General features: G+C 34.9%; 120 protein-coding genes and 4 pseudogenes (1 of these 124 running past the window's edge). 55 read left to right on the top strand and 69 right to left on the bottom strand.

Features of this window, described 5'->3' with window-relative positions; translation table 11 throughout:
* The 4 genes from MKY06_RS28670 to MKY06_RS28655 form a co-directional block, all read right to left on the bottom strand.
* Nucleotides 1-511, bottom strand: partial view of a MarC family protein gene (locus MKY06_RS28670; protein WP_035439610.1) — the 5' portion only. Its footprint begins 128 nt before the window's first position; the window shows 511 of its 639 coding nt (coding positions 1-511); it begins with the start codon at nucleotides 509-511; the stop codon falls past the left edge of the window.
* Nucleotides 512-670: 159 nt separating this feature from the next.
* On the bottom strand, nucleotides 671-1651 hold the full coding sequence (locus MKY06_RS28665; RefSeq protein ID WP_098278660.1) for an NADPH:quinone reductase: 981 nt from the start codon (nucleotides 1649-1651) through the stop codon (nucleotides 671-673).
* A gap of 270 nt (nucleotides 1652-1921) precedes the next feature.
* On the bottom strand, nucleotides 1922-2959 hold the full coding sequence (locus tag MKY06_RS28660; RefSeq protein WP_340962104.1) for a hypothetical protein: 1038 nt from the start codon (nucleotides 2957-2959) through the stop codon (nucleotides 1922-1924).
* An 87-nt stretch (nucleotides 2960-3046) separates the two neighbouring features.
* On the bottom strand, nucleotides 3047-3439 hold the full coding sequence (locus tag MKY06_RS28655) for a hypothetical protein (RefSeq protein ID WP_029325410.1): 393 nt from the start codon (nucleotides 3437-3439) through the stop codon (nucleotides 3047-3049).
* Between the two features lie 446 nt (nucleotides 3440-3885).
* Here MKY06_RS28655 and MKY06_RS28650 point away from each other — a divergent pair.
* The 3 genes and pseudogenes from MKY06_RS28650 to MKY06_RS28640 all read left to right on the top strand — a co-directional run bounded on the left by MKY06_RS28650 (nucleotide 3886) and on the right by MKY06_RS28640 (nucleotide 6240).
* Nucleotides 3886-4991: pseudogene (locus tag MKY06_RS28650) on the top strand (Y-family DNA polymerase).
* Between the two features lie 188 nt (nucleotides 4992-5179).
* A complete protein-coding gene (locus MKY06_RS28645) occupies nucleotides 5180-5659 on the top strand; it encodes an SRPBCC family protein (RefSeq protein ID WP_098279024.1) in 480 nt (159 codons plus the stop codon).
* Between the two features lie 263 nt (nucleotides 5660-5922).
* Nucleotides 5923-6240: a YolD-like family protein gene (locus tag MKY06_RS28640; RefSeq protein WP_098287666.1), complete on the top strand. Its 318-nt coding sequence runs from the start codon at nucleotides 5923-5925 to the stop codon at nucleotides 6238-6240.
* Between the two features lie 147 nt (nucleotides 6241-6387).
* Here MKY06_RS28640 and MKY06_RS28635 read toward each other — a convergent pair whose 3' ends face one another.
* The 3 genes from MKY06_RS28635 to MKY06_RS28625 form a co-directional block, all read right to left on the bottom strand.
* Nucleotides 6388-6828: a DMT family transporter gene (locus tag MKY06_RS28635; RefSeq protein ID WP_098287667.1), complete on the bottom strand. Its 441-nt coding sequence runs from the start codon at nucleotides 6826-6828 to the stop codon at nucleotides 6388-6390.
* A 619-nt stretch (nucleotides 6829-7447) separates the two neighbouring features.
* Complete coding sequence (locus tag MKY06_RS28630) at nucleotides 7448-8848, bottom strand: MFS transporter (RefSeq protein WP_225519283.1); 1401 nt, start codon at nucleotides 8846-8848, stop codon at nucleotides 7448-7450.
* A gap of 120 nt (nucleotides 8849-8968) precedes the next feature.
* Nucleotides 8969-9541, bottom strand: a complete 573-nt coding sequence (locus MKY06_RS28625; RefSeq protein ID WP_055991996.1) for a cysteine hydrolase family protein — start codon at nucleotides 9539-9541, stop codon at nucleotides 8969-8971.
* Nucleotides 9542-9658: 117 nt separating this feature from the next.
* On the opposite strand from MKY06_RS28625, the gene MKY06_RS28620 reads away from it, so the two are divergent.
* The gene (locus MKY06_RS28620) at nucleotides 9659-10270 is read left to right on the top strand and encodes a TetR/AcrR family transcriptional regulator (protein ID WP_055991999.1); all 612 of its coding nucleotides are present in this window, start codon (nucleotides 9659-9661) and stop codon (nucleotides 10268-10270) included.
* Nucleotides 10271-10779: 509 nt separating this feature from the next.
* Here the strand turns inward: MKY06_RS28620 and MKY06_RS28615 are convergent.
* The 3 genes from MKY06_RS28615 to ltrA all read right to left on the bottom strand — a co-directional run bounded on the left by MKY06_RS28615 (nucleotide 10780) and on the right by ltrA (nucleotide 15340).
* Nucleotides 10780-11343 (bottom strand): methyltransferase family protein, encoded by a 564-nt coding sequence (locus tag MKY06_RS28615; RefSeq protein ID WP_053488372.1) that lies wholly within the window; start codon nucleotides 11341-11343, stop codon nucleotides 10780-10782.
* A gap of 104 nt (nucleotides 11344-11447) precedes the next feature.
* Nucleotides 11448-13064: an FAD-dependent oxidoreductase gene (locus tag MKY06_RS28610; RefSeq protein ID WP_053488373.1), complete on the bottom strand. Its 1617-nt coding sequence runs from the start codon at nucleotides 13062-13064 to the stop codon at nucleotides 11448-11450.
* A gap of 626 nt (nucleotides 13065-13690) precedes the next feature.
* A complete protein-coding gene (gene ltrA / locus MKY06_RS28605; protein WP_340961989.1) occupies nucleotides 13691-15340 on the bottom strand; it encodes a group II intron reverse transcriptase/maturase in 1650 nt (549 codons plus the stop codon).
* Between the two features lie 857 nt (nucleotides 15341-16197).
* Between ltrA and MKY06_RS28600 the strand changes: the two genes are divergently transcribed.
* Nucleotides 16198-16725, top strand: a complete 528-nt coding sequence (locus MKY06_RS28600; protein WP_029324541.1) for an NAD(P)H-dependent oxidoreductase — start codon at nucleotides 16198-16200, stop codon at nucleotides 16723-16725.
* A 72-nt stretch (nucleotides 16726-16797) separates the two neighbouring features.
* On the opposite strand, the gene MKY06_RS28595 is transcribed toward MKY06_RS28600, so the two are convergent.
* The 3 genes from MKY06_RS28595 to MKY06_RS28585 all read right to left on the bottom strand — a co-directional run bounded on the left by MKY06_RS28595 (nucleotide 16798) and on the right by MKY06_RS28585 (nucleotide 19340).
* Nucleotides 16798-17157, bottom strand: coding sequence for a winged helix-turn-helix transcriptional regulator (locus MKY06_RS28595; RefSeq protein ID WP_053488375.1), 360 nt, complete (start codon nucleotides 17155-17157; stop codon nucleotides 16798-16800).
* Between the two features lie 642 nt (nucleotides 17158-17799).
* Complete coding sequence (locus MKY06_RS28590) at nucleotides 17800-18360, bottom strand: cysteine dioxygenase (RefSeq protein ID WP_029325650.1); 561 nt, start codon at nucleotides 18358-18360, stop codon at nucleotides 17800-17802.
* Nucleotides 18361-18410: 50 nt separating this feature from the next.
* Complete coding sequence (locus tag MKY06_RS28585; RefSeq protein WP_029325651.1) at nucleotides 18411-19340, bottom strand: DMT family transporter; 930 nt, start codon at nucleotides 19338-19340, stop codon at nucleotides 18411-18413.
* Between the two features lie 389 nt (nucleotides 19341-19729).
* Here MKY06_RS28585 and MKY06_RS28580 point away from each other — a divergent pair, with 389 nt between their 5' ends.
* Nucleotides 19730-20245: a DinB family protein gene (locus MKY06_RS28580; RefSeq protein WP_098277827.1), complete on the top strand. Its 516-nt coding sequence runs from the start codon at nucleotides 19730-19732 to the stop codon at nucleotides 20243-20245.
* Nucleotides 20246-20585: 340 nt separating this feature from the next.
* Here MKY06_RS28580 and MKY06_RS28575 read toward each other — a convergent pair whose 3' ends face one another.
* The 10 genes and pseudogenes from MKY06_RS28575 to MKY06_RS28530 form a co-directional block, all read right to left on the bottom strand.
* Nucleotides 20586-21251, bottom strand: a complete 666-nt coding sequence (locus MKY06_RS28575) for a restriction endonuclease (RefSeq protein WP_098287625.1) — start codon at nucleotides 21249-21251, stop codon at nucleotides 20586-20588.
* A pseudogene (locus MKY06_RS28570) lies at nucleotides 21244-22196 on the bottom strand (toprim domain-containing protein). Before MKY06_RS28570 ends, MKY06_RS28575 begins: the two are co-directional and overlap by 8 nt.
* Before the next feature lie 175 nt (nucleotides 22197-22371).
* Entirely contained in the window at nucleotides 22372-22881 is a 510-nt protein-coding gene (locus tag MKY06_RS28565; RefSeq protein ID WP_098277829.1) for a hypothetical protein, read from the bottom strand.
* A 15-nt stretch (nucleotides 22882-22896) separates the two neighbouring features.
* Complete coding sequence (locus MKY06_RS28560; RefSeq protein WP_156322660.1) at nucleotides 22897-23067, bottom strand: hypothetical protein; 171 nt, start codon at nucleotides 23065-23067, stop codon at nucleotides 22897-22899.
* Between the two features lie 235 nt (nucleotides 23068-23302).
* A complete protein-coding gene (locus MKY06_RS28555; RefSeq protein WP_170960157.1) occupies nucleotides 23303-23464 on the bottom strand; it encodes a hypothetical protein in 162 nt (53 codons plus the stop codon).
* Entirely contained in the window at nucleotides 23465-23830 is a 366-nt protein-coding gene (locus MKY06_RS28550) for a hypothetical protein (RefSeq protein ID WP_098277831.1), read from the bottom strand.
* Complete coding sequence (locus tag MKY06_RS28545) at nucleotides 23824-24189, bottom strand: hypothetical protein (RefSeq protein ID WP_098277832.1); 366 nt, start codon at nucleotides 24187-24189, stop codon at nucleotides 23824-23826. The genes MKY06_RS28550 and MKY06_RS28545 overlap by 7 nt, the downstream gene beginning before the upstream one ends.
* Before the next feature lie 10 nt (nucleotides 24190-24199).
* Nucleotides 24200-24478 (bottom strand): hypothetical protein, encoded by a 279-nt coding sequence (locus tag MKY06_RS28540; RefSeq protein ID WP_098277833.1) that lies wholly within the window; start codon nucleotides 24476-24478, stop codon nucleotides 24200-24202.
* Entirely contained in the window at nucleotides 24471-24614 is a 144-nt protein-coding gene (locus tag MKY06_RS28535; protein WP_170960158.1) for a hypothetical protein, read from the bottom strand. Before MKY06_RS28535 ends, MKY06_RS28540 begins: the two co-directional genes overlap by 8 nt.
* A 170-nt stretch (nucleotides 24615-24784) precedes the next feature.
* Entirely contained in the window at nucleotides 24785-25084 is a 300-nt protein-coding gene (locus MKY06_RS28530) for a C40 family peptidase (RefSeq protein ID WP_306471715.1), read from the bottom strand.
* A gap of 471 nt (nucleotides 25085-25555) precedes the next feature.
* Here MKY06_RS28530 and MKY06_RS28525 point away from each other — a divergent pair, with 471 nt between their 5' ends.
* From MKY06_RS28525 to MKY06_RS28500, 6 genes are all read left to right on the top strand, one after another.
* A complete protein-coding gene (locus MKY06_RS28525; RefSeq protein WP_053488385.1) occupies nucleotides 25556-26122 on the top strand; it encodes a hypothetical protein in 567 nt (188 codons plus the stop codon).
* Between the two features lie 524 nt (nucleotides 26123-26646).
* The gene (locus tag MKY06_RS28520) at nucleotides 26647-27948 is read left to right on the top strand and encodes a replication protein (RefSeq protein ID WP_098287627.1); all 1302 of its coding nucleotides are present in this window, start codon (nucleotides 26647-26649) and stop codon (nucleotides 27946-27948) included.
* A 108-nt stretch (nucleotides 27949-28056) separates the two neighbouring features.
* Nucleotides 28057-28845 (top strand): plasmid stabilization protein, encoded by a 789-nt coding sequence (locus MKY06_RS28515; protein ID WP_098287628.1) that lies wholly within the window; start codon nucleotides 28057-28059, stop codon nucleotides 28843-28845.
* A 93-nt stretch (nucleotides 28846-28938) separates the two neighbouring features.
* The gene (locus tag MKY06_RS28510; RefSeq protein WP_157835298.1) at nucleotides 28939-29097 is read left to right on the top strand and encodes a hypothetical protein; all 159 of its coding nucleotides are present in this window, start codon (nucleotides 28939-28941) and stop codon (nucleotides 29095-29097) included.
* Between the two features lie 146 nt (nucleotides 29098-29243).
* Complete coding sequence (locus tag MKY06_RS28505; RefSeq protein ID WP_098277837.1) at nucleotides 29244-29723, top strand: MerR family transcriptional regulator; 480 nt, start codon at nucleotides 29244-29246, stop codon at nucleotides 29721-29723.
* A 323-nt stretch (nucleotides 29724-30046) separates the two neighbouring features.
* Nucleotides 30047-30274, top strand: a complete 228-nt coding sequence (locus MKY06_RS28500; protein WP_053488389.1) for a helix-turn-helix transcriptional regulator — start codon at nucleotides 30047-30049, stop codon at nucleotides 30272-30274.
* A 283-nt stretch (nucleotides 30275-30557) separates the two neighbouring features.
* Here MKY06_RS28500 and MKY06_RS28495 read toward each other — a convergent pair whose 3' ends face one another.
* The gene (locus tag MKY06_RS28495) at nucleotides 30558-30668 is read right to left on the bottom strand and encodes a small, acid-soluble spore protein, H family (RefSeq protein ID WP_306471711.1); all 111 of its coding nucleotides are present in this window, start codon (nucleotides 30666-30668) and stop codon (nucleotides 30558-30560) included.
* Nucleotides 30669-30923: 255 nt separating this feature from the next.
* Between MKY06_RS28495 and MKY06_RS28490 the strand changes: the two genes are divergently transcribed.
* The 7 genes from MKY06_RS28490 (at nucleotide 30924) to hutH (ending at nucleotide 41461) form a co-directional block, all read left to right on the top strand.
* Nucleotides 30924-32411 carry a helix-turn-helix domain-containing protein gene (locus MKY06_RS28490; RefSeq protein WP_098277838.1) on the top strand — a complete coding sequence of 496 codons (1488 nt, stop codon included), beginning with the start codon at nucleotides 30924-30926 and terminating at the stop codon, nucleotides 32409-32411.
* A 149-nt stretch (nucleotides 32412-32560) separates the two neighbouring features.
* Nucleotides 32561-34228, top strand: coding sequence for a urocanate hydratase (gene hutU / locus MKY06_RS28485; RefSeq protein WP_029325663.1), 1668 nt, complete (start codon nucleotides 32561-32563; stop codon nucleotides 34226-34228).
* Between the two features lie 19 nt (nucleotides 34229-34247).
* On the top strand, nucleotides 34248-35543 hold the full coding sequence (hutI, locus tag MKY06_RS28480) for an imidazolonepropionase (RefSeq protein ID WP_340962094.1): 1296 nt from the start codon (nucleotides 34248-34250) through the stop codon (nucleotides 35541-35543).
* Complete coding sequence (locus MKY06_RS28475; protein ID WP_029325559.1) at nucleotides 35518-36501, top strand: agmatinase family protein; 984 nt, start codon at nucleotides 35518-35520, stop codon at nucleotides 36499-36501. The genes hutI and MKY06_RS28475 overlap by 26 nt, the downstream gene beginning before the upstream one ends.
* 109 nt (nucleotides 36502-36610) lie before the next feature.
* A complete protein-coding gene (locus MKY06_RS28470; RefSeq protein ID WP_280167662.1) occupies nucleotides 36611-37942 on the top strand; it encodes an MFS transporter in 1332 nt (443 codons plus the stop codon).
* 463 nt (nucleotides 37943-38405) lie between these two features.
* Nucleotides 38406-39779, top strand: a complete 1374-nt coding sequence (locus tag MKY06_RS28465) for an MFS transporter (protein WP_053488394.1) — start codon at nucleotides 38406-38408, stop codon at nucleotides 39777-39779.
* 143 nt (nucleotides 39780-39922) lie between these two features.
* On the top strand, nucleotides 39923-41461 hold the full coding sequence (gene hutH / locus MKY06_RS28460) for a histidine ammonia-lyase (protein ID WP_029325556.1): 1539 nt from the start codon (nucleotides 39923-39925) through the stop codon (nucleotides 41459-41461).
* Between the two features lie 741 nt (nucleotides 41462-42202).
* On the opposite strand, the gene MKY06_RS28455 is transcribed toward hutH, so the two are convergent.
* The 5 genes from MKY06_RS28455 to MKY06_RS28435 all read right to left on the bottom strand — a co-directional run bounded on the left by MKY06_RS28455 (nucleotide 42203) and on the right by MKY06_RS28435 (nucleotide 46317).
* Nucleotides 42203-42898 carry a hypothetical protein gene (locus tag MKY06_RS28455; RefSeq protein WP_280167663.1) on the bottom strand — a complete coding sequence of 232 codons (696 nt, stop codon included), beginning with the start codon at nucleotides 42896-42898 and terminating at the stop codon, nucleotides 42203-42205.
* The gene (locus MKY06_RS28450) at nucleotides 42895-44028 is read right to left on the bottom strand and encodes an FtsK/SpoIIIE domain-containing protein (RefSeq protein ID WP_029325554.1); all 1134 of its coding nucleotides are present in this window, start codon (nucleotides 44026-44028) and stop codon (nucleotides 42895-42897) included. Before MKY06_RS28450 ends, MKY06_RS28455 begins: the two co-directional genes overlap by 4 nt.
* A gap of 12 nt (nucleotides 44029-44040) precedes the next feature.
* Nucleotides 44041-44340 carry a hypothetical protein gene (locus MKY06_RS28445; RefSeq protein ID WP_029325553.1) on the bottom strand — a complete coding sequence of 100 codons (300 nt, stop codon included), beginning with the start codon at nucleotides 44338-44340 and terminating at the stop codon, nucleotides 44041-44043.
* Between the two features lie 723 nt (nucleotides 44341-45063).
* Entirely contained in the window at nucleotides 45064-45504 is a 441-nt protein-coding gene (locus MKY06_RS28440; RefSeq protein WP_029324142.1) for a cell wall hydrolase, read from the bottom strand.
* 228 nt (nucleotides 45505-45732) lie between these two features.
* Complete coding sequence (locus MKY06_RS28435) at nucleotides 45733-46317, bottom strand: LysE family transporter (RefSeq protein WP_029325552.1); 585 nt, start codon at nucleotides 46315-46317, stop codon at nucleotides 45733-45735.
* Nucleotides 46318-46430: 113 nt separating this feature from the next.
* On the opposite strand from MKY06_RS28435, the gene MKY06_RS28430 reads away from it, so the two are divergent.
* Entirely contained in the window at nucleotides 46431-46985 is a 555-nt protein-coding gene (locus MKY06_RS28430) for a helix-turn-helix domain-containing protein (protein WP_029325551.1), read from the top strand.
* Nucleotides 46986-47270: 285 nt separating this feature from the next.
* On the opposite strand, the gene MKY06_RS28425 is transcribed toward MKY06_RS28430, so the two are convergent.
* Together MKY06_RS28425 and MKY06_RS28420 are read right to left on the bottom strand one after the other, a co-directional pair.
* Entirely contained in the window at nucleotides 47271-48161 is an 891-nt protein-coding gene (locus MKY06_RS28425) for an Rpn family recombination-promoting nuclease/putative transposase (RefSeq protein WP_029325550.1), read from the bottom strand.
* Between the two features lie 524 nt (nucleotides 48162-48685).
* Nucleotides 48686-48997 carry a hypothetical protein gene (locus MKY06_RS28420; RefSeq protein WP_029325549.1) on the bottom strand — a complete coding sequence of 104 codons (312 nt, stop codon included), beginning with the start codon at nucleotides 48995-48997 and terminating at the stop codon, nucleotides 48686-48688.
* A gap of 506 nt (nucleotides 48998-49503) precedes the next feature.
* On the opposite strand from MKY06_RS28420, the gene MKY06_RS28415 reads away from it, so the two are divergent.
* Nucleotides 49504-49650, top strand: a complete 147-nt coding sequence (locus tag MKY06_RS28415; protein ID WP_013060133.1) for a hypothetical protein — start codon at nucleotides 49504-49506, stop codon at nucleotides 49648-49650.
* A 206-nt stretch (nucleotides 49651-49856) separates the two neighbouring features.
* Here MKY06_RS28415 and MKY06_RS28410 read toward each other — a convergent pair whose 3' ends face one another.
* Complete coding sequence (locus tag MKY06_RS28410; protein ID WP_029324117.1) at nucleotides 49857-50006, bottom strand: general stress protein B; 150 nt, start codon at nucleotides 50004-50006, stop codon at nucleotides 49857-49859.
* A gap of 413 nt (nucleotides 50007-50419) precedes the next feature.
* Between MKY06_RS28410 and MKY06_RS28405 the strand changes: the two genes are divergently transcribed.
* On the top strand, nucleotides 50420-50860 hold the full coding sequence (locus tag MKY06_RS28405) for an aspartyl-phosphate phosphatase Spo0E family protein (RefSeq protein ID WP_029324119.1): 441 nt from the start codon (nucleotides 50420-50422) through the stop codon (nucleotides 50858-50860).
* A gap of 507 nt (nucleotides 50861-51367) precedes the next feature.
* Here MKY06_RS28405 and MKY06_RS28400 read toward each other — a convergent pair.
* The 3 genes from MKY06_RS28400 to MKY06_RS28390 are packed head-to-tail and all read right to left on the bottom strand — an operon-like array spanning nucleotide 51368 to nucleotide 53327.
* Nucleotides 51368-52081 carry an SDR family oxidoreductase gene (locus tag MKY06_RS28400; protein WP_029324124.1) on the bottom strand — a complete coding sequence of 238 codons (714 nt, stop codon included), beginning with the start codon at nucleotides 52079-52081 and terminating at the stop codon, nucleotides 51368-51370.
* A gap of 32 nt (nucleotides 52082-52113) precedes the next feature.
* Complete coding sequence (locus MKY06_RS28395; protein ID WP_098278401.1) at nucleotides 52114-52686, bottom strand: NAD(P)H-dependent oxidoreductase; 573 nt, start codon at nucleotides 52684-52686, stop codon at nucleotides 52114-52116.
* Between the two features lie 29 nt (nucleotides 52687-52715).
* Nucleotides 52716-53327: an ester cyclase gene (locus MKY06_RS28390; RefSeq protein WP_029324129.1), complete on the bottom strand. Its 612-nt coding sequence runs from the start codon at nucleotides 53325-53327 to the stop codon at nucleotides 52716-52718.
* Between the two features lie 545 nt (nucleotides 53328-53872).
* On the opposite strand from MKY06_RS28390, the gene MKY06_RS28385 reads away from it, so the two are divergent.
* Nucleotides 53873-54211, top strand: coding sequence for a winged helix-turn-helix transcriptional regulator (locus tag MKY06_RS28385; RefSeq protein WP_029324137.1), 339 nt, complete (start codon nucleotides 53873-53875; stop codon nucleotides 54209-54211).
* A gap of 285 nt (nucleotides 54212-54496) precedes the next feature.
* On the opposite strand, the gene MKY06_RS28380 is transcribed toward MKY06_RS28385, so the two are convergent.
* From MKY06_RS28380 to MKY06_RS28370, 3 genes are all read right to left on the bottom strand, one after another.
* Nucleotides 54497-54634, bottom strand: a complete 138-nt coding sequence (locus tag MKY06_RS28380) for a hypothetical protein (RefSeq protein ID WP_097813521.1) — start codon at nucleotides 54632-54634, stop codon at nucleotides 54497-54499.
* Nucleotides 54635-54884: 250 nt separating this feature from the next.
* The gene (locus MKY06_RS28375) at nucleotides 54885-55343 is read right to left on the bottom strand and encodes an SMI1/KNR4 family protein (RefSeq protein WP_029324139.1); all 459 of its coding nucleotides are present in this window, start codon (nucleotides 55341-55343) and stop codon (nucleotides 54885-54887) included.
* 469 nt (nucleotides 55344-55812) lie between these two features.
* Entirely contained in the window at nucleotides 55813-57042 is a 1230-nt protein-coding gene (locus tag MKY06_RS28370) for an NAD(P)/FAD-dependent oxidoreductase (RefSeq protein WP_029324140.1), read from the bottom strand.
* A 506-nt stretch (nucleotides 57043-57548) separates the two neighbouring features.
* On the opposite strand from MKY06_RS28370, the gene MKY06_RS28365 reads away from it, so the two are divergent.
* Nucleotides 57549-57731, top strand: coding sequence for a YolD-like family protein (locus tag MKY06_RS28365; RefSeq protein WP_029324141.1), 183 nt, complete (start codon nucleotides 57549-57551; stop codon nucleotides 57729-57731).
* 398 nt (nucleotides 57732-58129) lie between these two features.
* Here MKY06_RS28365 and MKY06_RS28360 read toward each other — a convergent pair whose 3' ends face one another.
* Nucleotides 58130-58570, bottom strand: coding sequence for a cell wall hydrolase (locus tag MKY06_RS28360; RefSeq protein ID WP_013084397.1), 441 nt, complete (start codon nucleotides 58568-58570; stop codon nucleotides 58130-58132).
* Nucleotides 58571-58847: 277 nt separating this feature from the next.
* On the opposite strand from MKY06_RS28360, the gene MKY06_RS28355 reads away from it, so the two are divergent.
* From MKY06_RS28355 to MKY06_RS28345, 3 genes are all read left to right on the top strand, one after another.
* Complete coding sequence (locus MKY06_RS28355) at nucleotides 58848-59123, top strand: GlsB/YeaQ/YmgE family stress response membrane protein (protein ID WP_328264642.1); 276 nt, start codon at nucleotides 58848-58850, stop codon at nucleotides 59121-59123.
* A 31-nt stretch (nucleotides 59124-59154) separates the two neighbouring features.
* Complete coding sequence (locus tag MKY06_RS28350; RefSeq protein WP_255260831.1) at nucleotides 59155-59280, top strand: hypothetical protein; 126 nt, start codon at nucleotides 59155-59157, stop codon at nucleotides 59278-59280.
* A 380-nt stretch (nucleotides 59281-59660) separates the two neighbouring features.
* Complete coding sequence (locus MKY06_RS28345) at nucleotides 59661-60140, top strand: site-2 protease family protein (protein ID WP_029324144.1); 480 nt, start codon at nucleotides 59661-59663, stop codon at nucleotides 60138-60140.
* A 466-nt stretch (nucleotides 60141-60606) separates the two neighbouring features.
* Here MKY06_RS28345 and MKY06_RS28340 read toward each other — a convergent pair whose 3' ends face one another.
* Nucleotides 60607-62007, bottom strand: coding sequence for a sucrose-specific PTS transporter subunit IIBC (locus MKY06_RS28340; protein WP_029324145.1), 1401 nt, complete (start codon nucleotides 62005-62007; stop codon nucleotides 60607-60609).
* A 597-nt stretch (nucleotides 62008-62604) separates the two neighbouring features.
* Between MKY06_RS28340 and MKY06_RS28335 the strand changes: the two genes are divergently transcribed.
* Nucleotides 62605-62937, top strand: coding sequence for a hypothetical protein (locus MKY06_RS28335; RefSeq protein WP_029324146.1), 333 nt, complete (start codon nucleotides 62605-62607; stop codon nucleotides 62935-62937).
* A gap of 431 nt (nucleotides 62938-63368) precedes the next feature.
* On the opposite strand, the gene MKY06_RS28330 is transcribed toward MKY06_RS28335, so the two are convergent.
* The 4 genes from MKY06_RS28330 to MKY06_RS28315 all read right to left on the bottom strand — a co-directional run bounded on the left by MKY06_RS28330 (nucleotide 63369) and on the right by MKY06_RS28315 (nucleotide 65024).
* Complete coding sequence (locus MKY06_RS28330) at nucleotides 63369-63518, bottom strand: hypothetical protein (protein WP_170960160.1); 150 nt, start codon at nucleotides 63516-63518, stop codon at nucleotides 63369-63371.
* 317 nt (nucleotides 63519-63835) lie between these two features.
* A complete protein-coding gene (locus tag MKY06_RS28325; RefSeq protein ID WP_157835279.1) occupies nucleotides 63836-64009 on the bottom strand; it encodes a hypothetical protein in 174 nt (57 codons plus the stop codon).
* Between the two features lie 351 nt (nucleotides 64010-64360).
* The gene (locus MKY06_RS28320; protein WP_029324147.1) at nucleotides 64361-64819 is read right to left on the bottom strand and encodes an SMI1/KNR4 family protein; all 459 of its coding nucleotides are present in this window, start codon (nucleotides 64817-64819) and stop codon (nucleotides 64361-64363) included.
* A gap of 28 nt (nucleotides 64820-64847) precedes the next feature.
* Nucleotides 64848-65024: a hypothetical protein gene (locus MKY06_RS28315; protein WP_098197509.1), complete on the bottom strand. Its 177-nt coding sequence runs from the start codon at nucleotides 65022-65024 to the stop codon at nucleotides 64848-64850.
* A 394-nt stretch (nucleotides 65025-65418) separates the two neighbouring features.
* On the opposite strand from MKY06_RS28315, the gene MKY06_RS28310 reads away from it, so the two are divergent.
* The 4 genes from MKY06_RS28310 to MKY06_RS28295 all read left to right on the top strand — a co-directional run bounded on the left by MKY06_RS28310 (nucleotide 65419) and on the right by MKY06_RS28295 (nucleotide 70571).
* Nucleotides 65419-66531, top strand: coding sequence for a type II asparaginase (locus MKY06_RS28310; protein ID WP_053488666.1), 1113 nt, complete (start codon nucleotides 65419-65421; stop codon nucleotides 66529-66531).
* A gap of 479 nt (nucleotides 66532-67010) precedes the next feature.
* The gene (locus MKY06_RS28305; protein ID WP_098449508.1) at nucleotides 67011-68282 is read left to right on the top strand and encodes a cation:dicarboxylate symporter family transporter; all 1272 of its coding nucleotides are present in this window, start codon (nucleotides 67011-67013) and stop codon (nucleotides 68280-68282) included.
* A gap of 36 nt (nucleotides 68283-68318) precedes the next feature.
* Nucleotides 68319-69761: an aspartate ammonia-lyase gene (aspA, locus tag MKY06_RS28300; RefSeq protein ID WP_098399585.1), complete on the top strand. Its 1443-nt coding sequence runs from the start codon at nucleotides 68319-68321 to the stop codon at nucleotides 69759-69761.
* Nucleotides 69762-70385: 624 nt separating this feature from the next.
* Complete coding sequence (locus MKY06_RS28295; RefSeq protein WP_029325417.1) at nucleotides 70386-70571, top strand: hypothetical protein; 186 nt, start codon at nucleotides 70386-70388, stop codon at nucleotides 70569-70571.
* Between the two features lie 134 nt (nucleotides 70572-70705).
* On the opposite strand, the gene MKY06_RS28290 is transcribed toward MKY06_RS28295, so the two are convergent.
* Nucleotides 70706-70867, bottom strand: coding sequence for a hypothetical protein (locus MKY06_RS28290; RefSeq protein ID WP_223269026.1), 162 nt, complete (start codon nucleotides 70865-70867; stop codon nucleotides 70706-70708).
* 215 nt (nucleotides 70868-71082) lie between these two features.
* Nucleotides 71083-72495 (bottom strand): MocR-like pyridoxine biosynthesis transcription factor PdxR, encoded by a 1413-nt coding sequence (pdxR, locus tag MKY06_RS28285; protein ID WP_098399584.1) that lies wholly within the window; start codon nucleotides 72493-72495, stop codon nucleotides 71083-71085.
* A gap of 129 nt (nucleotides 72496-72624) precedes the next feature.
* Here pdxR and pdxS point away from each other — a divergent pair, with 129 nt between their 5' ends.
* Nucleotides 72625-73512 carry a pyridoxal 5'-phosphate synthase lyase subunit PdxS gene (gene pdxS / locus MKY06_RS28280; RefSeq protein WP_029325415.1) on the top strand — a complete coding sequence of 296 codons (888 nt, stop codon included), beginning with the start codon at nucleotides 72625-72627 and terminating at the stop codon, nucleotides 73510-73512.
* A gap of 190 nt (nucleotides 73513-73702) precedes the next feature.
* Here pdxS and MKY06_RS28275 read toward each other — a convergent pair whose 3' ends face one another.
* Together MKY06_RS28275 and MKY06_RS30750 are read right to left on the bottom strand one after the other, a co-directional pair.
* On the bottom strand, nucleotides 73703-73945 hold the full coding sequence (locus MKY06_RS28275; protein WP_029325414.1) for a hypothetical protein: 243 nt from the start codon (nucleotides 73943-73945) through the stop codon (nucleotides 73703-73705).
* Between the two features lie 35 nt (nucleotides 73946-73980).
* Entirely contained in the window at nucleotides 73981-74166 is a 186-nt protein-coding gene (locus MKY06_RS30750) for a hypothetical protein (protein WP_116299251.1), read from the bottom strand.
* A 619-nt stretch (nucleotides 74167-74785) separates the two neighbouring features.
* On the opposite strand from MKY06_RS30750, the gene MKY06_RS28270 reads away from it, so the two are divergent.
* The 5 genes from MKY06_RS28270 to MKY06_RS28250 all read left to right on the top strand — a co-directional run bounded on the left by MKY06_RS28270 (nucleotide 74786) and on the right by MKY06_RS28250 (nucleotide 78412).
* Nucleotides 74786-75754 carry an excalibur calcium-binding domain-containing protein gene (locus MKY06_RS28270; protein ID WP_172738149.1) on the top strand — a complete coding sequence of 323 codons (969 nt, stop codon included), beginning with the start codon at nucleotides 74786-74788 and terminating at the stop codon, nucleotides 75752-75754.
* Nucleotides 75755-75926: 172 nt separating this feature from the next.
* Nucleotides 75927-76268, top strand: a complete 342-nt coding sequence (locus tag MKY06_RS28265; RefSeq protein ID WP_098278465.1) for a hypothetical protein — start codon at nucleotides 75927-75929, stop codon at nucleotides 76266-76268.
* On the top strand, nucleotides 76250-76777 hold the full coding sequence (locus tag MKY06_RS28260) for a hypothetical protein (RefSeq protein ID WP_098278466.1): 528 nt from the start codon (nucleotides 76250-76252) through the stop codon (nucleotides 76775-76777). The genes MKY06_RS28265 and MKY06_RS28260 overlap by 19 nt, the downstream gene beginning before the upstream one ends.
* A gap of 392 nt (nucleotides 76778-77169) precedes the next feature.
* On the top strand, nucleotides 77170-77691 hold the full coding sequence (locus MKY06_RS28255) for an LPXTG cell wall anchor domain-containing protein (protein ID WP_098278467.1): 522 nt from the start codon (nucleotides 77170-77172) through the stop codon (nucleotides 77689-77691).
* A 67-nt stretch (nucleotides 77692-77758) separates the two neighbouring features.
* Nucleotides 77759-78412: a class D sortase gene (locus MKY06_RS28250; protein WP_098278468.1), complete on the top strand. Its 654-nt coding sequence runs from the start codon at nucleotides 77759-77761 to the stop codon at nucleotides 78410-78412.
* Between the two features lie 335 nt (nucleotides 78413-78747).
* Here the strand turns inward: MKY06_RS28250 and MKY06_RS28245 are convergent, their stop codons facing one another.
* From MKY06_RS28245 to hppD, 6 genes are all read right to left on the bottom strand, one after another.
* Nucleotides 78748-80187, bottom strand: coding sequence for an amino acid permease (locus tag MKY06_RS28245; RefSeq protein ID WP_098278469.1), 1440 nt, complete (start codon nucleotides 80185-80187; stop codon nucleotides 78748-78750).
* Nucleotides 80188-80464: 277 nt separating this feature from the next.
* Nucleotides 80465-81619 carry a homogentisate 1,2-dioxygenase gene (locus MKY06_RS28240; RefSeq protein WP_055991965.1) on the bottom strand — a complete coding sequence of 385 codons (1155 nt, stop codon included), beginning with the start codon at nucleotides 81617-81619 and terminating at the stop codon, nucleotides 80465-80467.
* A 16-nt stretch (nucleotides 81620-81635) separates the two neighbouring features.
* On the bottom strand, nucleotides 81636-82739 hold the full coding sequence (gene hisC, locus MKY06_RS28235) for a histidinol-phosphate transaminase (protein WP_055991962.1): 1104 nt from the start codon (nucleotides 82737-82739) through the stop codon (nucleotides 81636-81638).
* 173 nt (nucleotides 82740-82912) lie between these two features.
* A complete protein-coding gene (fahA, locus tag MKY06_RS28230; RefSeq protein WP_223269025.1) occupies nucleotides 82913-84196 on the bottom strand; it encodes a fumarylacetoacetase in 1284 nt (427 codons plus the stop codon).
* On the bottom strand, nucleotides 84196-85212 hold the full coding sequence (locus MKY06_RS28225) for a hypothetical protein (protein ID WP_223269024.1): 1017 nt from the start codon (nucleotides 85210-85212) through the stop codon (nucleotides 84196-84198). The genes fahA and MKY06_RS28225 overlap by 1 nt, the downstream gene beginning before the upstream one ends.
* 63 nt (nucleotides 85213-85275) lie before the next feature.
* Nucleotides 85276-86397, bottom strand: a complete 1122-nt coding sequence (hppD, locus tag MKY06_RS28220) for a 4-hydroxyphenylpyruvate dioxygenase (RefSeq protein WP_055991956.1) — start codon at nucleotides 86395-86397, stop codon at nucleotides 85276-85278.
* Nucleotides 86398-86656: 259 nt separating this feature from the next.
* On the opposite strand from hppD, the gene MKY06_RS28215 reads away from it, so the two are divergent.
* From MKY06_RS28215 to MKY06_RS28205, 3 genes are all read left to right on the top strand, one after another.
* Complete coding sequence (locus MKY06_RS28215) at nucleotides 86657-86968, top strand: DUF1450 domain-containing protein (protein ID WP_098278471.1); 312 nt, start codon at nucleotides 86657-86659, stop codon at nucleotides 86966-86968.
* A 274-nt stretch (nucleotides 86969-87242) separates the two neighbouring features.
* Nucleotides 87243-87707: an Lrp/AsnC family transcriptional regulator gene (locus MKY06_RS28210; RefSeq protein ID WP_098239888.1), complete on the top strand. Its 465-nt coding sequence runs from the start codon at nucleotides 87243-87245 to the stop codon at nucleotides 87705-87707.
* Between the two features lie 751 nt (nucleotides 87708-88458).
* Nucleotides 88459-88614 carry a hypothetical protein gene (locus tag MKY06_RS28205; RefSeq protein ID WP_098239887.1) on the top strand — a complete coding sequence of 52 codons (156 nt, stop codon included), beginning with the start codon at nucleotides 88459-88461 and terminating at the stop codon, nucleotides 88612-88614.
* Nucleotides 88615-88865: 251 nt separating this feature from the next.
* Here the strand turns inward: MKY06_RS28205 and MKY06_RS28200 are convergent, their stop codons facing one another.
* On the bottom strand, nucleotides 88866-89633 hold the full coding sequence (locus tag MKY06_RS28200) for a hypothetical protein (protein ID WP_098278472.1): 768 nt from the start codon (nucleotides 89631-89633) through the stop codon (nucleotides 88866-88868).
* 477 nt (nucleotides 89634-90110) lie between these two features.
* Here MKY06_RS28200 and MKY06_RS28195 point away from each other — a divergent pair, with 477 nt between their 5' ends.
* The 6 genes from MKY06_RS28195 to MKY06_RS28170 all read left to right on the top strand — a co-directional run bounded on the left by MKY06_RS28195 (nucleotide 90111) and on the right by MKY06_RS28170 (nucleotide 94730).
* Entirely contained in the window at nucleotides 90111-90332 is a 222-nt protein-coding gene (locus MKY06_RS28195; RefSeq protein ID WP_098278473.1) for a hypothetical protein, read from the top strand.
* Between the two features lie 316 nt (nucleotides 90333-90648).
* A complete protein-coding gene (locus MKY06_RS28190) occupies nucleotides 90649-90837 on the top strand; it encodes a hypothetical protein (RefSeq protein WP_098239884.1) in 189 nt (62 codons plus the stop codon).
* A gap of 4 nt (nucleotides 90838-90841) precedes the next feature.
* A complete protein-coding gene (locus MKY06_RS28185) occupies nucleotides 90842-91942 on the top strand; it encodes a GerAB/ArcD/ProY family transporter (RefSeq protein ID WP_098278474.1) in 1101 nt (366 codons plus the stop codon).
* A 377-nt stretch (nucleotides 91943-92319) separates the two neighbouring features.
* A complete protein-coding gene (locus MKY06_RS28180; RefSeq protein ID WP_098399582.1) occupies nucleotides 92320-93675 on the top strand; it encodes an FAD-dependent oxidoreductase in 1356 nt (451 codons plus the stop codon).
* A gap of 122 nt (nucleotides 93676-93797) precedes the next feature.
* A complete protein-coding gene (locus MKY06_RS28175; protein WP_098239881.1) occupies nucleotides 93798-94100 on the top strand; it encodes a hypothetical protein in 303 nt (100 codons plus the stop codon).
* 45 nt (nucleotides 94101-94145) lie between these two features.
* Complete coding sequence (locus tag MKY06_RS28170; protein ID WP_098278476.1) at nucleotides 94146-94730, top strand: NAD(P)H-dependent oxidoreductase; 585 nt, start codon at nucleotides 94146-94148, stop codon at nucleotides 94728-94730.
* 255 nt (nucleotides 94731-94985) lie between these two features.
* On the opposite strand, the gene MKY06_RS28165 is transcribed toward MKY06_RS28170, so the two are convergent.
* The 4 genes from MKY06_RS28165 to MKY06_RS28150 all read right to left on the bottom strand — a co-directional run bounded on the left by MKY06_RS28165 (nucleotide 94986) and on the right by MKY06_RS28150 (nucleotide 99122).
* Nucleotides 94986-96182 carry an MFS transporter gene (locus tag MKY06_RS28165; protein ID WP_098239879.1) on the bottom strand — a complete coding sequence of 399 codons (1197 nt, stop codon included), beginning with the start codon at nucleotides 96180-96182 and terminating at the stop codon, nucleotides 94986-94988.
* Nucleotides 96183-96488: 306 nt separating this feature from the next.
* A complete protein-coding gene (aroQ, locus tag MKY06_RS28160; protein ID WP_061860384.1) occupies nucleotides 96489-96932 on the bottom strand; it encodes a type II 3-dehydroquinate dehydratase in 444 nt (147 codons plus the stop codon).
* A gap of 55 nt (nucleotides 96933-96987) precedes the next feature.
* Nucleotides 96988-97890, bottom strand: a complete 903-nt coding sequence (gene aroE, locus MKY06_RS28155; protein WP_055992768.1) for a shikimate dehydrogenase — start codon at nucleotides 97888-97890, stop codon at nucleotides 96988-96990.
* Between the two features lie 50 nt (nucleotides 97891-97940).
* A complete protein-coding gene (locus MKY06_RS28150) occupies nucleotides 97941-99122 on the bottom strand; it encodes an MFS transporter (RefSeq protein ID WP_098476600.1) in 1182 nt (393 codons plus the stop codon).
* 910 nt (nucleotides 99123-100032) lie between these two features.
* Here MKY06_RS28150 and MKY06_RS28145 point away from each other — a divergent pair.
* Nucleotides 100033-100167, top strand: a complete 135-nt coding sequence (locus MKY06_RS28145) for a M1 family metallopeptidase (protein ID WP_141542132.1) — start codon at nucleotides 100033-100035, stop codon at nucleotides 100165-100167.
* Nucleotides 100168-100244: 77 nt separating this feature from the next.
* Here MKY06_RS28145 and MKY06_RS28140 read toward each other — a convergent pair whose 3' ends face one another.
* Both MKY06_RS28140 and MKY06_RS28135 read right to left on the bottom strand, forming a co-directional pair.
* Complete coding sequence (locus tag MKY06_RS28140; RefSeq protein WP_340962063.1) at nucleotides 100245-101378, bottom strand: bifunctional cystathionine gamma-lyase/homocysteine desulfhydrase; 1134 nt, start codon at nucleotides 101376-101378, stop codon at nucleotides 100245-100247.
* 1 nt (nucleotide 101379) lies between these two features.
* Nucleotides 101380-102303 carry a PLP-dependent cysteine synthase family protein gene (locus MKY06_RS28135; protein WP_098399579.1) on the bottom strand — a complete coding sequence of 308 codons (924 nt, stop codon included), beginning with the start codon at nucleotides 102301-102303 and terminating at the stop codon, nucleotides 101380-101382.
* Nucleotides 102304-102517: 214 nt separating this feature from the next.
* On the opposite strand from MKY06_RS28135, the gene MKY06_RS28130 reads away from it, so the two are divergent.
* A complete protein-coding gene (locus MKY06_RS28130; protein WP_098399578.1) occupies nucleotides 102518-102730 on the top strand; it encodes a transposase in 213 nt (70 codons plus the stop codon).
* 174 nt (nucleotides 102731-102904) lie between these two features.
* On the opposite strand, the gene MKY06_RS28125 is transcribed toward MKY06_RS28130, so the two are convergent.
* From MKY06_RS28125 to MKY06_RS28115, 3 genes and pseudogenes are all read right to left on the bottom strand, one after another.
* Nucleotides 102905-103795 carry an aldo/keto reductase gene (locus MKY06_RS28125; RefSeq protein WP_098399577.1) on the bottom strand — a complete coding sequence of 297 codons (891 nt, stop codon included), beginning with the start codon at nucleotides 103793-103795 and terminating at the stop codon, nucleotides 102905-102907.
* A 459-nt stretch (nucleotides 103796-104254) separates the two neighbouring features.
* Nucleotides 104255-105106: a YitT family protein gene (locus MKY06_RS28120; RefSeq protein ID WP_016766126.1), complete on the bottom strand. Its 852-nt coding sequence runs from the start codon at nucleotides 105104-105106 to the stop codon at nucleotides 104255-104257.
* Nucleotides 105107-105317: 211 nt separating this feature from the next.
* A pseudogene (locus MKY06_RS28115) lies at nucleotides 105318-105670 on the bottom strand (winged helix-turn-helix transcriptional regulator).
* Between the two features lie 222 nt (nucleotides 105671-105892).
* Here MKY06_RS28115 and hxlA point away from each other — a divergent pair.
* The 3 genes from hxlA (at nucleotide 105893) to MKY06_RS28100 (ending at nucleotide 107959) form a co-directional block, all read left to right on the top strand.
* Nucleotides 105893-106540 (top strand): 3-hexulose-6-phosphate synthase, encoded by a 648-nt coding sequence (gene hxlA, locus MKY06_RS28110; RefSeq protein WP_016766128.1) that lies wholly within the window; start codon nucleotides 105893-105895, stop codon nucleotides 106538-106540.
* 7 nt (nucleotides 106541-106547) lie between these two features.
* A complete protein-coding gene (gene hxlB / locus MKY06_RS28105) occupies nucleotides 106548-107105 on the top strand; it encodes a 6-phospho-3-hexuloisomerase (protein WP_098278971.1) in 558 nt (185 codons plus the stop codon).
* A 137-nt stretch (nucleotides 107106-107242) separates the two neighbouring features.
* Nucleotides 107243-107959 (top strand): 3-ketoacyl-ACP reductase, encoded by a 717-nt coding sequence (locus tag MKY06_RS28100; protein WP_098278970.1) that lies wholly within the window; start codon nucleotides 107243-107245, stop codon nucleotides 107957-107959.
* 126 nt (nucleotides 107960-108085) lie between these two features.
* On the opposite strand, the pseudogene MKY06_RS28095 reads toward MKY06_RS28100, so the two are convergent.
* Nucleotides 108086-108175: pseudogene (locus MKY06_RS28095) on the bottom strand (IS3 family transposase); the annotation flags it as partial.
* A gap of 606 nt (nucleotides 108176-108781) precedes the next feature.
* Between MKY06_RS28095 and MKY06_RS28090 the strand changes: the two are divergent.
* Complete coding sequence (locus MKY06_RS28090; protein WP_034655752.1) at nucleotides 108782-109144, top strand: winged helix-turn-helix transcriptional regulator; 363 nt, start codon at nucleotides 108782-108784, stop codon at nucleotides 109142-109144.
* 606 nt (nucleotides 109145-109750) lie between these two features.
* Here MKY06_RS28090 and MKY06_RS28085 read toward each other — a convergent pair.
* The 4 genes from MKY06_RS28085 to MKY06_RS28070 form a co-directional block, all read right to left on the bottom strand.
* Nucleotides 109751-109975, bottom strand: a complete 225-nt coding sequence (locus MKY06_RS28085; RefSeq protein WP_098278968.1) for a non-oxidative hydroxyarylic acid decarboxylases subunit D — start codon at nucleotides 109973-109975, stop codon at nucleotides 109751-109753.
* Nucleotides 109975-111402, bottom strand: coding sequence for a non-oxidative hydroxyarylic acid decarboxylases subunit C (locus tag MKY06_RS28080; RefSeq protein WP_098278967.1), 1428 nt, complete (start codon nucleotides 111400-111402; stop codon nucleotides 109975-109977). The genes MKY06_RS28085 and MKY06_RS28080 overlap by 1 nt, the downstream gene beginning before the upstream one ends.
* A 277-nt stretch (nucleotides 111403-111679) precedes the next feature.
* Nucleotides 111680-112036, bottom strand: coding sequence for a hypothetical protein (locus tag MKY06_RS28075; protein WP_255260820.1), 357 nt, complete (start codon nucleotides 112034-112036; stop codon nucleotides 111680-111682).
* 264 nt (nucleotides 112037-112300) lie between these two features.
* Complete coding sequence (locus MKY06_RS28070) at nucleotides 112301-112888, bottom strand: non-oxidative hydroxyarylic acid decarboxylases subunit B (protein ID WP_053488324.1); 588 nt, start codon at nucleotides 112886-112888, stop codon at nucleotides 112301-112303.
* A 140-nt stretch (nucleotides 112889-113028) separates the two neighbouring features.
* Between MKY06_RS28070 and MKY06_RS28065 the strand changes: the two genes are divergently transcribed.
* Entirely contained in the window at nucleotides 113029-113904 is an 876-nt protein-coding gene (locus tag MKY06_RS28065) for a LysR family transcriptional regulator (protein ID WP_053488325.1), read from the top strand.
* 884 nt (nucleotides 113905-114788) lie between these two features.
* Nucleotides 114789-115145: a hypothetical protein gene (locus tag MKY06_RS28060; RefSeq protein WP_098399576.1), complete on the top strand. Its 357-nt coding sequence runs from the start codon at nucleotides 114789-114791 to the stop codon at nucleotides 115143-115145.
* The last annotated feature ends 198 nt before the right edge of the window (nucleotides 115146-115343 follow it).

Here is a 115343-nt window from a genome sequence, read left to right as displayed (position 1 = left end):
TAGAATAATAGAAAAGGATAAAAGTAACTCCTAATATAAGGGTGTAGCTAATGAGTACACTCCCTAGATTTGCTATCGAATAAGAACTGTGAGACATGACTGTCGCAATTGTTCCGGGTCCAGCCATAATCGGCAGAGCAAGGGGGGTGATGGAAATATCATTTTGGGAAGCTGCAGCTTTTTGTTCATGCGAATGAGGACTTTGTGCATTAGAAGGTTTAGCATGAAGCAAGCTATAGGCGATGCCAAAGATTAAGATTCCTCCTGCTACACGAAAAGCATGTATGGTGATCCCAAAGGCGGAAAAGATAAAACTTCCTAAAAGTAAAAATAGGGTAAGAATAATAAAAGAGATAAAGACAGCCTTCCTTGCGCTATGACGTCTTTCTTGAATAGAATAATCACTCGTAAGAGTAATGAAAATAGGTATGTTTCCGAGTGGATTCATAACAGCAAAAAATGAGATAGTAAGTTTAAGAATTAAAGCTAACACTGTAAAAACTCCTTTCATCTTAATAGTACATACCCATTTAGCTTACTACGTTAACCTATCCACCTATATTTTCACTTTTAAATAGAAAAAAGGACCCTATAAGGTCCTTCTAGTATATGCTTAGTTGACTAATGCAGCCTTTAATTTAAGTCAATCCCTTAAATTCATGTAGTTTAACTAGTCAATTATCAAAACAAGTTTACCATTTCCTATACCTTTTTCTAGCTGTTCAAAGCCTTGCGATACTCCCTGGAGTGGCAAAGTTGTACCAATAATTGGACGAAGTGCACCACTTGTTAGCATGCCAATTACACCATGAATACTTTGTTCATATTCATCCTTTGGTGCATTCCAAAGAGCTGTTGCTAAAATATCACATTCTTTTTGCATGGCAAGGCGTGGGTTTATGTCTATTGAACCACGGTTTCCAACAATTATAATTTTACCGAATGGTGCAATCAGCTTTAAATCTGTTTCTAAATTCTTATTTGCTAAAAACTCAATAATTACATCAGGCCCATTGCCATCCATTAAGGCTAACACATCTTCAATCGTTGCTTCTGTCACATGATCAGTGACAAAATCTGCACCAGCTTGCTGAACCATTTTTTTACCCTCTGGCTTGCTTGCTGTTCCAATCACTTTTGCACCGTGAGATTTCGCCATTTGTACAACCTGTAATCCGACTCCACCACTGGCTCCATGAATAAGCACGGTTTGACCGGGCTTCAGGCAGGCACGTTGAAATAGCGCACGATAGGCCGTTAGTGCGGGTACCCCTAATGCCGCACCTTGTTCAAAAGATACATGGGATGGTAATGGATGAACCAACGTTGCATCACATACTACTTTTTGGGCAAAGGTTCCTGTATTTTTACTTCCCATTAAAGACGCAATAAATACACGATCACCGACATGAACATTTGTAACTTCTTCTCCAATCGTCTCCACAACTCCTGCACCGTCTAATCCTGGAGTATAAGGCAACTGAGGTATACTAAACGCATATGTACCTGATAATGTGTAAGTATCACTCGGATTGACACCTGCTGCATACAAACGAACACATACTTCTCCCTTTTCTGCTACTACATCCTTAACGTCCGTAAATACTAATTTCTCAGGTCCACCAAACTGTGTGACTTGAATTGATTTCATATTCCAAACCTCCTTGTTACTTAATTATATATTGAAAGGTTTGAAATTACAGTAATATCAAGGTTTGAATTACTAGTTTTCACAAATTTGGACATTTTGAAACAAAATCAAATATACCGGCCGTAAAAGTATACGTTTAGGGACGTGATGTTTTTTTAAAAAAACTATCGATTTTGACGTTCGTATACATTTTAATTCACATTATGAACGTCCACTTAATCATATATACTTTTACGGACACTCTTTACTATTTAATAATTAAAGACCCTTTTAAAAATAGATATTTATTACTGTCCCTTTTTTTGGAGACCATACACTTTCTATTTCATTTGATTCTAAGTTAAAAAACTTTACTGCAGTAGGGTGTGTCTGAGTGTTAGTGTTTTTATTTGTAATAATCTTATTTAGATCAGCAATAAAATAGAAACCATCCTGTTGTTTTGAATATATTGGTTGATGTACATTTATAAGTTCTTTTGAATCTTTTATTAAAATCTTTTCTTCTTTAGTCTTGATGTTAAATGAAGAAATGGTAGAACTAGCCTCAGGGTCAATACTATCCTTCCAGCTGAATAAAATTTGCTTTCCTTCAGGAGATAGTGAAGCGCTATCAATAAATTCATGAAATAAAAAAACTTCTTTCTCCTGGTTATCTTTCACATTAATTATAGTTCCTTTATAAGCAGGTGCTTTTAATGGCTGGTCATTTTCATTAGATAAGTTAATATTTTTTTCTTCCTCCTTAATTGATTTACTAATTACTAAAAGTTGTTGGGTATTTGAGTTATAGTCAAACCACACGACTGAATCATTGTTCTTTTCTTTATTAAAAACTTTGATTTCTCTTTTATTTAAATCTATTTTGGCAACATGAAAATCTCGATCATCCTTCTCTAATAAAACTCTCATATATAGAATACCTTGTTTATCATCTAGCTTTAAAAAATCTACATAGTTGAAATTACGCGTTAGTTGGAAATTCTTTTTTTGTAATTTTTTTTCGAAAAGTTGTTGAGTTTTATTTTTTGTTTCTTCGGTGAAATAAACAGATTTATTTTTCTTAGAATAAGCAGAAGTAGGATAGTCTTTTAACTCTTTTTTTAGTAACACCTTGTCTTTTAAGTTTCTTAAATTCACTTCATACACTAAGTGTTTTAGTTTATCATCGACGAAGTCTATATATATAGAAGTATTATCATTATGTATTTTTGCATTAGTTGCTTGATGACTTTTATTTATCATTATGTATACCGAAATCATCAAACTAAGAGTCAGTCCAGTTGTTAAGATTAATTTATTTTTTTTCACTTACTGCTCTCCTTTAAAATGAATTAGTCCTTATTTTTACTAATATCTAAAAAAATATTAGTAAAAATAAGGACTTGTACTTAAATCTTAATAAGAATAAGAAGTTTTTCCTTTCTTAATATATCCATCTAATGTATTACCACCTAATTTATTTTTAAAGACTCCTGGCATTACATCTAGTATTACATCTCCACCAAAGTTTCCATAAGACCATTTATATACAGTAGCGCTTTTCCCATTACTTAGATTTTGTGCTTTTATAGCTGTTCCCTTCGGAATCACTTTTCCGTAATCTTTTCCAACGGCACAATCATTAGCTCCTAATATCTTTTCATCGCTACCACGTTTACCTTCTCCATAGAAGAAACTAATTTTCCCAGTTTGTGAGTAACTTGCTGCACTGGCTTGTGTAATTCCCAAAGAAGTAAATATTAATCCGAAAGTTACTACAGGTAAGATTAATTTTTTAATTTTAAACATACGTACCCAACTCCCTAGAGATAACATTATCCAATTTAGATATTTCTATAATTTATTCAAAACACCTCCTTTTTTACAAAAATTACCTCTTAATTTGTATATGATATACAAACCTAGTTGACATCAGCTCGATTCAGAAATTAAACAAAGGTTTCCACCCTTTTACCATAAAGAATAGCGTGACATCAACAATTTATCTTTTATCCAAATTTTTATAAAATGTTGATTTACCAATATTTTAATCCTTTTGTAAGTCCTCTTTACTTCATGGAATATTGCATATTAAAGAGATGACTTCCTATCTTAGGTTTAAAGCTAATACTTGGATAGACCTCATATAAGTCATAGCAATAATCGGGAAAACTTTAGAGTTTTTATTGAATAAAGAACGTTTGTTCTTATATAATATAAGGAACAAACGTTCTTTTATTTAAGGAGTTCTTTCGATGGATTATGGGCAGCTACCAAACAGAGTGATTATATGTATCGACATGAAGGCATTCTTTGCTTCCGTTTCTTCTGTCATACGGGGCTTAGATCCATTGAAAACAAGGCTTGCGATGGTAGGAGATATCAAAAGGTCAGGATCGGTTGTGCTAGCTGCCACACCCTTATTAAAGAAAGAAGGGATCAAAACAGGAAGCCGCCTTTTCGACATTCCTAAAAGGAAAGATATCCATGTGGTTAATCCATCCATGGAGAGGTATATCAAGGCTTCGAACTATATTTCGAGTTTGGTGTTACAGTATGTGGCTCCTGAAGACTTTCATGCGTATAGCATTGATGAGTTGTTTATTGATGCGACAGCTTCTTTGCATTTATTTGCACGAAAACCAGAGGAGCTAGCTCATCGAATACGTAATGAGATCTATCGCAAAACAAGACTGAAAGCTACCGCAGGAATCGGTCCAAATAAGGTGAGCTTAGATCATGAGGCCAAGAATAGCCCAACAGGAGTTGCATATTGGCGATATGAGGATATTTCCTTTAAGTTGTGGTCCATTCATCCAATGAAGGATTTCTGGGGGATCTCGTCTGCTACAGAAAGGCGTTTGAATCGTCTGGGCATTCACTCCATAAAAGAACTCGCTCTTTCTTCTGTAGAGATGTTACGTAAAGAATTTGGTGTCCTAGGAGAAGAAATCCACCAACATGCGAATGGGATTGATTTTAGTCGCATTTCCGATGTGTACATTCCTAGCTCTCGTTCCTTTGGAAAGAGTCAGATTTTATTTCGCGATTATACAAACCGAAAAGAAGTGGAGTTATTGCTGTTAGAGCTCTTGGATGATGTGTGTTTTCGCTTACGCATGATAGTGGTATGCCGATTCGCTCCATTGGCATTTCATTATCGAATACAAGCATTGAAGAAGAGGAGCAAATGAGCTTATTTGAGGATATTGACCAACGTGAAAGAGCCTATGCTCTTGCTAAAACGATTGATGACATTCGGCTGCGTTATGGCAAGAATAGTGTACTACGTGCGTCTAGTCACCTTCCTTATTCAACGGCTCGTTATCGAAATGGCCTTATAGGTGGCCATAAAGCTTAAGGAGGAAGATATCATGCATCACGATAGAGGAATGAAAGAAACAATAGTGTATGATAAGGGTGAATATAAAGTATACAAAGATTGTTATTCATCTATTGTCATTTCCTTGTAGGATAGGTAACAATACTAAAAATATACAGTATCTATAGTATTCCTAGAAAAAATTATTAGATAAGGAGGAGTAACATATGCTAGCAGTTGTAGAAAAGAAAGAGAATGGCTATATAGCTACATATAATCGACCACTTAATCACTCAGTTAAAAAGGTTTGGGATACTTTAACAAAGAATGATAAATTGCAAAAATGGATGTCAAACTTAGAAGTTGTAGACCTTCGAAAAGGCGGAACAATTAAGTTCAATATGAATGACGGGACAGCTAACTCTTTTGATATTTCGATCTTAGATATTGAAGAACAATCATGCTTACAGTATGAATGGGGAGAAGGTTGGGTCCGATTCGAGTTATCTTCTAAAGATAATGGATGTTTATTAATATTGAAAGAATATATCCCTAACCTCAGTGGTCATACTCCAAAAGATTTATCCGGGTGGCATGTATGTCTAATTATGTTTTGTTCTGTATTGGAGGGTCAATATATGGATTTCCCAAAAGGGGAATGGGAAAAATGGTACGAGGAGTATGTAAGGGTAATCAACCAGTTATAGTGCATTCAAAAACCCTCAACAAACGGGTGCTATAATAGAATAAAAATCGCAAAAAATGACCAATTTTCCACAAAAGAATAATTCAATTGAATGTATTAAAGGCGTGTTTTCGTCAATCTTTTTTCAAAACACGCTTTTTCTCTTTGTCTCCACATATCAAGAGATATGAATCCTAATTTTGAAACACGATTATCAATGTAGCCATGACTACATCGATAAAAGCTATTAAAACAACAGCTTTTTTAAAAGGAGATCTTGATAAAATGAAAAAATGGCGCCCATTCGCCACTATGCCAGAGCAATACATAGAATTAAAGGAAGTTATAAACAAGCAACTAGAGGTAGATCAACCTGTTTTAACAGAAGAGCAAATGGAACAAATTAATTTCACCTTGATTGAAGCGTTACATACAAATAAACAAGTTTATCTTACATACTACAAAAAGGGACAATGTATTACAGAAAAGGGATTCATCCAATTTGTTGATTTCCTGGGGAATTTGTTTGTTTTTATCGATGAAGTATTTGAATTGAAAAATAAAATGAAGTTAAGTGAACTAATTGATGCTCGTTTTATGTAAGGATAAAATAAAAACGCATTTAAAATAAGCACTAACTAAAATAAAAAATAGTCAGTGCTTATTCAGATAAAGTATTAGTTATTTTTTCTACTGTGGCGTTATGTTTATTGTCGATTTTATAACTGTTTTCTTTTATATTATTACATTTTAAAATTTTTGAATGATAATAACTCCGACAATGATTAAAACTACTCCTATTACTCTAGGAATGCTTAAAGAGTGCACATGCACTCCTATTAATCCAAAATGGTCAATTAAAGTAGAAGCAACCATTTGACCTGCAAGAATATAAGCAACTGTAGCAGTAGCTCCTAGACGAGGTATAAGTACAATAGAAGCAACTACATAAAAAGCTCCTAACAGGCCTCCGGTCCATACCCACCACGGTGCCGTGAACCATTCTTTGTTTACACTCATACCTTTTCCAAACAAAGATATAATAAGCAAAACAATTGCACCAACTATAAAAGAAATAGTCGAAGCAATGATAGGGGAATGAACGACAGATCTCAATTGAGCATTGACACTAAATTGAGTAGGTAAAGCCATGCCAGCTAATATTGCAAATATAATTAAAAAAATTATCATTATATTCCTCCCACACCTCTTTTATATTCAACAGAGCTGATTGCTACTGAGAATTGTTACTATTTCTCCTATGTTTAATCTGTCAATAAACATAAATTATTAATGTCTATTTCAGTACTTCAGACATCTCTTCATTAAGAATTTATTTCCTTCTTCAATAATTTTAAAATAGGATGGTTAGCTATACCTCATTACTTTTCTGGCAATGTTCATTTATTCAACAAATAAGGTATATGGTTACTATTTCAACAAACAAAAAGCGCATTCCTATATTGATTTATAGAAATGCAGCTTTTTAAGTTGTTATTTTTTATTTTAAATATGAACATTCATCAGATTAGCTATCAAGGAGTGAAACGTTTTGCTTCACTCTCTTCTGGATAATCTAATTCATTTGGTGTATAGCTAATGAGTACCATTAACATTCCCCAAGGTGCACGACCATATACAAAATGTGCATTTTTCCCATTAAGGAATTTACAGTAATAAAAAGCCCAATTACTCAATTTATTGACTGAGAAATTGGGCTTTTTCGTTACTACATAAAAGCGTCTAATCGTTGAAGTTTATTACTAAAATCTTCTTGCAGATAAGCATGCCTAAGTGTAAATACAGCCTTTTAAACGGTCATCTGTTTTTTTTCAATTTTACTCAGAGATTGATCGAATAGGGTAACAATCAGAATAAAACAAATCACTAAACTAAATAGTGCTAGATGATGGATTCCTTTTGTATTTGCTTCAGATTTAAAAAACAATCCGTTTGTGGCAGAAGAAAGTATAGCTCCCATGTACATAAAGGTTCTTAATAAACCAGCTGAAGCACCAATGTGTTTGGACGAAGCCTGAAAATAGACAGCATTTTGGTTAGCTAAATTCAATATCCCTTGTGGAATTCCAAATAGAATAGCAATGATACCAAGATAAATAAGACTGCTTGAATGATTTGTAAATAGGAGCAGTGACATAGCAATAGCCTGAACGACACTCCCTACAATCAGTTTCATACGAATTGCCGGATTTTTTCCGGTTGTTTTAGAAACGATTATAGATGTTAAAAACATCGGCAATAACAACAAACCAGAATGAGAAGGAGATAGTCCCCTACCTGTTTCTAACCATTGAGTATATCCGTAAAGGAAACTGTACGATACAGTAGCTGAAAGCAAGCCTCTCGCATATGTTAATAACAAAGGAGTATTACCTCCTAGTAATCGTAAATCTATAAAAGGATTTTTAATTTTTAACTCAAAGGCAGTAAAAATGGCACCCGAGATTGTTGCAATGAGCAATAAATATAGATGATTCCAATTAGGATTCATTAAGAAAAAGAGCCCTGTAATTAACGTAATTCCAAAGAACATGATACCCATAAAATCAATAGAGGAACTTTTACTCTCTTCTCTAAGGGAATCTTCTGAAGTCCTTGGAAAACGGAAGTAGCCCAAGAGTACACAAGCTAATGACAAAGGAACATTTACGATAAATATACTTTGCCAATCACCAACTTCAATAAGTCCCCCCCCTAAGGTAGGACCAACGACAGCAATGGTTTGACTAGCAATCGATAATAATGTAAGTATACTTGCCGGACTGTCTTTACCTGTTCGTTCTGCTTCACTCCGAATAAGATACATAGCAGCAGGGTAACCAGCGCAGGTTCCAAAACCAAGTAAACATCGTGCAACCACTAACCACCAAAAATCAGGAGCAAAAATTGCGATTAGACTAGAAATACCTACTAGTGATGTTGCGATTAAAAAGAGGATTCTGGGACCAAAAACATCAATTAGCTTTCCGACGACTGGCTGTCCAATTGCTGTCGCAAGATATAAAGCAGACACAAGCCATGCTGTCTGAGAAGGTGGTACTCCAAACGCCTGCCCAATTGGAATTAAAGCAACTGAAATGATAGAAGAGTTAATTGGATTTAGAATGGACCCTAAAACCATTGGAGCAATCAGCTTTTGATTAAAATGATCTTTCTTTTTATCCTTTTTGCTGTTACTAAATATAGACAAATTTATTCCTTCCTTCATTTTATCTTGAAAGGTTCCATAGCTACAAAAATGGGTTTGTACATCATTAAAAATAAATTAGTCGGGTCTGTTTTCGTCATAATGAAAACAGACCCTATTTGTTTAATTTAATGTAGCAATCCAGGATTGGACCGTTAACACATCGGCTTGACGTGGAAATACCTTTTCCATGAGAACTCGATGAACCTCTGGATCCGAATCAAAACAAGCGTCTTCTAGCACTTTTATTTCAAAGTCTTTGTCTGCTGCTTCCCTTAACGTTGATAAAACTACCCCACTTGTAGCAATTCCACTGAGAACAAGTGTCTCAATTTGCTGTGATCGTAGGATTACTTCAAGATTACTTCCACAAAAAGCACTTACTCGATACTTCGTAATGACAGGTTCATTTCCCTCAGGTTGAATGGATTCATGAATTTGTGTTGCTTTATCGTGAACTGTCATGGCACCGTATTTAGATATAGCTGAAAATGCCTTATTTTTTGGACTAATTTCAGGATACCCCTCGCTAAACCCCACTCTGATAAAAATAACTGGAAGAGCGTGTTCACGTGCTGCTTTTACTGCCTTCTGATAAGGAATTATTGCTTCTTCTATATTTTCTCCTAAATGTGGCACAATGCCGTTTTGTAAATCCATTACTAGTAATGCGGTTTTCTTACTTTGATTTTGCATAAGTTGTAATTTCCTCCTTTTTTATTTAAAATTTAAACGGAGACCTCTCCTTTTTATATTAAGTGGAGACCTCTCCGTTTGTCAATATGAGTATTAATTTATATAGGATGTGATAGCATGGTAAATGACGAGAATACGCCCCGTACTCGGCCTGAACGACGTGATGCTGCAATGAATCGTCAACGAATATTGGATACAGCTCATAAACTATTTGAGCAATATGGTGTAGAACAGGTAAGCATGAATCAAATCGCTACAGAAGCACAAATTGGTCCAGGAACCCTTTATCGCCGTTATAGAAACAAAGGTGAGTTATGTCTAGATTTGATTAAAGACAGTATTGATCTATTTTTCGATGATATTGAAGCATACTTGCAAGAAAATGAAACCGTTCCGGCTGAACAAAAATTGAAAGAAGTAATAAGCTCTTTTATCTGTTTCAGAGAAAAAAAAGCACAATTGCTTACAGGAGTGGAGGGAACAAAGTCAACGAACCCAATTAAGTCCCGAGCCCAAAGCCCTTTATATGTTGAATTACATCAGATATTGGTTCAGCTATTTGACGAAATGATAAGAAAAGAGCAAAAACCTTATTTACACAGTGCCTTTAAAGCCGATTTGGTACTAATGGCTTTAAGCAGCGATTCGTATTTTTTTCAAAAAAACGTGCGTGGTTATTCACCTGAAGAAATATTGGACCTTCTCTGTTTAACTTTTATTTCTGATTAGCCATAAAAAATCCCCTTAATTTTTAAAAATCGACATTCTTTCACGCACAAAAAGTAGTTAACCTTTATAGACGATATGTCATATTCAATTTTAGTTACCACAATGGGAGTTACCGAGATAACAAAAAGAGCCCTTATTCCATGAGGACTCTTTTCATCTATAATTAAACTTTTGAAATGTATCAATTGATGAAAGCAATTCTTTTAAATCATCAACTGCATGCTGATCAGTAAAATTCTGTCCCAAAAAAACAGCCTTTTTCCAAAACCCACGTTAAGACATTTTTAGAAATAAAACCTTGATTTATCTACGCTGAGTAGAAGAATTAGGGTTTTATTTTGCCTTCTTATTTTCAAACTTTCAGATCCTCAAATACTATCATCTTAAACTAAAGCACCCGTTTGGTTAAGTACATCTTTCTACATTCTTTATTTTGTTGACTATGTTAATCTTCCACTTTTACTTTTAGTATGTATGAAAGACGTTTTCTTTTCCATCAACAACTAATGCTAAAGGTATTTACGAACTTTTTTACAGTACGCTTCGTATTCTTCACCGTAAATCTTTTTCAAGGATTTTTCTTCAAGTTGAACCTGACGATTAAAAAGCCAAACTCCAGCAAATACGTACAATAATAATATCCAGTTTGGTAAAATCAAGAATGTCCCTATCAAAACAAATCCAAAAGCTGTATAAATGGGATTACGGCTAATTGCAAAAACACCTGTTGTTATAAGTTCACCTGGTTTTTCTTCATCAATTCCAACTCTAAAACTTTTCCCAAATGAAATTATGCTTAACGAGAATAATACTAAGCCCATCGTGCATAAAACTACCCCTATCCAACTAAAGACTTCATTGCTAAATAGTTTGGTACCTAGTTTTGGAAAATCAAAAACACTAGAGAAAATAAGATAAAAAAACAGTAATGCAAATGGGATAATAAAGAAATCTTTTTTATCTAGCTCACCAAATTTAAAAGCTTTAATTCCTTTTTTTTTCAACTGTTTAGCACGAATTATAACCATTATCATCATTAAAAGTAATGATATGATTGCAAAATATCCTTGCATAACTCTCCCCCATTATTAATTATCCTATATTCTCTTTAATATTTATTACCCATTTATTATATATAAGGATTTTAACCAATTCTAAATCAGGCGTATTAGTTTATTTACCATAGTATGCTAGTCATGACCTGTTTAAGAAGTAGATGAGGATTTGATTCTCCCTCTTTTGTACGCCATGCTACAAAGCCGTCTGGTCTTATCAATACAGCTCCTTGAGAGGTAACATCGTACAATTCTTCCCAGCTATCCTCACACTCAACACACTCTTCTTGTGAACCGATACCATAAACATTAATAGGGACACCTAAGTGAGAAGATACATGCCGGGCAGCAGTACGCCAAAGACTATTATCTTCTCCTGTAAATAAGACGAAATTTTCACCTATTAAATCTAAGGTGGATATACACTTATCTTGATACTTCAACCACATATGTGGAGCACGTGTGCCTGGTCTTCCTTTTAGTTCTAATTGATCCATTCGATGTGTTGTATCGGAGTTTTCCTTGATAATGGCTGTTGAGTTATATTTATACCCTACGGTAACTGCAGTATGGTCCATATTATTGAGAGTGTTTACACCTTTATTTATAATACTAAATAACAAATTACTGGCATATTTCGTTGTTACTTCTACAGCATAGTGTCTTTCATCATGATAAGTTTGGAGCAATCGTGGATGAGCTTGTTTATGTATCACTGCAGCCAGCTTCCAAGCTAAATTATGAGCATCTTGAATACCTGTATTCGAACCAAATCCTCCGGTAGGTGGCATAAGATGAGCTGCGTCTCCAATTAGGAAGACTCGATTATCTTGAAAACGAGTGGCTGTCTGTTCTGCAGCTGCCCAAGGTAAAATACTGAAGATGACAATATCAAGATTTGAAACTCCTATAGCTTTTTTTATAATCTCACAGCATCGCTCTTCAGAAAAATCTTCCGGACTTTCCCCGTGTGAGGGGTTATAAGCCACGTGGTAAATCCATTCATCACGATTATTAACAGTGATAAGCGCACCAAATACTTTCGGATTTAGGATTTGAATCCAACCAAACTGGCTGCCTTTCAGAAAATGACTTAGATCAGCCTGAAAATAGATGTTAATATAATGTCCACCGATGACGCCTCTTCCTGTAGTTGGAATTTTTGTGTGTTGACGAATTGTGCTTTTAGCGCCATCTGCCGCAATTAAATAATCACTTCGAATCGTTTCCTTCGTTCCTGTCGCTCGATTCATTATAGTGGCTGTTACCCCTAAATCGTCTTGTTGATACGATATAAGTTCAGTATTATAGCGTATATGCCCCTTTGCTTCTTTAGCAGCTTGAAGAAGGATAGGTTCTAGTTCCATTTGATAACAAGATGCTGGCTTTGAAGGGCTAACCTTTTCAAAACTTTCTATTCTCTCTTTGTCAATAGCCCTTTGGGAGTTCTCCGCAGTTTCTAATTTCTCGAGGTCCATGCTTTTGATTGTCTCTACAGCAATCCTTCCACGAATATTATCTAACGGTTCACTAGCAGTACGGATAGCTGCCTCTAGTCCAAGTTGTCGAAATATTTCCATCGTACGAAATGTAATCCCTCCGGCTTTTGGATGCATAGCTGTTCCAGCGTGTTTTTCAATGAGTAAATAATCAACGTTGTGACGTGCTAAAAAAAGAGCAGAGGTGAGTCCACTAAGACCCCCTCCCACTATTAAAACAGGAACATGTTTGTGTGTCATAGAAATTTTCCTTTCAATTTTATATTTACCCATGGGCATTACTGAATTCAGTAATCAAACTATAATATATAAAAAAATGAAATTGTAGACTTTTTTTAGGTTAAGTTTTATAATGATAATAGAGTACGCCCCAAATAAGGGGCGTTTTTTTTTGCTATAACTTTTAAAAGAATACTTATCAATGTTAATGGAAACAACAGACACTTCCTGACTTTATACATGTATTCCATTCTGTATTATCTTACTGTCTGTATCCTTATATTTTATACATGTTAAGTTCTCATAATGGATTCTATCGGTATGAAATAGAAAAGACCCCTTTTAGTTTTAATATTAAGTAACCGTTTTCATTTTCTGCTTTCTCAAAATGATTTGATAGGTTATAATAAATATCTACAAAAATATTAAATGATATGTAAGTAACAAGCAATTACACCCTTAATATTTAGCTAAAAGAAAAGCCCACCTCTGACAAATCAGGTGGGTTTTTCTTTTTTAGATGTATATGATACACATCCTTAGTTAAGTCGGGTAGGCAGGCACTCTCACGAGCGCCCGCCCCCCTAAGAACCGCACGTGACAGATTTCCCGTCATACGGCTCAAGCCTTCTTTTTATCCGAACAACTTATTTAATACATGGTACATGTACTAATTTAGCAAATTGACCTGTAGAAACCTCTAGGTTTCGCACTGTAACTTTTTCTCCATTTTGTAGAGTCTGCTTACACAATGCACAACGATATCCTTGTTTTCTTGCAAGTTTCATCCTATCGAATGTATTTTCATTGTTAAAGACCTTACGGTCTCGTTTTTCCCAATACTCTTTTAGACTCGGATCATCTGGGCTGTTTTTGTAGGCTACCATGACATGTCGTTCTATCTTAATCCAGGACATCTTTAACAATTGAATGTTAGTAAGTGGACATGTGAGAATCCATTTATTATTTCCACCGTGGTGGGGCTTCTTAAAATAACGCTTGCTAATCCATTTTCTCGACTTCTTTGGATGCAGTTGTTTAAGATGTTTTCTCACTTTTAGGAAAATATAATTGTCCATATAGCTGTAAGTCTTTTTAGATACGACATGTTTCCAATACTGGCCGTAGCCACGAATAATCGGGTTTAAAACACGTATTAGTTCTTTTACTGGTCGTCCTCTCATCACAGAGAACGTATCTTTTATCTTGTTTCTAGCCTTTTTAATGCTGTCTCTGCTAGGTTTGATAAATAACTTCTTTCCTTGTCCCGTATTGTATTGACGCAGCGAGAAGCCAAGAAAATCAAACCCGCCCTCAATATGTGTAACTCTAGTTTTATCCATGCTAAGTGTAATTCCTCGTTTTCGTAGGTAAGGGGTGAGTTTCCCATACATACTTTCAGCTTGTTCCTTCGTTTCCGTTACGATGACGAAATCATCTGCGTAGAGAACACGCCCTATCTTACATTTTGGATCAATTGCGTATCCTCCGTTTGGTTTGTAAGTCTTTTTATAAACAATACCAATCTCTTCTTCCATACCACATAAGGCGATATTAGCTAGAAGGGGAGACACAATTCCCCCTTGAGGGGTTCCTTCTGTTGTCATACGAAGCATATCCTGCTCTATGTATCCCATATTAAGCCACCTTTTAATGAGAGTGCTCCCCGGAAACATAGATGTTTGTTCCATTATCCAATTATGGTTAAGATGATCGAAACATCCTAAGAAATCTCCCTCAAACACCCACTTTTTCTTACTATTGGTGTTAAGCTTATTAAAAAGATTACTTATAGCATCGTGTGTACTTCGTTTAGGACGAAAACCATAGGAAGTGGGCTCAAACTTAAACTCCCATTGGGGTTCGAGTGCGTTTTTTAATACGTTTTGATAGACTCGATCTCGTATCGTAGGAATGCCCAAAGGTCGTAGCTTTCCGTTTTTCTTCGGAATAAATGTTCTTTTTGCTGGTTTTGGACGATGTCGAAAGACATTGCATTGAACTAGTTGTTTGTACAGATTGATACGTTCATTTGGTTTTGAGGCAGTATAGCCATCTACACCGGGTGTTCGCTTACCGTTATTTTGTTGTGTTACTCTGCGAATAGAAAGCAGTAGATTTGCTTTACTCCGAAGGAGTAAACGTTGAAGTTTCCTTACTTTTCTTTGTTGATTTTGTTGTTCGGCACGATAAATTCTTTGTCGTAACTTCGCTACATATTTTTGTATCATACTCCAATCAATAGAGTACCAATCTTTATGCGAGACGTGCGCCGACGCTCGTAGAGAGGTATTCATAACAGCACGCTCCTTTTCGTTAGAAGATAGCCACAAATTTATTTTCGTGTTGAAGACCAATGAGAAGTGGGCGCTCTTTCGAGCCTGTCCTTGTCTGTAAAGCCGACAGTATCCGTCCAGTTATACAATGATTCTGCTTTCCTGTTCCTTTTCAGGGTAACGGCCTTAGCTTTTTCTCATATCCCATACCCTCTGTCACATTGTTTGACTTTGCAGTCATCCTACTGCTTATGCAGATGACGTAGGGCTTACCAAGTTTCACTTCCTCCAGATTCGATGGGGGTAGGCAGGTTCTTTACTCCGGGCAAGATGCGGGACGCATTAGAGTAGCTTTATGATTCTACTTTTCCTCTTACCAAGACCCAAGCAAGAATATGCATTATCTTGAGCTAACTGTGACGAAGCTTATAAACCTTCACTTTCGTTTACCATACCTATCTTCTCCTAGCAGTATTCCGGACCATGCATTTGTCCTCTGTTTCCACATTTCCTCATGCAACCGACAGACTCGTTACCAAGAATGCCGTTTCGGATGGAGATCATCTCTGCGTCTAGATGAGTAGCGTTAGCTACACTGTAAGAAAGCGACTTCTTGTCGCACCATAAAACCAGTTATCGGTATTATAAAGAACATCATTACTCGACTAAATTAATTTCATAAATTCTTGAGTTACTGCTCCACGGATGATAATTATCACGTTTAAAAGTTAAAGTAAAGCATAATAAACTTTAGGATAATGGATTTAAACTTGAAGGTACTTACCTTTATGTAAGTACCTGTAATAAAAGTGCGTACTTACATATTTTTAGTTTGGACTTTACAATAAAAATGAAATCAGCCTAAGGAGGAAGAAACATTGAAAACTCTTGTTATCATAACACACCCAAGTTTAGAAACATCTGTTGTTAATAAGCGATGGGTAGAAGAATTAAAAAAATATCCAGAAAAATATACTGTGCACGAATTGTATAAGGTTTATCCTGATGAGAACATAGATGTGGAAAAAGAACAAAAATTGGTTGAAACTCACGGAAACCTTGTTTTCCAATTTCCTGTATATTGGTTCAACTGTCCTCCTCTCTTAAAAAAGTGGCTGGATGATGTTTTCCTTTATGGATGGGCTTATGGTTCAAAAAGAGATAAATTAAAGAATCGTAAAATTGCTTTAGGGGTATCTGCTGGGATCAAAAATGTGGATTATAGTGAAACTGGAAGATACCGTTATACACTTGAACAAGTGTTGAGTCCGTTTGAGACGACAGCCATCTATTGCAAAGCAGATTATCGTTCGTTCTTTGCGTTTTATGGAGCAGAATTTGAGCCATCTGTAAGTGAAATAGAAAAAAGCACTCAAGATTATTTAAATTTCATTGATAATATGTAATGGGTAACTTTTATAAAAGTTAAAATAAGAAGTACCTCCTAAACAAGAAGGTACTTCCATTTTACACTATGCCTATTTTGTTACATCTTCTAGAGCTTGAAAATTATTTTTCTCTCCCCACTCGCACATCATATCTAACAATGGAATAAGTGAACAACCACGTTCAGATAATGAATATTCAACTTTTGGAGGTATTTGGGGAAATTCTTTGCGTATAATAAGACCATCTTCCTCAAGCTCTTTTAACATAACACTTAGTGTTTTAAAGGAAATAGTCCCAATACGTCGCTTCAGCTCATTGAACCTCATAACCTTATTTTCAGACAGCCAATACAAAATAATCATTTTATATTTACCACCTATTAAGGATAACGTATATCCAAAACCAGTGTTTTTTAGTTCTACGCCAGTCGGAACACAGGTTTCTCTCACAATCCCCACTCTCCTTCTGATAAGAATATTCTATCAATATGAATACTTTATAGTAAATTACTATGCAATCTTATCACAAGAATGTAAAGTAACGCGTTTTTATTTTCTTTAATGTTTTTAATGTCATATATTATTTCATTCTCATGCAAAGAATCTAATCTAACTAAGAAAGAAATTTTAAAAACAGTTACCATAATGTTTTTTATAGGAACTTATTTACATATTGATTATAATTGTACTTAAATAAGTTTATATTTGTCGTCCTAGAGAGAAGATGGTAAAACTAATCAATTTAACGAGATATGTTATTTATACTGAAATTATTATAATATTTATTATCATGATTAGTGACAAAAACCCAGTTAATATCGTTATCACATTAGCTGGGTTTTTATAAAATTTCTTGCTGTATCTTACTCTCGTAACCATCTAAAATATTATGCAATCTCTTAGCTAACTCTTCAAAATGAGTTGTGTTAACCCCCATATGATGTCCGGATAAATTAACAATTTCTATTCATAGTTTTCTTACTAAGGCAGTTGAACAACTGTAAGGGAGAAAATTTCATAATGTACTTCCTTTGGCTGGAGTTACTATCTGTTTCTCTTTAGCATTAGAAATATTCAAAGGGTCAACAAACATCATTCTCTCTTCTTTAATTGAATCTCTCTTACCTTTTGACGAAGATGTTCTGGCCACCATGCTCCACAATCATCCGATACAATGCAAGCAGCGCATGTTTTTAAATCATAAACCATCATTTCTTTAATCGGTGGAGAGTAGAGGTGAAGAGTGACGAGACTCGTACCTTCTGCACTATTCATCTTGTGAACGCCCTTCTTAGGAGCAAAAAAAATTCTTCCTTCCCCCTGATACTGGGAAAACAGTTCTTTAGGCATTTGGTTTTCTTTCACTTCGTAAACGGTATTTATAGCTGTGCCATTCACTACTTGGATCCATCCATGTGAATGACCGTGATTGTGAGGAGCACACTCTATTCCGGACCAATTCATAACAAGTAATTCTATTTCGTCATTTTGGTAGAGAAGCTTTCTGTAATATGGCTTATCTTCTGCCGACTGCAATAGTGGTTTTAACTCATCAAGATTTATATCTAAAGCCAAAAGGGCTTCTCTCAATTCCAATTTGGTAGGAGAATTTAATTTATCTAAAATAGGCTTTACTTGTTCACTTAAGCTCATACAAACATTACCTCCCCATGAGTAGATCAAATTTGGTGGTTTCAACATAGTTATAAATTCTTGTTTCTCCATGGTAAGTACCTTAAAAAGGTTAGTAGTCTTCCATTAACTAAAATAACTCCGATTATAATTATTATGCCTCCTAATATGCTTACGGGGATAATCTTTTCCTGTAGTAGTAGAATAGCTGTTACCAATGTTGCTACTGGTTCTAAATAAAGGAACACAGATACTTGGGACGCTTCTAAAACTTCTAATGCCTTTGCCCAGTACCAATAGGCAACACCTGAAACGAATACACCGAGAAATAATAAATGAGCCCACTCCACGTTTGTTAAAAAAGGCATCATCTCCCATCCTTTATTCCTTACAAGAAAGGGAGTCGTTAGAGTAAATCCTATTAAACACATATAAAACGTAACAACAAGAGAGGGAAGTTGGATATGTAACCTTTTTAATAGGACAGAATAGATGGCCCAGTTTAACGTACTTAAAATCATTAATAGGTAACCAACATTGATTGAGAGCTGAAAGGACTGCTGATTGTTAGAAGTAGTCACCAGTAGAACTCCAATGATGGCTACAATCATCCCTGATGCTTTTAATACGGTCATCTTTTCATGCAAAAAGAATACTGAGAGAATGACTGTAAATACAGGAGAAAACGAAATAATCCACCCTGCTGCAGAAGCATTTATTGTGAGAAGTGCTGTTGCCTGAATCACTTGGTGAACGAACACCCCAAGGATACCTAACACAATCAGATGAGGAATATACTTAAGTGGAATGTTTAATGGATATCGCTTTAGCACTAATAATACCAATAAAAAAAGTGCCCCAATACCAAAACGAAGAACAAGGAGTGTATATGGATCAAGCTTATCTAAGACAGCTTTGGTAGAGACAAAAGAGATCCCCCAAAAACTAATAGACATTAGTGCATATAACGAGGCAGCAAATTTAATCTTTGACGCAATCATAGGCGCAATTTTCCTTTCAACAGTAAAGGTATCTTCTATTAACTAACATATGCCTTTCCTAAAAGAAAATGAAAAAATTCATTCCAATCTAAAAAAAATGTTGGAAACTCTAGCATTTCCCATAGTTATAATCTTCTTTTAACCTTCTTTATAGAAAAGATTGCAATTTTTCTACAAAATACATAATAAGTAACACTATTTTATATAAAGTACTTATAGTTATTACTTTATAATTAAGTCTATTTGATTTTTAACATAATTCATATTACGTGAACAAAAAAACCTTTAAACAAAAGGTCTGGAGGATACTTTTATAGAAGTATAGTTAAGTTGACTACCGATACCTTGTGTAATATCAATAATGAATAGGGAAATAGGGGGGATTTCAAATGTCACATTACTCATTAAAATTGTACGACTACCATGTATGGGCAAACCAAAAAATTTTCGACCGATTAAAAGAACTTTCTAAGGGTATTTACGAAGAGGAAATTCAGAGCGTTTTTCCTTCTATATCAAAGGTGATGGCGCACATTTATGTCTCTGACAACATATGGTTAGATTTTATTTCTGGTGAAAAATTTGATGAAGTATATGCGTCGGCTGATCAATTGAGAGAACAGATGGAAACGAAAAGAATCGAGGAAGTAGAAACGATGTTTTTCGATTTATCTGACCGGTACAAAGCGTTTCTCGATCGTCAAGAAGATATGGAAACGGCCTTAGTGCTTGAAACTTCATTTGCTGGACGACTCGAAACCCGTTTATCTGACTTAGTACAACATGTTGTCAATCATGGAACATATCATCGTGGCAATATCACAGCTATGCTACGGCAATTGGGCCATCCTGGTGTTATGACTGATTACGTTTTATATTTATATGAAAGGGATATGCAAGGGTAGTTTCTACTCTATCTAAAAGGGGTATTGTCAGGAAATGTGGATTTACAACGTTAAGGGAACTCTAATATTAAAAGGTCTAATTCCTAAGTATTAAACTAGAAAAATTGGGCTTTTTTTCGTTCCTCCATTTTTATATTTTCATAAGAAACGAGAAAGTACCTTTCGTGCAAATAAAAAGGTGCTTTCTCGTCACAATCATTTATAAATAAAAAACTAGTTAATCAAAGACTTTAACATGCAGAGAAACGCTCTCTGACGTAATTAACTTTTGATTTGCATATAACTTCCCCATTCAATACAAATTTCAGTACCTATTTAGAGCAAGAAAAAACAGACCTTACTATACTGAAGGTCTGCTCTTACTTACTTCCTTATTAATTTTTTCCGTATGACGACAAGAAGGGAAAGAGGAACAGCCAAAAAAGCGTGTGCCATTCCCATCTCGTACGACTAGATCTTGCCCACACCTTGGACATTTACGAGGTTCTGGTGTGATATTTTCAAAGATTTCCCGTGCTTTGAAAACGGGGTTTACCTCATTAATAAACTTTTGAAGATCGGCCCGATCCAATAAGGTCACTTCACATGCAGCTGCAAGCTCTTTTGCTTGTTTCGTAAAATAACTATTGGTCACAACCCACGCCTGATTCGCTTTATAATACGCTTTTGCCCCATACACTTCTTGTACGGCTGAAATACTAACCCGATTTTTAACTCCATATCGTTTAGCTTGAATGACAATTTTTTCTTTGCCTTTCATCACTAAATCAGCCCCAAAGTCACCAGACTTTTTCGTCACTTGTGGTTTATATCCTAGCTGTTGGAAAAGGGCCTGCAAGTAAATTTCAAATTGGTAACCATCCATTTTATCAATATAAGGCATACCCGATTGGGCTAACTCTTTCATATACCTCCGTTCACGAAGGACACGGTAAGCAAATTGAGAAAATTTCACTAAAATCATGATAAGAAAGAGGTAAAATACACCTTGAAACACTTTATCCATTCATTGAAAGCTCCTGTTCAGTTTGTTTATTCCGGAGACGTGATGCCACAGGTTGAATGCTTTTTCCATTCTTCTTTAATTCTTCGTTCCAGTCTTTCACTCCCTTTGGAATATCTGCTCTTATTAAATCAGCATTAACGATTTGGTTCATTTTGTCAATAAATTCTTTTTCTCCTTGGTCATTATCGACAGCTAACACCATTTCTTTAATGTTTAAGCCTTCTCTTCGAGCTTCGATATAAGATTGGGCGACTGTTTTAGGCTTTAAGCCGTTCATACTAATAAGGCGTGTGTTTTGTAGCTTGTTTTCTTGAATACTCCAATAGGAAAGAAGATCAATTGGACTTTCAAAAAAATGAATCTTATTTGGATGTCCGGCATCGATTGAAAAGCCTGTATGAGGGTTGTCGTTCGGTAAGACTTGCTTAAAGGAACCTCGTTTATTGTTCATGGAAGCTGTTCCTTGCCGATCTGCCCCAATTATCTTTCCTTTGCCCCCATGTTCACACCACTTAAACACGACATTGTTCCGTTTGTCCTGGGCGATTAAATCTTTTTAAAGAAGCCAGTCAACTAACCGAGATCTATTTTACGTTCTTTTATGAGATAATCTTTTATTTTGCTTTGATCCTTTACTTCTAACTCTTTTGGATAGCGAAAAGGCTCTTTTGATGGTGAAACCGATGGTTGCTCATTCGACTGAGAAAGCTCTTTGTAATCACCTTTGCTGATATCTAATACGGCTTGTGGAAACGACATCCCATAATACATTCGAGCGAAACTGATTGCTCCATATCCTGTTTCATTCCGGCTGTTCCAAGCGTACATATTTCCTTTAATGAGTAAGCTATCATGTTCCGTATGACGATAATACTTTCCTTCTTTTGCAAAGGTTTCACCTTTGGCTTCCAGATACGACAACAAATCAACATCTCGTGCTTTCATGATTTCCCCCTCATTGACGTGTTTTCGTTCTACCACCTAATCCCTCCTTCTCTTTCAACCTATGAAAAAAGAGGACTAAATATAATATTTAGTCCTCTTACCTTTTTCAAACTGTCGCCATTTTTAACGTTCTATTTCTTGTTGGTCTTTCTGTTTTTTTGAAGAAAATGCTCCATTATTCCGTGCAAAAAATTTTGTGAATCCATTTTCTGATTTCTCTTTTTTTTTTCTGCTTGTCGTGATCCTTTTTCTCTGTGTCCAAAACCTTTTCAAGCTTCGTTAACTTCTCACGTTGAGAATCAGTCAAATTAATCTCTTTTAATTCCTGCAGCGCTTCTTTTTTCAATTTGTACACCTTATCAAAGGAATGCTTTTGTTCGTATTCCTTCATTTTGGCCACACGCTGCTCTTTCTCTTGAAGTGTTTCTTGCTTGAGCTGCTTTTCAACAGAAACTTTTTCTGCTTCAGCTTCCTTTTTCGCTTCTTTAGAAGAATCTTTTTCATCTGATATGCCTAATTGGGCTAACAAGCTTTGTTTAAATAGCTGCTTATACTGTGTTTCTTCACTAGGTTGCTGCATAACTTCTAGTACTTCTTGTTTGTAACCTTCTTGATATTGATCCTTTTGTTGTGCCTGTTTTCGTGCTTGAAACTGATGAGAAAGTTTATCTTCTATTCCTTTCAATGGATCAGGAGTGAACTACTTTTCCTTTAAAGCACTTGATTTTAATATCACATAATCGTTTTCTGCGTTCACACGGGCTAACATACTATCAATACCTTGAGGTTTCTCTTTATCATGCGCTTGTAAAAACGTAAGATAACTTGTTTTGAGCTGCGTTTCTCGATCTTTCTCTAAAACAGAATTCACATCATGACTTCTCAAAAAATAGAGAGAAGAGCATAAGGGGTTTTTGCCCCCACAGGACGTGTGGGGCTAGGCAAAGCCTAGCAAAAACGTGGGTACAAGAAAACCTGTTGAATGTGAACCTACTGTTGACGTAAACTCCTTCACGTGAACCTACTGTGAACGTGAAAATTGAACATGTGAACCTGCTGTGAACCTCAAAAAAACACATGTGAACCTACTGTTAACATGTGTTTTTTCACTTCATGGCTAAATCTTGTTGCTTTTCATTCAATTTTTGGAGCTTTTCTTGTAAACTTTTTTGTTCATCTTCATAGAGCTGAATGCTTTCATCACTCGACTGAATGGCATCCTTTTTCATCGCAATTTTTGGTTCTGTATCGGCTTTTTCCTCGTCCACTTAGTACTTCATATCACGTTGTAACTCGTTCATTTCTTGTTTGGTTTGACGTTTATGTTTGGCTTCTACCGTGATTGCTTTTTCATAGTTTTTCATTTTCTTTTTGACAAACTGTTTTTCTAAATCATTAACCAAAAGCGCATATTCTTGTTTGGTTTTTACTCCTTTTCCTTCTTCGCTTTTCGTTTTTCGTTGGTCAGAATAGAGCGTCGTAATTAACGCATGAGCATCTATTTCCTCTGTTGAATCTGTTTCTGAATCACTCGTTACATCATCCACGTTTACCGTTTCTTTTTCTTCATTTTCTTGATAAAGATCAAAGGCAAGTGCTTCCCAATTTGGAGACAAATCGCTGATTCTTACCACATAATAGCCATCATCTTCATACAATAAATGAACAGGTAATTTGATGTTTGGATTTGCTTTTCTTGTGCCACAAAGCTTACTTCTTCTTCATCCGTTTGATCCATTTTGATGACCATATCGAGTGAACTTGAAGCCGGATGATACGCACGATTTTCAATCGTTACTGTTCCTGTTATGTTGGAAGAAACAGCTTCATGGGTATTCGTATGATGCAAGGGATCTTCTGTTTTTAAGTAAAATTTTGATGTCAGTAAGGATAAAAAACCAATAAAGAAAAAGATTAAAATAGCTGTATACTTCCATGATCGATTGCGACTTAAATTAAACCGATAGTCTTCCAATTGCTTCTTAAATGCCACCTGTTCCACCTCATTTCATGATTTCTGTTTTCAAATCTTCGATACTATAAACCACCCATTTGTTCGCTTCTTTTCGCAAAGAAACTTTAATAATGTCATGCGTTTGATCGTCCACATTTTCATCTTTTATGACAAGATGATTTGTAAATTCGGCAATGACTTCCACCTCTCCCTGCCCTCCGTCATATTGCTGAACATAAAGCTGTAGATCGTTTGGAATTGAAGTGTAACTATCTCCATACACGAACTTTTCAGAAGGATAAAACTGCGCATAGAGTTCTTTATCCATGATGGCTTTTCCGATCCTCAAATCCATCTTTTTCATGATGATAACAGACATCAATAAACTGTTTAACGGTATTCAAGTAATCTCGTTTTTGTTGTTCTTGGGCAGAAGGACGAACTTCACTTAATTGTTTTTTCAACTCTTGATTTTCTTCTTTTAAGCTGTCATTTGTGACTTAAATTTGTTTCGAAGCTGTTGTGTTGGAGATATTGTAGTTCAGGTAAATGTTGAAAATGGTTACGCCTGCCACCACAACGGCAAGCGCTCCAAATAGTAGTGCTGCTTTATTTTTCATCGCCTTTTCTCCTTTTAAAATCGTTTTACTCTTCCATTGAATCGTTCACCAAAATACGTTCCTTTTGCCATACTTGCGATGGCTACACCTGTTTTTCCTTGGCAACCTAAAAACTGATTATTGCCAACATAGATGCCTACGTGGCCGTCTATTTTATACATATCGAAAAACACCACATCCCCAGGCTTCATGTCTTTTGGATTAATCGCTTGCCCTTGAGTTTTGAGTGTATCGGTTGTTACTCCTGACATCGGACCAACATTCACTCCTACCTGTTCGAATGCCCATCTGACAAAACTTGAACTGCTATTAATTTATTGTTGTGTTATTCTCCCTATTTCTATAAAACAGCGATTGGTGTCACTAAAAACCTCAAGTTAACCTTTAGTCGCACTTGATGATCGCTCTTCCCACCCCTAAAACACAAGTTCAACTAAAACACACATAAGTCCACCATACATTCACCACGAAACACACCGATATTCACCCAAGTAGAACTTAAGTTAAATTAGAGCCGCAACAGTTCATAAAATAAACCATATATACAAACTCAAAACAGGAATTGTTGATTTTTTGTCGAAATCATATAAAATTAAATGAATAGATGACTGTGAATTGGGTGAATATTCATAAACCCAGCAGGTAAATAACAGTGATTTGAGTGAACATAAGCAAATACCTTGAATGAATGACCGTGAACCGAATGAATCTTCATAAAATTCATATGTGAATGACTGTGAACTGAGTGAATGTACATAAAACACTAATAAATGGTGGTGGATTAAATGAATAATTCTGAAAGTGCAAATTTCATTGGTGTACCAGAAGCATCTGAATATACCAATATTCCTCCTGAAACATTAAAAAGATATCTAATTAATCATGAACAGTTTTTAAATTTCAAAAAAGAAGGTAGACGCTATAAAATAAGTATTGAATCACTAGATCTATTAAAGAAAATCCGTGAACTTTATAGTGAGGGATTATTAAAAGAAGATGTAAACGATAATTTGGCAAGTGATGGGCTTCCTATAACTATTACAGTCAAAAATCAAGAAGAGAAAGGTTCTATCTCTATAAACGAGGAGCTGAGTGAAATAAGAAAAATGTTACAACAACAAGAACAACAGATGACACAGCAAATGCAATTTAATCAAAAGTTAGTAGAAGAGTTACAGAAAGTTAGTCAAACCAACCAAGAATTAAAGCAAATGATAAACAGAAAAGATGCTGAGTTGATTGGAGAATTAAGAAAAGGATTATCAGAAAGTAAAAGAATGATTGAAGAAGCTTCTGCTAGCGCAGAGTTAGAAAAGAAAAAAACATGGTGGGAAAAATTAATGGGTAAATAATAAAAAGCTTCTACTATCCCTAGTAGAAGCTTTTTATTATTATAGTGTTATAATCCGATTATAAAATTTATTAATTATAACATATTTTTAATATATTGAGGAGGGGTATTTTTTTGACCCTCCTTATTTTTTAAAATGAATTGTATAATAAAACAAATTTATTATTAAGGAAAAACAGTTCAAAAGAATTCTTTTGAGATATATTACTAATTTTTATTGAATTATGAGATTAATTAACGCTATAATAAAACTAACAAAAATGACCGGAATAGAAAAAAGACTTCAACTGTTTAAGTAGTGCGACCAACACACTTAAACCGTTCCCCCTAAGCACAGTAGGGAAAACACTTGTCGAAGTCTCTTGTTAATAGAGTTAGTTTTTCTATAAAATAAAACTTATGTTTTTATTTTATATGAAATTGACATCTATTTCAAGGGCTTAGTTCATCAAAATCAAGGCATTGTTTTCCTTTTTCCAGGGAAACAGTGTCTTTTTTGTGTTCCTTAAAGGAGACGATGAACAAATGACAAAAATATTAACCTGTTATCTAAAAGATGTAGATACCTTCAATGGGCGGTTCAAATGGTTATGGACCCACAAGTCCACACTTCGGAAAAAGAAAGAAGAGTTTTTAGAAAGTCTTCGTACCCACTTTAAACAACATCAATCAGCCATACATAAAGAATTTCCTAAAAAAAGAATGGAAATGCTTGATCACGTCATCTATAACCTAATGGCTACGGGCATTCAAGCGATACGTTCTGAAACGCTGATGAAAAAATTTAATGTTTCCAAAAGTACGGTTTCTCGTTTTGTACGCTCGCTAAAAGCGACACCCTTTATACTTGTGGCACGATACATTAAAGAAGATGCAACAGGTACTCATCCTGATAGCTATGTATTTATCCTTAAAAGTCATAAGAACTTTCATCACATTTGCGACGAAATCTTTTTTGCCCATGATACAACAGGTGTACAAACGCTTCAGCAAGAAGAAATGACCACTCCTGTGACACGTCCTGTGACGCATCCAGAAAGTACTGAAAACGTTGATACACCAAGCTTAGAGGCCGATAAATCACCTGATGCCTTTATTAACCTTGATTTACCTGTAAATCATATAAATAATCATTTAATGTCTGTTTCACAGGCCTTCACCTATATCAAAGGTGTGCCTAAAAAAGTCAATCAAGTCTATGCAGGTAAGTATGGACATCAACTACAAGACTTCTATGCTCGTATTCAAAATGCTGCAAAAGCCGTAAAACGAGATACAGAGATTGAGATTGAAAAAGAGCAAGTCCATGAAATTGCGTATACATCCATTGTAGGATTAGATAAATATGTTCATGAAGCTAATCAACAAAGCAACCCTTTATCCCTACGGGATATGTGTCGATTAATCTATCAGATTGCGAAAAATCAATTCTATGAATTAACAAAGCCTAAAAAGCAGGATTATTCATCAGTATACGCACATCAACAAGGAGTTATACATAACGAAAGTCAAACAACAACATTGGCTAAACCAAAACATATCATCCGTAAGGAACTCGTTCCTGATTGGTTAAAAGCTGAACAGCAGCAAGAAGAAGCTTCAAAAGAAACAGAGATTTCTTTGGATCAACAGCTTGAAATGATTCAATTAAAGCAAGATTTAGGACAAGAGCTAACACTAGAAGAAGAAGGCCTACTGCAGGAGCACAGCTCCACGTATAGTTTGCTGGAGATAGCTCAGGTAAAACAGGACTTAGGACAAGCTTTAACGCTAGAGGAACAAGAATGTTTACATCAACATAACCAGTTAAAAGACACAGCTTCCTAATAAAAAAAGTAGAAATTCCTTAGAAACTGATGTTTTAATAGACCGTGTTTATTTAGAAATATGTTCTAAATAAACAACAACTAATAATCTACGCAGGAGGAGATTAGAATGCCACATAAAATTACCTTAACCGGATCAGCCACAGGACCACTACGAGAATATGATCGCTACGTTGCCTTTGATATGCGTGAAAAAGGGTCACCATCTGCGCCTAAAGGATTAAAGAAGAGTACCTTTATTTCGTATACCGTATTTGTTGCGAAGAAAGCCTTTAATAAAACAGGACTCACGAAGAAAAGCATCATGCATGAAAAGATTTTAATTCAAGGGGAACCAACGTTAGACATTCCCATTGATGAATGCCCTGGTGAAATAGGGGTGATTTGTTTCCAGATTACCGTTCTTCCGAATAAAAATGACAAAGAGAAGAATGAGTCAGATGCGAAAAAAGAACCTAAACAAGAAGCATCTAAGCCTTCTGAAGCCCAAAAGAACACGAAATCTACTAAACAGGGAGAAGAAAAAGTACCTGTTTCTCAGCCTGTAGCAAAGGAAGAGAAGAAAGAAGTAAAGCCTATTCAGCCAGAAGTACAGCAAGCACCTACAGAAGAGAAAAAGGCTGAGGAAAAAAAGACAACACTATCAAACCAACCGAAGGGAACTCAGGATCTATTGAACTTTGATGATATTATCGTTCCTGAAGAGTTCTTAAAGACACGCCCAAACCCTGAAAAAACGCAAAAGGTTATCGATTTTGTGAAGCGTACAGGACGTTTAGATGAGCCGTTGACGATTGAAAAAGGATCGAAGATCTTAAAAGATGGATACCGCCGTTATGTCGTGGCTAAAACGGTCAAAATGGATCAAGTTCCTGTTGTCTATGAATATCAAAAGTAAATAAAGTGAGAGTAGACTGGTATAGAAGAAGAACACCTTGACTCAAGATGAAAAAGTGAGCCCAAATATCGAGCAGGTGGACTTGATTATCCCATGGCTATGAGAATGCTAGGCTGTCGATTATTAACGGTAAAACATGAATTAAAAAATATGAACGAAGATGAAAAGTGGTTACAGAAAGAAGCTGGAGCAGGAGAAACCATTGTAATGAGGGATTGGGGCAACTATTTAATTTATGAAATAATTAAATAGTTGAACGTACTAGCTTATTTTCAGCCAAGACTGTTTCTTGGTATATTAACGGCAAAATGGCAAGACACCAAATATGGTCCTCTTATTATTTGAAGGTTTTAACGTATATACCTAGAATAGTTCTCTTGATAAGAGGAGGTGATCATATGTTGAGAGTCATAACCGCAGAAGCAGCATATACCACCGAAGAATTAGCTGATATACTTGGGTTGTCCATAGCAACTATCCGAAAGTACAACTTCCATTTTGCCAAAATTGGTGTGCAATTTACTAAAAAACAAGGCAGATTAGCTTATACAAATGACGACGTTACTATCTTTCATGAACTAAAAAGAATTTATGCCCATCCCGAAATGACCTTAGAAAAAGCCGTTATAACCGTTGCAAAAAAATTTAACTTAGTACAAATACCAGACACTCCACCTAACATTTCAACTGAAAAACAAACCCTTATCTTAGAACCACTCGAAGCACAAATGAAAGAGATACAAAGCTATATCGATGCAAAATTTGAAGAACGAGAACGTCAATTAATTTCAATGGCTCGCGAAATTCGGGCGTTAAAAAAAGCACAACAACAAAAGAAGAGTTTTTATAAGTGGTTAAAAACCTTTTTTGAAAAATAATTTGCTACAATGGGTGGCATCTCATTATCTAATATTCACACAAAAAAACCTTTTCCCTCTAGGTAGGGGAAAAGGTTTTTTTATGTGAAGTTCAATTTCAAAGAATATCCATAACAAAGACCGCCCATTATGTATCAGTCTATAAGGCGGTCTTAACTGTATTCATGCTATATGATTATGACAAAAATATCGACAACATATGTAGAGGAATCTTATTTCTCTTATTCTATGCTAAAAACGCTTCCTTATTCCTAATTTTTCAAACACTTTTGATTCAATTTGGTGCAAAGTGGACAAGCTAATAAAAAAGGAGAGTGAGAGATGTGTTTTGGTGGCGTAACCCGAATCGCAGTAAATTTGGTCGTTGGCTGGATCGAGAAGGAATTACACAAAGTGAATTTTCTGAACGAAGTGGTGTTTCCCGAAACACTATTTGGCGAGTTTGTAACACCAAAGGTTATATTCCAACTCCTAGAGTAATGAAAAAGATCATGGCCACCGTTCAAAAAGTAGATAAAACAAAAGATATTGATGATTTCTTTCAATTCTAAACCCCATGTAAATGATATATAACATGGGGTTTAGTGTTATATGGAAATGTAAATTATGTTGCTATATTTCGATTTAGGATCAATTCGAGATAAAGGTTGTTTTAAGTATCTCGCCTTCTTTTAAGCTATAACTAATTAATAAAATTTAGTTAAACCAATCTAGTTAAACCAATCTAGAGCTCCTCTTAGAAAGAACTTGCCTATAAATTTTTATCTTTAAAGTTAATGTCCCCATATAATCGTTTTAGAGAATAAACCTCATTCTCTATTAAATTAACTGTCTTCAAGCTATTATTCCTCTTTCTATATGCTCAATGTAAATACTTTTCCCATTATATATTACATTGACCATGTCCACTGAATCTGCAATTTCTTGTGCTCTTTGTACATCCACCTTTATCTCGCCTCCTTTTTATTTATAAAAGTGACAGTATTGGTTTTTGATTATTTTTAATCCATTTAATCCTCTATTTCGAAAAAAAGAAGGATGACCACTTACCATTAAATACCTTATGTGCTAGGAGCCTAAGTATTATATATACTTATATAATAAGAGCAGTAATTATCCAGATTTAGTTTTTTACAATTTATCTTTTGAGTAAATAGCTATGTCCAATTATTACCTGTTAAATTCTAGGAGGTCAGAGTAATGCGAATAATAATTGCCGATAGAGACTCTACAGAAAGAGTAGGTATTAAATGGTTAATAAATTCTTATTCTATGAAATTTAATGAAGTATGTTTAGTTGAAGATGCAAGGCAGTTTATTAATGAATTTGAAAAAAGTGAACCAGATATATTGATTTTAGAGTTAGAAATGTTTTCAACTAACAGTTGGGAGATTATCTTAAGAAAAGTGGAAAATTACCAAGGAGTTATAATAGCTATCACTACTGAGGCAATTTTTGAACGTGCCTGGCAAGCAATTCAACTTCAAGCTGTTAATTTATTAGTAAAACCATTGTTACCTGAGAAACTAAAAGAGTCATTAGAAAAGAGTATAAAAAAGCTATCAAATTTTAAAGAGAAGCCTATTCATTTAGAAAACAAAGATGAAAATTATAGATATTACCAATCATTGATGATAGAAACTGAGGTAAAGTTTTCTAATGATTATAAAGGAATGATGATAATAAAGCCGGAATATCCAGACGATTTAAAAGAACTTTATAAGTATATTAATGAATACATATTTATGGAAACACCGGTTGTTTTATTATTTAGTGATTACATAGTATGTCTTTTTTCTGTTTTTGAAATGGACAAGTTGTACATAGATTCTACTAGATTCATTAGTAATTCAATCAAATTACTGAACGGGGGAGTTTTTATTAGTATTGACTCCATAAATAAAGTTGAGGACTCCTTACATGCCTGTTATATGAGGTGTATCCAGACGTTAAAAATGGTATTTTACAAGGGATATACACAAGTTATGCAGGCTTCCGAATTCCCGAGCTTTGAAGAATTTGATCCTTTATTAAATTCTGAAGAACAACGAATATGGATTAAAATGTTAGAGGGAGAAAACCTAATACCTATAAAAAATTGGCTTTATGAGAAATTCACTAATTTTCCTAACGGGTACCCTGAACCTGAGTTAATCCGTATTAGCCTTACTAGTATTCTTGCACAGATACGGAGGCATATGAAATCCTATCGATTAGAAAAAAATCAAGCATTAGAGGAACAATATCAAAACATTTTTAATATTGTTCTTAATTCACCAGTACTTTTTAAAGTTGTTCAGGAATTATTACTTTTTATTGATAAAATTTTAGAACAAGTTAAAACTCAGCAAAAAAATACTCAAAATGACTTTATTGAACTCGGTTTGAGGTTTATTGATGAACACTTCAGTCGGACAGATTTAAACCTCATAGTAGTAGCTGATTATGTTAATAAAAGTCCAAGTTATTTTAGTTATGTATTATCTCAGAGAACATCACAAACATTTCAGCAATACCTTACGAATGTTCGGATAAATAAAGCTAAACATCTATTATCTACAACATCACTGTCAATTCAGCAAATTTCATTTTCTATAGGTTTTTCGGATCCAAATTATTTCAGTAGGGTATTTAAAAATCAGACTGGTGTATCACCTTCTATCTGGAAAAATCAAATGTTTATCTAGATATCTAGTTATTTTCCTATAATTAATGAAGAATTTGGTAATATTAAAGATTGTTATAGTTTTAATATTACTTATATTCTGATTATTATCTTCTGTTTCTGTTAGTGTTTTTTTAATAAACTATTAATTAACAGAAAGGGGACTATATGATGAATACTCAATCAGTTAACTTGCGCAAATACTGCGCTCCTAAAGGAATTGAATTAAATACAAAAGGGTGGGTCCAAGAGGCTGTTCTTCGTATGTTAATGAATAACCTAGACCCACAAGTGGCAGAACATCCGGAGAAATTAGTTGTATATGGGGGAATAGGGAAGGCAGCTCGAAATTGGGATGCATTCGATCGTATCGTAGCCACTTTGAAAGATCTAGAAGAGGATGAAACACTATTAGTACAGTCTGGAAAACCAGTAGCTGTTTTTAAAACTCATAAAGATGCACCACGTGTACTCTTAGCTAACTCCAATATTGTTCCGGCCTTTGCGAATTGGGAAAAATTCCATGAACTCGATAAAAAAGGATTGATAATGTATGGGCAAATGACAGCCGGTAGCTGGATTTATATTGGAAGTCAAGGAATTGTACAAGGTACGTATGAAACATTTGCTGAATGTGCGAAACAACATTTTAATGGTAGTCTCGAAGGTACCATTACCGTAACAGCTGGATTAGGAGGCATGGGAGGCGCTCAGCCATTAGCCGTTACAATGGCAGGGGGCGTAGTCATTGGAATTGATGTTGACCGAACACGTATTGAAAAACGAATTGAAACACGCTATTGTGACGTTGTGTTAGAAAGTTTGGACGAGGCAATTAAAATAGCTAAAGAAGCAAAAAAAGAAAAGAAAGCGCTTTCTATTGGGTTGGTTGGAAATGCAGCTGAAGTGCTTCCTCAAATGATCAAACGTGGCTTTATTCCAGACATTGTAACGGATCAAACCTCCGCACATGATCCATTAAATGGTTATCTACCAATTGGATTAACTCTATCGGAAGGAGAAACATTACGTAATCAGAATCCAGAGGAATATGTAAGAAAATCTAAAGCTAGTATGGCTGTTCATGTTCAGGCTATGTTAGATATGCAGAAAGAAGGAGCCATTGCTTTCGACTATGGAAATAATATTCGTCAAGTAGCGCTTGATGAAGGCGTAAAAGACGCATTCAACTTCCCAGGTTTTGTACCTGCTTATATTCGCCCTCAATTCTGTGAAGGAAAAGGACCGTTCCGTTGGGTAGCTTTATCAGGTGATCCAGAAGATATTTATAAAACAGACGAAGTTATTTTACGTGAATTCTCATATAATACTCACCTTTGTAACTGGATTAAAATGGCGAGAGAAAAAATTGAATTTCAAGGATTACCGGCGCGTATCTGTTGGTTAGGATATGGAGAACGTGCACGATTTGGAAAAATCATTAATGAAATGGTTGCATCTGGAGAACTTTCAGCACCTATTGTTATTGGTAGAGATCATTTAGACGCGGGATCTGTTGCTTCGCCAAACCGCGAAACAGAAGCGATGAGAGATGGCAGTGATGCTGTAGCAGATTGGCCTATTTTAAATGCACTAGTTAATACAGCCGCAGGGGCAAGTTGGGTATCTGTTCACCATGGTGGTGGCGTAGGCATGGGATATTCTCTTCACGCAGGTATGGTCGTAGTAGCAGATGGCACGGAAGATGCGGCTAAACGTCTTGAACGTGTATTAACAACAGATCCTGGTATGGGGGTTGTTCGCCATTTAGATGCAGGCTATGAGTTAGCCATTCAAACAGCCAAGGAAAAAGGCATGAACATTCCAACATTAGACTAAAGGAAACGGAGTGAGTAGTATGTCATCTATTATGTATATTAAACGTGCCTCACAACTGATTACAGTTAGAGGTGGAAGTAAAGAACCAAAACGTGCTCAAGATATGTCCGATATCGGTATTATCGAACATGGCAGTGTGGTAGTGGAAAATGGAATGATTACATTTGTTGGATCAGATGTTGAAGCAGAACGCTATGTTCATACGTTGAATGGACATATCAATACGATTGATGCTTCAGGAAAAATTGTTACTCCAGGTCTAATTGATGCTCATACTCATATTGTGTTTGGGGGAAGTCGTGAAAAAGAGCTAGAGATGCGATTAAACGGAGCTAAATACATTGATATCCTAAAGGCAGGCGGAGGAATTCTCCAGACAACAACAAGTACAAGAGAAGCTACAGAAGAACAATTGATTCAAGAAACCTCCAAACGCCTAAATCGTTTTCTACAATATGGAGTTACGACGGTTGAAGCGAAAAGTGGATATGGTTTGACACTGGAAGATGAATTGAAACAGCTACGAGCAGCAAAAAAGCTCGATGAAAGGCATCCTATTGATATAGTTTCGACATTTATGGGAGCCCATGCTGTTCCAGTTGAATATAAAGAAAATCCAGACGAATTTGTTCGTTTAGTGATAGAGGAAATGATTCCAAGAGTTGTAGAAGAAAATTTGGCTGAGTTTTGCGATGTTTTTTGTGAAGAAGGAGTTTTTACAATTCAACAGTCGGAGCAAATTCTTGAGGCAGGAAAAAGGTATGGTTTAAAACCAAAAATACATGCAGATGAAATTGTTCAATTCGGCGGTGCAGAACTTGCAGCCAAGGTGGAAGCTGTTTCGGCCGACCATTTATTACAAGCATCGGATGAAGGTATTAAACAAATGGTTAAAAGTGGTGTTATTGCAGTCTTGTTACCGGGTACAGCGTTCTTTTTAATGGAGAAGCCTGCGAATGCAAGAAAGATGATTGAAGCTGGAGTTCCGGTTGCCCTTTCAACTGATCGTAATCCAGGGTCATCACCTACTGAATCGTTACCTTTTATTATGAATCTAGCGTGTCTTACGATGAAGATGACGCCAGCCGAAGTTCTAACGGCATGTACAATTAATGCAGCTCATGCCATCGGAAAAGCTGATGAAGTGGGGAGTATCGAAGTGGGAAAGAAAGGGGACCTTGTTTTATTTGATGCACCGAATTATCAAACGTTGCAGTATAACTATGCAGTGAACCTTGTAGATACTGTCATTAAAAAAGGAAAAGTGATTGTGGAAGGTGGGGCTTTATGTGATGTACCCGTACCCACAACTTAATCGTCCCTCTTTTCATTGGGAAAGACAGCGTTCAACTGAACCTAAGGTAAGTGATTGGATCGAGACATTTGAAGTGCAAGATGAAATAGATTTTCAAGCTGTAGATGTAACCGTTTTGGGAGTCCCTCTTTCCAGATCTTCTATTAGTGCCTCAGGGGCAAGTGAAACACCTCTTGCCATGAGACAACTATGGAAATCGTTTAATCCGTATCATATTGAATATGATACGGATTTGACCCCCTTATCGGTTTTAGATTTAGGCGACGTCAAACAGCATGTAACAGATATTTCACTTTCTCATCGATATATTAAAGAAGCAATGATTTCAATGCGGAAATATCACCCTCATACACTGCCTATCATGTTAGGGGGAGATCATTCAATTACGGCCATGTTAGTAAAAGGCTGGAAAGAGTCGCATCCAGAACAACGTATAGGAATTCTTCAATTCGATACACATTTTGATTTACGCAGTTTAGAAGATAACGGACCCTCAAATGGAACACCCATTCGAAACCTGATTGAGAGTGGTACGGTTGAAGGCAAAAACGTTTGGAATATTGGCCTGCATGGGTTTTATAACTCTAAATCTCTCAAAGAGTATGCAGATACCCACAAGGTTAATTATGTGACCTTACTTCAAACTAGAAAAACAGGAATTTCTTGTATAGTTGAAAGAGCCTTAGATGATTTAGCCAAGAATGTGGATGTCATCTATCTAACAGTAGATATGGATGTTCTTGATGTGGCTTATGCCCCTGGTGTACCAGCAGGAACAACAGGAGGAATGAGAACGGATGAATTATTTGAAGCCATATACATTGCGGGCTCACATCCATTAGTCCAAGCAATGGATATTGTATGTTTAGATCCCTTACGCGATAAATCAGGAATTACTGTTAAAGCAGGAGTTCATGTATTCTTGAATTTTTTAACAGGCTTTGCAAATAGAAAATAAAATATTAATTTTCTTATCCTTTTGAAAGTAACAAATCTCTAGCGATTTGTTATGAAACTTTCTTTCTCAGGAAGAAAAGTGAAAAAATGAGAGAGGAGAGAAGTAATTAATGAAAAACAATTATCGCTACTTTATTATTTTTATGATTGTTATTATAACAATCATAAATTACATAGATAGAGGAGCACTTTCATACGCTCAGGCTGAAATTATTCAAGAATTCAACTTAAATCCCGTAAGCTGGGGAGCAATTTTGGGGTATTTTGGCTATGGTTATATTTTCGGTGCCCTATTCGGAGGAGCGTTGGCAGATAAGAAAGGTCCTAAGTTTATGTGGATTCTTGCTGGAACCACATGGTCTATATTTGAAATTGGGACAATATTTGCTGGTCACTTAGGTGCAGCGTTCTTTGGGGGTTCTGCATTAGCTGGTTTTGCGGTATTTCGTGTTTTGTTTGGACTGGCTGAAGGACCTACTTTATCTACAATGAACCGAACGATGGCAAATTGGGTATCTCCAAAAGAAAAAGGTTTTTCTGTAGCACTTGGCTTAGTTGGAACTCCAATTGGAGCATTAGTCACCGCACCTATCGTAGTGGGCCTTTTAACGTTTACTAATTGGAAGGTAACATTTATTATTCTTGGTCTGTTGGGTTTTGTTTGGGTATTAATATGGAGAAAAATATTTACAAATTTACCTGAAGATCATCCGAGAGTTTCAAAAATTGAACTTCAAAAAATTCGAAGTATAGATAGTTTAATAAAAGGTGAATTACAATTAGAAAAAACAAACTCCAAAAATGTTCCTTGGTATTATTTTTTTAAAAACCCTACATTAGTAATGAATGCCATTGGGTACTTTGCATTTTTGTATGTCAATATTCTATTACTAACTTGGACTCCAAAATATTTGCAAGATGAATTTAACTATTCTTTAGCATCTCTTTCATATATAGGTATGATTCCATGGGTAGGTGCTATTATTACAGGATTAGTAGGAGGAAAAATTTCGGATAAGTTACGTGAGAAAACTGGAAATTTACGTATAGCCAGATCCTGGTTCACAGTAGTTTGCTTATTTTTTACAGCTATTTGCTTTATGCTAATCCCCACGGTTGGAAGTGCGACCTCAGTACTTTTATTAATGTGTATAGGTAATGCCTTTAATTACCTACCCAATTCGATCTATTGGACAGTTGTTCTTGATACAGAGCCTAATAAAGCCGGAACTTTTGGGGGAGTAACTCATTTTATTGCAAACCTGGCTACTATTATTGCGCCTACACTAACAGGAAGCCTTGTTGCGGCACATGGATATAATGCTATGTTTACTGCTGCTGCCATTGCTGTAATAATTGGAATGGTATCTATGATATTTGTAAAACCAGGACAACGAAGCCATATATCGGATATGCATAATGAGGAAAATATCATATTATAGTAACCATTATTCTTCTATAGGATAAAGAGCTTCTATCAAAATGAGATACCTAATTTATGAACGAAAGAATATAAAACCATGAAAATAAATAGCTGTTAACAAACATGCTTCTTAATAAAACAATAATTTTGTTCTACTCTACTACCCAGATATCGATTTACTTTATTGTATGCTTATAAACATATATTTTCTTATATCAAATTATTACTACAGGATAGCCAAGATTTTTATTTATCAATATCACACAAATTTTTGAAACATAAGAAAAAGCCAAGGCTTTCTCAAAAAAGCGCTTGGCTACTTATTTATCTCTTCATTTACTTTGAACTTTGGTTAAAATCTTACTTAGTTAGATTTTCTGAGAGTAAGTAAATGGAGAATAGAATTAATACAAGCTCCTTTTCAAGGTATTACCAAAAAATTATTAGAATATTACTCCAGTTGAAGGAGAGGTAAATTTCTTATGGCGGAACACAAATTTAAAATGGATGATGCTCCACTTAATAAGTTTCATTTAAAGATTACTGCACTTACTTTTGGGTCTAATTTTACCGATGGTTATGCTCTTGGTATTATTGGTATAGCTCTTGCTCTAATTGGACCAGAAATGAAACTTAATTCCATGTGGGAAGGGCTAATAGGCAGCTCAGCTTTAATTGGCCTCTTTTTAGGTAGTCTAGTGCTTGGAGGGTTATCCGATCGTGTAGGTAGACAGAAAATATATTTGTTTAATTTTCTAGTAGTTGCTATTGCCTCTGTTCTACAGTTATTCGTAAATGGTCCAGTAGAGCTATTTATTTTGCGTCTAATAATAGGATTTGCTCTAGGAGGTGATTATGCCGTAGGCTCAACCTTACTTGCAGAATTTGCGCCTAGAAAATACCGGGGGATCTTACTAGCTTCTTTAAATGTGCTCTGGACAGTTGGGTATGTTGCTGCGACCATAGTCGGCCACTATTTAGGCTCAAATGACAACGAATCATGGCGGTGGATGCTTGCTACATCGGCAATTCCTGCAATTATCGTACTGCTATTAAGAATTGGTACACCTGAATCACCAAGATGGCTTATTAGCATGGGACGTAATGAAGAGGCACGCCAGATTGTTAAAAAATACATTGGGGTAAACGCAGAAATTGATGAAAAGATAACAGAGCATCAGCAAAACCAAGGATATCTATCACTTTTTAACAAACAAATTTGGAAGCGCACTACTTTTGGAGGAATATTTTATGTTTGCATTGTTATTCCTTATTTTTCTATTTATACCTTTTTGCCTTCAATATTAAAAAGTATGGGATTATCTGAAAATTTCACAGTAGACCTTTGGCTAAATATATTTCTAATTGTTGGATCGTTGGTTGGACTTTGGCTTATGGAAAAACTTTCTCGGAGAAGTTTTACCATTGGAACGTTTGCATTGATGACCATAAGTTTATTTATGCTGAGTATTTTACAAAGGCCTGATATTTTACTTATCACTTTGTTTTTAATGTTTACTTTCATTATATCAGCAGCTTCGAATCTAACATTGACATATCCTGCCGAACTATTTCCAACTGAAATACGCGGGTCGGGAGTAGGTTTTTTGACAGCTTTCAGCCGGATCGGATCTGCTGTTGGAACGTTTCTGCTGCCTTTAAGCTTAAATAATATGGGATTAGGTGCAACAATGATCGGAATGTCTGCGATTTTATTATTAGGTACTATTGTTTCAATTATGTGGGCGCCTGAAACAAAATCTCTTTCTCTAAGTGAAGCAAGTAATCCTTTAGAAGATAACCCTTTACATGTAGAAGATAAGACAACTCTAAACTCTATGAATCGTAAAGCTTAAACAAAATAAGGTCAGCTTTTGCTCTCTTATATAGACATTAGATTCTAAAAAGCTAGCACTGTAGAGAGGGAAAGCTGACTACAGGAACTTACTAATAAAAATTAATTTCAGATTAAATACCATCACATTGAGGAGGAGTAATCTTGATTGAAGTAAGAGAAACGAAGGTAGTAATTGAAGACAACCTTACCATTAAGGATCTGGTAGCAGTAGCAAGGCATCATGCTTCTCTAGAACTCTCTGAGAAAAGGAAGAAGTGTATTATTCAAGCAAGGAAATTAGTAGAGAGATTTGTAGAAGAGAATCAAGTTATCTATGGAATTACGACAGGTGTAGGAGAAAATTCAAAAGTTAGAATTTCAACAACCGAGTCTAAAGAAATGCAAAAAAAGTTAATCATGAGCCATGCTTGTGGGGTAGGCGAGCCGTTAAAACCAGAACAGGTCAGAGCTATTATGGTTATGATGATTCAAAACTTTTCACAAGGTTATTCAGGCATAAGACTAGAAACAGTGGAGGCTTTAATTAAACTATTAAATAAAGGAGTTACACCGATTGTTCCTAAAGAAGGATCTTTAGGTTATTTAAATCATCAGGCTCATATTAGTTTAGTTCTTCTTGGAATGGGTGAAGCGAAATACAAAGGGATAGTCATGAGTGGAAAAGAAGCTCTTCAGTCCATAGGTATTTCTGAACTTGAATTGCATGAAAAGGAAGGACTTTCTCTTATTAATGGAACGGTTGATATGACAGGGATTGGAGCCTTAGCAATTTATGATGCTATGAATTTGCTTAAATCTGCTGACATTATATCTATGATGAGTTTTGAGGCTTTGCGTGGAACCTACTATGCATTCGATCCAAGAATTAGCCAAGTGAAGCTTCATCCAGGACAACAAAAAACAACTTCAAATATACATAAAATTATTAATGGAAGTAAAATTGCTGAGACATTTAAGGAGTATAGAACCCAAGATGCCTTAAGTATTCGATCAATTCCTCAAGTGCATGGAGCCTGTAAAGATGCTATGAACTATGCAAAGGAAGTGGTGGAGAGGGAAATGAATTCAGCAACTGATAATCCTCTGATTTTTCATGAAGGAGAAAAAGGGGTTGCTATATCTTCTTCCAATTGTCATGGTGAAGCAGTAGCTTTAGCTATGGATTTTTTAACAATTGCTATCTCGGAGTTAGCAAATATTTCTGAAAGAAGGGTTTTTCGACTTTTATCCCCTCAGCATAGTGAATTACCTCCTTTCTTAGTTGAGAAGAGTGGGGTGAATTCAGGGTATATGATCTCACAATATGTGGCGGCAGCATTAGTCTCTGATAATAAGGTATATTCCCATCCATCTTCAGTCGATTCGATCCCTACAACAGCAGGACAGGAAGACCATGTAAGTATGGGAACATCTGCTGCTTTGAAAGCGTTGAAGGTTATTTCCAATACAGAGAAAGTCCTTGGAATTGAGTTAATGTGCAGTGCCCAAGGTTTAGATTTTCTAAAGCCTTTAGAATCAGGAATGGGTACAGAAGCTGCATATCAATTACTTCGACAATACGTTTCGCCACTAGAAGATGACCGAGTCATATCAGAAGATATAAACCAATCGGAAAATTTAGTCCATACAGGAGCACTGGTTAAACAGGTAGAGATACACATAGGAGAGTTGCAAGTCTAAAAAAGAATTGGTATGAACTATTTCTCTACTTAATATAATATCTCTTAACTGAATCTATGTAATGAAGAATCCTTGGGGCAGTGAATTTCCGCCAAGGATTCTTTTTCCATGTATATGCTAGTTCCTATAAAAAAGTAGGATATTGTATTCTTTTTTATCTATATACTCCATAAAAAACCCCTTTGTAAGGCTTCTTATATCTAGATAAAACAATCTTCCTAGAATTAAGATAATAATTCATAAAAACTAAGTTACTCTTCATAGTAGTATCCATGACAACTTTCATTAAATTAATACTTGTCTTAATCAATTATTAAACTTCCCCTCTATATATTTTTAAATTACAAAAAGTAAAAATATATTTATATATATGCTGTAACCTACCTGAAATAGTATCGTTATAAAAAGAAACACTACTGCCTCCTTCTTGTTATAAAGATATGTTACGATTTGTTAGGTCGGTATGGCATGTTTCATCATGCATTTCAGCTCATAAAAAGATTCTTCTTTCCTTGTCAGGAGGAGGGAGAAATCTTTTTACATCTATCAAATTTACCCACTATCTATCCATACCAATCTACATGCAAACATAAAGTAGAGGTTCACTTTCATAGATGTTAGAATCTATCTTTTGTTTGCGCATATTTTTATATGTGTCTTTTTCTTTCTCCTATCTGATTTCTTATTCCATTTGCTCAAAATTAGATAGGAGCTCTTTTTGTAGGCTGAAATTTTAGCACTCTAGGTTAAGTTGATTCTAATTTCACCAGAAGAGGACTGTGTTATCGGTTTTGCTTCCCTATGTTGTTTAGTAGAACTCTTATATTTCTCCATAAGTTCATGAATACTTGCTACTTGAATAATCCGTATATGCCCTGAAGACACTGCATACCGAACAGGCGTAATCAGAATAACCGAAGGGAAGATAGGTGATCGACCTTCTGGTTGCCAGTGCAAGTCATTCCACTCATCCGAAAAGAAAAACTCCTCATAGAGGGTGACCTTCGCCTGCATCTTCTGCTCCGAATACTGATTTCTCTGAATTTCAATCCAAAACGGAGATCCTTTAAAAATACAAAACAGGTCTGGTTCAATGCCTCCTTTTCGTCCTGTGGGCTTATCTTCGACAATAACCTGTTTAGGGGCACTATACGTACACATTTGTTTATAGATATCTAGAATTGAAAGGAAATGTAATATTTTTTGAGAGTTCTTTTTAATCTTCGCATCCACAGGTAAATATACCGTTGGGGAATACTGCTGAGTGCGTTCAATCAGCCCTAACCGATATAAACGTATCATCACACTATTACAGGCATTAATAGGCGATTTGAGCTGTTTAAAGAACAGTTCCACTAATGAGTCTCGATCTACAGCCCGAAACTGATTAATAAACCCAATGATGTCTTTATCACGCTGAGATAACCGAAAGCTCATCGCTGTTCCTCCTTCTCTAATAATCCGAAGATAGGCTGTGATACGACCTCCAGTTGAGGTTCAGAATCTTTTACCCGTGTTTTATAAGGAGAAAGCATTTCTTTACACGCTTCTTCATCTAAAAAATACGCTTGAAACTCTTTGACTTCATCAATTTTAATTTTCATACGCCCCCTGGCTGCGGCATCAATTTCTTCTGCTCCTATCACCCCGGCTACTTTCGCATTTGTGGCATCGGCCTGCCTTCCAGAGATGCGTACCCGTAAGTTAGCCTTTAACGCTGAATTTAATAAATCAGCATCCGGACGCTGCATGGCAATAATCGTATGAACACCTAGCGCACGACCTTGACTCGCAAACTGTTGAATCATCTCTACAAGGTCCGTTTCTCGTTTAATGATGCTCATTTCGTCTAAGACCACTACAATCCGAGGCAGCTTAAAAGGAAGTCTGCTGATATGTGTCACGCCATGCTCTAACAGTAAATCGCCCCGTCGATACATTTCAGCGCGTAACAATGCAAAAGGCTTTCGCATGTCTTTTGCCTCAAAACAAAGCGCATCGACGTGCTCAATTCCATGAAATAACCCTAAATCGGCTCGTTTAAGGTCCACTAAGATTAAGCGTAAATCTTCAGGCGAGGCATTCTTCACCCATGTGGTCAGAATCACGCGCATTAAGCTGCTTTTTCCAGCACCAATTTCGCCAGAAATCAGTAACGTTTCTAAATCCGCAAAATCCCATGAAACAGGGTTTCCATAGATATCTTGACCAATGCATACTGGAAGCTCCATTTTCTTAATATGAGGATGAATTGAATCATATTGATAAGTAAGCATCTTCGGTAAGCTTTTGTGATGAACCGTGATACTGAAATTCTTCAGGCTGCCGTTTATTTCAATGTTGCTGCCTAATACTTGTCGTAATGCCCACCTTTTTTTCATTAAAAGATCAGGATCAATCCCATTTAGTAAGGAAAAAGCGTACCGAGTGTACGTATGATGGTTATCGATTTGATGAATTTTCGGAAACAGATAGGAGGTACGGTCTCCACGTTTCACCACCCGGTAAATCTCCGCCGTACGAAACGCTTTTATCAATTGGCCGCGCAATTTCAGTTTTTCAAACATGAACATTCCTCCTCAAAACATAAAGGTCGCAAAAAAGTAAATCAAGGCGCTATAAAAGGTAACAGGCAAGATAAAACGCATCACCTTTGCGAACTGATCAACAAGGTCAATGACACCCCATCGCTCTAATATTCGTTCAATGATAGCAATCCCTAAGACAATGCCTCCTATGGTTAGAATAGTGGGGTCAAGCATGGCTAGTGGACTAAACGGTACAAAGGAATACGCCTTGAAAGGACGAGGTCTCGTGAGAGATGATTTTTGGGATGGAGGAATGATCTTTCGAAAGGTCAATCCTTTTGTTTTTCTCATGTTGATACCTTCTTTCATTCGTTCAATTTTTTTGCCTTTAATTTATGCATGATTTCAGCTCAACGCATCCGGTCGCCCCCTTCGCCTCTTCGGCTCAGCTCCCTTACAAGTTCCATGAAGGGCTTCACTAAGCGTATACAGCTTGTATTAACGCGGTAACAATACTGAACTAGATACTGATTAGGTAATGGAGTTATGATTCTTTAGATACTATGTAGCTACTGCAGTAAGCTTGCCTGTCCACTCCAAAAATAAAAAAGACCCCTTACCGAAGTAGGTAAGGGGTAGATGGGTATGTAAGAGGTGCTTGGCTTTTATATGCTGGGGGTTGTCCTAGTGGTTTATTTTTTTATGAAATAGACAAGAAATCGCAAGATGTCCTCCATTTAAGAGTGAAGCTAAACAGCATAGCTTTAATTGAAGTACATATTTTGTAATCTTATTTTCTTAGATAAATAATTATTATGTTTCATATAAAAAAGGGAACACCTGCTAACGAGGAAGTTCCCTTTTTATTTCGCCAGATAAAAATACATCAAAACAAAGATTAAAGAAATTGGCTACAGTGGGGGCAAAGTTTTTTTCAAGCGATCACTGTTACATAATCTATAGGAGTTGCATTGAATAAAATAGGACTAGCTACCAGCACCTACGACTAAAATGTTGGATTCGCAGCGCAGCTCCCCCATACTACTCCAGAATTAATCATAACTCCTTGATAATCTAACCTCTATAAACACTAGCACATGTATCAGGTTTTGGTTCATAATAACAATGATTTTTAAATTGACCAGATGCAGGTTGACCGTACCATGTTGGAGGGCACGGAGCATGTGGATTAAAATACCAAAGAGCAAATTTCGCTGGGTGTTGTCTCCAATAATCCAAATTCTGCTTTGCTAATCTTTTTTCAACACCCCTCGCTCTTTGATAAAATACATTGCCTTTTTGAACAGCTTCAAACGAATAATTCCCCCCCTGTACTTGATAAATGACTTGTGAAACGGTTCTTAAATTTTTAAAGTCTATACAATTTGCTGCAAGACGATTAACTATTACATTTCCGACATATAACATCCCTAGTCTTCCTTCACCCTCAGCTTCTGCTCGCATCATTCTTGCCATTAAGTTAATGTCTGCACTTCGGTAACTTACTCTTGCCATTTATTCACCCCCAAAATATAGTATGAAAAAAAGCTTCTATTGATGTCATTGTTTATAAGATAGCAATGCCCAGTTTTTACATAACAATAAAGTCCATTATATACGTTATAACGATCGATAGAGCGTTGTTATTTTGCATAACGCGAGTATAACTCTTTAACGAAATGAATATTTACAACGTTAAAATTCTTCCAAGATTAAACTTTATTTTTAATATAAATCAGAAACTTATTTTATAAGAATTGAGACTGCACTATACATTAATAATAAAGCCATAACTACATTAAACTGACTTCTATACTTTGAGAGGAATTTTTGAAAAAATGAACCAAATAAACTCCAACAGAATGTACTCATAAAACCAATAAGAGCTAGAAATAGCGAATACATTAGTAAGCTAAAGTTTGAATTGTGATATGGAAGGATGAAGGTTGCTATAGCTGTTATACCATATAAAATGCCTTTTGGATTTATAAATTGTAAGATCATCCCCATGAAAAAACTGTTATTCCGGTCTTCATTGTTATTTTCATTATCCCCTTTACTACGAATAATTTTTATAGCTAGATACATCATATAACCTGCACCTAGGATAGTCATAAAAAATTCAATTTTTGGAATAAAATTCTTGAGTAAAAGATTAAGATAACTACACAACAACATGACTATAAGGAAACCTGCACCTACTCCTACACAAAACTTTAATGTCTTTTTCAAACCATATTTGTTAGCGAATAACATGGCCATAATATTATTAGGACCAGGGGTAAAGCTGGTTACAAAGACATATAGCAAGAATGATAATACTGGCATATTTGAACCTCCTCTAATATGTATATTATAATGTTCAAAAAGGACAATATAACGTCGTGCTTTTTATTTTACAATACAGTCGTTATATTGTACATAGCTATAGGAGTGTAATTATGGAGGAAATAAATCTTATTGTCGCTAAAAATTTGAAGGGATTTAGAGAAAGTAAGAAATTAAGTCTCGAAAGAGTCTCAGAATTAACTGGAGTAAGTAAGACTATGATAGGACAAATTGAAAGAGGAGAATCAAGTCCTACAATTACAACCATTTGGAAAATAGCCAATGGATTAAAAATTTCTTTTACTTCATTAATAAATAATCCGCAACCAGATACAAAAGTCATTTCAAAAAATGAAATTCAAATATTCTCTGAAGATAACGGGAAATATCGGGTTTATCCTTATTTTCCTTTTGAGGACGATAGACGCTTTGAAGTTTATTCTGTAGAGATAGAAGAAGGAGGATCCCTAGAGGCTGATTCGCATAGAGAAGGAACGGAAGAGTTCATAACTGTCTTTGAAGGAGAACTCACTATAAGGGTAAATAGCAATGAGTATATAGTAAATAGGGGGAACGCTATTAGGTTTAGAGCTGACAGGCCTCATTCTTATTATAATAGTGGTAAAACATTAACTCGATTAAGTATGATTATTTATTATCCAGTTTAAATCTCTTTTCTCCAGAACAAAATTTCATTTCTGCATTTACTATTTAGTCGACGAGCCCTACATCCAGGTGAAGTCTATCAAAAATGGATTCAAGTTCATATATAAGCTATTTGGAATTGCATGATAATCTGTAATTGAACAGGTCATGGAGGTTCTACATCTCCATCAAATAGTTTTGTACCAGAACCAAAAACTCAAGGATAGTAACTTAATTTTTGAAATTAGGAATAGCAAAAAAATAAAGATTACCTTATTATCTAATAGGTAATCTTTTTATTATTAATTTCACTGGCGTCGAAGATTATTGATTTCCTCTTGTGAAAGACCTGTAAGGTCACTTATCGTTTCATTGTCTATTCCTTTATGAATCATACCCAGAGCCATAGTTTTAATGGTTTTTTCTACTCCAATTCTCTCTCCTTCTATTTTCCCAAGGTTTTCAGCTCTTTTTAAAGCTGATTTTTCATCTAATAATGCCTTTTTTCGGGCCTCATACGCTAATAACACTTCTGGGTCTTGACTGACACGTTCCCATTCATCCATTGCCTTTTTCAATACCTGATCTTCTTGCATTGCAATCTCCTCCAATACCTGAGTGATTTCTTCATCTTCAGATGCTTCAAGTAATAATAACCATCGCACAAGTTGATCTTCTCGTGGATCTACCTCTCTGTGACGCCACTTAATTAATAGCTTAGGTAGCTCCATAAAATGAATTTCCAGCATATCGGTTAAGAGTAATTTCTGTTCTCGCTCATATAACTGAAAGGTGGAATGATAATCCGTGATATGCGATAAATAACGGAAGTTTATAATGTTGATGGTAATCGTTTTACAAAGCTCTCCATAGTCCATGCCTTCTTTCATTTGACTACTATACATTTTGGACCAGTAATAGAGCGTTCGTTTTTCCATGTCATGTTTATTATTAAGTTGAATTTCAATGTTGACACGACTTCCATCTTCTAACTGCGCGTGTACATCTAAAATTGAACGTTTATCTTCTTGGTTTTCTTTATTAAAATGAGGATCTAATAACTGAACCGTCTGAATTTTTTTCTCATCTGGAAAACGAAGCGCTGCATTTAAAAAAGCAGCTAAAATAGATTCATTTCCATGTGTGCCAAATAACGATTTAAACGCAAAGTCGACACGTAAATCTAATCGTTTCGTCATAATGTCCTCCATCATCTCCATGTTTGTTATTAGTATACCATGACTGTATAGGTTCTTTCTATTTCATGCTTTATAACGTAATAAAGTGCCCATCAGGTACCTCTCTTCCTTCATTATTATTAATAATGATAAAAAATTAAAAGCTAAAAGCTCTTAAGTACTTCTGTTAAAATAACACATCAAAAAAATAATTCTCTTTTAGATAAAGTTATATAATTGATAAAATGTAGGTAAATGATCGTTTTAGTATTTTACTTAAATTATAAAAGGCACTTGCTATATGCAAGTGCCTTTTGCTACGTTGATATTTCTAAACACCTATTATAAAAATAGATGCTCTTAAAGAAGTGACGAGTTCATGTCAGAACACCACGTCATCTCTTATTATAGATCAAATTCCTTTATCCTGATACTAAAGTACAATAGTAAAAATATTATTTAGATCACCTTAAGTCCAACTCTAACAAAAGAGATGGTCTTCGAGATAATTCAATGTTAATCATTAGAAGCTTATTGAAAAGATTTTAGGGTTTATTCACCTTGAAAAAGCTCTTTCTTTGCTCCTGTTTAACGCGTTTTAAGCGCAACTCTATTTTTTTATCTAACGTTTTATGTACGATTTTGATGATTGTACATATAAACAGTAAAGTTACAGTTATAATTACAGATCGCGGTACGTGAAAGCAGAAACAAAGTATAGCTACAAGTAGGGATATAGCACAAATAAAATTGATTATCCATTTTCTACTTCTATGAGCTTCAAGGTTTCTTTCAAGCAACTGCTTTTGTCCTTCTTCTCTTTTTGTACCTTCTGAATTATTGTGTGTAAGATTCATCGTTGTTTCTCCCCAAGAAAACTAATTTTGTATAATCTACGTATTAGTTTGTTCCTAAGATGGCGCCTTCTCGGAACAAATAATCCATAATTTTTTCCTTTTTATTATAAATTAAACAATATTAAAAGTCATAACTAATTTTGCACAAAATATCCAATGAGTGAACCTTCTGTCTGCTAAACAAGAGTAATTTTAAATTTTATTCCTCTCTTCCAAGGCGATAGCATAGTTGGATAGAACAAAAAGAAAAAACTACTGCTCCTGTTCAGTAGTTTTCCCTGTTTAGAATAGGAAATTTGGTGTGATGCCTCACGGCGTCTTGAGTAGTTTGTTCAAAGGGGTAAAAAGTATGTCCATAAATAAGTATATTTTAAAATTTATTTGAATTTATGTTTTAAAACATATAAAAAAGGGAACAATAACTTAATTTTATTCCAGATAAATTTCAAATAAGAAAAATGGTTAATATGTTGAAAAAACTGTAATAATGAATCTGGAGGGAAGGTATGTCAATTAATAAAGAAGTTTTCTATCGCGGTAAACGATTTAAGATTATTCATATTTATAGTTCTGGTTATTGTGAGCTTAGAAAAGTTAACGATCCTTTTAAAGTAGAACTAGCTTTATTAAATGATATCCTACTAACGGGATAATGATTACTGCATATTCTTATTTAACTAACCAAACCGAATTAATTTGATTTTTATTATTAAATAAACATATTAATCATTTTTTTGATAAAAATAGAAGCCAAATTCTTTATATATAAAGAATTTGGCTTCTATTAATGTTGATGATGCGAACTAAAAATGTATATCATATACCGCGTAAAAATAGAAAAATTCTATTTTACAAACAATTAGTCATTATTACGTTTGTTGTTGGAATTGCTACCCTTTTCACCGATTTCCTGGTAGAATTCCTTATCATGATTTTTAGCTGTAGCTTTGCCACCCATTCTTCCAGCTTCTTCACGGCTCATTTTGTCATTGTTTTTATTAGTTGTCATTTTACATGCCTCCTAATAATTTTCAATATATTTTTTATCTTCCACGTTAAAAAGGAGCTAAACTATTTATCTTTATTTTCCTAATAATTGATAATTATTTCCTTTTTTTCTTATTTTGTAACTCCTTTTTTTGAAAAATCTCACTTATATTTGCTGATACGCTTTCTTTTAATATTAGGGGACCTATTCTATAAATTACATTATGCTAACTAAAAATATATAATTTTTCGACTGGACTACCTCATTAATGTCTACAGTTTTTGTGTTTTATTGTAATTTTTTGATATGTTTTGTAGAAAACGTTTTCATTCTATCTTATATTGCTCATAATATTTTTTGTTGGCTCTATCTTTTTATTATGGACCTACTAAATTTCCTAGAGATGAAAAATTCCGATGAGGTGAGAAAAAGCTATGTTAATGGTAGTCAATCCAGTAGGTCAAATAAAAGACTTACAAAAGTGTATTGTGAAAAAAAGGAAAGAATTAATTGATTTAGGTAGCAATTATGGACTTTTAGACGAAAAAACAATTAACTGTAGTCAAGATTTGGACAAACTTATAAATTTGCATATGAAATCTTATTCTAGTTCAACTAACATGTTTTTAGATAACGGAGAGGGGTTACCTAGAACAGGACACTCGTATGGTAATTATAAAGTTAGTGATTTCAAATATGAGGTAAAAGTCGTTGAACTTGCAAGAAGTAATATTCGTTTTTGTTCTGCCCAATTGATTGCTCATTCAAATCTAGCAACATTTGGAGTATGTACTGCTTTAGTTCTAGTTGGTAATGGAACTAAAGCAGGTTTTGTTGCTCTTCGAAATTTACGACAGTTAACAACTCATTCGTGAAAATCTATCTTTTCTAACAACGCGGTAACGTTACTGAATTAGCTACTGATTAGGTAATGAAGTCGTAATTCTTTAGATACTATGTAGCTACTGCAGTAAGCTTGCCTGGCCATTCAAAAAATAAAAAAGAACCCTTACTTGCAGTAGGTGGGGAGTAGGTAGTGATGTAAGAGGTGTTTGGTTTTTATATGCTGGAGACGGACTTAGTCGCTTATCTTTTTCATCAAATGGACGAGAGATCCAATGATGTGCCAACGACTAAAGTAGAACGTGATGAGGTTTAGTGGGAACATGACAAATTGTATGTTCCAGATTGATTCTACAAAAAGAATAGCGTTTTTTATGTTTTGAGGACAGGATTTTTCCTTGTCTTGATGTGCATGGGAAGGTATTCTAATTAGAAAGAAAATAAGCTCCTTTTTCACTAATCCCTTTAAAATCTTCTTTAGTAAAGCCGTAAATCCCTCGTGGGATAACGGCTGTTTGACATATGTCTTCTTAACATTATTAAGATAAAATGTGACCGCCTTCCACATGAAGAACGGTTCCAGTCACAAAACTATTTTGGAGCAAGTATAGTACGCTTTGTGCAACGTCTTCAGCTCTTCCTATTCGTTTCACAGGCAGTTTGTTTCCCACCGTAGCATAGAAATGGTTACGGGGTTCTTCTGGCATTTTGCTGCGGGAAGGTGTATCAATAATACCGGGTGAAATGATGTTCACTCGGATCGGAGCAAGTTCTAATGCCAAGGTCTGACCTAAATTCGAAACGGCGGCATTGACTGCACCTAGAATTGACGAACCAACCATCGATTTGTAGGCTACCACCCCAGAGAATAAAGTAATCGAACCGTGTGGTAAAATTTTTGGAGCACCATATTTAGCTGCGTAGTATTGACCCCAAAATTTGTTTTCAAACAATTGCCGGGCTTGGGCTGTATTTGTGTGTAGGAATGACCCACCGGATGTTTCTGCCGCGCTCACCACAAGGTGGTCGAACTGGCCGACTTTTTCAAAGAAAGATTGAACTTGCTGTTCTTGAGTTGTATCTAGTATAAAAGCCGTGGCCCTAGCTCCTAGTTGCTCTTTTGCATTCTGTAATTTATTTTTGGAACGGCTAGCAATAATTACTTCTGCTCCTTGAGCTATTACTTGTTTAGCTGTTTCAAAACCAATCCCTGAGCTTCCACCGATAATCACAATTTTTTTACCTTTTAACATGTTTTTACCTCCTCATGATTTTACTTAATAGATTAAAAATCCAATACTTCTTTCAGATGTATATCAAGTTCGAATACAAATTTTTCAATATTCGGATTTTTAATTACATCATAACAAGTGAAACTCTTTAAAGGTTTCATTCCGAGGAATTTCTGTACACGATGTAAATGACTTAATGTATCTTCTAAGCTGTTCCCTTCAAAAAATTGAGTTGGATCGTTAAATACTTGTTCGGGAGCATTCCAGGTAGTCGAAAACATATATTTCTTTTCGGTCAATAACCCACCTCTTCCATATTGATCAGCACCCTTAAAAAATAAACCATAAGCATAAACTTCATCCATATACGTCTTCAATAAGCCTGGGACACTGAACCAATAAATAGGTGTTTGGTAAATTATAATATCAGCCCATAAAAACTTTTGGTGTTCTTCTTCGACTTTATATCCATTTTGAATATTTGTTGTTTTAATATTGTTCTTTTCACTTAACAAACTGATCATTTTGTTCATCAATGTTTGGTTCAAAGTCCCTTTCGCTGAACCATATTTCTGATGGCCGTTAATAACAAGTATATTTTTTAACTTTTTTCCGTCCCCTTTAATTCTGTAATCTTTAAAAAATCCGTTGATCTTTAATTTTCAGATACTACTCCGAGCTGTTGCATTAATGTAAGATTATCCTCTAAGTGCCAATCCTCAACGATTTTTCCATTCCTGATATGCAAAATATCAATGGCAAAGAAATGAACCGGCTTCCCTGTTGGCGTTTTCCCCATAAACTCACCCTTGTATGTCCCGGTGAACGAGAGACGGGCTGTAGCCTTGTTATCAGATATCACTAAGTCCTCAATAGTACAGCGTAAATCAGGAACAGCTTTACGAAAGTTGCGAGAAGCGAAGGCCAATCCCTCCGGACCTTGAGGTCTTCCCTTCGGCAATGTGTTATCAAAGAAGCTAGAGGCAACGGCTTGTGAAATAAGATCCTCATTGCCAGTATTCCAGAACCCGTAAAAATGCTGGGCGGTTTGAACCATGGCCGTAGCTTCTTTTGATTTCAATGACGGATCGACTGTCATCGATTTTGGTTGAGGTAAATCCTTTAATAGTTGAATGTCTGCATGAGCTGTTTTAGCAGGTTTATAGTCAGTATTGGTCTTGGCACATGCGGCGCTCATGAGTGTTACCCCAAGAGCCATGATAATACTAACTATCGATCGAATCGTTCTTTTTTGTAACCTCATCATATTTTCTCCTCAAATGTTTTGATATAGGCTGCGAATCTTGCTCCCTAAGTGTGGACTTGCAATGAAAGTCCCAAGGGAATGAGATATTGTGCTTTTTTCTAAAGTGCCTCTCCATCAATAAACGTTTATACATAATTTGCAGTTACGCAGATTTATTCAAGCTCAGCTAATGCAGGATACGTTTCCTCTCCTCGATTCAGGGACCAGCTGAACGACGTAACCAATAACCTTGCTGCGCTAAGGTAACATTCAAATCTTCTGCTACATTTGGAAGAATATCAATGATGATAAATATGTAGTACCAATAGCAAAAGTACTGATTAAGAGAGTAATGAGCAATAAGGGCAGTGTGATTGGTTGATTGCTCGCACTAACTTTGATCACCTCCTCAATGCAGTGTTAGAATAATAGGCTCACCGATATTATATGTATAGTAAGTTTCTTTAGGAAAGTAGTGATATTTATTTCATAAAGTTTCTGAAAGTATACTATTGTGATATGATAAGGAAAATTAGCCAAAAAAAATTTTAGGAAGGATGTGTCAGATGAGTGCTATTGAGCCGGTTGTACTAACCAAAGGAACATCAGGGGAGCCTTGCCCCATTGCTAAAACGCTTGACGTGATTGGTACTAAATGGACCTTTTTAATTATTCGGGATCTGCTTATCGAAGGAACGATGCGATTCCGTGATTTGTTGAAATCAATGGATGGAATTAGTCCAAAAACACTTTCATTACGCCTTAAGGAACTGGAGAATCATGGGATAGTGGAAAGAAAGGTATTTCCAGAGGTCCCTCCTCGTGTGGAATATACGTTAACGGAAAAAGGGAAACGATTGGAAAGTATCTTCATTGAATTAAAGAGATTTGGATTAAATTTATAGGAGATTAAATATAGATCATTCTTTAAATTTGAGTGCGTCAATTATGAACGATATTAGATATGATTTGATTTATGGAGAACAACCGAACCAGCTATGCGTAGTTAATAACATAACAGTAGACGAGTTTAATGACTTGGCCAGGTGTGGAAGTTCAAGATTAAATGAGGTTCCCATTTAATCCTTGGAGAAATATAAATAAGAAAAAAGTAAACAGGTCACTTAGTGATACTTATCACCATCAAATGACCTGTTTTTATAATATTGGCTGCTATGCGATAGGTCCCCTTAAATGCTCTTCTTCATTCCACACTCCCGGCATTCACGTAAGAAAATCCCACCTTTTACAGAACTTTTGAAGTAAGCTGAGTTGCAGTGGTCGCATCTGCCACTAACCTTATCCGGAAATTCATCGTATTCATACACTTATGATTGTTAACAGGTGTAAATACCCTTTATAATGTTAAAGATTCTGAATCACTGAGAATAAAGGATAATGAAACCATTTAGAACGTTCCTAGGGGACAGAGTCATATATACCTCAATATGGATGAGGTCCAAAGAGGTTCCGATGACTAAAGGAGAATCAGTGGGAGCTTGGTGAATCAAATCATACGAAAACAATAAAAAAGAACCGACAATTGATTGCCAGTTCCTTTTTATTGTATAAGTGTAGTCATTCTTCATTCTTATAAATAAATAAGCCATTTACGAATGTTTCGAAATCAGGAGCTAATTCCAAAATAAGTGTGTCTTCTCCCCATTCTAGATCCATATAAATTATAGGAGGAGTATCTTTTGTATGCCGATAATCAAATGCAATCCACCAATGTCCCTCTCCACATAGTAGAACAATATCTTTTGGTAACTCCCATTCTTCTATATAGTAATCACTGGATAAGATGCCTTCTTTTCCTATTCCATAAATTTCAGGAACGTTTACATGATCGTTTGCCCAATTTGTTGGAACGGAGGTAGGATAGTCACAATACTTTAAATTGCCCCCATTCTGTATTTTACATAACTCAATATAGGATTTTGGTAACTTCACACCCAACTTCTTTTCTGCTTCGTTGACCATTTCTTCTGTTAATTTTTTTGATTGACTGTATCCATCATCCCAAATATCTCTCATTTCCCCATCCCTTTCAACCCTTACCAACTAAATGCTTTTCTTCATGCCACATTCCCTGCATTCACGTAAGAAAACGCCACCTTTTACGGAACTTTTGAAGTAAGCTGAGTTGCAGTGATCGCATCTTCCACTAACTTTATCCGGAAATTCATCGTATTCATACACTTTATCAAGATCTATTTCTTGCCGTTATTTCTCTTCCATTGCTATCTGACTATTATTAGCTAACACCATTCTTTGCAAATTCATAAACTTCTCTAATAGTATTGGGAATGATTTAATATATTCAGCGTAACAAAGAGCCACTTGTATGAAACAAGTGGCTCTTTATATTGAGTATGTTTTAGATAAAATGTACTAATCGTAACAGAATAAAATTTTTGTTTTCGATATATCCCTTCCTGCCCTCGGTTTACCTTCCCCTCATTGCTAATTCTTGAAAACCCTTAGGTCAATTTCAAAATTATTGCTAAATTGACTGCATAATTCGTGTGAGTTCTTTTTCTAAAGCATCGGGCTCGTTTGAGTAATTATAAATCCCTAAAAACTTCTCTATAGCCTCTGGATGAGAACTGATTAGCTTATTGATGGCATTCTGTTGTTCAGAGATGCGTTCATTCTGCGAAATTTGACATCCCATGTGAAACCGAACCATAAACTCGTCTTCTATTGCCTTTTGATATTCTTCAGATATTTGATTTGATTGATTGGATTGTCCCTTATATTTTGAGAGAATATTGGATAATATACGTGCTCCACATATAGCATCATGGATACCTTGTGCCATGCCAGGATCTTTAAAACAAACTGCGTCTCCAACCAACGCCCACCCTTTTCCCATTCCTCTATACCAGTAATTATCATATCTGAGAATGCCTTTAACCGGTTCTACTAATTCCGCATTTTTTAAACGCGTCCCTATTGTTGTATTCGGAAAGTTATCTGTTAAGAAATTGCGTAGACAGCTTTCTGGATTTAATTTCAATCGTCCTATCAATTCCTTATTTTCTAATGGAAAAATGCCGGCGATAACATATAAATTATCATTCGTTGGAAAGAGAATGGCTGTGTTATCTTTTATCTTGTATACTTCAAATTTAGGAACATTGTCATGGCGAAATTCAGAGAAGTACCCGAAATAGATGCCGACTTTTGCCGAAATGCTTATTTTGAGTTCACTTTTTACCAGCTTGCGAATAATTGAGGATCGGCCGTCTGCCCCGACTACCAGGCGAGCTAAAAATTCTTGTTTCTCGTTATTGCCATCTAGACCTTCCACCCCCACTACTGTATCGTCAGCATGAATAACATCCGTCACATGAAATCTTTCTAGAACGGTTACATTCATTTGTGATTTGGCTTGTTCAAGTAGGATCTGATCGAGATAAGTTCTTCTAATGCAGTAACAACTTTCTTCTCCGTCAACCTTAGGGATGAGTCCTTCTATCGTGGTATCCTCAAATTGAAATTTAATATCCTGTACCGGTGGGGCGTTTGTTTCCAATAATTTGTCCATGACACCGATTTCTCGAAGAAGAGCGACAGTATTATTGAAAAAAGTATGGGTTGATAATGTATCCTTTGGAAAGGTCGCTTGGTCTACTAACAACACATGGAAACCTGCCTTCCCAAGATAAATAGCAAGGGTAGAGCCGGCAACTCTAGCACCGGTAATGATGACATCATACGTCTTATTCATCGTATCGCTCCGTTTCCAAGTACAATTATTAATTTGCGTATCCATTAGAAGGATTCTAAAACTAATGTTCTTACGTGTTAAAGCAATGAGGTAAATTGATAAGGGTATGCTACATACATAAAGTATGGAAGTTAAAACGAATTAAGTACAGGGAATTTTCACCTGTTAAACAATTAAAAAGAATTTGTGCTAAAAATCGGAATGATATTTTAAGCATTAAATAGAAGCTCATTTACAAGAAGGTATAATAGATGGATTGAAACATAGATATAGATTCTAGACATATATTCCTTTTCCTCTTTTATTCTTTGAGCTTTCTTCCTGTTGAAAGTTCACAAAGTTTACACAATGAAATGTAAGCGTTTCCTAATAGTTTGTTGTATACTAAATAATATAAAACAATATAACTTTTAACTTGTATGATTTTCTCACAAATTCTGTATGATAATTACTTATTTGAATAACACATTCCTACATTAGTTATTAGGAAGAAAGGGGAACGGAGCATGATATTGAAAGCGTTGAGAAAGAAAGGTGTCATTACCATTAACTATTATCAAAACGGTTTATTACAAACATGTAAGGGACGTGTAAATGATCTTAATCTTCATGATCAAACTCTTTCTCTAGAGGATGAACAACACAATATATTCTCTATTCGTCTATCGGGCATTACTGAAATTCATTAAGTCTATCATCGTGTAGTTACATTATTTAATATGCTTATTACAGGGAATATTAATGATAAAGCTATAAAAAAGAGGAAGAGAACCCTCTTCCTCTTTTTTATGATTTATTTACCTTATTAGTACTCTTTCTTGTTTCATTTGATTAACTGCTTATGCGAAACATGGGAACACCTACTAACCAGGAAGTTCCCTTGTTATTTCGCTAGGTAAAAATACATCAAAACAAAGATTAAAGAAATAGGCTACAGTGGGGGCAAAGTTTTTTTCAACGGACCACTGTCACATGATTTATAGGAGTTGCATTGAATAATAGCGCTAGCTACCAGTACTTACGACTAAAATGTTGTATTCGCAGCTCCCCCATACTACTCCAGAATTAATCATAACTCCTTGATAATCTAACCTCTATAAACACTAGCACATGTATCAGGTTTTGGTTCATAATAACAATGATTTTTAAATTGACCAGATGCAGGTTGACCGTACCATGTTGGAGGGCACGGAGCGTGTGGATTAAAATACCAAAGAGCAAATTTCGCTGGGTGTTGTCTCCAATAATCCAAATTCTGCTTTGCTAATCTTTTTTCAACACCTCTCGCTCTTTGATAAAATACATTGCCTTTTTGAACAGCTTCAAACGAAAAGTTCCCTCCCTGTACTTGATAAATGACTTGTGAAACGGTTCTTAAATTTTTAAAGTCTATACAATTTGCTGCAAGACGATTAACAATTACATTTCCGACATATAACATCCCTAGTCTTCCTTCACCTTCAGCTTCTGCTCGCATCATCCTTGCCATTAAGTTAATGTCTGCACTTCGGTAACTTACTCTTGCCATTTACTCACCCCAAAAATATAGTATGAAAAAAAGCCTATATTGATGTCATTGTTTATAAGATAGCAATTTATACGCTGGGGTTAGTCTAGTCACTTATATTTTTCATAAAATGGACGAGACATTAGAAGGTGTCCAAAAGAACAAAAATAGATTGCAAGCAAAGCTATATGATCTTAGTACATAAGAAGGAAACTTTGTTGTGGAAAAAAATAACAGGATTAATAGGTTTTAACCTGGGGTAAAGTCAACTAACTATTTCAAAAGGAGAGAATGATGTATGAGTATTCTATGGATGCTAATTGTAGGTGGAATTATCGGTTGGCTTGCCGGTTTAATTACAGGGCGTGACGTTCCTGGAGGCATTATTGGTAATATTATCGCTGGTTTTATTGGTTCTTGGTTAGGTGGTCTGATCTTGGGAAGTTGGGGACCAGTCGTTGGTGGTTTTGCCATCATTCCAACAATTATTGGAGCAATCATTCTGGTGTTAATTGTAAGCTTTGTTCTAAGAAAGATGGGACAAAAAAACAATCACGGTCATCATGCAAAATAAATCGAAAAAAATTAAGTTGGAGTGATTAAAAATGGGAGAAGAAAGTAAGCCTGTGTTAGATGATTTTGTTGAAAATGATCAATTTGAACTAGAATCTTACCTTACTTATTTGTTCGATCAAATTAATCATGATAACGAAATTCTGTTAGAAACTTAATGACAAACCAAATATTTTATTATAAAGAAAAAGAGAAAAGAATAATAAATCAGAATATAACATAAGCGACCTTAGTAACTTTGTTTACGATACATAGGGTCGTTTATTGTTATGGAGAATGTTTGAAAATAAAGTAAAGATATTCTTCTTTATAAGCAATGCTCAAAGATTATTAATAACTTTAACTACTACTTTATTAAAAATTGATTGGTCCTAGCCTCCAACTAAAGACCTTTTAGGATGCCAGACGGATGATTGTACATATGATTAAAAAGGCACAACCTCTGTTGAGAAAAGTCTGTCCATTATTAAAATAGATTTTATCTATTTTAATAATCAAACGATTTATTAAATCATTTCATAATAAAGGAGATGGAAGTGTGTTTGGATTCAGTGATATGCCTAAGTTCTTGTTTTCTTTCTTACTTGTACTACCACTTGTGTCTCTTGTTCATCAATTAGGTCATTCTATCATGGCGATCTTTTTCGGAGGGAGAGTGGATTTTACCATTGGAAAAGGAAAAACGATTTTTAAATGGAAGAAAATTAAAATAAAATCCGTTTATTTTTTGGATTCTTTTTGTGTATATGAAAAACTAAAATACGACAATCGATTTACCCATGCTTGTGTCTATGCTGGAGGTGCCATTGCTAATTTAGCTTCTATTTTCCTTATAAATGGTTTAGTTATGGATGACATCCTTTCAACAAGTCTCTTTTCTTACCAGTTTGTCTATTTTTCTGTTTATTATATTGTCTTCTCGCTATTGCCTATTAAATTTACAGAAACAACTTCAAGCGATGGACGTGCTATTTACGATGCATTGAGGTATGGAAAAATAACATGTAACCCTGATTAATAAGGCTGAAATAATGATGGAGATTGAAAAATCAACAAAGCTACATATTATTTCGTTTACGCAATAAGTTAGACAGTAAAAATAAAAACACTTTAAATAATGTAGGTAATTTAGCAATTAGTATAGATGTTGATGATAATTGATAACAAAAAACCTTTTACTCCTTTCCGGTAGAAGGTCATTTGCGTGATGGAAATGTCGTTATATACCATACGAGAAAGTTAACATATACCGTCTAAAGTAGAACATAATGAGCAACAGTGGCAGCGTGAAGGATTGTATATTTCAGATTTTAAAAATAAGTAAATAAAATTATATAAAAAAGAGAAGGTCTTTAATCTTCTCTTTTCCTACAACATCAATAATTAAGTTTTGCTAAAAAATCCTTATACTGGATCTAGATACAAGGCTTTTTCTAATGTCATTTATTATAGTTTATTAATTACAATTTATAACTTATATATAATTATCGATTCTTAAGCATCTTATCGTTATAACCAAACAGCCATGTCAGAATAAATGATACAGCAAAGGCAATCAAATTAACAAAAATATAGATGAAAATCTGATTATTCAAGTACAATAATAATCCTGGAATAGCTGTAACAGACATTCCTGTTGCTTTTAGATGAAAAATCGAGGCTAAGAATCCCCCTACTGCTCCTCCTATAAGGCCCATTATAAAGGGTTTAAAGAACCTTAGGTTTACTCCAAATATAGCCGGTTCTGTAATTCCTAAAAAGGCTGAAAATGCTGATGGGAATGCTAATGCTTTCACTTTTTTATTTTTAGATTTCAATCCAACTGCTAGCGTTGCAGCCCCTTGAGCTACGATTGCGCTAGTAATTAATGGATTGAATGGATTAAATTTTGTATCAGCTAATAATTGAATTTCAAGTAAATTAAATATATGATGAACGCCAGTAATTACAACAACTTGTTGTAGGCCACCAATAATAATACCAGCTAAACCAAACGGTAAATCTAAAATTGCTTTTGTGCTTGTTAGAATTACGTTTTCTAATGAATGAAAGACTGGTCCGATAGCGAAGAGACCTAATGTAATCATGATCAATAATGTTAGAAATGGCGTGAGTATTAAATCAATTGAATCGGGTACTTTTTTACGAATCCAACGCTCTAATTTTGCTCCTATAAGACCTACAAAGAAAGCTGGTAAAACAGAACCCTGATACCCTACAACTGGAATAAATCCAAAGAAGTGAATAGGATGTGCGTCTCCTGAACCTACTGCATATGCGTTTGGAAGTGCTGGATTTACTAACATTAATCCCAAGACAATTCCTAGAACAGGGCTTCCACCAAATACTTTAAAGGCTGACCATGCAATTAATGCTGGTAAGAATGCAAAAGCTGTATCTGTGACAACTTGCGTAAACATTATAAAGTTTTCAGGGATATCATTGGGTGTATAACCCAACCAATTTAACACTGCTTCTTGAGTTAGTACCCCACGTAAACCCATAAATAATCCGGTTGCAACAAGAACTGGAATAATTGGAACGAAAACGTCACCAAAGGTTCGGATAGCTCGTTGAAAAGCGTTTCCTTGTTTCTTAGCTTCTGCTTTTACTTCAGATGTAGACGTGCCTTTAATACCCAACTCATTCACTGCTTCATATACTTTATTAACAGTTCCTGTACCAAAGATAATTTGGTATTGTCCTGAATTATAAAATGCACCTTTTACTTTCTCTATATTTTCGACTGCTTCTTGATTTACTTTTGTTTGATCATGTACCATAATACGCAATCTTGTTGCACAGTGAGCAAATGATGAAATGTTTTCTCTTCCACCTATTGCCTCAACTACTTTGCTAGCTATGTCTTTGTAACCCTTTTCCACTTGATGATAACACCCCTTTGGTGATGATAATATAATGAAATTGTAATAAGAAAAAAACTAACATTCCTGATTCGATCGCGACTATATTTCTTGCTATCTATAAAAGATATAGCCCGAACAAATAGGAACCGGTTCCACAAAACTAAAAAACAACATACATGTAGTTAAATGTTTCCTTTCATAGGAGCCAATTTCGTTAAGTAAGAAGTCAAATTGGAACCGGTTTCTTTCGCTTATTATAGTTTATGAAATAAGAAAATGTCAACGCTTTCTTTTGTTAGTCAGAGATTCTAAATTCCAGATCTTGAAAAACAAACATAGCTATATAAAAAAGAAGGTACTTGAAGTGTGCGTAATTACGCATATAAAGCCTGTATTAACGCGGTAACGTTACTGAATTAGCTACTGATTAGGTAACGAAGTCGCAATTCTTTAGATACTATGTAGCTACTGCAGTAAGCTTGCCTATCCACTCAAAAAATAACAAAGATTTTATTTAACTGCACCTAAATATTTAAAGAAGGATTTATTTTACTGTTATTGAATCTATACAGGACGGTTTATTTCAAATCTCAATTGCAGAGAGGGGAAATGATAATGGCCACTGGAAGAGAACGGGCAGCAAGGAGTATTTTAGGTCAATCAGGATTGAGGAATAGGAATCCAGACAACGCTACGTTTGATGAAAAAGGAACAAAGCCTCGCATCTCAAATTTTGAAAGAGTTGCGACTCCTCGTGAGGGTTCTACTCGAATAGCAAGGATGGCAGAAGAATATAGAGCTGAATATAAAAGAGTAAAAAGAAGAGAACAATTTTTGCAAGACACAATAGATTTATTAAGTGATTGTAATAACAAGCAGTCCGTTAGAGAGTTAAAGGAATTAATTAATTTAGCAAAAGAGCGATTAATAATGTATCAAGGTAAATAGAAATTATCCCCTTTTTTATTGCTGATATAGTATAACACTAATATATCCACATACACATTTGTCTGAGTGCATTTTTGCTAGGAGAGCAGCCAGTATATGATGGTTGCTCTTTTCGTATTTGTAAGGAGCTGTGAGTACATGAAAGATTGGTTTAGAGTATTCACTCTAAGAAATGGAAACCAGTAATGAGGAGTATGGCACTAGTTGGTAACAGTGTAACTGTAGACATTCAGTGTTTTGGAATAAAATGGAAACTAAAGCGAAGTAATAACATTCTTGAAACTTTGTAATGTTATTGAACAAAAGATAGGAGAGCATTCATTTAGGGTGCTCTTTTAGTTATTTCTTTTTTTTAGTTTACATAACTTATATTTTAAAGGGAGCTATTTTTCATAGTGAAAAATTCCTAAAGACCTACACCTAAATATTATCTAATCAAGGTCCCTATTTTCTTGAGTTGTTGTCTTATAATTATAGGTAGGCCCTTTGCCAAGTCTGGGTTTCCAATTACCTAACTTGTCTTTTAAGTAATCTTTTAAAAAATCACGTTTCTTTTTTCGTCTTTTAACCCTGTTTTTCATAAGAAACCACCACCTTTGGTTTACTTCATAGATTCAATTTATCCTTATTATAATTATGTTGAAAAATTCACTCTTTACGCTAAATCTATAAGTAATAAGTAGATCATCTCAATAGTCAAAAATACACTTTTAGGTATTGTTTCAAAGTATTCCAGAAGACGCTTTCCATTGTAAGAGTAACAAAAGTACAACGTGAAGAACAACCAGATGATCCTCATATGTATTGTCATAATAAAGAATAAAGAAAGCAGGTTAATAAATATTAACCTGCTTTCCTTTCTAACGAGAACTTAAAAGGTTTCTCGTTAGAAAGGATTTTATGGTTTCGTAGAAGAAGCATCCTCCTTCTCAGAGGTAGAAACTTTCTCTTTGAAATTAGATGGATGTTTTCCATGCACATCATTGATATTTGCTTTATCAGAAGTATATCCAGCAGTATTAAATCTGTCATCCCCTATTGCAGGCTGAGAATTGTTAGACTGATTTTTCATCGTGTACCTCCTAGTTTGGGTGGGATAGGTTCAGTATGCTCATATTCACCGTATTTCATGAGGATGCACTTGACGTTTTATCTCTATTCAGTTGAAAGAGTTGGATATTTAACCTAAAAATAAAATTTAATCAAAAACGTTCAACGAACTCATATTCTACGGCACAAAAAGGAAAAAAGAATATAAAGTCATACGAATCAGTGACAGCAACTTTGTAAATTGGGTGCCTCAAATTTTAAAAAGAGTGAAAACACGATTAAACTAACACAAAGGCGTAAGCTCCTTACTTATGAAATAAATAAAAAAGAATTGACAATTGAATGTCAGTTCTTTTTTATTGTATAAATATATTCATTCTTCATCTTCATAAATAAATAAGCCATTTACAAATGTTTCGAAGTTAGGAGCTAATTCAAAAATAAGTGTGTCTGCTCCCCATTCTAGATCCATATAAATAATAGGAGGATTGTCTTTTGTATTCCGATAATCGAATGCAACCCACCAATGTCCTTCTCCACACAATAGAAGAATATCTTTAGGTAAGTCCCATTCTTCTATATAATAATCACTAGATAAAATGCCTTCTTTCCCTATTCCATAAATTTCGGGAACATTTACATGATCGTTTGCCCAATTTGTTGGAACGGAGGTAGGGTAGTCACAATATTTTAAAGAGCCTCCATTCTGCATTTTACATAACTCAATATAGGATTTTGGTAACTTCACACCCAACTTCTTTTCTGCATCGTTGACCATTTCTTCTGTTAATTTCTTTGATTGACTGTATCCATCATCCCAAATATCTCTCATTTCCCCCAACCCTTTCGATCAATACCAATTAAATACTTTTCTTCATGCCACATTCGCGGCATTCACGCAAGAAAACGCCACCTTTTACCGAACTTTTGAAGTAAGATGAGTTGCAGTTGTCGCATCTTCCACTAACCTTATCCGGAAATTCAGCATAGTCGTACACTTTATCAAGATCGATTTCTTGCTGCTGTTTTTCTTCCATGTTGATCATTCTTTTCTAGTTGACTTTTATTAGATTACCACAAAAAGTGAAGGTGAAATTATTTTATGTAAAACGAACATCAATTAGCTCACTTAACCTCACTTTGTTAAACCTTTAATGATTTTCTCACTCTATTTTACATAAATTATCAAATTTGATTTTAGAAATTTATAATTTTTTTGTTGTTTTCTGTATGATTATGTAGTTCCTATTATAGATTAAAGCTATGTTCTTGTTAGAAGAAAATGAAAACGCTTAATTGCATCTATATTTTTATTAATTATATTTTGATGGAGGAATTTCTAATGGACAACTAACTATAGAGAAAAAATTACTTCCATATTATTAGTATTATATTACTTGCAAATTTTCTACATAAAGGAGACAGCTAACTATGAAACTAAAAAAAAACTTAGGAATAACCATTTTATCTGCTGCATTATTATTTTCAGGAATTGGCCTATCTGCTGATGCAACAACCAATAATGCCAAAACAGTCGTAAACCATTCGGAAAAAAAAGATTTACCTAATATAAAAATTTTAGCTACTGGTGGTACAATTGCAGGTTCCTCTGATAGTGATACAGCTACAACTGGATATAAGGCAGGAGCTCTTGGTGTTGAAACGTTAATAAAGGCTGTTCCTCAGATGAAAAAACTAGCAGATGTTAGTGGGGAACAGGTGGCAAACATCGGAAGCGAAAATATGGATAATTCAACATTATTAAAGTTAGCAAAACGAATTAATACTTTATTAGCATCTAAGGATGTTGATGGAATTGTAGTGACACATGGAACAGACACTTTGGAAGAGACGGCCTACTTTCTAAATCTTGTAGTAAAAAGTGAAAAACCTGTTGTTATTGTTGGTTCAATGAGACCAGCTACGGCTATAAGCGCAGACGGTCCATTAAACTTATACAACGCAGTGGAGATTGCTTCTAGTAAAGAAGCCAAAAATAAAGGAGTTTTAGTAACTCTGAATGACCGAATTGGTGCAGCTCGCTACATAACAAAAACAAATACAACAGCAACAGATACGTTTAAATCTCCTGAACAAGGATATGTTGGAGAAGTTGCTGGGGGTAAGGTCTTGTTTTATAATGAACCCACTCGTAAACATACGACAAAATCAATTTTTAATGTTTCAAAACTTGATAAACTTCCTCAAGTAGACATTCTTTATACATACCAAAATGATAATAGATACCTTTATGATGCTGCTGTAAAAGCAGGGGCAAAAGGAATAGTAGTAGCAGGATCCGGAAATGGGTCAATGTCTGATGCAGCTTTATCAGGAGCTAAAGATGCTGTTAAAAAGGGGGTAATCATTACTAGATCTAGCCGTGCTGGTAATGGGACTGTGACTCATGAAGCTTCAGATGATAAAGATAAGTTTGTCACGTCTGATTCGTTGAATCCTCAGAAAGCCCGTATTCTCTTAATGCTTGCTCTAACTAAAACGAAAGATCCTAAAAAAATACAAGAATATTTTAATGAATATTAATAAGCAAAAAAGAGTCCTTTGCTATAAGTAGCAAAGGATTTTTAAATTTATTGAAATAGGGGAACATGTTATTAGTTTAGTTAGTTTTATAGATTAATATACAGAAGGAGGTAAAAAATCTAACCTCTCACACATAGATACACTCATTTTCAAGTTGGCACTGTGTATAGAAAACCGATTCACTTCGTTTTTTGTAGTTTGCTTGTTCTAATAACCGTGATATGTCTAAGAGAGGGGGTAACATGCCCACTTATACACGTCTCTTCCATTTTTGAACACCTTGCAACTATGACGTAAAAGTTGGCTATGCATAGTCCAAAAAAATATTAAATCTTATAAATACTTTATTTACCTTTTGTGTGTTCCCGTAGATTTCTGTTGTATTTTGTAGACGATATTATAGACTAGGCTTAACCTTACATTACAACAAAAAATGAGTATCTTGTTTTAATGTAATAGGAAATGAAAGGGGTTACAACATGAAAAAATTCGGATTAGCTACACAGATTTTTATTGGTCTTGCGTTTGGGGTTGCGGTAGGTGCTGTTTTTTATGGAAATAGTACAGCGATGGCCATTCTTCAACCTTTAGGAGATATTTTTCTTCACCTAATTAAAATGATTGTCATTCCTATCGTTGTATCCGCACTCATCGTATCTATAGCTGGCGTAGGCGATATTAAAAAGCTCGGCAAGCTAGGTGGAAAAACGATTCTTTATTTTGAAATCGTTACCACAATTGCACTTGCTATTGGTTTATTAGCTGCAAATATATTTCATCCAGGTACTGGTATAGATATGGGGAACCTTGAGAAAGGTGATATATCCAAATATGAAGAAACATCTAAAACAACTGAGAGTACAGGAATAGGAGATCAAATCGTTCATATTATCCCAACTAATATATTCCAATCGTTGACTGAGGGAAATTTATTAGCGATTATCTTTTTCTCAGTATTATTTGGTCTAGGTGTTGCAGCAATTGGAGAAAAAGGCAAACCAGTCTTAAACTTTTTTGAAGGTGTACTAGAATCCATGTTTTGGATGACAAACTTAGTTATGAAATTTGCCCCATTTGGCGTATTTGCTTTAATTGGTTTGAATGTGGCGAAATTTGGAATTGGTTCATTAATTCCTTTAGGAAAGTTAGTACTGGTTATATATCTGACCATGATTTTCTTTGTTTTTGTAGTATTAGGTATTATTGCAAAAATGGCTGGAACTAATGTTTTAGTACTTATAAAAATCTTAAAAGATGAATTAATTTTAGCGTTTACAACCGCAAGCTCTGAAGCAGTGTTGCCAAGGCTAATGACTAAAATGGAGAACTTCGGTTGTCCGAAAGCTGTCACATCATTTGTTATTCCGACAGGATATACGTTTAACCTTGATGGATCATCCATTTACCAAGCAATTGCTGCCCTTTTCATTGCCCAAATGTATGGCATTCATTTATCTTTCATAGAACAAATTACACTCTTACTTGTGTTGATGTTGACTTCTAAGGGAATGGCAGGAGTTGCAGGAGCATCATTTGTTGTTGTATTAACAACACTCGGATCAATGGGATTACCTCTAGAAGGTATGGCATTCATTGCTGGTATTGATCGTATTTTAGATATGCTTCGTACATCTGTCAACGTAGTAGGTAACGCATTAGCTGCTATTGTGATGTCTAAGTGGGAAGGCGGATTCGATAAAGAAAAAGCAAAGCATTATACAGATTCTATTAGAAAATCGGACGTAGCATAAAAAATTTCTATTTATGTAAAGAAGGAGATCAATGTTATGGCAAATATAGAAATACCAGAAAAACAAAATGTAAGAATTGAAAAAGATTTCCTAGGAACAAAAGAAGTTCCTACTTATGCTTATTATGGGATTCAAACTTTACGTGCAGTTGAAAACTTCCCAATAACAGGATATCAGATTCACCCAGAGCTTATTAAAGCATTAGGAATCGTTAAAAAGGCTGCTGCTCTTGCTAACATGGAAACAAAAAGGTTATATGATGGATTGGGTAATGCAATTATTGAAGCAGCAGACGAGGTTATTGAAGGGAAAAGAAACAATCAATTTATTGTTGATCCAATACAGGGTGGTGCGGGGACCTCAATGAATATGAATGCAAATGAGGTTATTGCAAATAGAGCTTTAGAGTTACTTGGTCACAAGAAAGGTTCTTATTCCGATTTAAGCCCTAATAGTCATGTAAACATGTCACAATCAACAAACGACGTATTCCCAACTGCTATCCATATTGCAACGCTTAATCTGTTAAATAAGTTACTGAAAACAATGAATTATATGCACAGTGTATTTCAGAAAAAAGCAGAACAATTTGATTCCATTATAAAGATGGGACGTACTCACCTACAGGATGCAGTTCCAATCCGTCTTGGTCAAGAATTTGAATCATATAGTCGTGTTCTTGAGCGCGATATGAAACGTATTAAGCAATCCTATGGACATTTATATGAGGTTAATATGGGAGCAACTGCAGTTGGAACGGGTTTAAATGCAGATCCGCGTTATATCGAAAATGTTGTAAGATATCTAGCAAATATCAGTGGTTTACCACTTAAGAATGCCGATCATCTTGTAGACGCGACTCAAAATACAGATGCTTATACAGAAGTTTCTGCAGCATTAAAGATTTGTATGGTAAATATGTCGAAAATAGCGAATGACTTACGTCTAATGGCATCTGGGCCCCGTGCAGGACTAGCAGAAATCACTTTGCCAGCTCGTCAGCCTGGATCTTCGATTATGCCTGGAAAAGTTAATCCTGTCATGCCAGAGATGATTAATCAGGTTGCCTTTCAAGTTATAGGTAATGATCATACAATTTGTCTAGCTTCTGAAGCAGGTCAACTTGAACTTAATGTTATGGAACCTGTTCTTGTGTTTAATTTACTTCAATCAATTAGCATCATGAATAATACTTTTCAAACATTTACGGATTATTGCCTGCAAGGGATTGAGGCGAATGAAGAACATTTAAAAGAATACGTAGAAAAAAGTGTAGGTATTATTACGGCTATTAATCCTCATATTGGATATGAAGTGGCTGCTAGAATCGCACGAGAAGCAATACTAAAAGGTGAATCCGTACGTGAATTGTGCTTAAGGTATGATGTTTTAACAGAAGAAGAGCTTGATCTTATTTTAAACCCTTTTGAAATGACTAATCCAGGGATTGCTGGAAACTCCCTTTTTGATAGGGAATAAACAGGTTTTAATATGAAATGAAATTCACTACTATCATCTGTTTGATTCTTTAATTAATATATGAAGGAGAAAACTATAAAAAATCTGTTGGATTAACGTTTTAGCTTTTAAACATGTGGTACACATATAGTACAACGCTAATGTTATTGTTGGTTGTTGTGAGAAGGTAAATACTTAATTTATGAAGGGACTGATTAGTTTTGAAAGAATTAACAGCGACTTCAACAAACGTATTACCTCAAATTGAAAGTAGATATTCGTATCTTACACAAGGCACTTTGGTTATGAACCGATATACGTAACGAAAGGGCCTCACAAGGGCAAACAAATTTCTAAACAGTATGCGAAAAAGCTTGTATCTTCCTAGATACAAGCTTTTTCATTTCGAGTTTCCATAAGTTTGATTATCGGTAGCAAAAAAATCTTTCATTTTTAGATTTGTGGGGCAAGATGTTCTAGGCTTTTAGCTACCAGGAATTGTCCCAAGCATTTGTTCTTTTATAAAGCTTACATAGCGTAGATAGCCCTAACATATTTGAAAAATAAGGAATACTGTTTCCTTCTTGAATAAAATGGGAATTAGTTAAAAGAAAGTTTTAACCATTTTGAATAGGAGGGAATGTCATGTTTAATAATCATGAAGAAGAAATTCAGGCCTATTTAATTAAAGAGGGTTATAGTGTTAGTAAGTTTTTAAGAAAAGATAGGAATTGTTATTACTTCAGGGTCAATAATATTTGGTTAGGTGATCATATAGTCAAAGTCCAAAATGGATTTCTAGGTTTTTTAAAAGAAAGGGTTAGTGGATAAAGAATAAATGGTCTAGACACAAAGAGTATATTAGAAAGAATGGTAAAGGAGCAGCCATTTCCGTTGTTATCTCAGTTTATAAAATTAAAATTTTATAAACTGAAAAAGCATTCCTTTTTGTGGAATGCTTTTTCTTAATGTTGAGAAATTATAAATAACCTTTTTTTGACCATTTGTGCTTCCGTTAAAACAGGTTGAGCTACTTCTGCTTGCTTATTTATCATTTCCTTTAATCTTATGTATTGCTCTGACATTGGAGCAAAAGGGCGCCATTTTTTCATTCCTCTATGTTCCATATCTTTATCCTTCTTAGGATTTATGGCCACCTATACCTGAATGCTGGTATTTGATAATGAAATGCCAATGGAGCGAATCGGCATGTTACTATCGTATGTATGTAAGATGGTTAACCAATACAAAGACCGATTATCTTAAAAGAGCTTTTTTGGAAATTTTATATCATTTTACTAATATTTAAAATAACACTAAATACGAATAACTTATATTTGTTTTATGAACTAATATTAAATCCCCAACATTTTAACAATAATTGAACAGCACCTTCTAAATCACCTTCAGGAATTCCAGCAAAACCAAAAACAATATTAGGAGGATTTTCTTGTTCTTTTTCAAATGAGTAAGTGGATAATGGATATACCTTTATAGCTTCATCACCTGCTCTTCGAACCAATTCTTTTTCATCCATCCCATTATTAACCATAAGAACGATATGAAGGCCAGAATGCCCACCAATAATAGAGAGTTTATCTTGATACGGTTTTAATAATTCTAATACTCTTTCAAGCTTACGACGGTAAATCTTTCGCATTCTGTTTAAATGTCTCTCAAAATCACCTTTTTTTAAAAATTGAGCTAAGATATGTTGGTCAATTCTTGAGACAGAAGAGGAGTTATAGAAAGATAGTTTTTCTTTATATTGTTGTAGAAGAGGCCTTGGTAGCACCATATAACTAATCCTAATAGATGGCATTAGAGATTTTGAAAAAGTGCCCAAATAAATTACTTTTCCGCCGAGATCCATGCTCTGCAAGGCAGGAATGGACTTTCCACTATAGCGAAATTCACTATCATAATCATCTTCTATTATATAACGGTTCTTATCTTCTGCAGCCCATTTTAATAGCTTAGTCCGTCGATTTATTGATAACACAGTACCATACGGAAAGTGGTGGGAAGGGGCTAAGTAAACGACATTAATATTTTTCCGATGAACATCTTCTACTTTTACACCTTCTTCATCCACTCCAAGAGGATAAACTTCATTTTGAAAACTCTTGAGCATCTTTAGAATTAAATGGTAACCTGGATCCTCTACACCATAAATCGTTTCTTTGTTAAAGAGGAGCAAGAGTTGGTGTAATAAGTTTTCAATCCCAGCCCCAACGATAATTTGATTAGGTGAACATTGTACTCCTCGAGCGTGATACAAATAATGAGCAATTTCCTCCCGTAATTCTATTTCTCCTTGTGAGTCTCCAAGTAATAATAAGGAGTGATTATCCTTGTTAATTGTGTCTTTGGCATGCTTACGCCAAATGGAAAAAGGGAAATTCTCAGTATCAATCGAGCTTGGATGAAAATTGTATTTTATGTCTTTCTTAGTTATTTCAATATTCTCCCCCAAATGATTGTTTACTTGTATATATTCTAAGTCATCATAGGCCATAACAAAGTATCCTTTACGGGGAGATGCCTCTACATATCCTTCTGCAGCCAGTTGCTCATAAGCTGTCTCAACAGTATTCCGACCTATTTTTAGAAAACTAGATAGCTTCCGTTTGGATGGTAATTTTGTCCCGTAAGAAAGGCGTCCTTCTATGATTTCTTTTTTTATATGCGAATATAATTGTTCGTATAATGGTATACCATTTAGTCTATTTAATTGACATGATAACATTTCCACTTCTAACAACCTCCCTGTAACTGGACCTATTGTTTTTTGGAAAACTGGCACTTCCAATGAAGTCAATTACTTTTTATACTATTTCATATATTCGTAAAATACAAGAGTTAGTGAAATGGAGTGTATGAAATGAAGAAATCATTAGGTACTGATCGTGTAAAACGAGGAATGGCAGAAATGCAAAAAGGTGGCGTTATCATGGACGTTATCAATGCAGAGCAAGCAAAAATTGCAGAAGCAGCAGGTGCTGTTGCTGTTATGGCACTAGAACGCGTTCCAGCTGATATTCGAGCAGCAGGTGGCGTGTCTCGTATGGCAGATCCGACAATTGTAGAGGAAGTAATGAATGCTGTATCTATTCCGGTCATGGCAAAAGCGAGAATTGGGCATATTGTAGAAGCACGCGTACTAGAAGCAATGGGTGTAGACTATATTGATGAAAGTGAGGTACTCACACCTGCGGATGAGGAATTTCACCTTAACAAAAGCACATTCACGGTACCATTTGTTTGTGGATGCCGTGATTTAGGAGAAGCAGCAAGACGAATTGGTGAAGGTGCTGCCATGCTTCGAACAAAAGGTGAACCAGGAACAGGAAACATTGTAGAAGCAGTACGCCATATGCGTAAAGTAAATGCGCAAGTACGTAAAGTTGTGGGTATGGACGAAAATGAGCTCATGACAGAAGCAAAACTATTAGGCGCTCCTTATGAGTTATTACTGCAAATTAAACGTGAAGGTCGTTTACCAGTTGTCAACTTTGCTGCAGGTGGTGTAGCTACACCTGCAGATGCAGCATTAATGATGCAATTAGGAGCAGATGGTGTGTTCGTTGGATCAGGTATCTTTAAATCGGATAATCCAGAAAAATTTGCTCGTTCAATCGTAGAAGCAACGACTCATTATGAAGATTATGAGTTGATTGCAAAGCTCTCAAAGGGATTAGGGAATGCAATGAAAGGAATTGAAATTTCTACAATTTTGCCAGAGAATCGCATGCAAGAACGAGGCTGGTAATTTTTAAATAGATAATGTTTCTTACAGAAAGCTATTCTTTTTACTAACTCAATTTTTTTCTTAAAATATAAAGGTTATTTCTGAAAAGCTAATTTTTGTTATTGAAAATACCATTGCTTAGAACAAGCAATGGTATTTTTTCCTTCTCTATCCTTAATGATTTTATCATTATCTAACACATTATATTTTTCTAATATGCATGTGTAATTAATACACAAAGGAAAAACAGGGACCAAACGGTCCCGAAAACCATAAGTGAGATACGCATAAGTTTTTCTGCCGAAATCTTAAAAAATTTTTCAATGATAACAAAGAGGATTTCTACTATCCATATATCAGGAGCCGAACTAATTTCATCATATGGACGCTTCCATCCTCCATAGATAAAAATAAGCCCTACTAAAATCATACAACAAATAATAACAACTGCCATTCAAGTCCTGCCTTCTTTTATAATCTAAATACCGCCTAAATACTTTTCTTCATGCCACAATCCCGGCATTCACGCAAGAAAACGCCACCTTTTACCGAACTTTTGAAGTAAGCTGAGTTGCAATTGTCACATCGACCACTTACCTTATCTGGATATTCAGCGTAGTCATACACTTTATCAAGATCTATTTCTTGCTCTTTTATTTCTTCCAGGTTGATCACTCTTTTCTATTTGGCTTTTATTAATTTATCACAAAAAGTGAAGGTGAAATTATTTTATGTAAAACGGACATCAATTAGTTCACTTAACCTCATTTTGTTCTTTAATTTAAACACTTCATCGATAAAAACAAACAAATTCCTCAGTGAATCAACAAATTGTATGAAATCTGTTTCTCAATTACTTGAGGAGAAAGGAAGCCTTAATCTTTATATGGCAAGGCTTCCTTTTGATAAGTTTCTTCTATATTATATGGTTTTTATTAAGACACAGATTTAAGTTCCTCGGTTAAACATAATAAGCTTCTACGTTTTTATTCCTTAAAGGAAGGTCAATTTCCTCAATGATTTTCCTTTTGGTAAAGTCCTTCATAATTTGCTCCGAAAAATGTACTATTTCTCACCATGATATAAAGTAATTTCATCAAGCGTAATGAGTTTATAGATTCATTTAATTTCAATAAAAAGTAAATAACTAAATTATCAATAGAAATCATTTTCTATAATGGTAAATATGACTCTTTTAATATAATTATAGGAATTCAGTGAATAATAGTTATATCCTTCGGGAAAAACTCAAAAGATGCTAATTAGTTTCAATATATATAGGGGGAGAAAAGAAATGGTAGATTTTTTAGGTGTTATTGGTTTATTAGGGTTTATAGTTTTTTTAATTTGGGGAATTGTTAGAGCTATACGAAAGAAGAAAGCTAAAAAATATTTCTTAATCTCTGTTGGTAGTTTAATTCTTTTTTTAGTTTTTGCAGTTATTGGTGGACAACAAATGCAAAAAGAAGAGGAAGCGCAACAAGCTAAAGAGGCTAAAATGCAAGCTGAGAGAGAAGCAAGAATTGAGAAGAAAACAGCCACTACAGCTAGTGCAACTGCAAAGCCTACCCTTAAGTTTGTAGAAGCAGCAGGAATCATTTATAAAATGGTAGGTGATACAAAAAGTGCAGATGTTGATATGACTAAAGCTAAATTTATTAAAACAAGCGTCATGAAAGGTTATCTTACTACTAAGATGAAAGACCATGTTTACATGTATGCTGATGTAGGTAAATCTGGAGAATGGATTCAGGCAACATTTGACGACAAGGATAACGTAATTAAAAAGGTTGAAATGAGTCCTAACTTAGAAAAGAAAGTAGTTGCTTCTGTAGATAAAGAAAAAGCAACAGAGACAGCTAAGAAAGAAGAAGCTCAAAAGAAAGTTGATGAACAAAAGAAACAAGAAGAGCAAAAAGCTAAAGAAGAAGCTCAAGCTAAAGCAGCAGAAGAGAAACGTAAACAGGAAGAAGCAGATCGTGTTGCTGAAGAAAAGCGTATAGCAGAACAGAAGCAAAAAGAACAAGAAGCGTTACAAGCAAAACAACAAGCTGAAGCAGAACAAGCACGTAAAGAAGCTGAAGAAAAGGCCCAAGCTGAAGCTGAAGCACAAGCTCAACAACAGCAACAACAAACTCAGACGGCTTCATTTGCAAACTGTACAGAAGTTCGTGCAGCAGGAAGAGCCCCAATTAGACAAGGTGAGCCAGGATTCGAACCGAAGTTTGACCGTGACGGTGATGGAATTGGCTGTGATCAGTAATAACTCATTAAAATGAGCATAAATAAGCAATATAATAAAAGAAATGACCTTCATTAATGTGGGTCATTTTTTTATTCCTAGATAAAGTTAATAGTAATTTACCATATTATAATAAGTGGTAATACACGGTATAATTAGCTGTGTTAATTATAAATGGAAGTAAGTTTTAAAAATGAAAAAAATATACATTATAGAGTCTATCTTACAAACGGAAATAAATTATGTTCATTTACTTAAAAAATTTAATGAAACAAGTTTAGATATTTTTGAAATCTTCACCTTCGATTATCAACCAGCTATACAAGTATTTATTGGCGATATGTTTGATGATGTCTATAATGAAAATGTAGATACATATGAAAACAAGGATGCATCTGTTATTAGTAAGCATATTTTTCAATTTGATTCCACATTATTAGATGAAGTTACACTGGATGAAATGATTGAAGTATTGGTAGAGCTTTTTGAGGTTGAAAATACCTCTCTGAAACATATATGGAATATGCTGAACTAGGTGTAGAATTTGCGGTTGTTGATCAAAATGATTTCAATTATCAACTAATAGAAAAATTACTAAAAGTTGAACTTGGAGAATTACGTGAACAGTATCTCCAAGCAGATATTACGCTCTATGTTTTGAAAGAGGAAATCAGAGAAACGTTAAAAGCTAAAGCTGACAATGTCGTGCAAGCAGAGGCAGATGTCCTAGCAGAGCAAGAAGAACCTTCAGAAGACCCACAATGGGAGGACTCACAGGCAATTGCAGAGCAAGGCTTAGAGGAGCAGAGTGTGTCTGAAGAGCAAGCTGTTCAACTTGTTCGTCAAAAATTAGCTATACCCGATAGTTCGGATACTATTGTGGAATTAGATCACATTGATTCAGATGGGAAATATGTGGTTCATGCTTATAATGTTGTTATTGATGATGAAGCGACTGGAGAAGGACATAATGCTACTGTGGCTTGGTATACTGTAGATCCTATTGATGGAACTATGGTTGATCAATTTGCGGACTTACAATAAATAGCATTAATATGATTTGGATTTTTATAACATTTATAATTTATAAAATTACTTTCGGAAAGAAGCGCATTAAGTAGGTTGGTAAAAAGATTAATGAGGAATTAAATCAAGTATAAGCTGGTTAGAAGAGAGAAAAAAAGCAAGAATTCAAATTGCAAATAGAAAAATAAGAGGTTTAATTTAAAGAAAAAACGGGAAAACAACACTCATTTAAAACTAGTTTAATTCAATAAAATGGATAAAAGTAATAATATTGTCATATACAATAGCAGAAATTGACGAATAAAGGGAAAATACGTATAATACCCCAGATTATTGTTGAAGTTGTCAAAAAAAGAGTTTAATATGAAATTGTTAGCAAATCTGACACACAAATATTGGGGGTAGAAGAAATGAAAAAAGTAACATTTGCTTTGGCGGCAGCATTAACATTTGGGGGAATTGGTACTGTAGCAACTACAGCATCAGCAGAATCAAACGGTTTAGACAAAGACTGTTCTGATTTCAAAGGCCAACCATATCAAGCAGTAGTAGACTACTGGAATTCAAAAGGATACACAGCAACAAACGATCCTGAGCGTTTAGATGGCTGGGGTAATAAGGTAGACGATGGTATTCCTTGTGAAGCTCCATCCGACTATGATACTTCTAAGATTAATGGTATTGGTAAGAAAGAAGAAGCTACTTCAGAGGAAACAACTAAAGAAGAAACTACTGAAGAGCAACCAGCAAAAGAAGAAACTGCTACTAAAGAAGACAATTCTTCTTCAGAGCAAAAAACTACTTCTGACAAAAAAGAAGGCGAAGAGCTTCCTGAAACAGCAAGTAATAATCCACTTGGTGTAGCAGCTGGTTTAGCTGTTGCGGCTGCTGGCGTGGTATTATTTACTCGTCGTAAAAATTCAAAAGCATAATATAATGGATATATAAAATAAAAGGGACGGGATTATTCCTGTCTCTTTTTTATAGAGGTGCAGTTGTATGAGAATATTAGGCATTTGTCTATTTGTGATAGGCATTTCCTTAGCTGGCTATTCATTCTTTGAGTGGAACTTAGGAAGATCATCTTCGGAGGCTCTATCTCAGAAGGAAATAAACCATTATGAAGTAAAAGAAAAAGAAGATGTAGGCCAACAAAGCACTGAAGTAAAACAAGAAGATTCAACTAGCGATGTGAATCTAGAAGAAGTCGATACCAAGTCTTCAGAGAAGATGGAAGATTATAATTACAACAAAGGTCAAAAAGTAGCGAATCTCGTTATTCCTAAACTCGAATTAAAATACTCAGTGTATTGGGGAACAGATGCTGATACCTTGAAAAGAGGCGTAGGGATGTTTGTTAGTGATTTAACTACTACTCCAAAGGGAATGGGACACACAGTATTAAGTGGGCACCGCGACACTGTATTTACAAGGCTAGGTGAACTTAAAAAAGGTGACAATCTAATTGTAGAATTTGATAATAAGCTTTATGAATACCAAATTAAAAAGATTTGGATTACACATAAAGAAGATCGGACAGTAATTGTTCCTAAAGATAAGCCTACGCTTACACTAACGACTTGCTATCCATTTGATATGATTGGAAAAGCGCCTGATCGCTACATTATTCAAGCTGAAATGATAAATAACTAAAAGCGACTTACCATTAATAGGTATGTCGCTTTTTATTTTATTCATCTAGTTATTAACCTTGTTGAAGTTGAGTCCAATCAGTAATTAACTTGCCATTTATAACATCATTGGAAGTAATAATTAATTTCTTAAACTTATCTACTTTTTCAGCAAACCCCATTCCGTTGAGAAATAGCCACTTATGAGTGATATCTGGGTGTAATTTAGAATCCTGATTTAACGCTGTTGCTACTATGTAGCTACTGCAGTAGGAGATGAGTAGAAGATTACATGTATTAAGATAGACTTTTTTAATTAACTTGAATATATTAATTAGATAAGTGCATGTAGAAGGCTTATAGAATCTCTCTCTTATCTATTTCTTTATCAGCTTTTAAATTTTTCTCCCTCTTTCCTAATTCGCTATTTCTGTAACCAAATATACAGTAAACAATAAGACCAATCACCAACCAGATTCCGAATCCAATCCAAGTGGTCATCGGTAAATTAAACATAAGGTAGCCACAAAATAACATAGAGATAATAGGGATAAACGGAACAAATGGGACTTTGAAAGCGCGTGGTAGTTCAGGTTGTGTTTTACGCAAAACCAATACGCCTACCGAAACAACCAAGTACGCAAAGAGTGTTCCGATATTAACTAGTTCAGCTAATCTATGTAAAGGAATGAATCCAACAAAAATTGCAACTAAGATTCCTGTAATCCACGTATTTATAATAGGGGCTTTCTTAACTGAATCGACTTTGGACATTGTTTTAGGCAATAAGCCATCCCGACTCATAGCAAAAAACAAACGTGTTTGTGCGTATAAAAGTACAAGTAACACTGTAGTCATTCCCGTCAAAGCTCCTACCGAAATAAAGCCTGCTACCCAGTCTTGGTGAATATAGCTTAATGCAAAAGCTACCGGGTTTTTCACATTTAATTCAGTAAAGGGAACAATGCCCGTTAGAATGAAGGAAACAATAATATATAAGATCGTACATATAGTAAGGGAAGAAATAATCCCGATAGGCATATTGCGCTGAGGATTTTTTACTTCTTCTGCTGCAGAAGCTATAGAATCAAAGCCAAGGTAAGCAAAAAAGACAGATGCAGCACCTGCTGTTACCCCAGAGAAACCAAATGGCATAAATGGTGTCCAGTTTCCCGGTTTTACATACCATATTCCGATGACAATGAATAAAAGAACAACAGCAATCTTAATCACAACCATGATATTATTTGCACGTGTAGATTCACGTAAACCACGAGAGAGCAGAAAGGTAATAACTAAAACAGCAGTAATAGCTGGAACGTCAATAAAGGTACCTTTTCCAGGATCGTAAGCACTTGTTATAGCAAGTGGTAATTTCAATCCGAACCCACTTAATAATCCTTGAAAATAACCTGACCAGCCACTAGCAACTGCTGAAGCTGCAAGTCCATATTCCAACAGTAATGCCCAACCAAGAATCCAGGCCATCACTTCACCAAAAGTAACATAACTGTAGGTGTAAGCGCTACCAGAAATAGGGATAGAAGAAGCAAACTCTGAATAACATAGCGCAGCAAATATACAGGCAAGTCCTGAAAAGATAAACGAAAGCACAAGAGCCGGTCCTGCGTGTTCTGCGGCGGCTACTCCTGTCAAAACAAAAATTCCTGTGCCAATAATGCAGCCAATCCCCATCATTGTTAGATCTTTAGCTCCAAGTACTTTGTTCAGAGATTTATCCGTTTCTTGAATACTGGCCAACATATGAGAAATTGACTTTTTTCGAAATAAATCCATGTAGGTTCTCCCCTCAAAAATGGAATATTTGTTTTATCATTTGCACTTCTCTAGAATAAGCGTATTAATGGCCTTAATAATTTAAAAAAGGAAATTTTTTTATTCTATCTATCAGATTATTCCCATACCACTTTTCTGTTTTCATGAATACTTATCTTTAAAAATTTTAATAGCATGTAATGATTAAATAAAAGGGAGCTGGGCGTTTAAATAACGCCCGGTACAAAAAGCATAAAGGCTATGGTATCGGCCATAAAATTTAACTAAGTATATTTTTCTATTTATACCAGCTCTGCATGTAAGAAGAATCTTCGTAACGATGTGCTTGCTTAACGACATGAAGTGGTCGGAATGTATCAATCATAACAGCTAGTTCTCGCGTTTCTTTTTTCCCGATGCTTTCTTCCATTTTCCCTGGATGCGGACCGTGTGGCAACCCACTTGGATGAAGAGTAATAGATCCCTCCTCAATTCCACGCCTACTCATAAACTCTCCATCCACATAGTATAGTACTTCATCACTTTCTACATTGCTGTGTACATAAGGAGCCGGAACGGCCTCTGGATGATAATCATATAATCGTGGCACAAATGAACAAATTACATAGTTATGAGCTTCAAATGTTTGGTGAACTGGAGGTGGCTGATGAATTCTACCTGTAATTGGTTCGAAATCATGAATACTAAAAGCATAAGGAAACAAATACCCATCCCAACCTACGGCGTCTAATGGATGAAAGTCAAATAAATAAGAAGTCAACATACCTTGAGCTCGCACACGAACCTCGAATTCTCCTCGTTCATCTTTTGGCTCTAGTTTTTCTGGTGTTCTTAAATCACGCTCACAATAGGGAGAGTGCTCTAGAAGTTGACCATGCTCATTACGATAGCGTTTTGGAGGCATAATTGCTGAGTTTGATTCCACAATGAGAAATCGTGCCTGTTCTGTTTCTAGAACTACTCTATATGTAGTACCAATAGGAATAACTAGGTAATCACCTGGAAGAAAGGACAATTCACCAAAGATACTCTCTATTTTTCCTTTTCCTTCATGGACATACAGCATTTCATCGCCTTCCCCATTACGATAAAAATATGACATTTGTTGTGTTGGCCGGGCAACTCCAATGGCTACATCATCATTAACCATAAAGATTTTTCTTGCTTCAAGGAAATCTCCCCCTGCTTCGGTTTCCCAAGTGTGAAAGTGACGATGCTTAAGTGCCTCTTTTTCTTCAATCTCATAATGGATTTCTGTGATTTTTTTAGCCTCTCTTACTTGTGTTGGGGGATTGATATGATAAATTAGTGATTGAATACCCGAAAAACCTTTCGTTCCCATAACTTGCTCATAGTGTAAGCTCCCGTCTTCTTTCCGGAATTGTGTATGGCGTTTAGCAGGAACCTTCCCCATCTTTACATAATGCGGCATAAACACTGCTCCTCTCTTATTGTATTACTTCGCGAAGTGCTTGGATAAACGCTTCATTTTCTTCTTTTGTTCCGATTGATACACGAATTGTGTTTGGGAGTCCCAATACCCCTCCGGAACGAACGATAATTCCTTTATGCAGTAACGATTGAAACACATTATCACCTGATGAATTTAGCCTTATCATTACAAAATTACCTTGGGATGGAAAATAGCTGAGACCCATTTTTTCGACCTCTGCTGAAATATATAACCTTCCTTTCTCGTTCTCTTTTTTACACTTGCTAACAAACTCTAAATCTGCCAATGAGGTAGTGGCTGCAACTTGTGCCATACGGTTAGTGTTAAAGGGTTCCTTTACCTTAATAAGTTCCTTTACAAAATTTGAATGCATTACTCCATAGCCAATACGTAGAGCAGCCAATCCATAAATTTTTGAAAAAGTACGTAAGACAATCAAGTTTGCATGAGAGTGAATAAGTGGCACCGTATCCAAGTGGTCTTCTGCTGTCACATATTCAAAATAAGCTTCATCAACAACAAGCAGTATATGATTAGGAACTTGATTAATAAATGATGTCAGTTCCCTCTTTCCAACAATCGTTCCAGTAGGGTTGTTTGGGTTACATACAAAAATCATGCGCGTTTTGTCCGTAATAGCAGCGAGCATACCACCAAGATCGTGCACCCCGTTCACAAGTGGTACTTTAATCGCCCTGCCCCCTTCGATGATGACATTCGTTTCATAACGAGGGAATGTGACGTCTGCCATGATAGCCTCGTCCCCAGAACGGATATAGCTGCGTGTGAGCAAACGAAGAATTTCATCCGACCCATTTCCCGTTATAACTTGCTCTTCCTTAACTTTTAATTGTTTCGCTATTTTTTTTACCAGAACAGGCGCCGTTCCTTCCGGGTAAAACATTAAATTTTCCATTTCTTTTATCATGGCCTCTTTTGCCATTGGTGAATAACCTAATGGATTTTCATTTGAAGCAAGTTTAATAATGCGATTAAGACCTAATTCTCGCTTCACTTCTTCAATAGGCTTACCTGGTTTATAAACATCAAGACCTTCTAATTCTTTCCGTGAGATGATTTTATGTTCAAGTACTTCCATGCTTTCACCTATCCTGTTCTATGTAATTTTGTTACAGACTGATACAGTGATTTCTCCAACCTTTTTTCTCCACTTTCACCCATAAGTTCTATTTAGTTGTAAAGCCCATCAGTTGACTCTAATCCCATTCCCACACACATCTGTCTTGGAGCATACTGAACGAGCTTTACGAGTTAAATTTGAGATAAAGTATAAGATTGTTTAAGAGCTGGCAGAACTCGGCCTGTCACTTCTCCAAATCCAATCCTATATCCCTCTCCTTGACACCACCCTGTAATAGTTAGCTGATCTCCGTCTTCTAACCAAACCCTTTGTTCTCCATTTTCTATTTCTATCGGCTCAGTTCCACGCCATGTTAGCTCCAATAAACTTCCTCGCATCTCTTTTTCAGGCCCACTAATTGTTCCTGAAGCAAGCAAATCACCAGGACGTAAATTACATCCCCCTACTGTATGATGAGCAATCTGTTGAGCCATGGACCAGTAAAGATAACGAAAGTTACTTGTGGAGATGGTTTTGGAATTTTTCATTCCTTCTCCCTTAAGATTCACCTCTAAATGAATATCAAATGAACTAGGTTTATTTGTACGTAAATAAGGTAACGGCTCTGGCTCCTGGTCTGGTCCAGCTACTCTAAAAGGCTCGAGAGCTTCAAGTGGTACCACCCAAGGAGAAATTGAAGTAGCAAAGCTTTTAGCTAAGAATGGGCCAAGTGGTTGGTATTCCCAGGATTGGATATCTCGAGCGCTCCAATCATTGACTAGTACAAGACCGAAGATTTGTTCCTCAGCATTTTCTAGGGCAATGCTTTTTCCTCTTTCATTACCTGGACCAATAAACCATCCCACCTCTAATTCCAAATCAAGTTGACAACTCGGACCAAATAAAGGTGCATTTGAATTCGCTGGTTTCGTTTGTCCTTGTGGACGCCTTACATCAGTCCCACTAAGAACTACTGAACTAGCTCGTCCATGATACCCAACTGGCAAGTGAGTCCAATTCGGCATTAGGGCATTTTCCTTTCCCCTAAACATAATCCCTACATTAGTTGCATGCTCTTTTGAAGCATAAAAATCTGTATAATCCCCAATTTGTGCAGGCAAAAGCATTTTGACATTTTTTTGAGGGATTAATGCAATATCACGAAGGGCATAGTTATCCCTTAAAATTGACTCATCTTCATGTAGTAATTGTTGGATACGTCTTCTTACATCCCGCCATGCTTTAGTTCCAAGAGCCATAAATTCATTAAGAGAAGCTTGTTCAAAAACTCCTTTTCCATCTACATCCGTACCATCAAAATATCCCTCAGCATCTAGCACGGAAAGATCCAACACATAATCACCAATCGCAACTCCAATACGGGGACCCCCCATCATAAGGGGGCGAAATACACCGTAAGGAAGGTTTTGAATGGGAAAATGAGATTTAGGATCTACCTCTATAAATGATTTCATCATCTCCACTCCTCTTCTATACTATAAATTCCTAATGCACGTAAGTCTTCACGGGGCTCATCGAAACTACAGCTGCCATATGAACAAAGTAATTTTTCTCGTAATCTTATAATTTCAGAAGTTGGGACAGTTAAATCGTGCCATTGTAATCCTTTATCAGTGAACTTGAAATTCTTTGATTTCTCATCATCAAGAATTTTTACTGTTGATACTATATCTAGTTTTTTGATATGAGCTAGCATCCCAGCTGTAAAAACATTGAGGAAACCATGCATTCGTGTATTCACTTCTTCACGATACATACGAATTGGATGATGTAGTCCTGCCGTGAACTTTACGGGAATATCTCGATCACGACATCCGACAAGTACGGTTGCTATTTGCTGAGAAGTTGGAAATGCTTTTGCTGTAACTCCACCAGTCCGTAATTTAAATCCTAGTAAGAGATCGCTTTCATTATTATGCGCAGCAATAATATCTAGAGTTTCAAGTATTTTAGATTCCCAGTCCCTATCTAAAGGTATTGTCGCCTCACAAAAGGCTTTTAGCCTGCTCTTGTCCGTTGCTTTTGTAATAGTTTGTAATAAAGCACGGTCAGGTATATGAGGCGGGAGAGGAATCTCACATATGTCAATTTTGACATTCCTCTCGTATTCATTACGAAAAGACCTAACTATTTCAAGATCCGTATGTAAGCTATTTAGGCATTCGATCTTATTATTACTCCTAGATCCTAAAGCTGAGATAATTAATGGACGTTCGTTTGAAAACATTGATACATACGGAATAAGTTGATTTAGTTGTGAGATAGGAATGATAAACCGTCCTAGCATAAATGAATCTTTACAAACTTGAAATTTCTTGTAATTTTTTATTGAGGTTTCCAGAGATAAATTAGCTGGTGGAAACAACCCAGCATAATCAATTAGATCTGATAAAAAAGCATGGATACTAGTTTGCAATTTTGAGCTCTCGCTCATCTCAACACCACTTCCAGCTATACTCTTTATATTCATGTCGCATTCCTCCTTTCTTTTTCATATTTACCAAACAAATATTAATTTAGCTTTAACTATAGCTTAAATATTCCCTCGACGTTCTTGTTCACGTTCAATGGATTCAAATAATGCTTTAAAATTTCCATCTCCAAATCCTAGAGCACCTTTACGTTGAATAATTTCAATAAACAAAGTCGGACGATCTACAATAGGTTTTGTGAAAATTTGAAGTAAATATCCTTCATCATCACGATCAACTAAAATACTAAGTTCTTGCAGCTTTTGTAAATCTTCATCAATTTTTCCTACCCGTTCACTTAGTTCTTCATAATAAGTAGCTGGTGTGTCAAGAAACTCTACACCATTGTCTTTCAATGCTTTAACTGTTTTAATAATATCGTTTGTAAGTAGTGCTAAATGCTGAACACCTGGGCCTTTGTAAAAGTCTAGGTATTCTTGAATTTGTGATTTTCTTTTTCCTTCCGCCGGCTCGTTAATCGGAAACTTAATACGCCCTGTTCCATTCATCATTACTTTAGACATAAGAGCTGAATACTCTGTTGAGATGTTTTCATCATCAAAGTGTTTAAGTACATTGAAACCAAATACTTTTTCGTAATAAGTTGTCCACTCATCCATAACCTCTACGTTTCCTACGATATGGTCAATGCCAACAATTCCCGTAGAAGATGTACCAGTCTCTAATTCATAAGATTGATACCCTGGTAAAAAACTGCCTTTGTAATTTACTGTCTCGACTAACGTATGAACAGTGTCCCCATACGTACCAATAATCGCTTTCTTAACAATTCCATTCTCATCTTCTTCAGACCATGGCTCTCGAATGGCAATTGCTCCTCGCTCAATTGCTCCCTTATATGTCTTTTCAATATCAGAAACTTTTAATGCAATGTCTTTTGTTCCCTCACCATGTAGTTTTACAAATGCAGCAATATCTGTAGTCTCCTCAAGACTTCCTGTAACCACTAGACGAATTGCTCCTTGTTCAAGCACATAAGAAACACGATCACGACAACCTGTCTCTAATCCACGGTAAGCCTTAACTTTGAAACCAAAGGCATTTGAATAATAATAAGCAGCTTGTTTCGCATTCCCTACATATAGTTCTAAGTGGTGGATGCTTTGCACCGGAAAGATTTCCTCTTTTTTTGTTTTTTTCGTTTCTAATACTTTTTCAGACATTAAAACAACCTCCTGTTTTTTAGTAGATAAATAGTTTTATTCCCAAATAAGGGGATAATATTTCCAACAATCTAAATATTATAACTAGTTTTCTCGTTAAGCAAGCGCTTACATTGAAGCGTTTATTCTGTGAAAGGTTTCCTCCTTAACGTGCTAAAGCAAGAATACGTTGCTGTATATTCTTGCATCTTTTTTAAAAATATTTGTAAAATCATTCTAAATCCTATCAACAAATTATTAGCCTAAAGGAGAGAACAAAATGGAATATACTGTTAAATTTTGTCCTTGTAATTTTGAAGAAGAACTCTATGATGCAAAAGAGAAATTGCAACAAATTTCAAATGTGGAAATTATAGAAGAAAAATGTTTACTTTATTGCGGCCAATGTTTAGTACAGCCATTTGCATTAGTCAACGGTAAAAACATTGTCAGTGATAGTGTCAATGATCTTCTTGCAGATATTTTACAGCATCTCGAAGGCACACAGATAAATTGCAGTAAAACAAAACTACAGGTGAATTGTGAAGGGTGTGGGAGTTGTAATTACAATAAGAAACAAGTACTTCGTTGAATCTTTGATACATGTTAAGTATATGATGTTGGACTTATAGTATCGTCTTGCGTTGAAGGATGTTCTGTTAAGATATTACAAGTCATCTATTTAATCTTTTAACTTATTATCTTAAATTCGGCTTATTTCTAAGCATCAAGATTAAAAATGGATTTAATGATTGATTTATTAATATAATAAATATCTATAGTCAAGTATCCTTTTTAGATTAATGCTAATAGTGTTTTAATAAAGGAATATAAGAACAATTTTATTTGAAAATGGGGTGATGAAAATGGATTTGATTGATCGTAGCTTACTGCAATTTATACAAGAAGATAGTAGAATTACTGTCCATGAATTGTCTAAAAAATTACTTCTAAGTCCATTAAGTATAAAAAAAAGACTACAACGTTTAGAAAAAAATGGTACGATACAAGGTTTTACGGTAATTCTCTCGCCTAACGCAATTGGAAAAAGTGTAAAAGCAATTATTCAAATAGCAAATTTAAAAATAAAAACTCAACAATTTGAAGAAATTATCAAAGGAGAAAAAGATATTTTAGAATGTCACCGGATAACCGGAATAAACAGTTATTTTATGAAAACTGCATTTTCATCCATAAAACAGTTGGAAGCCTTTACAAACCGTTTAAGCCTTTATGGTAAAGTGGATACATCTTTGATTATTGCTTCTCCCGTATCTCATCAAATTTCACTACCCAAAACTGAGTATCTTCAGCCAAGCAAGAATGAATAACATACAGTAGTATCATTATAAAATGACTAGTATAAAACCATAGGGAAGTTAGTTACACCTGTGAACTACTTCTCTATTTAGGAAGCCTTTTTTTATTAACCAAATACTTTTTATTAACGAGTTTCTTTCTAAAAAATATCACGGGGGGAAATACCAACTTCTTGCATTGATTGAAATTGACGACCTTCATTTTACTCTCGACTGCTCCCATGTATGTATCCAAATCTTCTGTTTTCTATTTTATACTCCTTTTGTGGTTCTCTTCCTCTTATTACATTAAAAACGTTCGTAAAATTTTATGCATTTCATAAGACGTTCGTAATTCATTTTCAAATTTAAACGAACGATAAAAATGATGGATTTCTTATATAATATAAAAGTCCGTAAAGGTATACTTTTACGGACTTGATATTTAAAAATATTGCAGGATGCTAACATTACAAGTGCGCCAAATGGAAAAAGCACAGGAAAAACGATTGTCACAGAGAAATGAATTGGAAAGATAGATGGTTAAATTCCTTCTTCAACTAACTAAACTGCCTAGTTAGTTGAAGAAGGAATAATGAATTATATAGTCTTATCCCCATTTACTTTTCTGAATATTTTTGATATAATTAACAAACTTATGAAGTTCGTATATTGAGCACTTACGGGTGTAACCGCAGTCCCATCAATACCAGTAGCAATACTCTTACTCCTGTTAGCAATTGTATTAAGAATTGTCAGTTTAAAAATGACGGGAGAGATGCCTATGAAAAAATTATCTAGTCTTCTAAATGTAAGATTCCTTATGTCTGTTGTAACGGAAACATTTTGGACAGGAGTAGCTGGTATCGCTGTAGGTGCTGAGTATATGAGCGAACAAGTTTTCAAAAGTCGTCATTTGACGACTTTTTTTATTTGCTAAATTTTTTATTTTGATGATAAACAAATATATATATTTACAATAACCCAAGTTAAACTCAAGAAATCTAATAATAAATACCATTTAATTACACAATTACATTTGTGTAATTAAATGAATCTTTATATCTATTATAAAGATTTGGCGATAAATGGCTATTTTGCGTATCAACACTTACAAAGGACCATTCAATAATTGGAATTCGACTTATTGAATGGTCTTTTTTCATATAAATAACTTTGATTCCTTAAGTATTAGCAATTCCTTAATTCATACACTTCTTTAATTAATTCTTCTTCTAAAATGGACTCATATACTGCTTGTAAGTCAATATCAATGGGACGGCCATCTTCAAAGAAAATTTCTATATAATTCGCTTCGACTTCAAAGTCTTCTATATTTTTTGGAATTTCCCTGTCACTATTTTTAGCAGCTGCAGCGCGTTCCATAATGCCCCACTCTAGGTATTTAACTATTTTTGTAATTTTTTTATATTTATCTTTACTCTTCGTGCTCTTTAATTCCTCTTCAGTTCTTTCAAAGTCAATCCATTCCAAAGGTACATCAATATATTCCCTACCTTCATGACAGTAAGATAGAAAAACCTGAAGAATATATATTTCTTTATCTTTTTTCGAAAAATAATCATCAGTCAATTGTGGTATGGCATGATGGCCACTATACATTCGTCCTGTTGTAGCAGTAGGTGCTTGATTCGTTTCTCCTACGTACCAAGTCAATTTTTCATCTGTTTCTTTATAAGTAAATATATATAGAGGGCAAAAACATTCATCATATTTTCTACCCATCCCTGCAATATAATCCTTAAACGTTTTATTTACACGCTCATATGATTGAGGAGGGTATATGTAACTTTGCGTAACAGGAATAACTTTTCTAATAATTAATTTATAGGAAAGTACTTTAAAACAATTATCATCCCAAATAAACTCTGGTAACAAATTACTATCTTTACGAGTACCTGCCAAATAACTCATTTTATCGGATTTAATGTAATTCATAATAATAATTCCTCTCCTATTCTTGTATTTAATATGAAATTATTTGCTTGAGAAAATTAATAATTTTGTATATTCAACTAATAAAGGACTAATGATGTTTGTCATTGTCCACTTTTTCTACAAGTTAATTAATAGTTAAACTATTTTTAAATAAAGTATTTTATTATTTACTCTTATTAATAATGTAACAACATATATTATCTATATTTTAAAATTAAAAAGCATTAAGGGTTTATTTAACAAATTATTTTAAACTTATCTAACGTTTATTATTTTTATTTTAATGTTCGTTTTGACAGGGATGTGTATCTTAAGATACACAAGTAGAAATTACCTTTAACTTTTTTACTCAATAATTCCTTTACAATTTAAATTCTAAATATTTAAGGCAAGTTGATCAAAAAAGGTTAAATTATCCATATTTATCTTATATACTAAAAATTAACCAATACACAATAAGAAGGAGGAAGAAATCCTATGATAAGCATAAAAAAAGTTGCTTGTACTCATTATGGAATAAGAATGGGGGTTTTTAAACCTGAGGAAATAATCAGCTCTAACCATATGCAGTCCAGAGGATACCTCACTTGTCCTTATTGTGGCGATATTGAAATCGCTCATGAATGCCACGAAGGAAAATCAAGGTTTGTGGTTGCTGCTAATAGAGATTATACACATGATTGCCTTTATAAAAAATAATAAAAATTTGGTCGTTCCAAAAGTGTTGATTGCTTTTAGAACGACTTTTTTTGTATCAGAACCTTAGTAACTATATAGAGAATACTGATCTGATCAGTGTTTTCTATATTAATTTTCACAAGAATAAATGCATTCTCTCTATGTTACATTATAGCGATGGATGACATCTCACTTTTAATTATAGAATTTACGCTACTAATTATACTAGGTTTGTGTAACCAGTTTTTTGCATATCCTATATCTAGTTGACATGATCGATTTTAAAACAAGGAAAGCTAGTGAGCTGTCTGGATGAAAGAGCAGTAAGAGGAATGTTTTGGATTCTATGCAGCCATCTAACGATCTAGACCAAACAAAACAGATGGAAGAAATTAAAATCGAAGTGGAGCGATTTGTACTTTCTAGAATTAAATGTGGCTATTATCGTGGGGCTTATATCCTTCATGCTGATTTACGAAACAAGTCGTTTCTTTTCAGTGCAAAGGTGATGAAAAAGAGGTGTTAGTTGAATGGAAAAAGTCAAAATTAGTGCCAGCCAGTTGTTTATCTTAATGGTCCTGTTTGAACTGGGTAGTGCTTTGCTGATACCTCTTGCGATGAAAGCAAAACAGGATGCATGGCTGGCGATTTTGCTTGGAATGATATGTAGTTTCTTTCTATTTTTAGTCTATCATAAACTTTATTCCTATTATCCGAACCTCTTACCTACAGAGTACATGCAAAAACTCTTGGGGAAAGTGATAGGCAAGACAATTGCCTTTCTTTATATCCTGTACTTTGCGAATAGTGCAGCAAGGGTTCTACGCGATTTTGGAGAGATGTTGTTAACATTTTCCTATCCAAACACTCCTTTATTCATCGCGAATGCTTTATTGATGCTTGTCATTATTTATACCGTTCGGAAAGGAATAGAGGTGGTAGCGAGATCAGGGGAACTACTTTTTATTTTTATGTATATCCTTGCCGTTACTGGATTTACTCTAATTGTGTGTTCTGGTTTAATCAATTTCACAAACTTACAACCGGTACTTGAGGAAGGAATATGGCCAGTTCTAAAGGTTGTATTCACTCAAACTTTGTACTTTCCATTTGGAGAAACAGTCGTATTCTTAATGATCTTTCCGTATTTGAATAACTCTAAAAAAGCAAAAATTACTGGATTATGTGCAATCGGATTAAGTGGGATTAACTTAACTATTACAATGATTATTAATGCGAGTGTACTTGGAGTAGATCTTACTTCACGTTCACAGTTCCCTCTTCTCAGTACTGTACAAAGCATCCAGGTAGCTGATTTTTTAGAACGCCTTGATGTATTTTTTATGATAGCGTCGATTATCGTTGTGTTCTTTAAGATATGCCTGTATTTCCATGCTGTTGTAATCAGCACGGCGAGCTTATTTAAAATTCATTCACCTTCGCGTCTAGCTTATCCTATGGGACTTGTCATTATATTTTATTCCATCACAATCGCCAGTAATTTCCAAGAATTTCTTTACGAGGGAACCAAGATAATACCCTTTGTTTTCTTTCTTCCTTTTCAAGTAATAATCCCTCTTCTTCTTCTCACCGTAGCATTCTTAAAAAATAAGAAGAAACAGAGAGGATAGCAGGGCTATTGGTTTTAGTGCAACAATCAGCCACCTAGAAACATAGAGATCCACTCTCCTTTAAGTAGCTAGCTTATGAAGCTAATTTAAACAGTCTATTGATGAATATTCTATACATCTTCAGTTAACATAATGTATCTTCCAGAACCCTGCACAAAAAGAACTCTTGTATCCGAACTGGTCCCCATTGTTAGAGACACTCTCTGAGCAAATTAACTTTGGTTTATCGGTAAGCCTTGTTCAATCCAAATTTCAGCATTCTAGAAACTTTTGATTTGATTTTATAAGAAGGTCATTTCAAAGGAAATTTTTATGAAGTATAATGAAAATAAATCCCGTTTAGTATTTTATTCCAATTATGGATTGAGGGGAGAATTATATTGGAGAAAGCAATAGTTATTGGAGGAAGCATCGCTGGGAAACTAGCTGCTAAAGCCTTATCACATTCTTTTCGGCAAGTAATTATTCTAGAAGCTGGGGAAAAGTGGGAGGAGAAAGCCCCTAGAAAGAGGGTGCCTCAAAGTTATCATCCCCATGTTTTATTAAAAGGAGGAGAAGAAGCAATTGAGAAATTGTTCCCTCACTTCTTTAATCAATTAATCGAAGATGGAAGTATTATAAATAACTTTACAAGAGATTTAAAGTGGCACCATTTTGGTTCCTGGAAAAAGCGATTTTCAGGAGAATTAGAGATGATTCAACAAAGTCGCCCTATGTTAGAGTGGCATTTACAACACCGTATTGATCAAATTCCCAATATTACAACCGATTATGAAACAAAGGTCGAGCAACTATTATTAGATCATCAATGTAATAAAATATCCGGAGTACGAGTGCGCTCACTTAAGACAGGAAGAGAAAAAGAAATTCTTGCAAATGTTGTTATTGATGCTAGTGGTTTTGGTTCAAAGAGTGTAGAGTGGCTAAAATCATATGATATAGAGGTTAAGGAAGAGAAGGTCTGGATTAAGCTTTTTTACGCGACCAGATTCTTTCGTCTGAAGAATCAGAACCGACCTGACTGGTGTAATCTTCTGATTTCTCCTAGTTTCCCTGAAAACCCTTACGGTGCATATATTCAAATGATTGAAGGGAATCGTTTTTCTATTACCTTTAGTGGTTATGCCAATGAAAGTGCACCAAGAACAACTGAGGAGTTTTTCTCTTATGCACAAAAGTTACCCGTGCCTGATGTGCTTCATTTTCTAGAACAAGTAGAACCAATTTCAGAAATAAAAATACATACAATTCCTTATCAAGTACGTCGACGCTTCGATCTTGCCACTCTCCCAGAAGGTTTCCTAGTTGTTGGAGACGCTCACTGCCGTTTTGATCCTGTTTTTGGACAGGGAATATCTGTTGCTGCTATGGAGGCCTTAGAGTTGCAACGCTATTTTGGAAATTTCGCATATCCTAATAAAAGGTTTACCAAAATACTTCACAAGAGATTTTCTACTTTTATTGCAACTCCATGGGATATGGCAATTACAGAAGCATTTCGACACCCTGATATTACTGGAGAGAAACCTTTTATACAGCCAATTAAACAATGGTATAGTAAGAAAGTTTACCAGCTTTCGGCTTCTGATCCGGAGATTTATCTTAAGTTAGTTAGAGTGATGAATTTAATACGCCCACCTTTGCACCTTTTCCACCCTAAAGTTGGGTTTGGTATATTGACCAATTGGAAGAAACGAACAAATAGTAAGAAGTCGGCACGCTCTGAAAACTAAGATACGAATGTAGAGGTCTATTTAGGAAGGAAACGAAAATTTTCATAGGATAGACATTGTTGAATATATTACAATTAATTCCGAAATTATAAACAACTATATAAAAAAGGAGGGAATTCATTATGAACAAGCTATTAATTTTGACGATAGCTTCGGAAATGTTTCTTTTAGTACCCTTTCTGATTATTTACTTAACAACCAGAAAAACGAAAAAAAGCCTTCCTTTGATAATCTTGCTTATTATTGGAGGCGCGCCACTTCTCTATCTAGCCATAGATGATATGAATAGTAATTATATGGATGCCAATATCGGGTTGGGCTTGGCTTTTATGTTTACCTGGATATATAGTGCAATTGCCTTTATCGTTGCCATTATTCTAATAGTAAAAAGGAAAAGAAATAATAATATTTCAAAGGAACAGTAATCCTAGTTCTGGTGTAAGAAATCCAATATAAATGGAGGAATATAAATGAAACACCTTGTTGTATATGCCCATCCACATCCGGAAAGTTTTAATCATTCTATAATGGAAACCTTTGTTCAATCCTTAGAGAACAAAGGTCATGAGGTTGTAGTGAGGGACTTGTATGCATTGGATTTTCAGCCTGTACTAAAACCTGAAGATACGGCTGCTATGAAATCTGGCCATATCCCAGATGATATTAAAACGGAACAAGAATTCATTACACAATCAGATGTAATAACATTTATATATCCAATTTGGTGGGCTGGTCTTCCTGCCATTATCAAAGGCTATGTAGATCGTGTATTTTCTTATGGCTATGCGTATGCTTATGGTGAGGAAGGAATTATTCAGTTACTCAAAGGTAAGAAAGGTTTGATAATTAATACTCACGGTGCTCCAAAAGAGATGTATGACAAAATTGGAATGACAGCCGGGTTAAAAATTACGTCAGATGTTGGGATATTTAATTTTACAGGAATTGAACCTATAGATCATTTATTGTTTGGAAATGTCTCTGAACATCTTGAAGAGTCAGTACTGAAGGAAATGCTAAAACAAATTGACGAGAGAATCAATTCTATTTTTTAGAAGGATTAAAAAATGACTATAAATAAAAAGAGCGCCTTGTTTATTTTAAGGCTCTCCTTTTTATTTACTACTGATAAAATTCATTATGTTAACTAAGGTTGCATGCGGTATACATATTAATTATACAGTTTAGAGAGATTTATTTACCGAAAAACCCTTTTTTGTAATTTTTTTATATAATTTGATACAAATACGCATCTTGACTCCTTATCAGTACAGATCTTAGGTTGTCATATATTGTTTTCTTAAGACCACCTATTTCACAACTTTATTTTTCATTAACTTTCCATATCTGTAGCATACGACAACTGCCGATATTATACCGATTAAAGTAATTATTAGATCAAATACAAATATGTGCAAAATAGTAGTGTGACTTTTAATTAAACCTGTAAAAGTAGGAATAAAGATAGCTGACAAACCACCCGCGGTAGATACGACTCCTGTTATAGTGCCTTTATTTTTCCAAAATAATTCTGCCATAACGGTCAAAGTTAATTGGTATACTCCTGCAGTTGAGAAACCTAATAAAAACGAATTTACTATACCAATTGCTTGAGAATTTACAGTTAATAACACTAAAAGTGAAAACAATGTAATAATTGGATACACCAAAAGGATAGTCACCGGTCTTATAAATTTCTTTAATAATCCTGCCAATAATAAAACTGAAATCAGCCCACCAATACTGTAGTAACTAAGCAATTTTACTGAATTAGCATCAGTCATATTTAGAATATCTTGACCATAAGTAGGTAGCCATATTTGCGGAAGAGAATATAGCCCGTTTGATGTAAATCCTATAATAATAAGAGCTATCCCTTCTTTCCAAAATTTAGGGACAAACAGAGATTTATTATCTTTTTCTGTTTCTTGAATCATACTTATATCTCGATGATTAGGAAATGGTGCTGTAAATAGAAAGAGCATGTTGACAAGATATAGGGCAGCAGGAATGAAAAATGAAAATCCATAAGATATTCCATGTTCTAAACAAAAGAAAATAATTAAAGGTAGAATGAATGAACCTAAAGATAAGAAAGCTTTAACCAAAACGTTTTTGGAACCTGAACTTTTAGGGAATATTTCCATAAGAGCAGGATACGTACCCTCATCCATAGCTGAATTGGCCATTCCTGCAAGGATGGCAAAAGCAAACGCAATTTGAAAGTTGGGAGACAACGGTATCCCTATTAAGAATATTGCCATCATAATAGTCGAAATTACTACTGGAGGTTTTCTTCCAAATTTATCTGATAAAAATCCGCAAATAGCATATGTGAGAACCCTTCCAATACCTAACGCTGAGATAATATAACTAATACCCGCACTATCTGTATCTAATTGTTTGGTTAAGAAAGGCATATTCGCAGCTAAAATGATATTAACCATTCCTAACAAAAAGTAATTCACATACATTCCCAATGCTGTTTTTATATAAGGATTCTTCATTTTTTCTCACTCCTGCATAAAAAACTTTCCAATGGTGCTTAAAACAGAATAACTAACAAGGTCTATAAGAGGATAAATTTTCCACTTACACAAAATTATTGATGAACCTCAATGTTTTGTAAAAAGCCATAGACATACTAAAAATGACAACTTCACCATTAGATGAAGTTGTCAAAAATAAAATGGGATTTCTAATAATTCACTTAAAATTACATCTTACTTTAAAATGAAATTTCTATGTGTTCATTAGATAATTTTTACACCATAATATAACTATTAGGCGTTCTCATTTTATATTGATCAGAATTATTTATTAGAACTTGCTGCTACTGCTGCTCGAATACCTAGTAAGTAACTTTCCTCGCCGAATCCCGAAATTTGCCCAGTCGCAATTTCTGCGAACACAGATTTATGACGGAAAGCCTCACGTGAATGGATATTTGACATATGAATTTCTATGACTGGTACTGTTAAAATCGCTAAAGCATCGCGAATTGCATAACTATAATGTGTCCAAGCTCCTGCATTAAGTACAACACCATCTACTTTTGATAGGAAAGCTTCATGAATTTTTTCAACCATTTCACCTTCGTGATTTGTTTGGAACGTTTCTACCTCAACGTTTAACTCTTCTGCTAACTGCTCAATATTATTATTGATTTCCTCTAAGGTAATCGTACCGTATTGTTTAGGATCACGCTTACCGAACATATTATGATTTACACCATGTAACATTAAAATTTTAGTCATAACTGCCTCTCCAATCAGTTTTTTATATTTAAATATTATAAATTTTTTTCTTTTATTATTTGTTGTCTGCAAATAAAATTTCTTTAACTTGCTTCATTGGCATATCAACGCCTGTGAATAATTTAAATGCTAATGCACCTTGCCATAACATCATTCCTAAACCATTAATAGTTTTAGCACCTGCTTCTTCTGCTTGAGTTAATAATTTTGTCTTTTGAGGATTGTACACTACATCTGTTACAACTAAATCTTTACGTAATACATCTAAAGTGTCGTCTATAATACTTAAGTGATCTAATGGTTTCATTCCAAGACTTGTTCCATTAGCCAAGATAGCACTTTCTGCTACCTCACGTCGGAAAGCTTCTTTATCTTCTAACGGAAAAATGTTGGCTTTAACACCGAATTCCTTCATTTCATTATTAATATAATTGACGTTTTCTTCTGCTTGAGCAAAGTACTCATCATTACGAGCGAAAATACTGATTTCTCGAATTCCTGATTGCGTTAACTGAATAGCAATTGGTGTTGCAGCTCCACCTGAGCCAACCAGTGTTACTTTTTGACCTTCAAGTTTCACATCGTGGTCGATTAAATTTTTTACGTATCCAAGGCCATCCGTATTATAACCAATTAATCTACCATCTTGATTAACTACTGTGTTGCTTGCTCGTGTGTATTTAGCTGAATCGTCTAGCTCATCAAGGTATTCTAATACCTTCATTTTATTTGGCATGGATACATTGAATCCAGCTACCCCTGCTGCTTTAAAACCATTAACTGCTTTTTCTAATTCATTATTCCCTACCTCAAATGCAAGGTATGCATAGTTTAACCCTGCTAATGTATAACCAAGATTGTGCATTCGTGGTGAAAGACTATGTCCAATGGGTGTTGCAAGCAGTCCTACTAATTTTGTTTTTCCATCAATGTTTTTTTCATGTACTGTGTGTGTCATGTTGAAAATCTCCTTCAAATTAAATATTCAATCGATAAATTTGTTTTTTGTTAGCCAAAGATCTTTTTTAGTCTAGTCAGTACAAATACGGCAAGTATGACACTAATTACTGCGATAATCATGTCGAAGATTAATGTCATTGAAATTCCAAGTGAGCTTACTAAACCACTCGTAATAATGGGTACAAGGATAAAAGCTGAACTCGCAGCGATATTTACATACGAAGATGCTGTCGCTTTACTTGCAGGGAAAAGCTTCATCATAATACTTAGAGCTAGTTGGAAAATACCTGATGTGAATAATCCCATTAAGAATGTGCTTACTATTACAATACTGTATGATTCCACCATGAATAATGTAAGCATGGATAAGAAGGCACCAATTGGATAGATGATCGCAATCATAATAGGTGAGATAAATTTATCCAACATAATTGCCAGTAAAAGTACAGATACAAGAGCACCTATACTGAAATAAGATAGCAATTGTATTGCTTGAGTAGATTCAAGTCCTATAAGTTTTGTTCCTAATTGGGGTAACCATGTTTGCCACACAACGAATAATGCTGTTGAAGTAAATCCCATTAGGATGATGGCTAAGCCTTCGCCAAGAAACTTTGGCTGTTCTTTAAAGTCTGTTTGGCTTATATCGCCTCCTTTCGTTGAAACTAATTTGTGGTTTGGAAATGGCATAAAAATCAAATAAATTCCAGTTAATAGATATAATGCGCCCATTCCAAAGAATGTCCAGCCCCAGAAGATATGGTTTGCGACTAAAATTGCCATTATAAATGGTAGTAATGTTGCCCCAATCGATACCGATGCCTTTACTAATACAGAAGCAGAACTCGCTTTTGTCGGAAACGATTCTGTTAATGCCGGATATGTTCCTGAATCAAGTAATGAGTTAGCAATACCTGCTGAAATGGCAAAGACAAAAGCAAGTACATAACTTGTTGTTGTCGGTATTCCTACGAGGAATAATAAATAAAGAAAATTGGCGGTAATGATTACTGGTTTACGACCCCAACCATCTGAAAGACGACCGACAAAGAAGAGAGCAATTAATTTACCAATTCCTATAGCTGATACAAGTAAACTAATTTTGGCAATAGTTACACCATAGCGTTCTGATAAGTTGTCCATATTTGATGCAATAATAATGTTAATCATACCGAGCATTAAGTAGTTCATATACATCCCGAAAGATGATTTGATGTAAGGATTTTTCATGTTTTCACTCCTATATACAAAACCTTTTTAAACAAAAGCTTTAATTTTTGGTTTTTCAAACATTTTAAATTACTCTAGTATCAGTACTTTTTTAGGCAACACCTCTTTCAAAACTAATATTATTTCACATTCTAAAAATCTTAAGATAATAAAATTAATAATTAGAATATCTCAAATCAAAGGCATCACTCCTGACTAATATCTTTTATGTGGAGGTTTTGCTGCAGAGATTAGATTGCTTAAAAAACACATAGTTTTCTAACTGAATTTTTTTAAGCAGTTTACCATTAATTGAAACGCTTTCTTTTTAACAAATTTTTAAAATCCATTCACACTGTAGGTTGCATGATACAAGTTAATATTTAAACGAGAGTGTATTGTTATACTAAAAAATTTATTAGAACTTATTCTCTCAGACAGATATATAAATATTAAATAATTAGATCGATCTAATTTTGAATGTGAAGAAAAATGATATTTTTAACGTTTATTAGATCGATCTAATTTTGGAAATTATTAAGAATTATAAACTTGACGTTTATAAATGAATAACCTCAGTATAACAATATATTTTCAGTAACACTTAATTATTATCAGTTTGGTAATTTGTAAGCGATTCAATTTAGTATAACAATATACCGACGAGACAAATATACTCCTGAAAATAAAATGTGTCAAGTCTGTGACAAAATCTTTTAATCCTTTATTCATAAGCTATTTTAACAATTCAACATTCAAATATTTATTCATGAATCCTTTGATTTAGCATTCTAACGCTAATATTCAACAATAATATTTAATTGAAAAATGTTTAATTATTATATATTTTATCGACTTAATAATTATTTTATGTGTTAAAAATGAAGAGAAGGTAAATATTAGATTTATAGGACTAGATAAGGATGATCGGTTGTATAAAGAAATAAGTGAAGAAGCTTCATCTGCTCTTAACTACTTTCAAGAGAATATTGGTCCTTATCCATTCGAACAACTGGAAATAATAGTAGATCAGTTAGGATATGTACACATAAAAGAAGCAGAGTAATTTAAAATGTACTCTGCTTCTTTTATGTGTTTTATATACAGCACAATTATAGAACTGCTTTTAAAATCATTGGTTGTTTACTCAAGCGCCTTTCGAAGATCCTCAATTAAATCTTCTACATCCTCTAGCCCTACCGAAATGCGAACCAGACCTTCAGTAATGCCGAGCTCTGCTCTTCGCTCCGCTGGAATGGATGCATGTGTCATGCGGGCCGGCACGGATATTAAACTTTCAACCGCACCAAGACTCTCAGCTAAAGTGAAGTAATGAATTTTACTTAATAGATGATCTGCTTTTTCCCCACTGCCCACATCAAATGACACCATTCCTCCGAAACCTCTGGCCTGTTTTTTGGCAATTTCATGGTTTGGATGGTTCTCAAGGCCAGGATAAAATACCTTTTTGACAGAAGGATGCTGAGTCAGGAAATTTACAATAGCTGCAGTATTTTCCTCTGTCTCTTCCATTCTGATACCCAAGGTTTTGATCCCCCTCATTAATAGCCATGAATCCTGAGGTCCCAGTACACCACCTGTAGAATTTTGCACAAAGTGGAGATCCTGGGCAAGCTTCTCGGTGTTTACAACCACAAGACCTGCTACCACATCGCTATGTCCTCCAATATATTTGGTGGCACTGTGCAATACAATATCTGCACCAAGTTCAATTGGATTTTGCCAGTAAGGGGTGGAAAAAGTATTATCAACAATGGTTAACAGACCGTTTTCTTTTGCCAAACTGGAAGCTGCCTCAATATCTGAAATTTTTAAAAGCGGATTGGTTGGTGTTTCTAAATAAAGAGCTTTGGTATTTTCACGTATCTCACTGTGGATATTTTTCAGGTTGCTTGTATCTACAAAGGTAGATTCAATTCCAAATCGATTCAGCACTTTGCTCATCACCCGGAATGTTCCGCCATATACATCATCTGTCATGATGACATGATCTCCTTTATTAAACAGCATCATGACTGCTGTAATAGCAGCCATTCCCGAACCAAAAGCGAAGCCGGCAGTGCCGCCTTCAATATCTTTTATTAATTCTTCAAGAGCCTGCCTTGTTGGATTACCGGTACGTGAATATTCAAAACCTTTATGTCCCCCTACACCTTCCTGTTTGTAGGTACTGACCTGGTAGATTGGTACTAAAACTGCACCAGTATGCGGGTCACTGCTGATCCCTCCATGAATAAGCTTTGTCTTCCTTTTCATCTCAAATCCCACCTTCATAAATATTCTTACTTAAGTATCTTTCACTTCCATCTGGAAAAATAACAACAATATTCGTTTCTGTAGCCGCATGTTCAGCTTCAATAAGAGCAGCCTTAAAAGCTGCACCCGATGAACTTCCAACCAATAGTCCTTCTTTTAATGCCAGTTCACTTACAAGACTGAAGGCATCCTGATCAGAAATAGTATGGATGTAGTCAAAATAAGACGGGTCCATGAAATCAGGCAACGATTCCATTCCAATCCCTTCTGTTTTATGAGGTCCTGGCTGCCCGCCATTGATAATTGAACCCTCAGGTTCAACAATTACCGTTTTGATCTCCTTATTTTTTTCTTTTAAAAATTTAGCCGTACCCATGAAGGTCCCGCCAGATCCAGCTCCAGCAACGAATATATTCACTTTTCCATCCATCTGGTCCCAGATTTCAGGACCAAGGGTTTTATAATACGTTTGAGGATTGGCAGGATTGGAAAATTGCTGAGGAGAGAAGGAACCAGGGATTTCTTCCACCAGCTCTGCAGCTTTTTCAATAGCTCCCTTCATTCCCTTTTCAGTAGGGGTGTGAACGATTTCCGCTCCTAACGCCTTCATAATTAGCTGCTTTTCTGTACTGAATTTCTCAGGAACACAAAAGATCACATTTATATCTTGGTTTAGCGCAGCAAGGGCTATACCAATCCCAGTATTTCCAGCGGTTGGTTCAATTATAGTTCCGCCTCTTTTTAACCTTCCGCTTTCAATTGCCTCTCTTAGAAGCTCCTGACCTAATCGGTCTTTCACACTTCCTCCTGGATTCATAAATTCAAGCTTGGCAAAAATATGGGCACCTTCCGGCAAAGAAAAGCTGTTTATTTCTAAAATTGGAGTATTTCCGATTATTGAATGGATATCTTTAAATATCTTCATAAAAACACCCTTTCCGGGCTATTGATTTATTTTTTTTTTAATTATTTTGCCACTTCTGTCATCAGAAATAGCTGGAAAAGGTTTATAATTTAACACCCTCCATAATCCAGACAAAATCATTGCATCGAAAAAAAGATACTAAAAAACCAGCCATCGGTTTGGAGATGGTATGATAAACTGGACACTAAATTAAGAGAAAAAGCTGATTCGGTTTATGGGTAGAAAAGTTTATAATCGTCAATTTAAAATGGCTGCCGTTCAGTTGGTGATGGAAGAGAACCTATTTGTAAAAGAGGTTGCGAAAGAATTATCTATTCATCCTAATACGCTATACCGTTGGATAAGTCAATATGAAGAATATCGGCTAATTTATACTCATCTGTCGGCTTCTATTTTATATATTTGTATGTCCCTTTTCTCTTTTTAACGATTAACATTAAACAAAAACTAACTAAATAGGGTTTTGATGCGAGAATAATTCGATAAGGATATTAAATTTCCCCGATAAAAAAACTGTATGGAATAAATTCTACACAGTTTTTTTGAAATTCCTATTAGATTGTCAGCAACTCCAACAAGAGTCCTTTTTTAAAGTGAATTTTTAAATAATATCCAATGGCATTTTCCTAGTAGGTTTAGGAAATACTTGATCAATTCTACTGAGATCTTCTTCAGTAAACTCAATTGTTGCTGCTTCAGCATTTGCTAAAACATGTTCATCTTGAACTGCTTTTGGAATAGCGATGACGTTATTCGAACGGATGGTCCAAGCAAGAGCGATTTGTAATGGTTGGACATTGTATTTGTCAGCAATATCATGAATAGTTGGATCGTTTAAAAGCTGTCTTCTTAAAGAGCCTCCTTGAGCAAGGGGACTGTAGGCCATGATTGGTATGTTATGTTCACGCTGCCATGGTAAGAGATCGAAGTCGATTCCTCTTGAACCTAAATGGTATAGCACTTGGTTCGTCACACAATTTTTCCCGTTCGTAGTGTTCCATAGCTCTTCCATATCAACCGTATCAAAATTAGAGACGCCCCATCTTAAAATTTTCCCTTCTTCACGTAGTTTTTCCATTCCTTCAATTGTTTCCTCTAAAGGAACACGTCCTCTCCAGTGAAGAAGATATAAGTCCAAGTGGTCTGTTCCGAGTCGCTTTAAGCTGTTTTCACATGCTTTTGAAATCATATCTAAACCTGCATGATGGGGATACACTTTTGAGACTAAAAAGACTTCATTTCTGCGTCCTTTAATGGCTTCGCCAACTAAGCGTTCAGAATCGCCATTTCCGTACATTTCAGCAGTGTCAATAAGTGTCATGCCCAATTCTAGGCCGAGCTGCAAGGCTTTTATTTCTTTGTCTCTCACTTGGGGATTTTCCCCCATGTACCATGTTCCTTGTCCTAAACTAGGTAAAGAAGTGCCGTCAGGTAGGGTTACCACGTGTTTGGCTAATGCATTTTTAATTTCGGCTCTTTTTTTTTCATCCATTAGGCTCGACCCTTTCTTTTATGTATTTGGTTATCATAGAAGTAGACTGTTAACGTCTCTACGTATAAAGTACGCATATATTTAGAATTCCCGTAACCAACAAATCCATTCTTTATTGCATGATATGGCCATTTCTGCTTCCGTCTGTGCAAAAAAACAAAGAAAGTGAGGATGGCCTATGAGTGTCTGACACTCATAGGCCATCCTCACCACTTCTATATTTACGAGGATCTTTCAAAATTTCCTTAGAGTCATTATTTTAAAAATAGTTTTATCGACTCATGATAAATAAAGGAATATCCTTGGGGTCACGACTCGTTGTAATGTTTTTGCTTACTGCTGACTCTTTGCCCTTTTGTTTGCACAGGCATTTATCAAACCTTTGTGAATTGGTTTATAATGGGGATATACATAAGTATCAACATGAGGCTAACTAATATAAGCAAATATTAAGCTTTATTATTTAGAAGGATTTGCTTTCGGTAGTATAAGCGACCTATCTATACCAGATGTTTCACAAACATAGGACGCCTCCATAATAGCTGATGGATCTGTTGCTAAAACGACACTTTTTAATTTAGAAAAAAGAAACCTGTTCGTAATACAATAAATAACCTTCTTTTTTTTCCCTAAAAAACCGCCTTCTCCATATAAAAATGTGATGCTGATATTTAAATGATTGATAATACTATCTCCAACTTCATCAGGTTTTTCTGAAATGATCATGACAGATTTCCCATGATTTAATCCATCTAAAACATAATTAATCATTTTCGTCACTATATAAAAAACTGCCAGAGAAAGCATGGCCTGTTCCAATGTATAGACAACCGCCGCAATCGTAAATATGAAAGCATTTACGACTAATAAAAATGAGGCAATCGGAAATTGATAGTGTTGGTTAAACCAAATCGCCAGCATTTCAGTGCCATCTATTGCACCGCCAAATTTTACAACGATTCCTATCCCAACTCCTAAGATTACCCCACCGTATAGAACAATTAATACTTCAGATTGAGTAATAGGAGGAATCGATTTAAATAGTACTAAACCAACGGTAGTAATGATATTTGCATATAGAGTTCTAATGACAAAGGTTTTACCCACTTCTTTAGCTGTAAAAATTAAGATAGGAATATTTAAGCCCAAAAATACAAAATAAATTGGGATTCCCCATAAAGCATTGGCCATAATCGATAAGGCTGTTACACCACCATCTACTAGCCCGTTTGGTGCTAACATCGTTTCTAATCCCATAGCAACGATTGACGCCCCAAAAGTTAAAAAAACATACTCAACAAATTTTTTCATCATCTCACCTCAAAATATGTATTATTCTTGATTCCTTACTATAAAACAGTTCAGCTATAATCCTTTACAACACAGGAATATTATTTACCTTTTTCCAGATTGTACTCCTTTATTTACCTTATACACTGGATCATTGCAAATAAAAAGACCACAGGTCTTGACTTATTAAAAGTCTATTTGTGGTTTTAATTCCCTATTTTTAGAACGATTGCTATTTAATAGACGCACTTTTATTGGCAGGAGTATCCATCACATTCTCCATATAGTTTTTACCCCATTTATACATGGAATCCAGTATTGGCATTAAGCTTTTTCCTTGTTCGGTCAATGAATATTCACAACAGGATAGACTTTTCGTTCAACAATGAGGTCGTCTTCTAGCTCGCGTAATTGGTTAACAAGCATTCGTTGAGTAATGCCCGGCATAAGAGCTTTCAGCTCACCAAATCGCTTCGTTCCCTCTTTTCCTAAATGCCACAAAATCAGCATTTTCCATTTACCGCCAATAACATAAAGCGTTAATTCTTTTTCACAATTAAACATTTTGTCCTGCATACGTGACATTTGTTTCACCTCCACTTCTATATAGAATAACCCATAGTATACTTTTTAACACTATGTAAAAATAAAGTGCGTACTTTCACACTTTCAATATACGCATTATACTAACATGGTACCATCGTTAACAAGAGCATTGGTTACAGTTGCCAGGAGAAATGAAAGTGAGCAATGGGCATTATTACTACTGTGCAACAAACTTAAAAAATTATGAGGAGTGAAACATAGATGGAATTACAATTAGCATTAGATTTAGTCAACATTCCAGAAGCAATCGAATTGGTAAAAGAAGTAGAGGAGCATATTGATATCGTAGAAATCGGAACACCGGTTGTGATCAACGAAGGTCTCCATGCTGTAAAGGCAGTAAAAGAAGCATTCCCTAACTTAAAAGTATTAGCAGACCTGAAAATTATGGATGCTGCTGGATATGAAGTGATGAAAGCTTCCGAAGCAGGTGCTGATATCATCACTATTCTTGGAACGGCTGAAGATATGTCGATTAAAGGTGCTGTAGAAGAAGCGAAAAAACAAGGTAAAAAAGTCCTTGTCGATATGATTGCGGTAAAAGACCTTACTGGACGTGCTAAAGAAGTGGATGCTATGGGCGTGGATTATATTTGTGTTCACACGGGCTACGATCTTCAAGCAGTCGGAAAAAATTCTTTTGAAGATCTACAAACCATCAAAAGTGTGGTTAAAAACGCTAAAACAGCCATCGCAGGCGGCATTAAGTTAGAAACACTTCCAGAAGTCATTAAAGTAAATCCAGACCTTGTCATTGTAGGTGGCGGGATTACTGGACAAGCTGATAAAAAAGCTGCTGCTGCCAAAATGCAACAAATGATCAAAGAACAAACGGTTACAGCAGGTTAATCCTAAGATGCAGACGACTCAATATTTAGCAGAAATCTTAAAAGAGCTTAAGCATTCAGCTGACTTAATCGCAGATGAAGAAGCTGAAAAACTCGTCAACGGGATACTTGAATCCAAAAAGGTTTTTGTCGCCGGTGCAGGCAGATCAGGCTTCATGGCCAAATCCTTCGCCATGCGGATGATGCATATGGGAATTGATTCTTATGTAATCGGTGAAACGGTAACTCCCAACTTTGAAAAAGAGGATATCTTAATCATCGGATCCGGATCCGGTGAAACAAAAAGCTTAGTCTCCATGGCTGAAAAAGCAAAAAGCATTGGTGGTAAAATTGCAACTGTCACGATATTCCCTGATTCCACTATTGGACAGTTAGCAGATGTCACCATTAAATTGCCTGGATCACCGAAAGACCAATCAAAGGGCGATTATAAAACCATCCAACCAATGGGCTCACTATTTGAGCAGACTCTTTTACTTTTTTATGATGCCGTCATCTTGAGATTCATGGAGAAAAAGGGATTAGATACCAATAAGATGTATGGCAGACATGCCAATCTTGAATAAAATATAGTCCTAGGAATGTAATAACCAAAAGACCGCAGACATTCTAAAGAAATGTTGCGGTCTTTTGGTAAGTTTTTAAAACATCAATTTGTTATTATTAACAATTATTCTAAAATTTTTTAATAAGGAATGATATCATGATTTCACTAAAAGGAAAAACTGCTTTAATTACTGGGGCAGGCAGAGGAATCGGTCGTGCTACTGCGATTGCTTTAGCAAAAGAAGGAGTTCATCTAGGCTTGATTGGATTAACGATGTCAAATCTTGAAAAGGTAACCGCAGAACTAGAGCAATATGATGTGAACGTTTCAGCAGCAACAGCAGATGTAGCCGATCTTGAAGCAGTCCATCATGCTGTTGAACATATCAAATCAGACCTAGGTTTTATTGATATTTTAATCAACAATGCAGGTATAGCTAAATTTGGCGGTTTTCTTGATTTAACTCCAGAAGAATGGGAAAACATCATCCGAGTAAACTTGATGGGTGTATATAATGTAACAAGAGCTGTTTTACCTGATATGATTGAAAGAAAATCAGGAGATATTGTGAATATCTCCTCAACTGCGGGTCAAAAAGGAGCACCTGTTACAAGTGCTTACAGCGCTTCTAAATTTGCTGTTTTAGGACTAACAGAATCACTCATGCTAGAGGTAAGAAAGCATAATATCCGTGTAACAGCTTTAACACCAAGTACAGTTGCAACTGATTTGGCAATTGAAGCCAATCTTATCAGTGGAAATCCTGAAAATGTTATGCAATCAGAAGATTTAGCAGAGCTGCTTGTAGCAGGGTTAAAGCTTCATCCAAGAGTCCTAGTAAAGACTTCAGGATTATGGTCAACTAATCCTTAATTTGAGAAGCGATCGACTCTTCTTGTCTATATTGGATAAGAAGCAGGAACCTAGTTGTACAGTGTAGCCTTTGTAAAGGATATTTTCCAAAAAATATTAGGTAGCCTGAAGAAGATGATCTCTGTATTATACAGGGGCCATCTTTTTTAGGTTCCATTGATATCTGTTATGGTTATAGTAAGTAATGTAATTGTCTATTTTACGTTTTAGTTCATCTAAAAACTCAATTAAGGAAAAGAGAATAGAATTATATCCATTTTCTAAAACTTATAGATTGAGATGATGGTAATTTATAATAAATTCCAAATTTTCTAAATATATACCAATAATACTACTTGTTCTATAAGCGCTTCCCACGTAATGAAAAAGTTTACAAAGCTCCTAAAAAGACGCCTATAGATGAATTCTCTCGAAAACGATTAAGTATAACAAATTATGTTTTGTTAGAGAAAGAAGAACAGGGCAATAGCCGAATAGTTAAGGAAGCTTATGAATCACAAGGTATATTTACACTGAGTGATTTTACAGTAGACAAGAAAGAAAACCTTATTTATCCAGAATCTCAAAGTGATATTCATTTAAATTGGTGGGAAGCTGAGAAGATACTAGAATATTTTCTCCTTTTAATATGATTTTATATTGTGCTAATAGGCTGTCATTATACCGGTGTAAATGTTTCCTTTCGAAAAGCTATTTACTCACTAGCACGTTTCTTAGTATACTGAGTATACTGAGTATGTTAATGAATTAAGAGTACATACTTTTACTACATATAGTGATAAAAAGTATACTGTTGGGTAAAATAAGGGGGAGGTGAAGTAAATGCCAAATTTAGGAGAGAAAACATTTAACTGTGAAAAAGAATTGACACTTTCAATAATTGGTGGTAAATGGAAAATGTTAATTTTATGGCATCTAGGTAAAGAAGGAACTAAACGATTTGGTGAATTAAAATCCCTTATGCCGGGTATTACCCAACGAATGCTTGTTAATCAATTACGCGAACTTGAAGATCATTTAATAGTACATCGAAAAGTTTATCCTGTAGTTCCACCTAAAGTTGAATATTCATTGACTGAGCATGGAAAAAGTCTTATACCGATTTTAGATGCTATGTATGAATGGGGCAAAGGTTATATTGTGAATGTATTGGAAGAGGAAACTGAAGACAAATCAGCCACTTAGTAGAAAAAAGTTTCTTTTCATGATTTAAGACAATAATAACTTACCACGGTTAGCCATTATTAATCGTGGTTTTTCCCCATCTATTTAAAGAGTAGAAACTATACTTTCTTATAGAAATAGTATTAAAAAGCCTTGAACAGTGACGGTTACATACTCGCTGTCCAAGGCCTTTTTACTTTTATAGTCATAGTATTAATTCCCACATTAGCTTACCTCGATATAACTATATGCAAATAAAGTGTGTACTTTTAAAGATGAAATATACGTAATATAATGTTTTAGCAAAGCAATGCGAATCCTCGTTAGCAAGTTGATGGATGGTACAAAAGGAGACATTCTAATGGAAAATCTCAAAGGGAAACATCGTTGGGGTTGTGAAAGAAGTTTAACATTTACCCATAATAATAAACAATGTCCACCATGTGGATATACCCATTTAAGTAAAAGTAAAATTTGCTAAATAAACAAAATGCACTTGTGAAAACGGGGTAATGATAATCCTGGTATTTAGTTGATTAGAACTAGTTCAAGAATAATCATTTTAGACTCTTTTATAGATTCAAAAAGACCCCTATTTAATTCGTCAATAGGGATCTTTTTCAATAATTATTTTTTCAACTCAGGAATTGGAGGAATTTGATCCAATTCTTTGAATTCAGCAGGATTTAGCTTAAAACGTTTATCATATTTTTCTGGGTCAGTTACATTAGAGCCTTCTGTATTTCTCCATGACAAAGTACAAGTTTCACAAATATATACTTCCCAAGCGTCATCCACTGGAGCTTTTGTTAATAGACTTATTTTTTTAGATTCACATCTAGGACATTTCATTATTTATTTCCTCCTTTTTTAACTAAATCGCGAAGAGTTTTTGACCATTCCTCTGCTTTTTCTGGAACAGCTAGTAATTCGGTATCTCGAGCAAAGTCAGGTGCAACTGGAGTTGTAGCATCAATAATTAATTTTGTATGCATACCAGCAGGCTCAGAAGACGGATCTAGTGGCATACCAGGTGCATATGGTACCTTGAAAACATCTTTATCTGGACGAACTCGTGTTGTTAAAGCCCACATAACTTGTTCTAAATTAAATGGATCAACAAATTCGTCTACAATGATTACAATCTTTGTATAAGGCATTCCGTGAGGAGTAGATAATAATCTCATAGCAACTGCCTTTCCATATCCACCAAAACGAGATTTCGTCGAAACAATGGTTCCAATACCATGTGTATACATTGCATTTACAGCTTCAACTTCTGGGAAATCACGTTTTAATTGTTTGTATAATGGTAGGCTTGTATTTAATGCCATTAAGTAGTCAATTTCAGTCCATGGCATTCCTAAGTATAAATTTTCAAAGATAGGGTTTTGACGATGAGTAATTTTAGTGATTTTAACAATGGGTTGTAAGCGAGCACCTGAATAACTACCTGGAAACTCACCAAACGGTCCTTCAATTTCTCTTTCACGAGGCATGATGTAACCTTCTAATACGATTTCGCTGCGTGATGGGATATCTAAATTACCGTTTTCACTCTTTGTTAATTCAATCGGCTCACCTTTTAGAGCTCCAGCAAAATCATATTCAGATTGAGCATATTCAATTGGCGTACTAGCCATAAAACTTAATACAGGATCGTTACCTAAGCAAATAGCAATTGGTAGTGGTTCATTTTTTTCTTCAGCATGTTTCAGATGAACAGCAATATCGTGGAACGGAAGTGGTTGAATACCTACTTTATCTTTACCTTTAACTTGAATACGATATGTACCAGCATTTTGTTCTTCATAACTATCTGGTTTATTTGGATCTTTACTCACAATTAAAGCTTTTGAGAGATAAAATCCAGCATCAAATTCATTAATGCGGAATAATGGTAGAACATCAAATAAATTAATATCGTCTTCGATTACAACTTCTTTAACCGGAGCATCCTTTTTATCAACCCAAACTGGTTTAATAGGATATCTATCCCAAATTTTTTCTAGCTCAAAAAATTGGTCTTTAACTGGTGTATCCTTTGGCATATTAAGCATTAAAGCATGATTCTGCCATGACCCATGAACATTTAAAACAACTGGTGTTTTATACCCTTTTATTTTTTCCACAAGAACTGCGGGTGCATTCTCCATGTCTGGAGCAGATCTTCCAATCGCACTTAAATCTGGTTCAGGCATAACCTCTTCTTTAATACGGACTAATTGATTCTCTGATTCAAGTAAATCTAAAAATTCTCTTAAATCTCTGTAAGCCATTAAGTATTCCTCCTACGTTGCATTATCTAATTTAATTTGCTTGTTTACCTTACAACTACGAGTATACTCTCCTATTTTTAATATTGGAAATATCTATTATGTATTTATTATATACCTTAAAGGTATAATATTAGATGCTACAGTTTAATAAAAAATACACTTTCTTGTTTTATAAAGGTAATTGAAGAAAGAAAACAGTATAAAATTGTTAGAAACTTTTTTATACTTCTCTCATTAGGAATTTAATAAAAAAGACAACTTATAAAAGCTGCCTTCTTTAATCATTATGGTTTCTTTTCCTTAAATTCTCCTCATACTCTTGTTTGTCAAAAAACTCTTCAAGCTTTTTGACAAGGCCTCTATGTCCAAATCGAAGAGAATGATGCTGATTTCGATTCATTTTACAGCTAGCGATAAAGGTCAAAAATTCAACAATACAACGCCTTCTAGATAATATATCTCGTTTATTAGATTCATAAAACCATAAGTCAATAGTGTTATAAATTCCTTTGTTAATGCCATAAAGGGATTGACACCATTTAAAGAATTCAGAATCTGGTAAATGAATTTTATCAGGATTTATAGTAATAACATACTTAGCTCCATCGCATTTTTGAGAATCTGACTTTAGCATATCTTTTATCCTCCCTAATTTGTTTCTCTCTTATTTTTAAAAAAGGCTTATATTCTAGCATATGACCATATAAATTATCTTCAAAATCAAGCAGATTCCTTCCTAGAATTCCTTCCGTTCTTTCTGTATTTCTCATATTCTACTTCATTCATTCTTCTCACCTTTCTAAATTATCCTTCTCTTTAGTTAATTATTTAATGAACATATTTATATACAGATAAAAAAGGCTAGTCTCTTCATTCAACGACCAACCTTTTCCATATATTAATTTAAGATTTTTTTATTTTTCTCTTTTTTTATGCCATCCCATCTTTTTGCTTCTGGTAGATGAATGTCGAACTGATCTAATGCTCTGTATATAATGTGGTTAATTAAATCATCAATATTTTCAGGATGATTATAAAAAGCAGGCATCGGAGGGAAAATCATTGTTCCCATACGTGATAACGCCAACATATTTTCAAGGTGAATATCATTAAGAGGTGTCTCGCGTGTCAACAATAACAGTTTTTTTCGTTCTTTTAAAATTACATCAGCTGCACGTGTCACAAGGTTATCTGCTAATCCCATACGAATAGAAGCTAATGTTTTCATACTACAAGGAGCGACAATCATGCCATCCACTTGGAAGGATCCACTAGAAATTTTGGCTCCTAAATCTTTATAAGAATATGTGTAATCGGCTAATTCTTCCACTTCCTTCGCTGTATAAGGGGTTTCTACTTGAATTGTCGCAGCTGCCCATGAGGACATCACTAAATGAGTTTCTATTTCCGTCTCTTTAAGAAGTTCTAAAAGGCGAATACCAAAAATAGCCCCCGTTGCTCCAGACATTCCTATGATTATTTTCATTTGTATTTCTCCTTTTTTCTATTATCCTTAGTCTAATGTTACCTCTAGAAATGATTATACTCTTCAGTGTATTATATTGATAATATCTATATTGTTTATATATAATACTTTAAAGGTATAATTATTTCTGGAGGGTAAACATGGACATTAGGCAGTTACGCTACTTTATAGCTATTGCAGAACAAGGAACTATTTCTAAAGCAGCAGAACATCTACATATGGCACAACCACCACTTAGTCGACAATTGAAAATGATGGAAGATGAATTAGGTGTTGTCTTATTTGATAGAAATAAAAAGAAAAAAGTAACCCTAACTGCTCAAGGAGAATTGTTTCTGAAAAAAGCAAAAAAATTATTACATGGAATGGAAGAGGCAATACTAGAAGTTAAAGAATTCAGTGAGGAGATAAGTGGAACACTCTCAGTGGGATCCACGATTTATTGTGCCCCTATTTTACTTTCTAATTTAAAGGAATTTCGGCAGAAATACTCACATATCAAATTTAACATTTGGGAAGGTGACTCTACTCATTTGATGAACTTATTGAAGAATCGTCAGATTGATATTGCTATTACAGGCGGACCATTTTCTCAAAAAGATATTGAGATGAAAAAATTGGAGGTTGATCCATGTGTATTAGTTGTACCTAATGATTACAACTTAGCCGAAAAGGTCATAAGCATCCAGAAGATTTCTGAGATTCCTCTGTTACTATTACGCCCTACAGAAGGAACTGGGTTATTTGATCAAATCATTAACGTATTCCAAAAGTTGAATTTAACTCCCAATATCCTATGTGAGTGTCATGACTCTGCAATGTTGTTAAATTTAGTAGAAATGGGATTTGGAGCAACAATATTACCATTATCTATGATAAATCAAAAATTAATGAAAGAATTTAAAATCATTTCAATTCAAGATAATCCATGGATATCAGAACCAGCCTTAGTTTGGAGAGCAAATAGTTACTTGTCAGCTTCTACAAGAGAATTTCTACGGCTTTTTAACAATTAGTTGCAACTCTTTTTTATTATCCATATTGTTCACTTGTAAAAAACAAAATTTCAAGCTATAAATATTGAAAATATAGTTTTTACATTCATATACATACAAGGCTAAAAATGAATTTTGTAATCCCCTCTATTTAGATAGCAACCTACCTTTTTCTTTTATTTCGATGTTCATTTTTCTAAAAAGGTATACTTGTACGGACAAGATGCTTAAATCTATTACAAGATGTTAAAGTATTTATTATCGTTAACAAAATAAAAAGCTGCCTCGGAGCGTCAGGAGAGGCAGCTTTTTATAAAACAAGATATGCAATGTGTGTTTTAGCAAATTAATTATAACATATTTTCTTCATGAAAGCGATTTATTAAAAGAAGAAGCATATCATCTAGGTCTTTCAATTGTAGAAGTAAAGGAATTTATATATTCAAAGCAAAAAGAGTCTGTTTCTAAATGATTCAGGCTCTTTTTGCTTCTGGTAATGTTGATAAGCAAGAAAATGGTTTTCTACTTTAAAATATAAGACTGTTTTAGTTCAATGCCTAAAACTCTTTATTCATTGAACGTTGTGAAGATTAAACAAGTCCATATTATAAATAAAAAACTCACTTCTTAAAAGTGAGTCTAAAAGGGGGTTAAACTTATGAAAAAATGTCAGTATGCTTTTCACAAGATTTAATTTAACAATTAATAATGAAAATATGATGAAATGATATATAAAGTCTATAAGGGCTTTGATTTTTGACACCTATAAGGAGCTATTCGTATCTTATTATTATTTCCTATAACGCTTATTATGTTAACTAAGCTTGTATACTCTATACAATGAATATCAAAGTAAATTTGATATAATAAATAGCACCCATAACATACATATAGGAGAATAAAATATGGATTCTAAGCAGTTATTTTTAAGAGAACTACATAATATTATCAAAGAATATTCAGAAATAGGGGAACAATTAAAACAACCTCCTAAGGAATTACCGTGGGAAGAATTCAATTTAACTAAAGATGAAATAAATTCTTTAGAGACCCAGGAATTCACAGATGAAAGTATTAGTGCAATTGAAAAAATCGTAAGAGATAATATAATGGGCGCCTTTCATAGTGCTTTTTGTTTACTTGATGGAGTAAGTGATCCTGTATTAGAAAATGATCATGACATGTGGTTTGGCTTAAAGTTGGTGGAAAAGCAGGAAGAAGAAGAAGATTTTTTGCATGATGAATTATATAGTTCATATTAGGATTGGCGAGAGTTGAATAATAAAAATAAGTAGATAGCTAGCTATAAAAGCCCTTAAAAAGGGCTTTTATTATGTTGTTGCCGATAATTTACATTATGGTAACTGAACATGTATAGGTTATACATTCTAAACACAGTAGTTCCTTCTGTGTTTAGAATGTATTTTGGATGATCTAATTTATCTGAAGTGGTTTATACC

The sequence above is a fragment of the Priestia sp. FSL P4-0332 genome, assembly GCF_038005845.1.
Taxonomy (GTDB): domain Bacteria; phylum Bacillota; class Bacilli; order Bacillales; family Bacillaceae_H; genus Priestia.
Note: the sequence above shows the minus strand (reverse complement) of the source record. Positions and strands in the feature narration are given on the sequence as shown.

Coding starts and splice junctions, on each gene's coding strand:
- MKY06_RS28665 (WP_098278660.1), bottom strand. CDS start 1,651: ATGAAATCAATTCAAGTCACACAGTTTGGTGGACCTGAGAAATTAGTA.
- MKY06_RS28655 (WP_029325410.1), bottom strand. CDS start 3,439: ATGTTTAAAATTAAAAAATTAATCTTACCTGTAGTAACTTTCGGATTA.
- MKY06_RS28645 (WP_098279024.1), top strand. CDS start 5,180: ATGCTAGCAGTTGTAGAAAAGAAAGAGAATGGCTATATAGCTACATAT.
- MKY06_RS28640 (WP_098287666.1), top strand. CDS start 5,923: ATGAAAAAATGGCGCCCATTCGCCACTATGCCAGAGCAATACATAGAA.
- MKY06_RS28635 (WP_098287667.1), bottom strand. CDS start 6,828: ATGATAATTTTTTTAATTATATTTGCAATATTAGCTGGCATGGCTTTA.
- MKY06_RS28625 (WP_055991996.1), bottom strand. CDS start 9,541: ATGCAAAATCAAAGTAAGAAAACCGCATTACTAGTAATGGATTTACAA.
- MKY06_RS28620 (WP_055991999.1), top strand. CDS start 9,659: ATGGTAAATGACGAGAATACGCCCCGTACTCGGCCTGAACGACGTGAT.
- MKY06_RS28615 (WP_053488372.1), bottom strand. CDS start 11,343: ATGCAAGGATATTTTGCAATCATATCATTACTTTTAATGATGATAATG.
- MKY06_RS28610 (WP_053488373.1), bottom strand. CDS start 13,064: ATGACACACAAACATGTTCCTGTTTTAATAGTGGGAGGGGGTCTTAGT.
- ltrA (WP_340961989.1), bottom strand. CDS start 15,340: ATGAATACCTCTCTACGAGCGTCGGCGCACGTCTCGCATAAAGATTGG.
- MKY06_RS28590 (WP_029325650.1), bottom strand. CDS start 18,360: ATGAGCTTAAGTGAACAAGTAAAGCCTATTTTAGATAAATTAAATTCT.
- MKY06_RS28585 (WP_029325651.1), bottom strand. CDS start 19,340: ATGATTGCGTCAAAGATTAAATTTGCTGCCTCGTTATATGCACTAATG.
- MKY06_RS28580 (WP_098277827.1), top strand. CDS start 19,730: ATGTCACATTACTCATTAAAATTGTACGACTACCATGTATGGGCAAAC.
- MKY06_RS28575 (WP_098287625.1), bottom strand. CDS start 21,251: ATGGATAAAGTGTTTCAAGGTGTATTTTACCTCTTTCTTATCATGATT.
- MKY06_RS28540 (WP_098277833.1), bottom strand. CDS start 24,478: ATGGATAAAGAACTCTATGCGCAGTTTTATCCTTCTGAAAAGTTCGTG.
- MKY06_RS28525 (WP_053488385.1), top strand. CDS start 25,556: ATGAATAATTCTGAAAGTGCAAATTTCATTGGTGTACCAGAAGCATCT.
- MKY06_RS28520 (WP_098287627.1), top strand. CDS start 26,647: ATGACAAAAATATTAACCTGTTATCTAAAAGATGTAGATACCTTCAAT.
- MKY06_RS28515 (WP_098287628.1), top strand. CDS start 28,057: ATGCCACATAAAATTACCTTAACCGGATCAGCCACAGGACCACTACGA.
- MKY06_RS28510 (WP_157835298.1), top strand. CDS start 28,939: ATGGCTATGAGAATGCTAGGCTGTCGATTATTAACGGTAAAACATGAA.
- MKY06_RS28505 (WP_098277837.1), top strand. CDS start 29,244: ATGTTGAGAGTCATAACCGCAGAAGCAGCATATACCACCGAAGAATTA.
- MKY06_RS28490 (WP_098277838.1), top strand. CDS start 30,924: ATGCGAATAATAATTGCCGATAGAGACTCTACAGAAAGAGTAGGTATT.
- hutU (WP_029325663.1), top strand. CDS start 32,561: ATGAATACTCAATCAGTTAACTTGCGCAAATACTGCGCTCCTAAAGGA.
- hutI (WP_340962094.1), top strand. CDS start 34,248: ATGTCATCTATTATGTATATTAAACGTGCCTCACAACTGATTACAGTT.
- MKY06_RS28470 (WP_280167662.1), top strand. CDS start 36,611: ATGAAAAACAATTATCGCTACTTTATTATTTTTATGATTGTTATTATA.
- MKY06_RS28465 (WP_053488394.1), top strand. CDS start 38,406: ATGGCGGAACACAAATTTAAAATGGATGATGCTCCACTTAATAAGTTT.
- MKY06_RS28455 (WP_280167663.1), bottom strand. CDS start 42,898: ATGAGCTTTCGGTTATCTCAGCGTGATAAAGACATCATTGGGTTTATT.
- MKY06_RS28450 (WP_029325554.1), bottom strand. CDS start 44,028: ATGTTTGAAAAACTGAAATTGCGCGGCCAATTGATAAAAGCGTTTCGT.
- MKY06_RS28445 (WP_029325553.1), bottom strand. CDS start 44,340: ATGAGAAAAACAAAAGGATTGACCTTTCGAAAGATCATTCCTCCATCC.
- MKY06_RS28440 (WP_029324142.1), bottom strand. CDS start 45,504: ATGGCAAGAGTAAGTTACCGAAGTGCAGACATTAACTTAATGGCAAGA.
- MKY06_RS28435 (WP_029325552.1), bottom strand. CDS start 46,317: ATGCCAGTATTATCATTCTTGCTATATGTCTTTGTAACCAGCTTTACC.
- MKY06_RS28430 (WP_029325551.1), top strand. CDS start 46,431: ATGGAGGAAATAAATCTTATTGTCGCTAAAAATTTGAAGGGATTTAGA.
- MKY06_RS28425 (WP_029325550.1), bottom strand. CDS start 48,161: ATGACGAAACGATTAGATTTACGTGTCGACTTTGCGTTTAAATCGTTA.
- MKY06_RS28420 (WP_029325549.1), bottom strand. CDS start 48,997: ATGAATCTTACACACAATAATTCAGAAGGTACAAAAAGAGAAGAAGGA.
- MKY06_RS28415 (WP_013060133.1), top strand. CDS start 49,504: ATGTCAATTAATAAAGAAGTTTTCTATCGCGGTAAACGATTTAAGATT.
- MKY06_RS28410 (WP_029324117.1), bottom strand. CDS start 50,006: ATGACAACTAATAAAAACAATGACAAAATGAGCCGTGAAGAAGCTGGA.
- MKY06_RS28405 (WP_029324119.1), top strand. CDS start 50,420: ATGTTAATGGTAGTCAATCCAGTAGGTCAAATAAAAGACTTACAAAAG.
- MKY06_RS28400 (WP_029324124.1), bottom strand. CDS start 52,081: ATGTTAAAAGGTAAAAAAATTGTGATTATCGGTGGAAGCTCAGGGATT.
- MKY06_RS28390 (WP_029324129.1), bottom strand. CDS start 53,327: ATGATGAGGTTACAAAAAAGAACGATTCGATCGATAGTTAGTATTATC.
- MKY06_RS28385 (WP_029324137.1), top strand. CDS start 53,873: ATGAGTGCTATTGAGCCGGTTGTACTAACCAAAGGAACATCAGGGGAG.
- MKY06_RS28375 (WP_029324139.1), bottom strand. CDS start 55,343: ATGAGAGATATTTGGGATGATGGATACAGTCAATCAAAAAAATTAACA.
- MKY06_RS28370 (WP_029324140.1), bottom strand. CDS start 57,042: ATGAATAAGACGTATGATGTCATCATTACCGGTGCTAGAGTTGCCGGC.
- MKY06_RS28365 (WP_029324141.1), top strand. CDS start 57,549: ATGATATTGAAAGCGTTGAGAAAGAAAGGTGTCATTACCATTAACTAT.
- MKY06_RS28360 (WP_013084397.1), bottom strand. CDS start 58,570: ATGGCAAGAGTAAGTTACCGAAGTGCAGACATTAACTTAATGGCAAGG.
- MKY06_RS28355 (WP_328264642.1), top strand. CDS start 58,848: ATGAGTATTCTATGGATGCTAATTGTAGGTGGAATTATCGGTTGGCTT.
- MKY06_RS28350 (WP_255260831.1), top strand. CDS start 59,155: ATGGGAGAAGAAAGTAAGCCTGTGTTAGATGATTTTGTTGAAAATGAT.
- MKY06_RS28335 (WP_029324146.1), top strand. CDS start 62,605: ATGGCCACTGGAAGAGAACGGGCAGCAAGGAGTATTTTAGGTCAATCA.
- MKY06_RS28330 (WP_170960160.1), bottom strand. CDS start 63,518: ATGAAAAACAGGGTTAAAAGACGAAAAAAGAAACGTGATTTTTTAAAA.
- MKY06_RS28325 (WP_157835279.1), bottom strand. CDS start 64,009: ATGAAAAATCAGTCTAACAATTCTCAGCCTGCAATAGGGGATGACAGA.
- MKY06_RS28320 (WP_029324147.1), bottom strand. CDS start 64,819: ATGAGAGATATTTGGGATGATGGATACAGTCAATCAAAGAAATTAACA.
- MKY06_RS28315 (WP_098197509.1), bottom strand. CDS start 65,024: ATGGAAGAAAAACAGCAGCAAGAAATCGATCTTGATAAAGTGTACGAC.
- MKY06_RS28310 (WP_053488666.1), top strand. CDS start 65,419: ATGAAACTAAAAAAAAACTTAGGAATAACCATTTTATCTGCTGCATTA.
- MKY06_RS28305 (WP_098449508.1), top strand. CDS start 67,011: ATGAAAAAATTCGGATTAGCTACACAGATTTTTATTGGTCTTGCGTTT.
- aspA (WP_098399585.1), top strand. CDS start 68,319: ATGGCAAATATAGAAATACCAGAAAAACAAAATGTAAGAATTGAAAAA.
- MKY06_RS28295 (WP_029325417.1), top strand. CDS start 70,386: ATGTTTAATAATCATGAAGAAGAAATTCAGGCCTATTTAATTAAAGAG.
- MKY06_RS28290 (WP_223269026.1), bottom strand. CDS start 70,867: ATGGAACATAGAGGAATGAAAAAATGGCGCCCTTTTGCTCCAATGTCA.
- pdxS (WP_029325415.1), top strand. CDS start 72,625: ATGAAGAAATCATTAGGTACTGATCGTGTAAAACGAGGAATGGCAGAA.
- MKY06_RS28275 (WP_029325414.1), bottom strand. CDS start 73,945: ATGGCAGTTGTTATTATTTGTTGTATGATTTTAGTAGGGCTTATTTTT.
- MKY06_RS28270 (WP_172738149.1), top strand. CDS start 74,786: ATGGTAGATTTTTTAGGTGTTATTGGTTTATTAGGGTTTATAGTTTTT.
- MKY06_RS28265 (WP_098278465.1), top strand. CDS start 75,927: ATGAAAAAAATATACATTATAGAGTCTATCTTACAAACGGAAATAAAT.
- MKY06_RS28260 (WP_098278466.1), top strand. CDS start 76,250: ATGGAATATGCTGAACTAGGTGTAGAATTTGCGGTTGTTGATCAAAAT.
- MKY06_RS28255 (WP_098278467.1), top strand. CDS start 77,170: ATGAAAAAAGTAACATTTGCTTTGGCGGCAGCATTAACATTTGGGGGA.
- MKY06_RS28250 (WP_098278468.1), top strand. CDS start 77,759: ATGAGAATATTAGGCATTTGTCTATTTGTGATAGGCATTTCCTTAGCT.
- MKY06_RS28245 (WP_098278469.1), bottom strand. CDS start 80,187: ATGGATTTATTTCGAAAAAAGTCAATTTCTCATATGTTGGCCAGTATT.
- MKY06_RS28240 (WP_055991965.1), bottom strand. CDS start 81,619: ATGCCGCATTATGTAAAGATGGGGAAGGTTCCTGCTAAACGCCATACA.
- hisC (WP_055991962.1), bottom strand. CDS start 82,739: ATGGAAGTACTTGAACATAAAATCATCTCACGGAAAGAATTAGAAGGT.
- fahA (WP_223269025.1), bottom strand. CDS start 84,196: ATGAAATCATTTATAGAGGTAGATCCTAAATCTCATTTTCCCATTCAA.
- MKY06_RS28225 (WP_223269024.1), bottom strand. CDS start 85,212: ATGAATATAAAGAGTATAGCTGGAAGTGGTGTTGAGATGAGCGAGAGC.
- hppD (WP_055991956.1), bottom strand. CDS start 86,397: ATGTCTGAAAAAGTATTAGAAACGAAAAAAACAAAAAAAGAGGAAATC.
- MKY06_RS28215 (WP_098278471.1), top strand. CDS start 86,657: ATGGAATATACTGTTAAATTTTGTCCTTGTAATTTTGAAGAAGAACTC.
- MKY06_RS28210 (WP_098239888.1), top strand. CDS start 87,243: ATGGATTTGATTGATCGTAGCTTACTGCAATTTATACAAGAAGATAGT.
- MKY06_RS28205 (WP_098239887.1), top strand. CDS start 88,459: ATGAAAAAATTATCTAGTCTTCTAAATGTAAGATTCCTTATGTCTGTT.
- MKY06_RS28200 (WP_098278472.1), bottom strand. CDS start 89,633: ATGAATTACATTAAATCCGATAAAATGAGTTATTTGGCAGGTACTCGT.
- MKY06_RS28195 (WP_098278473.1), top strand. CDS start 90,111: ATGATAAGCATAAAAAAAGTTGCTTGTACTCATTATGGAATAAGAATG.
- MKY06_RS28185 (WP_098278474.1), top strand. CDS start 90,842: ATGGAAAAAGTCAAAATTAGTGCCAGCCAGTTGTTTATCTTAATGGTC.
- MKY06_RS28175 (WP_098239881.1), top strand. CDS start 93,798: ATGAACAAGCTATTAATTTTGACGATAGCTTCGGAAATGTTTCTTTTA.
- MKY06_RS28170 (WP_098278476.1), top strand. CDS start 94,146: ATGAAACACCTTGTTGTATATGCCCATCCACATCCGGAAAGTTTTAAT.
- MKY06_RS28165 (WP_098239879.1), bottom strand. CDS start 96,182: ATGAAGAATCCTTATATAAAAACAGCATTGGGAATGTATGTGAATTAC.
- aroQ (WP_061860384.1), bottom strand. CDS start 96,932: ATGACTAAAATTTTAATGTTACATGGTGTAAATCATAATATGTTCGGT.
- aroE (WP_055992768.1), bottom strand. CDS start 97,890: ATGACACACACAGTACATGAAAAAAACATTGATGGAAAAACAAAATTA.
- MKY06_RS28150 (WP_098476600.1), bottom strand. CDS start 99,122: ATGAAAAATCCTTACATCAAATCATCTTTCGGGATGTATATGAACTAC.
- MKY06_RS28140 (WP_340962063.1), bottom strand. CDS start 101,378: ATGAAAAGGAAGACAAAGCTTATTCATGGAGGGATCAGCAGTGACCCG.
- MKY06_RS28135 (WP_098399579.1), bottom strand. CDS start 102,303: ATGAAGATATTTAAAGATATCCATTCAATAATCGGAAATACTCCAATT.
- MKY06_RS28130 (WP_098399578.1), top strand. CDS start 102,518: ATGGGTAGAAAAGTTTATAATCGTCAATTTAAAATGGCTGCCGTTCAG.
- MKY06_RS28125 (WP_098399577.1), bottom strand. CDS start 103,795: ATGGATGAAAAAAAAAGAGCCGAAATTAAAAATGCATTAGCCAAACAC.
- MKY06_RS28120 (WP_016766126.1), bottom strand. CDS start 105,106: ATGAAAAAATTTGTTGAGTATGTTTTTTTAACTTTTGGGGCGTCAATC.
- hxlA (WP_016766128.1), top strand. CDS start 105,893: ATGGAATTACAATTAGCATTAGATTTAGTCAACATTCCAGAAGCAATC.
- hxlB (WP_098278971.1), top strand. CDS start 106,548: ATGCAGACGACTCAATATTTAGCAGAAATCTTAAAAGAGCTTAAGCAT.
- MKY06_RS28100 (WP_098278970.1), top strand. CDS start 107,243: ATGATTTCACTAAAAGGAAAAACTGCTTTAATTACTGGGGCAGGCAGA.
- MKY06_RS28090 (WP_034655752.1), top strand. CDS start 108,782: ATGCCAAATTTAGGAGAGAAAACATTTAACTGTGAAAAAGAATTGACA.
- MKY06_RS28085 (WP_098278968.1), bottom strand. CDS start 109,975: ATGAAATGTCCTAGATGTGAATCTAAAAAAATAAGTCTATTAACAAAA.
- MKY06_RS28080 (WP_098278967.1), bottom strand. CDS start 111,402: ATGGCTTACAGAGATTTAAGAGAATTTTTAGATTTACTTGAATCAGAG.
- MKY06_RS28075 (WP_255260820.1), bottom strand. CDS start 112,036: ATGCTAAAGTCAGATTCTCAAAAATGCGATGGAGCTAAGTATGTTATT.
- MKY06_RS28070 (WP_053488324.1), bottom strand. CDS start 112,888: ATGAAAATAATCATAGGAATGTCTGGAGCAACGGGGGCTATTTTTGGT.
- MKY06_RS28065 (WP_053488325.1), top strand. CDS start 113,029: ATGGACATTAGGCAGTTACGCTACTTTATAGCTATTGCAGAACAAGGA.
- MKY06_RS28060 (WP_098399576.1), top strand. CDS start 114,789: ATGGATTCTAAGCAGTTATTTTTAAGAGAACTACATAATATTATCAAA.